This is a genomic window from Bartonella sp. Raccoon60, from assembly GCF_002022585.1.
Taxonomy (GTDB): Bacteria; Pseudomonadota; Alphaproteobacteria; order Rhizobiales; family Rhizobiaceae; genus Bartonella; species Bartonella rochalimae.
Map to the genome: position 1 here is coordinate 980,416 of NZ_CP019786.1, position 115,343 is coordinate 1,095,758.

Below are 115,343 nucleotides of genomic sequence, written 5' to 3' on the forward strand. Positions count from 1 at the left end.
TTCATTCCACGTATTTGATCAACTGAAAGATAGTTAAACTGTTTGACAAGCAAATCTTTCAGGACAGCTTTTGAAAAGCGTTTATTGACATCATCAATAATCCGTTCTTTGATCATCTCAAATTTTACTTTTTCAATTGCACGCACATCAGAATAACTCCCCCAAAAATATTGAAAAATAGTATCATTAATCAAAACCCCTACAGGAATAGATATCTCTTTTTCAGCTGTTTTATCTACTACATAAGCAAACTGCGCAATGATATACCCCTGTACATCACCATCAACCAAAATCGGAACACTCATGACTTCCGTATTATTAGAACCAATCTCTACAGCAACAGGAGCAGACTTTTCTGACGTGTTAGGATCAACCGCATTGACCCTAAGGCTAAGGACTAAAGCGCCCAAAGCCACCAAACAAACCCACAAACCCATTGCAATCATTCTAATCATCTAGAACGCCCAGCATTAACCAAAACTGGATCATAAGTTCCATCTGTTTCTTCAGCACGAACAGCAACCTGCATAATTTGAGATAAATCTCTCACTGCTTCCAAATGAATACGAAGAAGTTCACTATTACGGTTTAATTTTTCTTGTAAATCCGTTAACAAACTCTGTATCTCAATTTCAATATCCTGATCCATATAACGTTTTACATCATTCATTGATTTATTAAGATCACGCAAACCACGCGTTTTACGCAAATTAATTTCTTCATAATCTGGAGCACCGTGATTTTCCAGCATATTGCTTTCATAATCAACAACTTCTGCTAACCCTTTAATGGCAGCATTAAATTTAGTCATCGCCCAATCACGGCCAATGAGATTATTATTAAGAATTTTTGTTTTTAACGCAACATTTTCATCATCATATTGTACTACAGACATTTCCATTCCCCTCTAAAATATTTATTAATTCTCATCTTAACAAGATGTTCATTTCGTTTTTATTTGATCCTCACTCACCAAATCTAGTTCATTTTTGTAAGTAACTTCATCTGCTAATATACGATGATCTTTAGCACCTAATTCTTGATCTGTTTCTAACGTAGATAATGATGTGCCCGTTTCTTTTCTCATGTGATCAGAAACTAACATCTGTGCAATGCCAATTCCACCAGATACTGCAAATTCTTTAGCCAATTGTTCAGCCATCATTGATTTCCAAATTTGTCCTGCTTGTCCTTTTCCAAAAATCGATTGTATATCGGTTGCAAACATACTCTCAACAAAAGTTTGCAACACAAAAGCTTCAAAATTTCTAAAAACTGCAGCTTCTTTACTTTGTACAGATTGCGGCCTGATATGAACCTGTTGAATAAGCCCATCAGAAACTAAATTATCTCGTACTTCTGAAGCCGAAGTAGTCTGTGCCAAATCTGCAAAACTACTCTCCTCTCGTTCAGTCGTCTGTACGCGAGCAAATTTTTGTAAAGAATACAATCTTTCGACAGAAGCACGATATTCAAGCGGATCTGCCGCACGGGCAACATCAAGCACAATATCAGAAGGAGGCTGAATAGCCATAGATTTCCCCTTTTTACCTAACTCTCGCTTTTCTTTGCAATTAAATTTCTATCTTATAAAACTTTTTCTTCCTTTTAATAGCTCTTTATAAAAAGAAAAATCTTCATAATTTATAACTATAGTAATAGATATAAACATCCAAACTTATGTCAAGCTGATGTCTTACCGATTTTATTTATAATATACTCCTCTAGCATATTACTAAATTGTTTCTGTTTTTCTATTGATTGAATTTCTTTACACTTGTCTTCTAATCTTTTCGAACGACTAGAAGCTTCACACACAACTTGCTTTTGTTGTGCAATTTTTCCTTGAAGGTTCTTTTCAAACTTAGCATTATGATGCAAACGTTTTGCTAAAAAAGAAGCATTCCAAAAATTGAAAGCCGAATCTTTTTCCATCAATGAGAAGAGTTCACGCGTCTCTTCCTGACAAGAAAAAAGTTGACCCTTCATATATTCCAATTCAGCTTTATGATGTGCTTCAACAAGACTTTGCACTTTTAAAAGTCTTCCATAACGTTTACTTTTCTGCGCCATTAAGATCCTTTCTTAAGCCAATCACGCAATTCAGAATTAAACAAGTGTAAAAGTTCTGGCATTAAAATATAAAGTAAAAATAAGCCTCCACACATAACAAAAGGTAATGAAATAAAATAAACCGGAATGGTAGGCGTTAATTTATTGAGCAATCCTATCGTAATATTAATCAAAATTGCATAAATAATAAAAGGCGCTGCTATCGACAATGTAGTTAAAAACGCACGCGATAAAGCTTCATGATAGTCTGTCAAAGCAGCTTCTGGATTTGGAATAAAAGCTAGAGGCACAATATCATAAGATGTTAGAAGGCCCTGAATAGTGATAATATGCAAATCGCTTGCAAAAAAGAGTATGACAGCTGCAAAAACTAAGATATTCGCAACATGTGATTCTGGCGTTGACTCAATGATACTATGACCAGGTTGGCCAGAAAATCCTATCGACATCCCAATAATTGAAGCCATAAATTGCAAAGCCCATAAATAAGCGTGAGCAATTACCCCAAAAGTACTCCCAATTAACATCTCAGCAAACAAAGCACGAACAAGCAGTGCAAGATTGGGTTTATCACCGAGAACCTTAAAGGATTCTGTAACCAAAGGAAGGATAGCAAGTGAAAAAGAAATGCCAATAAATAAACGCAAACTCATAGGAATGCGTACACTAGACATTCCTGGCATTAACATTAAACAAGCCCCAACCCGTGCAAAAATTAACAAAGCAATGGTTACCAATTGCTCAATTGAAAAAGATGTTAGGGGAAGAACAGATGTTAATGACATAAACCCCTTACCTTTTAAGAGATGGTTCCCAATGTTTTAACTTCAATTCCACGAGCAATTTCTGCATGGGAAAGTACAGGCAAAGTTGGAAAAAGACGTTCGATAATCATGCGGACATAAGGCCGCGCTTCAGGAGATGTAATAAGTGCAAAACGCGTTGCTTTTTCCATATGTTGTCGAATAAGTGCCGTCGCATCTGTCCCAAACTTTTCAAGTTCAACTGGATTAATATCAAATTCAATAATATCACCCTTTGCATCACGCTTTAACGCCTTATGAAAAACGAGATCCCAATGGCTTCCCATCCGCAAAACATTCAAAATGCCATTTTCAGATAAATCACCACAAATTTGTTGTGACATACGCAACCGTACATGCTCAGCAATCAGTTCACAACGCCGCACATGAGGTGCTATTTCAGCCACTGCTTCGAGAATAAGATTAAGATTACGGATAGAAACACGTTCTGATAATAAAAGTTTTAAAATCGATTGTAAGCCCGAATAGGAAAGATGTGTAGGACAAATCTCTTCCAATAATTTACGATATTCGCTACCCAAACGCTCAAGAAGAATGCGCATATCTTTATAAGAAAATAATTGTGCTAAGTTATTGCGCAAAACCTCACTCAAGTGCGTTAATAATACGGAAAGATTATCAACTGCCATATAGCCTTCACGAATTAATTCAGAACGAAATGTCTCTGAAGTCGAAAAAGCACGCATCCCAAAAGCTGGCTCAGATACATATTCACCTGGAATATTGGGAATAGGCTTATTGCCTGGCATAATAAGAACATCACCAATACGCATTTCATAAGAAGCAATAACCGTACCGTATAATTTGATCCAATAGCTTTTTCCGGGAACTGTATAATCATCGGATATTTGAATTTCAGGAATAACAAAACCATACTCCTGTGCAAACTTACGGCGCATTTTTGCGACACGATTAGCTAATTCAACTTTTTGCGGCAATAAACGTTGAGATAATTGCTTACCCATAGCAATTTCAATTTGTACTATTTCAAGAGATGCTTTTACTGATTGGCTCTCTTCCTGGTGAGCTATCTGATTTTCTTGTTTACGCAAAGCTTCTTGTGCAAGCGCTTCTCTTTTTAAACGACGTGGAATAGAATAACCAATCGAAGCCATCAGAACAGACAAAAGGAAAAAAGGAAAAAAGGGTAAACCCGGCATCAATCCCAACATTAATAACAGTAGTGAGGATACAAAAAGAGCTTTAGGATATCCTCCAAGCTGCCCCAAAACAGCTTTTTCAGCAGAACCGCGTGTTCCCCCTTTTGAAACCAAAAGACCGGCTGCCAAAGAAACAATCAATGCAGGTATCTGCGTAACAAGACCATCTCCTACAGAAAGCTTAGTAAAAACATCCGCTGCACCAGACAATGACATTCCATGCCGCGTTACGCCAATAACAATACCACCAAAAATATTAACAGCCGTAATAATAAGACCAGCAATAGCATCACCACGCACAAACTTTGACGCACCATCCATTGCCCCGAAAAATGAACTTTCTTCCTCAAGCTCTTGACGACGATGCTGAGCCTCTTTTTCATCAATAAGACCCGATGAAAGATCAGCATCAATAGCCATTTGCTTTCCTGGAATAGCATCCAGTGTAAAACGTGCTCCCACTTCAGCAATACGCGTCGCACCTTTAGTTATCACCAAAAAATTGACGATAATTAAAATAGCAAAAACAACAAGACCAATAACAAAATCCCCACCCATAACAAATTGTGAAAAACCTTGAATCACATACCCTGCAGCTTTATAGCCTTCATCACCATGGGTTAAAATTACACGGGTGGTTGCAATATTAAGCGATAAACGCAATAAAGTTGCAATCAACAAAACTGTTGGAAAGGCTGAAAAATCAAGGGGCCTTTGGATCCATAATGAAACCATCAAAATCAAAACAGAAAATGCAATAGAAAAAGAAAGCCCTAAATCCAAAACAAAAGCAGGAACTGGTAAAAAGAGAACCATAAGAATAATAATAATTCCTGCCGCAAACGCAATATCTCGACCAGAAAACTTATCCTGGGGAATGATATTGACCGTTGAACTATGCTGCTGCACGCTTTTCTCCTTATATAATCACAACTGAGTACCTTTTATAAAAAGCTTTCTTTAGCTTATTTTCAAAGCATATCCAGTTCATTTTCCTTTGAGTTACCTTTGCTCTCTAATCCATTATCTCATTGTATAAAATAAATAATAAAGCTTGCGTGAAAATTGTGCTGTACCATGCAATCTCTCTGTATCAAAACAAATGCATAAATATAAAATATATCAAACCATAATAAATAAAGGATTATTTTAAGCTTGCTGAGCAGGTCATATCAACATATATTACATCACGTAACATTATGTGAATCATGAATAATACAAGTTGAAAAGGAGAATTTAGTGATTGATATTATTAAGACTACTATGCTCTATTCAACGCTAATTGTTGGTATTAACATTGCTATTGTAATTGCCTTAATTATGGGAGCATAATAAATAGCTATAGACTCTTTTGATATTTTCCTTGTTTTTATACTCCATTTTTAAAGAGCTTTAATAACAAGATAAGCATCTAGTGTACTGAAAAAGCTGATAGCAAATTGGAAATTATTTTGTATCAATGTATAGATTGGAGTTGAAAATATTCAGGCATAAATGAAAGTAATTTCTTAAAGCATAGTTTGCAATTAAGTCTATATAAAAAGTTTTTTACTTCATTCTGTTTTTTAATCAGCAACTCATAACCCCAAAGTAAAGATCATTATACCCCTATCACTCTATAACACAGAACAAAGAAACATTAAGGCAAGCAGTTATTTTGAAAATTATGTTTTTTCTTTCTTAAACAAATTACCACAAGAATAAGAATGCATATGATGTATTGTGATTATTAAACATATTTTAACTTTTTTATTAACTAAAAAGAAAGAAGCTCTAAACATTGTACAATATATCTTATACAAATAGGGAAGAAACACACAATGATTAACTCAGATCTTAAAATATTTGTTTCACCCACCTATAAACGGAAACTCCATATTGTCCATGATATTTTGGAATATAGCCTTGTACTCATAGTGAGTTTAAGCGCTGTTTTTTCTGCTTTCTTTTCCTTTTTAAATCATTTTTAAGGTATATTTTTGAAAGTTAATGCTTCATCTAACAATGAAAGTGGTTGTTTTGTCCTCAAAACTGCTTGTGCTTCTTTTTCATCGTGTTGCATTTGTGCCACCAAAGCTTCCAACCCATAAAATTTTTCTTGTCTTCGTAAAAACTGCAAAAAAGAAACCGTACAATTTTCACCATAAAGATCACCATCAAAATCAAATAAATAAGTTTCTAGTACTGGTACTCCATTACTAACAACAGTTGGCCGACATCCAAAACTTGCAATACCATCATATAAAGTACCATTAGCACGACGGAATCTGACCGCATAAACACCGTGTGCTAAACCCGTCTGAGGAAGCAAAAGCTGATTGGCTGTAGGAAACCCTAATCGCCGCCCAAGTTTTTCACCTTGTATAACATTTGAGCGCACCCGATAGTGATAACCTAGCAAATGAGCTGCTTGTGATACTTGTCCTTTTAATAAGAGCTTCCTAATAAAACTTGAAGAAACCGTTTGTTGTTCTGCAGTACATAAACAAGGAATTTGCACCACTTCAAAACCATATTCTTCACCTCTTTGACAAAGAAAACGAATATTTCCACTCTTTTGACAACCAAAACGAAAATTTTCTCCTGTTACCACAGCAGAAACATCAAAAGTTTTTTTTAAAATTACAGTGATGAATTCATCGGATGAAAGAGCAGAAAATTGTGCATCAAAAGGTTGCTCTATTACTCCATGAAAACCAAGAATTTTAAAAATTTCAGCTTTTTCAGCAGCTTGCGTTAAACGATCAACAGAAGTTGAACCTTGAAAAAAACTTTTTGGATGCGGTTCAAATGTTAAAACAAGGGCCGGTCTCTTTTTTTCACGTGATAAATCAAGAGCTTTTTGTAAAACTACTTGATGACCAAGATGAACACCATCAAAATTACCAATCGCGAGCACCGCACCACGCCATGCTAAAGGAAGAAGATTACATTCCTGTAGACGCAAAAAATCAAACATTACTGAAGCATCCACATCATTGCGTGTGGCTGGTAACCATAACGATCGAAAAAGGCATGCAAAGCTTCTTTATTCACAATACCATTGCGACTATAACCATGATGATGAATGCCCCCCATAATATAAAGGGAATCAAGACCAAAACGAATCGCTCCTTTAACATCGGTTAAAAGCCCATCACCAATAGCCAAAACTCGGTTTTTATCCACTATTCCACAAATTTTCTGTAATTTTTTAAAAGCACACTCATAAATTGGAGCATGAGGCTTTCCAGCAATACGCACTTCACCTCCTAATTGTTGGTACAAACGCGCTAAAGCACCAGCGCACCAAATTTCTTGATCTCCACAATGAACAATAATATCAGGATTCGCACAAATAAAAGGTAAATTCCTTTCTCGCAAACGACGAAACATCTCTTCATAAGCTTCTGGTATCGCCTCTAAATCTTCAAGAAAACCACTACAAATAATTGCAGAAGCTTCTCCTTCTTCAACCAATTCGCAAGATAATCCTTCTAATAAAACCAAATCACGTTGTGGACCAATGAAAAAAACTTTACGTGGCACAGAGCAAATAAGATCACGTGTTACATCACCTGAAGTGACGATTTCATCATAACACTCTGTATCCACTTGCATCATTTGTAATTGGACCACCACATCTTCTTTTGGTCGAGGAGAATTTGTCAATAAAACAACACTTTTCCCCATTTGTCGAATTTTTTGCAATGCTTGCACTGCCGATTCAAAAACCTGCACACCATTGTGTACAACACCCCAAATGTCACAAAAAACAGCATCATATTGCCCTATGAGAGGATCGATATGTGTGAGTTCTTTCATAAATACACCTGTTGATGTGTTCGATTTTTTTAGGCTATCTCTTATGTTTGTATATCAATATGCCAATTCTTTTATTTTAAATATATTGATCTCTCTATATTTTAAAAATTACAAACAGTATCATAAGCCTAAAGAAGAGGATTTTCAAACTCTCTCTTATAAAACTCTATACAATGTTCCTTTTTCTTGAAAAGATTTCTATTCATTTTTGGGATTCTTCTATGTCCTTTGTGCAAGACGACCAGAAATTGTTTTGAATATTAAAAAAATCAAAGAACAAGTTAACTCCCTAATATAGTAAAATAAGTCATTTATATAAGATAAATTTATCTTATAATAAGAAATATTTTTATTTAAAATATTATAAAAATTTTTATAATATGTTTTATAGAATAAAATGTAAAATGGTATGATTTTATATAGAATTTTACTTCCTCTATTCTTTCATCTCTTTTAAACGAAGAGCTTATAAGAGGTAATTTCTTCATAAAAAAGTACTAAATTAACAAATAAATAAAATTCCTTTTATAAAATTATACAATTCTCTCTATAAAAAATAGTTAGTTGCTTTCTATCCATGAGAAAAAAGCCATAGAAATGTCATCAATGATGCAGATATGCTCTTATTGACAGAAAAACAAATATCATCATAAAATACTCTATAATATATTTACCATATTTTATTATTGAGAATAACTATTATATTCTCCCTTATTACAAACCCGATATATCCTCATGAACCTGATTAAAAAATTTATAACAGTAGCTTCTGGAACTCTCACAAGCCGTTGTTTTGGCTTTGTCCGTGAAATGCTCATGGCAGCAGCTCTTGGAACAGGTCCTGTATCTGATGCGTTTAACGCTGCCTTTCGCTTTCCTAATACCTTCCGTCGTTTTTTTGCTGAAGGAGCCTTTCAAACAGCGTTTGTTCCTCTTTTTTCTAAAAAAATCACAGAAAATGGATCAGAAAACGCATGCAAATTCGCAGAAGAAGTGTTTGGTGTTTTATTTTCATTACTCTTACTTCTCACTATTGTTATGGAATTGAGTATGCCTTTTTTGGTTCGCACACTGATTGCACCAGGCTTTGCAGAAGATGCTACAAAATTTAACGCTACAATCCGTTTTACTGCTATCATGTTCCCCTATTTAGCATGTATGTCTTTAGCAGCAATGATGGGAGGAATGTTGAATGCACTCCAACATTATTTTGTTGCAGCTATTGCCCCTGTTTTTCTAAATATTATCTTGATATGCGTACTCACCTATGCTTGGATCTATCAACTTGATACTTGGCATATTGGATTAAATCTGTCCTGGGGGGTAACAGTATCAGGTCTCGTCCAATTAGCTCTTATAACAATAGCCTTACGGAAAAGCGGAATGAAGCTTTCCTTCCGCCTACCTCATTTTAGCCCCAATGTCCGTCAACTGTTAATTTTAGCCTTCCCTGCTGCTATCACAGGAGGAATTACACAAATTAATCTATTGATCAATACTAATATCGCTTCTAGCCAATCAGGTGCGGTTTCTTCTCTTGTTTATGCTGATCGTCTCTATCAATTGCCCCTTGGAGTAGTCGGTATCGCTATTGCTACGGTTCTTCTCCCCGAATTAACAAAAGCACTACGCAACAAAAAACACACAGATTCTGATGAATTACAAAATCGCGCAATTGAGTTCTCTTTATTTTTAACTTTCCCTGCATCGGTTGCTTTTCTGCTTATCTCTAATCCCATTATCAGCCTTCTCTTTGAACGAGGTCAATTTACCAGTGCCTCAACAAACAATGTTGCTCAATTGGTTCAGCTTTATGGAATTGGTCTTCCAGCTTTTGTACTCATAAAAGTTTTTATTCCTAATTTTTTTGCTCGCGAAGATACAAAAACACCCATGATTTTTGCAGGCATTTGTGTTTTTATCAATATCAGCCTAGCCTTAACATTATTCTCATGTTTGTCAGCACGAGGTATTGTCATTGCTGAAATTACTGCCGGCTGGGTTAACATCTTATTGCTGTGTGGCACTCTCCTTAAACGAGGCTATTGGAAATACGATGCACAACTAATAAAGCGAATAGCATCTCTCATAATCGCCTCTTTCTTCATGGCTCTCACTTTGTATTACTCCATCAGCTTCTTTTCCGCGCCTTTATCACCACAGGCATCATTTTTCTTGCGTGCAAGCTCCTTAGCAGGATTACTTATTATCGCAACATCAGTTTATTTTATTATTTGTCTTTTATTTGGAACAAATTATTTGTCATTCTTACGTAAAAATGTGAAACAGCACCTCTAATATTTCTATTATTTTCAGAAATATATTTTATCACAATATATTTAGCATATAATATAATATCATAAGAAAGAGAAAGGCCTTTTCTATGGATACCTTTACACCTCTTGTTTTTTCTGGTGTACAACCGAGTGGTCATCTGCATCTTGGCAATTATCTTGGAGCCATCAAACAGTGGGTAGATCTGCAAACATCCTATAAGTGTCTCTATTGTATTGTCGATATGCATGCCCTGACCATTAATCCAGATCCACTTAGTTTGGCAGAGTCTACTTATATGATGACAGCGGCCTTTTTAGCTGCCGGCATAGATCCTCAAAAACAAATTATTTTCAACCAATCACGTGTTTTTCAACATGCGGAATTGGCGTGGATCTTTAATTGTATTGCACGTATCGGCTGGCTCCAACGCATGACACAGTTCAAAGATAAAGCAGGAAAAAACCGTGAACAAACATCCCTTGGACTTTTTGCCTATCCAAGTTTAATGGCTGCTGATATTTTAATCTACCACGCAACACATGTGCCAGTGGGAGAGGATCAAACACAACATATTGAATTAACACGCGATATTGCACAAAAATTCAACAGTATTTATGCTGATCGTATTGCAAATTTAAATTTTGGTATTTCTATGCCAAATGGTGAAAAAAATGAACAAAATTTTTTTCCAATGCCAGAGGCTATTATTAACAAAACAGCCATGCGTATTATGTCTTTACGTGACGGCACAAAAAAAATGTCAAAATCAGATCCTTCTGACTTTTCACGAATTAATTTGATCGATGATGCTGATCTTATCGTACAAAAAATACGCAAAGCAAAAACCGACTCCACTCCTCTTCCTGATACGCTAAATGATTTACAAGAACGTCCAGAAGTTAATAATTTATTGGGCATCTATGCTTCTTTTGCTGAAATCAGCAAAGAAAAAGCACTATTAGAGTTTTCAGGAAAACAATTTTCACTTTTTAAATCAGCTTTAGCTGACCTCATCGTCCATAAGCTAGCACCAATAACACAAGAATTGCACCGTCTATATCAAGAAAAAACCTATATTAATTCTGTCCTGTTTGATGGTGCACAACGTGCAAGTCTTTTAGCAGAAAAAAATATGAAAAAAGTTCGTGAAATTGTCGGTTTTGTGCACAATATATAGAAGAAAATAGCTAAACTTTAACCTTTGAAATTAGAAATAAAATGACATGCTCTCTAAGCGAAAAAGTCAAGAAATAAATCATAAACGAAAAATTTTGGTGATCATTGATGAAACACCTGAATGTCGGCGTGCTGTGATTTTTGCTGCACAACATGCTAAAAACACGAACGGTACCTTAATTTTGCTCTCTATTATTGACAACTCAAGATTTCAGCCTTTCCTGGGTGTCGACAAAGTTATGCGGATGGAATCAGCAGCACACGTCTGTGTAATCCTAGAAAAAATAGCTGATGATGTGCGCACTACTCAAGCTCTTGAAGCAGAAACAATTATGCGTGAAGGAGAAAAAATTAATGAAATTTTTAAACTAATTAATGAAGATCAGGATATCGCCCTCATTGTTTTAGCTGCAAGTTGTCATACAGAACGACCAGGACCGCTTATCCAATCCATTGCTTATCGGGGAAGTACTTTTCCTGTCCCCGTTACTATTATTCCAAGTGATCTCCCTGAGGAAGAAATTAAAGTTGTTGCCTAGAAACAATACTTCTATATGAATTCTCTTCTGCAACTGTAAGTAATGAAAGAGTAATATATGTTTATTCAAACTGAAAGCACACCGAACCCTACGACACTTAAATTTTTACCAGGTCGTATTGTCCTTCCTCAAGGAACCCTGGAGTTTCACAATCGCGAAGAAGCTGCTAAAAATTCTCCTCTTGCGGCAAAATTATTCAATATTCCAAATATAAAAAGCGTTTTTCTGGGATATGATTTTATTACTATAACTAAAAATGATGGAGAGTGGCAACATCTTAAACCAGCGATTTTAGGTACAATTATGGAACATTTTCTCTCCAATGATCCTGTTATCACTACAGAAGCCAATCTGCCTAATAAAGAATTTTTTGATGAAAAAGATACTGATATTGTTGTTGTCATCAAAGAATTGCTTGAAACGCGTGTACGTCCAGCTGTAGCCAATGATGGGGGTGATATCACCTTCTGCGGCTTTGAAAACGGGATTGTTTACCTCAACATGAGAGGTGCTTGTGCTGGATGCCCTTCTTCAACAGCAACCCTTAAACATGGTATTGAAAATCTTTTACGGCATTTTATTCCAGAGGTATTAGGTGTTGAAGCTATGCCGCAAAATACTGTACTGTAAAAGAATATTCACTAAAAAATTTGGAACTAAATAGCAAATTTATAATATGATTTAATGTATCCTAAATCACAAACATTGCACTTTATAAAAAAGATTGTAAAAAATATTTCATAAATGCAAACAATGAAAATCGCTGATATTTTTTAAAAAAATTGGAAATTAAAAAAGATGAACGGCTCATAAGATACATCTATTTTTAAAGTATAATATTGCTTTGCTCATTTAACTGTCTATAATTTTTAAGCTTTATATACAAAGAACGAGTTATCATGTGATCTTACAACTTTGATTTTGGTATTTTGGGCCTTTTCAACAGTAGGAAAACATTGTTCATAGCTAAACAGATAACAATCTAAAAGTATTATCTGAGTTCCATTAATACTGATTTTAAAACGCACTTTTTCTGCAGATCATCAAGGATAAGAGTTATTAATATTTCTGAACTTTTCAGAGGATGTAAACTAAATATCTACCTATTAATAAGATCTCTTATCTTCAGATAACTTTAGATCTCTCAAAAGAAGTGCTGCACCTACGATATATAATTATTATATTAATGTATAACTTTTTGATAAATTAAAAAACACTAAAAAATGATAAATCGCTTAAGAAAGGATTCAACTAAAAGGGTCCCAAATATAGCAGATAAATAAAATAGCGAAAAGAAAAATACTTTTTTTGCCATAACAACTGTTTCATCATATCCTTTAGCTTTCCATAAACGATAAGAAAGATAGATAAAAATAGTGCTTAAAATTGTTGAAAAAATACCATAGATAATACCTGAGAAACCTATAATATAAGGTCCAATAGCGCATATTGCCATAATAATCGTATAAATCAAAATCTGGTTTTTCGTCGATTGCTCTCCTCGCATATTAGGCATCATAGGAATACCCGCTACATCATAATCAAAAGATGAGAAGAGAGAAAGAGACCAAAAATGTGGCGGAGTCCACATAAAAATGATTAAAAATAAGAGGAAACTCTCAAAACTTACTGTACCTGTTGCAGCTGCCCACCCAATCATTGGCGGAAAAGCTCCAGCTGCACCACCAATCACAATATTTTGAGATGTTATAGGCTTTAACCAAATTGTATAAATAACAACATAGAAGAAAATTGTAAAAGTAAGAAAAAACGCCGTAAACCAATTAATGAAAATTCCCATAATCAAAACTGAGAATATAGAAAGAGCTAAACCAAAAATAAATGCTTGCCTACGGCTGATTTTACCAGTCGGAATAGGACGCTTTTGGGTACGTTTCATCATCGCATCAATATCAGATTCATACCACATATTAAGCGTTCCCGCACCACCACCACCTAAAGCTATACACAAAATAGCTAAAAAAGCATGCAGCGGACTCATAGCACCAGGTGATAATATTAACCCAACCAGAGCTGTAAATATAACAAGCGACATAACTCGCGGCTTCATCAATGTAATATAATTACAAATCTTAGCTACTATCGAGCTTAATTTACCATTTTTAACCAGTAATTCTCTTGAAACAGACATTCCGTCAAAGAACCTTTTTCATCTATATTACCCACAAACAAACATTGTCTAAAATATAGGAAGAACCAATTAGTGTTACAGTTTTTTAAAGAATGTACAATACTCTTAATTTGACACATACCTAATGTAGATTAGAAATAACTGTAATAAGAGCATACTTTTTAATTGTATTCAAGAAATGTACCACAAAACACTCTACCAAATATCATATATCAAACACTAAAAGACTATGTTTTCATCAAATACTAACCATTTTAAATTTCCATTTTTGTTGCATATCTTACGAACTCATATCTTCGAAAAAACCTGACTTTATAATTATTTTATCAAAAAAATCAAAATTTTACTTTTCATGAAAAGCTATACACAATAATATGATAGCGATTCGGGTAGGGCTTTTTATGACACTTTATCAATTTCTCAAAAAAAACTTTTTTAGCATTCTTATTTACGCATTTTGCAATGTCTTCGCCAATCACGTTATTGCACAAACACCCAATACGCAAAGTGTTCCTGCTCCACAAACCTATGGTGCATGGACAAAAATTTGTTCTTTGCCACCAGGCACGCCCAACGTACAATGTGAAATTGTCCAAGAGGTTCGTACACAAGAGCGTCGCGATATTACCTTTCGTGTAGCATTTCAAAAATTGCCTCAAAACCAAGGGGTTTTGATGCGTGTTTTTGTTCCAATCCGAGTTGAATTGCAGTCTGGAGTTAGAATTAAAATTGATAATGAAAATATAAGAAGAATGGAATATCGTCGTTGTTTAGGTAATAATTGTGTTGCTGAAGCGCTTCTTAAAGAAAATGCAATACAACACTTTTTAGAAGGTAAAGTAGCAACCTATATTATCTTTACAACTCCTGAACAAGGAATCGGAGCTCTAATTGATCTTAATGGTCTTAAAGAAGCCTATGTGACTTTGTCATCATAAATACTCCCCCTATAAATAAAATAGTTTTTGCTTTTAGCTCCACAAATAAAACAAAATGGACAAATTTTGAGTACCAACAAAATAGGATAATCACTATGAAATCGCTGATTGACCATTTTGATATTTCTTCACAAAAAGTACAATCACTTGTACAAGAAGCGCTTCATAAGGCTGATGATGGTGAACTTTATCTTGAATATACAGAAAGTGAAGTTCTTCTATTTGATAATGGACAACTTAAAAATGGTTCATTTCACCAAGATATAGGATTTGGTTTACGCGTGGTTGCCGGAGAAACCACTGGATATGCTTACTCTGATGAACTATCAGCCGCCGCACTTAAACGTGCGAGTGAAACAGCTAAAACTGCAACCTATAATAATCATGCGGGACCTTATAGTGCAGCTCCTGAGCCGACAAGCAAAAGTCTTTATCAATCCCAAAGTCCTCTTGTTTCTCCATCATTTGAAGAAAAAAGTGCACTTTTGCAAAAAATTGATGCATATTTACGTGAAAAAAATGACAAATTGCATCAAGTAACTGTTGCTCTTTCTGGTTCATTACAGCATATTGAAATTTTACGAGCTGATGGACATCTTGTTCGTGACATTCGTCCTCTCGTACGGCTCTCTATATCCGTAGTTGCTGCCGATGGTAATCGACGCGAAAATGGTTCCTATGGCTGTGGTGGACGACAAATGTTTGACCAATTCATTTGTGAAGAGAACTGGAAAAAAGCTGCTGATGAAGCTTTACGAATAGCCTTAATCAACCTAGAAGCAGAAGAAGCACCAGCTGGAACATTTGATGTTGTATTAGCCAATGGATGGCCTGGTGTTATGCTTCATGAAGCTGTTGGACATGGTCTGGAAGGAGACTTCAATCGTAAAAAAACATCTGCTTTTTCTGGACTTTTAGGCCAACAGGTTGCTGCGCAAGGTGTTACCATTGTTGATGATGGTACAATCCCTGGATGCCGTGGTTCACTCACAGTTGATGATGAAGGAACGCCATCAAATCATAATGTTTTGATTGAAGATGGAAAACTCGTTAATTATATGCAAGATAGACTAAATGCTCGACTGATGGGAATGAAACCAACTGGAAATGGACGCCGTGCATCCTATGCACATGCACCAATACCGCGAATGACCAATACAATAATGTTGAGTGGAGATAAGACACCTGAAGAGATTTTATCCTCATTAAAAAACGGTATCTATGCTGTTTCTTTTGGTGGCGGACAAGTCGATATTACATCTGGAAAATTTGTATTTGAATGTACCGAAGCTTATCGAGTAGAAAATGGGAAAATCATGGCTCCAATCAGAGGTGCAACCCTTATTGGTAATGGACCAGATGCTATGAAACGCATTACAATGATTGGTAATGATAGCAAACTTGATAATGGCGTAGGAATGTGCGGCAAAGCAGGACAGAGCGTTCCTGTTGGTGTGGGACAACCTCATTTGCGAATTAATAATATGACAATTGGTGGAACAGCAGTTTCATAGAATGAATTGAATATACTTAATCTGGAAATTTCCCAATTTTATTTAAAAAAGCCTTTTTATTGTTCAGCTAAAGCTTCCAACTTTTCTTCGTTTTTTGTTTTCTTAAAGTTGCAACAATTTCAATATGAGGTGACCATAAAAATTGATCAATTGGTACAACTTTTTCAATTATATAACCACCAGCAACAAGAAGTGATAAATCACGAGCCAATGTAATAGGATTGCACGAAACAGCTACCACACGTGCTACCGTTGTCTTGGCCAACTCATTTACCTGCTCCTCTGCTCCAGACCGTGGTGGATCAAAAACAACACTATCAAAGCATTCAAGCTCCTTTGCAGAAAATGGACGACGAAATAAGTCACGTTTTTCACAAACCACTGTCTTTAAACCAGTAGCAATACGTGCTGCCTGATCAAGGTTAGCTAGAGCTTCTCCATTGTTTTCTATTGCATGAACATTCATCTTTTTCGCCATGCGTAAAGTAAAAGTCCCTACTCCTGCAAATAAATCAGCAGCATTTTTTGCTTTTTTTAAATGAGCTAAAATAATCTCACCCATAACAGTTTCCGCTTCAAAAGTTGCTTGAAGAAAACCACCAATAGGAAACTCAACACAAACATCTCCAAAGTGGATCACCGGTTTTTCTTGTTCAACTAAGACCTCACCTTCAATGGATAAACGTGTAATTCCACATGAAAGAGCTACACGTATCATTTTTTGACGAGTAAACTCATTTTGGACAACACAATTACTTAAAGCAACATCAAAACCGTTTTCGACAGCTGTTACTGTTACATGAAACCGTTTGGCGTTATTTCTTAAAAGAGCACATATAGCCCTAATATCATCCAATTTAGACAAAATCTCTGAACGAGTAACTGGACATTCTTTAATAGCTATAATGTCATGAGATCGATAACGATTAAAACCAACAATATGGTTTTTTTGAATCACAGATGCTGTTAAAGTAACTTGTCGACGAGTATAATTTCCACATTCAATTAATGAAGAAATAACAGCATCAAGACCATATCTTTTAAATGCATCAACAACCAATTGCCGCTTCCAAGAGCGATAAGCATCAAAATGCCAATGCTGAAGCATACATCCTCCACATATCTCAAAATGTTGACAAACAGCATCAACACGCTCTAGCGATTTCTCTTTTAGAGTAATAGGTGTACCGTATTTTCCATGAAGGGCAACATTAACAACCTCTCCAGGCAGAGTAAAAGGTACAGAAATTGAACCCTATGCTGTTTTGGCAATACCATGACCATTCACGCCAACATGATCAATTACAACATCACTGCTCACTTTTTTCTCCGAATAACAAATATTCTAAATTACCATCACCACCTGTAATAGGTGAAGGAAGTAAACCTTTTGCTGTCCATCCTATTTGAGTATTCAGCCAATCAAAAAGTTCTTCAGCAACTCTTTTAGCTACTAACGGATCTTTTAATATTCCTCCTTTACCAATACCCGCTCGACCAACTTCAAATTGAGGTTTTACCAATAAAACTGCTTGAGCACTCTTTTTTGTTAAAGATAAAACCGATGGTAATGCAAGTTTAAGAGAAATAAAACTGACATCTGATACAATAAGATCAATCTCATGACCATTTAAATGTTCCTGTTTCAAATCTCTAACATTCAGACCCTCTAGTAAAGTTACCGCATCGTTACCAGATAAACGAACATCAAATTGATTGTGACCAACATCAAGAGCAATGATATGAGAAGCGCCTCGTTCTAAAAGAACTTGTGTAAAACCACCCGTCGATGCACCAACATCAATTGCAGTAATTTTATTTGTCATCACAGGAAACACATCAAGTGCATAAAGAAGTTTCAATGCTGCACGAGATACATAACTTTGCGCAGAATCAGAAACCGTAATCGTCGCGTCATCAGGAATCATTTTTCCAGCTTTAAAAACAATTTCTCCATTCACTTTAACTGTTTTTCGTGCCACTGCATCACGTGCCCGTGAACGCGTTACAAAAAAAAATTTCAACTAAGAGAACATCCAGTCTTTTTGTGACTGCCATATTTACACTCGAGTTCGCGATATAGGCCGAGGTTTACGCCCTAAAGCACTAAAAACGGCATTAATAATACCTGTCGCATCAAGCCCAATCTGTGAGAGAACTTTATCTGGCAAACCATGATTTAAATATTCATCAGGAAACTTTAAGGTACGGACTTTTAAGCCATGCTCTAAGAGTCCTTCTTGTGCCAAAAACTGTAGTAAATGCGCTCCAAAGCCACCTATTGCTCCTTCTTCAATTGTTATTAAGACTTCGTGCTCCCGCGCTAACCGACGCATCAAATCCTTATCCAAAGGCTTTGCAAATCTAGCATCTGCAACAGTCGTAGACAATCCTTCTGCCACTAATTCATCAGCTGCAACCAATACTTCAGACAACCGTGTCCCAAAACAAACCAGAGCGATTTTACTTCCTTCACACAAAAGACGCCCTTTTCCAATTTCAAGCAATTCACCCCTCTGCGGCAAATCCATACCAACACCCTGACCACGGGGATAACGAAAAGAAATAGGTCCTTGATCATAAGCTGCCGCTGTACGCACCATATGCATAAGTTCAACTTCATCAGAAGGTGCCATAACCACAAAATCAGGAAGAGTTGCCAAAAAAACAATATCAAAACTCCCCGCATGCGTCGCACCATCTGCTCCAACAAATCCTGCTCTATCAATAGCAAAACGCACCGGTAATTTTTGGAGTGATACATCATGAACAATTTGATCATAAGCACGCTGTAAAAAAGTAGAATAAATCGCAACAAAGGGTTTATATCCCTCACATGCAATCCCTGCAGCAAAAGTTACAGCGTGCTGCTCAGCAATGCCGACATCAAACATCCTTTTTGGAAATTTTTTAGAAAAAGAGTCAAGCCCTGTTCCATTTGGCATTGCTGCCGTAATACCAACAATTTTATTATCATGTGTAGCCTCCTCTATTAAAGCTTGAGAAAACACTTTAGTATAAGAAAGAGAGCTACTTTGTGCTTTAACTTGTTTACCTGTAATGACATCAAAACGATTAACACCGTGATATTTATCAGATGATGCCTCTGCGGGTGGATACCCTTTCCCTTTATGCGTTACCACATGCACTAAAACAGGACCATCAGGGCATTCACGAACATTTTTCAAAACAGGTAACAAATGTCCAAAATTATGACCATCTATAGGCCCAACATAGTAAAAACCAAGCTCATCAAACAAGGTTCCCCCAGCAAAAAAACTACGTGCAAATTCTTCTGAATAACGTGCTTTCTCCGAAAAGAATTTTGGTAACTTTTTGCTTAAAATCTTTACCCGTTCACGCAAACTGCGGTAAGATGGACGTGAAACTAACCGTGCAAGATGAGCGCTCATAGCGCCTGTAGGAGATGCAATAGACATATCATTATCATTAAGGATAACAATCAAACGTGCATCCAAAGCACCAGCATTATTCATCGCTTCATAAGCCATACCTGCAGATATAGCGCCATCACCAATCACAGAAATAATGTTGCGTTTTTCTTCAGCTTCCAATGCACTAACCATTGCCATACCAAGACCTGCCGAAATAGAAGTGGAAGAATGGCCAGCACCAAATGGATCATACACACTTTCCGAACGCTTTGTAAAACCTGATAGACCACCCTCTTGACGTAATGTGCGAATTCTATCTCTGCGACCCGTTAAAATTTTATGAGGATAGGTTTGATGCCCAACATCCCAAATAATCCTATCATCAGGGGTATTAAAAACATAATGCAGTGCAATAGTGAGTTCAACAACACCAAGCCCTGCCCCAAGATGACCGCCTGTTACAGAAACTGCGTCAATTGTCTCGGTGCGCAATTCATGAGCCAACTGTAGCAAATCAGACTCCGGCAATGCTCGCAAATCTTGCGGTAAATGAATCAGATCAAGCAGTGGCGTTAATGGGCGAGACAAAAAGAACTCCTTATATTATCAGTATAGAGCAATCAATTATGCTATCTTGTTCCTTCGATATCTTTTTAGAATTCATACCTTAACAGATGTTTCAATTGCTGGTTCTTTATAAAAAATGGTCCTGTAGAACAGAATATAAAACATAAATAATGACGTAGATATCATGATGTATACGAATATTCAATGAAGTGTAGATAGCTCTCATCATAAGAGTCTTATACACTGCATAAATAATATTTTTAACAATCACTTATGATCAAGAATAAAAGACAATATGGATATACACAATGCATGATAATTATGTAGATATAATTACAATTATACCCATATGTTTTGATGTTTCATATACGCCCTTTTGACTCGCTTATGTCAAGAAATGAGATTAACAAGTTTATTGCATATAAGCCTTTTGTACTTCTTGTACTCAAAAAATAAAAAATGACTTACATCATTCAGGGTCTAGTGGTTCTACCCCTTCGGGTTTTCCCTCATCTGAAAGTTGAATTTTTTCAACTTTAGCTTCAGCTACTTTTAATAACTTATCACAATGATTTTTAAGAGCTTCACCACGTTCATAAATATCAATCGATTGTTCCAAAGGAACATCTCCACGTTCTAAATTTTCGACAATCGCTTCAAGCTGTTTTAGCGCTTCCTCAAAACTCAACGTAGCAATATCCTCTTTTTTCGTGCCTTGCTTCATATAATCCTCACAAGATGTCTGTTCTAGATATGCGAATTCCAAAACCTTCTAAACCAACATAATGACGTTCCTTAGAAGCATAAACAATAACAGAACTAATCCCTAAATGTCTCAAAATTTGTGCTCCTAAACCAATTTGGCGCCACTCTTTTTCACGTTCAATCGCCTGCATATGATTTTCTAAATCTCTTTTTGTTATTTCCTGATTATCAATAGCTGATTGACAATCAACACCAACAAATCCTCCTCGCAGATAAACAAATACACCCCGTTTTTCTTTTTCTACCATACGACGCATAATAACTTCAATATTTGAAGCTTGACCAAAAACATCATTCAAAATGTTCTCACGATGCAAACGTACTGGAATATCCTCACCATCACGGATATCACCAAAAACAATCGCAACATGTTGAACTCTCTCCCAAGGCAGTTGATAACTTTGAACCACAGCTGGCCCTACGAATGTTTCAATTTGCATTTCTCCGACATGTTTTATTAGCGTCTCTTTACACTGGCGATAAGCAATAAGATCAGCAACTGTTATTGTATGCAACTGATGATCTTGCGCAAATTTTATAACCTCATCTCCATGTTTAACACTGCCATCATCATTGACTAGTTCACCAATCACACCAACTGGTGACAAACCAGCTAATTTACATAAATCAACCGCAGCCTCAGTATGTCCTGATCGCATCAAAACACCACCCTCATGTGCAATTAAAGGAAAAATATGTCCCGGACGCACAAAATCATTAGCACTAGCATTTGGATTAGCAAGATTACGCACTGCTAATGTACGATCGTGTGCTGAAATCCCTGTTGTTATTCCATATTTAAAATCAACAGTAACAGTAAACTTGGTACAATGCATTGAATCATTATCTGATACCATAGGAGTTAAATTCAATCGTTGCGCTTTCTCCTTCGGCAAAGGAGCACAAATAATACCGGATGTATAACGCATAATAAATGCCATTTTTTTTTCTGTACAATGGACAGCAGCAACGATTAAATCACCTTCATTTTCGCGATCATTATCATCCATAACCACAACAATTTCGCCGCGTTCAAAAGCCTGAATAGCAGAAACAACCTTTTTCTGATTATACATTATTGCTTTTCCTTCCTATACAACCAATTTGATCGCAATTCCTCAACTAATGATCAGCAATAGCACAAGAAACTATTGATTCACTAAAAATAATAATCCGAATCGCAACACTCGTTCGTGATAACATCTACGTTTTTACCATCAACATCAATTGAACAATAAAAAGCTAAAATCAATAATATGGGCTTAACTATAAAATACACAAAAATCGGCTATTTCCTTGATATTCTTTTTATAATATCGGTTAAAAATGTAATTTTTATCACTTATCATTCGCATTTCAGCTATATTTCCTTCACTGATCCAACAGGTAACAGCATAGCCTTCACAAATTTTATATCCTAAACTGTATTCATTAACATTTAAAATGATACAATATGCTGATCAAGTCTTGCATAAATTAAGTTTTCCTAACCATAATGAAACATTTTCTGCAATAATATCAATGGAAGTAGTTTATTTATATAATCAGTGAAAACATTTCATAAGCAGAAAATGTAAAAAAGGATTATTATCGACCTCTGACCACTTCCATCGACCACAATTATTGATTAGGGATAATCACTATCACCGCCCCCCAAACAATCAAATCAAGAATAATTTTGCGTGCAAATATACCTAGCGCAACATGCTCTATTATTTCAGCTGTTGCAGTACGCTCACCATTATAACAATAAAGAATTTCATATTTAACATCATATATAAAACCTGCATAACTTAGATAATAATAATTAACTATTATATTATAATCTTCTAATCACTGATCTGTACCCTAAATAAATATTGAAACTAGCATTCCTATTGTTACTCATGTTATAGCATCAACCTGAGTAATAACTCCTGAAAGAACTTCTACCTGACTTAATTCTTGACGTTATGCTTTAATTTTGATTGTTCTGCTCACCATTATCAAGATATGACTGAATTTCTGTAAAAGTGAAAATAATCCCTAGAGAACAATCCTAAATAATGTACTCAACGCACAACTTAACTCCATATTCTCATACCATATTGTCACACGAAATAAATGATCAATGTATAGGCGATATGGAAACAGTCTCATTTTTTAAATATACAAAACCACAGCACACAAAATACAGATAATCAAGTACATTAATCTGCAAGCAAGATCATCTCACTTAAGACTATTATTAACCATTTCAACTGTAGTCAAATTGTTACTGATAAAGTAAGCTCACCCCTTACTCTTTAATAACAGAAATATCTGGTGCATCAACGGCTTTCATACCTATAATATGATACCCTGAATCTACATGATGTACTTCTCCCGTAACAGAACGAGATAAATCTGAAAGAAAGTATAGCGCAGAATCACCAACCTCTTCTATTGTCACTGTACGACGTAAAGGAGCATTATACTCATTCCATTTAAGAATATAACGAAAGTCACCAATACCGGAAGCAGCCAACGTTTTTATAGGCCCTGCTGACAAAGCATTAACACGAATATTCTTCGGTCCTAAATCTACAGCTAAATATTTTACGCTAGCCTCAAGAGCAGCCTTAGCAACCCCCATCACATTATAGTTAGGAACAACTTTCTCAGCACCATAATAAGTCAATGTTAAAATCGAACCACCACCTGACATCAACTTTTCTGCACGCTGTGTAAGAGCTGTCAAAGAATAAACAGAAATATTCATTGTCATCATAAAATTTGATTCGCTGACATCAATGTAACGACCGCTTAATTCATCTTTGTCAGAAAAACCAATAGCATGAACTAAAAAATCAAGCTTACCCCATTTTCTTTCTATTTCATTAAAAACTGCATCAATAGATTTACTATCAGATACATCACAATGACCACAAACAATTCCTCTTACTTCTTCGGCCAAAGGTTCAACACGCTTCTTCAATGCTTCACCTTGATAAGTAAAAGCAAGCTCTGCTCCTGCAGCACTTGCTGCCTTAGCTATTCCCCATGCAATAGATCGATTATTGGCCAACCCCAAAATTAGACCACGCTTACCGCATAATAAATTATTACTATCAGCCATTAACATTGCCTCATCGCAACAAAAAATTAATATTACCCACTTGCCTATGGCACAGGTAAACTTTTTCTTCAAGCAGTTGGTTTAAAATCAAATCAAAACTATAATTTCGTCTCATAAGCAATCTTAACTCTTCTCCATTTGCAAGAACTGTTCTAATGCAGGATCCTTTTTGGGTAACATGATACGAACATGCACATAAAGGTCATCTCTTTCTCCATTTTTTAAATGAAGTCCTTTCCCTTTTAGCCGTAAAACACGATCAGAACTTGACCATGCAGGAATTGTTACAACGACGCGTCCTTCTAATGTCTGAATTTCCTCTTTTGTTCCCAACACAGCGTCTTTAAGAGGAATTGGCAAATCAAGATGAAGTGCCCTTCCTTCAACTCGTAAACGAGGATGTTTTTGGATGTGAATCGTTACCAACGCATCCCCTGATTGTCCATACGGAACTTTCTCTCCCTGACCTTTTAAACGGATAGTTTGCCCATCTTCAACATAAACCGGAAGCTTAATTTTTAGTTTTTTGCCATTAGGAAAAATTGTTTCCACCTTTTCTGCACCAACCATCTGTTCCAAGGTTACAGAAAGACTAGCCCGAATATGAGCTCCTTGTTGAGACTGATTATGTTGTGTAGAATGCGAAAAACCTCTTCCTTTTCCAAATAAATCACGAAAAATATCGCTTGCGTCAAAACCTACACCACTTGAAGAACCAAAGTCAAACCCTCCTGTACTTCCTGAAAAAGGATTATGTCCTTCTCTAAAATGTCCTCCAGCGCTATAAGCTTGATGGAGTGGTTTTCCTTCTGCATCAATTTCACCCCGGTCAAATTGTATTTTTTTATCTTTATCTCCTATAATTTCATAGGCTTGATTCACTTCAGCAAACTTTTCTTTAGCCTTCACATCACCCATATTATGATCTGGATGATATTTTTTCGCTAGTTTTCTGAATGCAGATTTAATCTCTTGCGGTCTTGCGGTGCGCGCCACACCTAGAACTGTATAGGGATCACGCATATTGTCTTCTTTCCAGTTTTGTCATTTTTAATATCAACCGGTATATTTTTAGTAATTTTATTCTTGAATCAATTTAACTAAAGTAATTTCTACTTTATCTATATGTTTATAAATAAATGGAAATACCATATGGAATAAATATTTTTATACCTAACATAATGTATTGCAACTCATACTAAAAACCAACATCATTAAAAAACTATGATAAAAATATGTAATATTATTAATTTTTCAAAATAAAAAGAGCAATCTTTTGTTAGCTGATATAAAAAACGACTCTGATAATCCTTCATTCATGCTAATTGATAAAAGTCTATTATGAACAATACAACACAAAAAAATGATAACTTTGTACAAATACAAGATCCCTTTGTACTCTTTACACAGTGGCTTGAAGAAGCAACAACAAGCGAAATCAATGATCCAAATGCTATGGCTTTAGCAACAGTAGATACAACAGGCTTACCTAACGTTCGCATGGTTCTTCTCAAAGATTTCAGTTCTAGAGGATTTATCTTCTACACAAACTACGAAAGTTGCAAAGGACAAGAAATTTTAGCATCAATGAAAGCATCCTTAGGCTTTCATTGGAAATCACTCCGTCGTCAAGTTCGAATCAGGGGAAACGTTGAAAAAGTCAGCACTGAGGAAGCAGATGCATATTTTCAATCACGTCCACGTGGAAGCCAAATTGGCGCATGGGCATCTAAACAATCTCAAATATTAGAGAACTGCTTTGCTCTTGAAAAAGCAATCACCGAATATACCGCACAATATGCTGCAAAAAAAATCCCACGCCCACCTCACTGGTCTGGATTTTGTGTAAACCCTCTTTCTATTGAATTCTGGCGTGATCGCCCATTCCGTTTACATGATCGCTTACTCTTTACACGAGACTCTATTAAACAAAACAGCTGGAAGAAGCAAAAACTCTATCCTTAATTCTTAAACTCTCAAAACAATACGTTTCCTGTTTATATGATAACAAATTTCTACTTCATAGATTATTTTATATTGTCATAAATATCACAAAATCACAGAATATAATATCGCGGAGATTTCTCCGCATACCAAACCAACAAAGATCAAAAAACCAACAAACGAATTGGACTTGAAAAGTCGTAAACATTGTAAATTATTGTCAATATCAATAACTTTAATTTGTATAAACATATGGATCGCTGCGATAAAAATCCCTAAAAAACTCAGAATAGGAACTTGAGCCAAATAAAATGCCAAGCTGGTTAAAATCACAAAACCACCATATAAAAATATCAATGCATATTTCGTTTTTTTACCAAAGAGAAGTGCCGTAGAACGAACACCAACAATCACATCATCATCTTTATCTTGATGAGCATAAATTGTATCATATCCTATCGTCCATAGAATTGAGCCTCCATAAAGTGCTATTGGAGCCCAACTTAAACTCCCATGTACCGCAGCCCATCCCATTAATGCTCCCCAATTAAATGCAATACCTAAAAAAAATTGCGGCCAATTTGTTATACGTTTCATAAAAGGATAAAGTATAACTGCTACCAGTGATGAAAGACCTAAAAAAAAAGTAAATTTATTAAATTGCAATAAAACACCTAGGCCTATAATACATTGTATCAATATAAAAATTTTTGCCTGAAACCGACTCACTTGACCAGTGGGCAATGGGCGAGAACGTGTTCGTTCTATTTTAGAATCAATTTCTTGATCAACAAGGTCATTCCACGTACAACCTGCACCCCGCATAGCTATAGAACCTACGAAGAATAAAAAAAGATACCAAATCCAATTAATAACACTCGACAAAATAGATAATTGTGATATCTCACAAGAAATAGCCATAGTTGTTGACCAAAAACAAGGCCACATCAATAGTTTCCATCCAATAGGCCTGTCCCATCGAGCTAATTGAGCATATAGCCATAAAGAACAAGGAAGAAAATTATAAACCCACTGTTTTGGCACTGCATCCATAACTCGTCCCTGCTTATCACAGGACTGAATATGCAAAATATCTTTACTTTTTTTCATTAAATGATTTCACCTTTTAGACTTGCAATAGAAATATTTCATTCTTATGACAAATAATCAGTTTAACCATCTTCTATGATAGGAGCAAGCAATGAACGTTCTTCTTATAGGTTCAGGCGGACGAGAACATGCTTTAGCATGGAAAATAGCAGCATCTCCACTGCTAACGAAATTATATTGTACTCCTGGAAATCCTGCAACAATGGAATTTGGTACAAATATTAACTTAGACATTAATGATCATTGTAGTATCATTAATTTTTGTAAAAAAAATACTATTGGTCTCGTAGTTGTCGGTCCAGAAGCCCCATTAGTAGGGGGTATAACAGATGCCCTTAATGCAGCTCATATCTGTGTATTCGGACCGAATCAAAAAGCTGCTCAGCTAGAAGGCTCAAAAGGTTTTACAAAAGACCTGTGTTACAAAAATAATATTCCTACAGCTCCTTATCAACGCTTTGATAATGCTTTGAAAGCTAAATCTTATATTCATCAACAAGGTATTCCTATCGTTATTAAAGCTGATGGTTTAGCTGCCGGTAAAGGCGTTGTAGTTGCTATGACAATGGAAGAAGCATTTGATGCAATTGATTCTTGTTTTGAAGGGACATTCGGCGATGCAGGAAAAGAAGTAGTTGTTGAAGCTTTCCTCGAAGGAGAAGAAACAAGTTTTTTCTGCCTTTGTGATGGCAAAATAGCTATCCCCTTTGGATCTGCACAAGATCATAAACGTATTGGTGATGGTGATACAGGTGTCAATACAGGTGGCATGGGAGCCTATTCACCAGCTCCTATCATGACGGAAGAAATGGTTAACCGTACTCTTCAAGAAATTGTTACACCAGCTCTACGCGGTCTAGCTGAAATGGATATATCTTTTAAGGGAATTCTCTTCGTTGGGTTGATGATAACACAAAAAGGTCCCCAATTAATTGAGTTTAATGTGCGATTTGGTGATCCTGAGTGCCAAGTTTTAATGATGCGTCTAAAAGATGATATTCTTCCACTTTTTCTTGCAGCGGCCCAAGGAAACCTTGAAAAGAAAAATCTTCAATGGTCTGAAGAAACTGCTTTAACAGTTGTTATGGCCGCTAATGGCTACCCTGTTTCTCCTCAAAAAGGGAGTGTAATTCGCAATATTGATAAAGTAAATTCTCTCCCTAATGTAAAAGTTTTTCAAGCTGGTACAGCCTTATGCAATGGAGAATTAATTGCGAATAGCGGACGTGTTTTAAATATAACAGCAACAGGAAAAACCATAAAAATCGCTCAAAAGCGCGCTTACGAAGCGGTAGATTGTATTGATTGGCCAGAAGGTTTTGTACGCCGTGATATTGGATGGCAAGCTATCATGCGAGAAGATTAGATTTTTAAAGTCTTTTTTTAGGACTCGTAATTTCACGTGATAGAATAGTGTGTAAATCAGCTAACTGCTCTTTAGTCATGATAGCTTTTTAGTCATGATAGCTTTAGGAAGAATGTTGAATTTTTCCTCTGAAATATAGAGTGCTAAAAAATTTGGATACTCATGCCAATCATAAAACAGACGAAAAGGATAAGTGCCCTGTATATAAGAGTTTCGAATCGCAAGCGCATGATCATCCCATTGCCATACTTGTTTAAGACCTATTTGCTGATTATTTTTTACTAAACGATACGCTTTATGCGTTACTAAAACATAATAATTCAGTGCCCAAATAACACAAATAATTGCAGCATAAATGCAAGCCGTTTTGATAAGAGACTTTCCCCAATAATGCGTCCAATTTTGTCCCTCAATCATGATGAGAAAACCACAATAAACAGAAACATAAATCAGCTACAATATTAATAAATGTAAAAATGTCTTCAATCTTCTGGTATAACGACGACAATGCGCCTTTTGCGCTTCTATTGCCTTCTTTTGATCAAGTTCGAAGACAAGCATACGCCTTTTAATTTTTTCTGAATGTTTCAAATACTTACAATTCTTTTCTATTTTTATTAGATAGGAATTCAATTATCATGAATAAAAGGTCAAAACGCAAATGAAATAAATATACATGACTGCACAACATATAAAAATGAGCGTATATTTTCTACAATGCAGTCTGATTGTTAATCATCAAACGTAAACCTAATGAATTATGCCCACGAAGTAAAAAACGTTTCTGTGCAGAATTAGGTGATACCATATGAAAAAATTGATGCATAATAGAACGACCTTGAACCTTGACAATATTGCTATACTCATCAATCATAAGCATAGGAAGATTGTAAATCTGCGTCCACAATCGCCAATCCAAAAAAACATTATTTAATTTTCTAGAAACTAACAGTGGAATACAAATCTCCTCGTCTACATGAAATAGCTCTAATGTTATGGCTTTCTCACCTGAGAGAGTATCAACTATACGGGCTACAACCCCTCTAAAATCGTGAGCTGGGATCAAACGTGACAGTCTTGAAGAAGCCCCCAATTTAAAAAAAACACCACATTTATTTAACGAACAAACTATTTGATTACCCGTTTTTGATACAAAATATGTCGTTATTTGTGGCAAATGACACGGATCTAGTCGAAACTCAAGCACCGCCTTTGCCTGATTAAAGCATTGATTAGCCATACATAATATTCCCAATTTTTTCAATAAGCCACACAATCTAGCAGATTTTCTTCATTAGATTATTAACAAAGTTATATAAAAACACTTAGTTTCTTTTTGGTTATTAAATTCTAAATAAAAATACAAAAAAATATTTATTCTTCTGAAATTATAATATTTTTCCAGGATTCATAATTCCTAAAGGATCAAATATCTTCTTAATCTCTTGCATAATTTCTAATGAAACAGATGACTTAAAAGTACGTAGTTCTTCTCGTTTAAGCTGACCAATTCCATGTTCAGCAGAAAATGTGCCATGATATTGTATTGCTAAACAATGAATACGATGGTTTATTTTCGGCCATAATTTTAAAAATGCTGCAATATCCGCTCCAACTGGTTGTGTAATATTATAATGAAGATTCCCATCACCCACATGTCCGAAACAAACTACTTGTGCACCTGGAATTATTTCTTCAACAATAAGAGCAGCCTCAGTAATAAAATCAGGAATGGAAGCAATAGGTACAGCAATATCATGTTTTATAGATCCTCCTGCTAATTTCTGTGCAGGTGATATACTTTCACGCAATTGCCAAAAAAAATCTTGCTGTTTTAATGATTGAGCAACAACTGCATCGTCAATAATAGAATTCTTTAAAGCCATTTCTAAAACAATATGCAATGCTGATAATGCATCGTTGTCACTTCGTGATGATGACATATTAATCAAAACATACCATTCATGCTCACGATCAAAAGGAGATCGGGAACACATCTTATAATTTAAAGCCATTTGAAAACTAAGTTTTCCCATGAGCTCAAAACCAGTCAATAATGTCCCCCCGTGGCATTGAGCAAGAGATAAAAGCTCTACAACTTTCGCTGGACTATCTAAACCTACAAGAGCAACTTCTTTCCCCTTTGGTTTTGGAAAAAGCTTTAAAACTGCTGCGGTAATAACTCCTAAGGTCCCTTCCGCACCAATAAAAAGATCTTTCAAATTGTAGCCGCTATTATCTTTCTTCACAAATCGCAAATCATCCAAAATACGTCCATCAGGTAAAACGACTTCTAAACCAAGACACAAATCACGCATATTACCATAAGCTAATCCCCCCGTTCCTCCAGCATTAGAAGATAGGTTACCTCCTATCTGACACGATTCTTCAGAAGCCAAAGAAAGAGGAAAAAAACGATTCATTTTATCAGCTTTTTTTTGTAACGTTTTTAGAATAACTCCAGCCTCCACTATAGCGAAATTATCCTTAAGATCCAATGATCGAATCTTATTCAAACGTTCCATAGATAAAATAACACTGTGCCCACTATCATCTGGCAACTGAGCACCTACAAGACCAGTATTTCCTCCTTGAGGAACAATCGGCGTACACGTTTGACTAGCCAAATGCATAATCAATGATACTTCTTTTGTAGAAGATGGCCGTAAAAGTAATGGCGATTTACCATGAAAAAGTCGACGATTTTCAAATAAATAAGGTGCAATCAGTGCCTGATCTGTTATAGCATATTCAGAACCGACAATGCTTTTAAAAGACTCAATTAAACCTTGCTCCATTTTTATTTCCCTTTTGGAGCCGCAGCGCGTATTAAACGATCATTAATAGCTTCCCCTAATCCGTAGAATGGAATAGGCTCCACTGCAATGCACTTCACTTTAAGTGAATCCAATTGCTGCATATATTGAAATAAATGGAATGCAGCTTCTTCTAATCGACCACTTGTACTCAGGTTCAGAACAGCAACGGCATTTTCAACACCTTCAATACGTTTAGGTCCAAATGCTAAAAGTGCTTCACCGCTTTTCACCCTTTTTACATTTAAACGCATAGAAGTATTAGGTGCATAATGTGATTTTAACATCCCTGGAGCTTCAATTGCAGTTTGCTGCTCCAAACGTTTTACAGACTTCTTTGCCACTTTTTCAATTTCTTCAATAGCTAATCCTCCTGGACGCAATAAATAAATATTTTCATCACAAATTTTAATAATCGTTGATTCAATCCCTATTTTTGAAGCTCCACCATCAATAATTAAAGGCACTGATGTTCCTAAAGATGTAAACACAGATAAAGCTGAAGTAGGACTCAATTTTCCTGATTGATTAGCACTAGGCGCTGCTAAAGGACGTCCAAAATGACGAATAACTTCTGCAAAGCCTCCCTTTGGAGAGCGAATAGCCAATGTATTAAGGCCAGCAGTTGTTAAAGGGTGAATATTATGATGAGCCTTTAATGGCAAAACTACAGTTAAAGGACCTGGCCAAAATGCTTCCATTAATCGACGTGAAAGCAAATCAATTTTCACATAACATTCTGCCATAACTATGTCACTTACATGAACGATAAGAGGGTTAAAGAGTGGTCGTGCCTTTGTAGAAAAAATAGACGCCACAGCCTTTCCATTTGTCGCGTCTCCAGCTAATCCATAAACAGTTTCTGTCGGCAAAGCCACTAATTGTCCTTGTTGAAAAATCGCAACTGCTTGGTTTATTGCAGCATTATTAAATGGTAAGATCGTCATTAAATACTATCCTTATAGCGTTCTTTAAGAGGAGAAAAACTATAACGATGTAATCTTACAATAGGCCCATACTTATCGATAGCTGCTCGATGTGCTACTGTTCCATAACCTACGTGCTTCTCTAAACCATAATTTTGATAAATCCGCCCAGCATATTGCATCATCCTATCACGAATTACTTTAGCAATAATAGACGCTGCCGCAATTGAAACTGAAGACTGATCACCTTTAATCAAAGCAACTGCAGGACAGGGCAGATCAGAAGGAATATCACGCCCATCAATCAACGCATAATGCGCTGAAATAGCAAGCCCTGTAATACAATGCCGCATTGCCTCTAAAGTCGCTTTTCTAATATTAAACTTATCAATTGTCCGAGCACAAAGACTAGCAACCGAAATCGCTAATGCATTTCGCAAAATTTCATAATAAAGTCTATTACGCTGTTGGCTAGAGAGTTTTTTTGAGTCATTCAAGCCTTCAGGAATACGGTCTTTATCTAAAATAACTGCTGCCGTCACTACAGGCCCAGCTAAAGGTCCACGACCAACTTCATCAACGCCTGCTATATAAAAGAAACCTTTTTTTTGCAAATCAAGTTCATATGAAAAATTTGGCTGAAATGGTACATCAAACATATCTAACAATCGCGAATATAAAAAAACATGCACCCATTTTTACATCACTACCTATTTTCTGCAAGTGCTATAGTAAGTAGTGTAAACTATTACCACATAGCGTAACAGTTAAATAATTTACCTTAGTTATATAAATGCATTGCTCATTTTCTATGTACAATAAAATAGTTTTACTTTTAAAAGGAATGATTTTCTTCTTTGCTCACCTTTTCTATTTCTTTCAATTGAGTATCTAAAAGGAATATCCACATAAATTTCAGTTTCTCCTTTTAGGGTTTACTGAATAACATACATTCTTTTCAAAGACATAATTCAAAGTAATCTCAATTTCGTAAATCTCGCAAAGTTCGTTTTGTCATAAGGTTAAGCGTTTTTAATAATCCTCTCTTCCCTACCCCCTACATAATTACAACTGTATCTTTGTCATAAGCGTAAACATTTTTAGTCCCGTAGCCCATAGATAGGTAGTTAGACATACTAATAATGCTATAAACTTTTCTATCTCTATAAATCTAACAGAAACCATCTCAGTTATTCCCTCCCGATAACCAAGAATATCATAAGTTTCAATATATTACCCTTCTGAAAAATCTAAATACGATATATGATTTTATATAGTCATTTTACTTTCTTTACTCGAACACCAAAGATACTCTAATGGTTTTATTCACCATTTCACGTGGTGGTGGAGGAAACATGTCAATACGTTTAAGTGCTGTCATAGCCAACCAATCAAGTTCCCGATTACCAGAAGAAAGCATAATACGGCTGGCAAAAATACCTCCTTGTTCATGCACTTTAAATTCTAACTGCACGACTCCTTGTGCACTACTAATACGCTGTCCTATAATGTAACTTTTTTGTTTTTCTAACTGTATTTGTACCTTTGCTAACCAACGTTCTGATAATGCACTGTCAAATGCCATTATATGATTATCCCTACTTTCAGAAAATGAATGTGCTTTTTTTTCATTACTTTTCTTCGCTGTAACATTCAGTGTTGATGATCGCTTTTTTATAAAAACTTTACGATTTATTTCTGATGGAGAAGATTTTTCCAAAGGTTTCAATACTTTCAAATCATTTTTTTCTGCGATAGACTGCAATTCTTCCGTAATCTGCCCCTCTTTTGATAGAGAATTTTCTGATTGAACTTTACTGAATTCTGATTTTGATATTTCTTCTTGTTTTAAAATATCAAACTCTACTATTTCTGTATCTAAATTAACATCGGAGTGCATAATCTCTGGTACAACAATTAACATAGCCATCGGTGTGAACATAAAACCATTCATATAAATACTTTTAAAATAAAATCGTGCTCCTATTCCAATATGTAAAGCAAAAGAACACAAAAAAGCACCTATCCAAAGAGCTAATACTCTCCCAATACTTACACTCTTCATCATCTCATCTACCACCATTCTAAGCTAAATAATCGAAGCTCAGTTCTATTAAAACATGTCATCTTTAAAGCACAACTTTTTTCTTGACGATTTTTATCATGTTTAATATGATTGTACTAGTGATTAAGTGTTTAGCTTACCAATTATGTGATTACAGTGTGTAATTAGTAAGATGAGTATTTTTTGTGTGTGTTTTATATACGAAAGCTTAGGTAGGGGGTGTTTTTAAGAAAAATGATGGTGAACTATGCGAATAAAGCGAAATATCTATAAAAAGTATATGATTTCAGGTATGCTCTCAGCTTGTATACCTTCATTTGTTTTTGCACAAAATGGCAATAATAAGGATTCTGTAACTAAACTTAAACCAATCGTAATTGAAAAAAAAATAGAAAATTTTTTGAATAAAGCGACGGTTTTGACTGATCGTGAAACTACCCAAAATATTGATAAAAAACAAATAAATGATATTCACGATATTAGCCATCTTAATCCCTCTATAAACTATAATACAGATAATAACAGTTTCGTAATTCGTGGTTTAAATGCCAACCGTATTTTAACAACAATAGATGGTGTTCCTCTCCCATGGCTGAATGATGGAGTACGTGGTATTAAAGGTGGAAGTTCTGCATTTGCTTTTAATGCGCTTTCTACAATTGATATTATTCGTGGTTCAGATTCTAGTTTTTATGGTTCTGGTGCATTAGGTGGAATTATTGCCTTGCGTACTCTTAATCCTGAAGACCTCCTTACAAAAGAAAAGAATTGGGGAGCCCTTACAAAAGGCAGCTACAATTCTGCTGATAAAAGTTGGCATGTAAATCAAGCTTTTGCAGTGCGTGCTAACCAAACCTTGCTTCTTTTTCAGGGCTCTCGTGCAGAAGGTCATCAACGTAAGAATATGGGTACTGTAGAGGTTGATGGAGATAAACGCACACGCGAAAATCCTGCTGATTTTGACAAAAATAATCTGCTCTTTAAAGTCCATCAATATCTTAATGATAATCATCGATTTGGCTTTACAGCAGAACGTTTTTCTTACAACAAAGACACTCATTCATTGAATGCTTCAACTGAAATATTTTCTCCAAAATCTGTTTATAATGAGAGGAATACACGTCGTGAACGTTTTTCTGTTTCTTATGATTATAACGGCAATGGAGATGCTGTTTTTGATGCATTTCATGGGCAACTTTATTGGCAAAAGCAATCAAATAATCATATCTTAAATGGATATCGCATACAAATCCCCAAAGGAGATTATTTAAGAGATAACTTTATGCGCAATACGGATTATGGCTTTAACACTTATAGCTTTAAAAAAGTGGATATTGGTTCTATGAGTCATAAGTTAAAGTTTGCTGCAAATGTTTTTGCATCTAAATTTCATCAATATGCATCAGGTAAAGATAATTGTCATTTAAGAGGCAATGAGCGTGGGTGTATATTCCTAGGTACAAATAAATCAGATGCACCTGACACAAATAGCCAAGGTTTTGGTCTGACTCTCGAAAACGAAATAGGTTTTTCTAATAATAACCTTCGTTTTATCCCCGGAATACGTTATGATTGGTATAAACATACCCCTCAAAGAACACCTGCTTTTGAAAAAGCATTAGGTCCCGGGATAATGCCTGAAGAAAGTAGCGGCTCACATTTTTCCCCTAAAATGCGGATAGAATGGAATGCTAATAATCAAGTATTATTTTATACTCAGTGGGCGCAAGCTTTTCGCGCGCCGAGCGTTTCAGAGCTTTACTTAACCTTTGTCAAATCTCCTTTTTACTATATGATTGGAAATCCTGATCTTAAACCAGAAACCAGTAATGGATATGATATTGGTGTACAATACAATAATATGCATTTAAATGGTTCTTTCAGTGTTTTCACCAATGAATATAAAAACTTTATTGATGTTATAGATAAAGGACCTTCAAAAGAATTTATGTATGCGCGCAAACATTATGTAAACCGTGCGCATGTGCGTATTTCTGGTGTCGAAACGAAAGCACATTTCACCTTGATGAATGGCCTTTATAGTAATTTTGCCCTTGCTTATACACAAGGAAAAGATCTCGATAAAGATGAATATCTCAATTCAATTCCAGCTTTTAAAACAGTCTTTGGATTGGGATATGAAAAAGAACTTTGGGGAACAGATATTATACTGACTTTGGCTGCTAAGCGTGATAAAGTAGAAGGAAATTCTGATTACAACAAAGTTCCAGGCTATGGTGTCGTTGATATATTGGGTTGGTGGAAACCTTTCGGTGAGAAAGGCCCAATTATAAGAGCTGGTGTTTATAATCTTTTTGACCAAAAATACTGGAATGCAGCTGATCTACCTTCCCCTTCTCCTATTCCTAGACGCCAATCGTTACCACCAAAAGATTATTTTAGTCAGCCTGGTCGTAACTTTAAGATATCTTACGTACAAGAATTTTAATTATTGTTGTCAGTCTTTAAACTATTGAGGAAATTATAATTGATAAAAAGGTATGTTATTGCATTTTAATCCTTACTTTATTCTAACCCAAAATTTGGGAAAAGGATTGTAAATATTTTTAATTTATCAGATTCAATTTTTATTATTGATAGGGGCAATTGATTGACAAGCTGAGCCATTGTTTACAATGGCTCAGCATAATTTTTTAAAATGAAGTAAAATTGACTCTAAATAAAGTAAGGAAAGCCTATGTCTTATACAGCTGAAATGATTATAAAAATGCGTGAAGAAAAAAAAGATATGCGTAATCGTGATTTTGCTAATTCGATTGGTATATCTGAAGCGGAATTCATAGCAGCATATCGTACAATTGGAAAAGCAAAAAGATTAAAAGTTGATATTCCTACTCTCCTTGAAAATGCTCCTAAAATTGAAACCGTTATGGCATTAACACGCAATGAATATGCTGTTCATGAAAAAACAGGATGTTTTGAAAAAATTGTTCTGAATGAACATATCCCTATGACATTTGGAGAAATTGATTTGCGGATTTTTCCCCAAAAATGGGAATTTGGTTTTGAATATGAAATGATGGTTTTTGGAAAGCCGACAAAAAGTTTACAATTTTTTGATCAATATGGTACCGCTATTTTTAAAGTCTATTCTAAAGACATGACAAATATGGAACAATGGAATATACTTGTTGAAAAATTACTTCATGAAGATCAATCATCTGCTCTTCATATTCCTCCAACTCCTGCACCTATACAACACAATACAGAAAATTTAGACATTGAGAAATTTCGTGATCGTTGGAGAAACATGACTGATGTGCATCAGCTCCATGAAATTACTTCCGAATTTAAAATTGGTTGGCATGATGCTGTAAAACATGCTAGCAACGAGTTTACTAATGAATTAAGTGCAGAATCCATTGAAATGATGCTGAATAAAGCCGTTGAACAAGAAATACCAATTATGTGTTTTGTTGGTAATAAAGGCTGCATTCAAATTTTCAGCGGTCCAATTAAAAATATTAAACAAATGGGACCTTGGCTCAATATTCTTGATGACAACTTTCATTTACATATGCTTATTTCTGGTGTTAACAAAGTATGGCATGTTCGCAAACCTATAAGTGAGGGTTATGTTAGTTCTCTTGAAGTTTTTGATCAAAATGGTGAAATGATTGTCCAATTCTTTGGTCTAAGAAAAGAGGGTCAAAAAGAATGCGAAAAATGGCGCTCTTTACTAAATGATTTGCCTTTGTACCAAGAGACAAATATTACTTAAAGGATAAGACCTAGATATGTTGAGACCTTTTTTGCATAAACTATCAGGCCTTTCTCTTTTATATTTGTTGTTGTTCTTTACTTGTTTCTCTAAACAAGTAATGGCTGAACTGACAACAAGTTTTCCTGAAAATGCCCGAATTATTTCCATTGGTGGTGCTCTTACAGAAACTGTTTATGCATTAGGGGCTCAAGATCAACTTGTTGCTCGTGACAGCACAAGCATCTATCCACAAGCTGCACTCAAACTTCCTGAACTTGGGTACATGCGCCATCTTTCTCCTGAAGGTATTTTATCTCTTTCTCCAGAAGGTATATTACTTATTGAAGGAAGCGGTCCTCCTTCAACAATTGAGATTCTCAAAAAAACATCAATACCTCTCGTAATCATACCAGAAAACTTTTCACGTGAAAGTGTTATAGAAAAAATTCGCCTTGTTGGTAAAGCTCTACATCGAGAAGTTCAAGCAGCTGAACTGATTAAAAAATTGAACAATAACTTTATAAACAATGATATGCTTTTAACAAAAATAACTAAACCAAAACGCGTTCTTTTTATTTTTTCATTACAAAACGGAGGTGTTATGGTATCTGGAACAGATACTGCAGCTGATGGTATAATCAAACTTTCAGGAGGTATAAATGCCATTTCTGATTATAAAGGATATAAGCTTTTAAATAATGAAGCTTTATTAAATTCAAATCCTGATTTCATATTGTTTGTCAATCACAATGGAAATTCAACTAAAATTGATACAATTTTAGCTATACCAGCAATTCAAGCAACACCTGCAGCTAAAAATCATGCTATTAAACAAATAGATGCCATGTATTTTTTAGGTTTTGGTCCACGCACTGCAGAAGCATCAAAAGAGCTAATTAATATGCTTTATGGCACAGAACAAAATGGCAAGAGTTGATAGAAATGGTTAAGCATATTTCTACAACGCACATCTCTGAAATAATAGACAATACAAAAGTACCCCCCACAAATCGAGGAAAAATTGCGCTATTAATTTTAATAGTAATTCTTATCTTCAGTATTTTTAGTGGACTATTCAGTGGTGCATCAAATGCTTCTCTCATTAATCTCATTCATGTAATTCTTACGCAAAATTTTTCAGCAGCTAGCAAGACGTATGACTACCTTATCCTCATTGAGATCAGATTACCTCGTATTATCTTAAGCTCATTGGTCGGAGCCGCTCTCGCTGTTTCTGGTGTTCTTATGCAGGGACTCTTTCGTAATCCTCTCGCAGATCCTGGAATCGTAGGTGTATCAGCAGGTGCAAGTCTCGGCGCTGTATTAACCATTGTTATTGGTATTTCCTTCCCACCTTTCTTTATTCCTTTTCTAGAATCTTACAAAATTGTCATAGGTGCATTTCTTGGTGGGTTTTTATCAACAATGATTCTCTATGTAATAGCAACACGACACAGTTTTACCTCTATTGCAACGATGCTTCTTGCAGGCATTGCTCTTAGTGCTTTCAGCAGCGCTATTGTTGGAAGTTTAATTTTTACTGCTAATGATCAACAATTGCGTGACATTACTTTTTGGAATCTTGGTTCCCTTTCGGGTGCTACGTGGTTAAAAGTTTGTCTCATTTTACCTATTGTTTGGATTGGCTTGCTTTTTTCTCCCTTTTTATCACGTGCACTTAATGCACTCGCACTCGGAGAGGCTGTCGCTCAACATATTGGTTTTCATATTCAGCGGATTAAAAACATTGCTGTTTTACTTGTTGCTCTAATGTGCGGAGGAGCAGTTGCTGTCAGTGGTGGAATTGGTTTTATTGGTATTGTTGTTCCACATATTCTACGTCTGCTTATTGGTCCTGATCACCGCTATCTCATCCCTTGTTCAGCTCTCTTAGGAGCAGTATTACTGACTTTTTCTGATACCTTTGCACGTTGTATTATTGCTCCAGCAGAATTACCCATTGGAATTGTCACAGCACTTTTTGGTGCACCTTTTTTTCTTTGGATCCTTATATACCAACGAGGAATAAATTTTTCATGATTGAAGCGATCAATGTCTGTATTCAACGCAGAAAAACAAATATTCTGAAGCATATTCACTTTCAAGCTAAAAGTGGCACCCTCACCATCATTATTGGTCCAAATGGCTCTGGAAAAAGTACCTTTATACAAGCGCTTAGTGGAGAAATTCCTTATAATGGTAAAATGACCCTGAATGGCCATGATATTAAACAAACAAAAGCAAATAAAATGGCAATGATGCGTGCAGTTTTGCCTCAATCAACAACACTAGCATTTCCATTTTTCGTTCATGAAGTAGTAAGACTTGGTCTTTCTATCAACCAGATTAGCATCACAAAAGCTCAATTTAAAAACCTCCCTCAAAAAGCTTTAAAACGTGTTGGTCTGGCAGACTATGAAAACCGATATTATCACCAATTATCTGGTGGTGAACAAGCTAGAGTCCAGCTTGCCCGTGTTCTTTGCCAAGTATGGGAGCCTATTTATAATGGAGTTGCTCGTTGGCTGATATTAGATGAACCCATTGCCAACCTTGATATACAACATCAGCTTATTGTCATGAATATTATAAAAAATTTTGTTCGTTGTGGTGGTGGCGTTCTTGCTGTTCTACATGATCTCAATCTTGCCGCTCACTATGCCGATAAAATCATACTATTAAAACAAGGAGAAATTTGTTGTGAAGGAAATGCCTCCACTGTTTTAACAACAGAAAATCTGCGTAAAGCTTATAATTGCTCGCTCACAGTTTCCGAAATACCTAAAAAAAACATCCCTTTTATACTACCACAAACAGCATCTCATTTATAACATATATAATACAACGGCTTTTCCTGATGACTTTATTGTCTGAAAAGCGAAACTGCCTTTCAACAGGGGCATTGAACATGAAGAGGATGCCCTCAAAGAATATAGCTTTATCTATGATAGAGAAGTTACATGTGGTTTCATCCCATATCCTACAATCGAAATGGCCAGTGCAAGCCCTGATGGTCTCATAGGTGAGAATGGGCTCATAGAGATTAAATGTCCCCAATCTGTAAACCACCTTCGTTTCTGGATGACAGAAAAAATCAAACCAGAATATTTAGCATAAATGCAATTTCAAATGGCTTGTACAGGACGTCAGTGGTGTGATTTTGTGAGCTATGATCCCGGGTTTTCAGGACAATCTGCTCACTTACGTCTCAAGGTTCAGCGGATCCATCGCAATGATGAACAGATAGAATCCATCAATCAAGCAGTGGAAGCATTTTTAAAAGAAATCGAACAAGATATCAAAAAGATTACAGCTCAAGCGGCTTAAAGTTACGGGGACGCTCCAGCCATCCCCCTCCAGCGTCCCTGCCCTTTCCTAACAACTTTAAAAACATGCGTGCTTCACGCCACAGGCGAATTGCATCTCAATTGAAGGAGAAAAACATGGCACACCGCCTTCCCACCATAACTCAACCCACTATTGCTCGCGCCTTGCAAGAAGCAAAAAAACAAGGATGTGAACTCATAGAAATTAAACCATCTGGAGAGTTATTAATTCATATCAATAAAACTGTAGTATCACCAACAACAAATGATGTGTATAGCATCAATAATTTTCCTTCACTTGAAAACGAGCAAGAAGAATTTCGTACTAACCCATCTTGCCTTTCTGTTGATGGCATAAAATTCTAACCGTGCCAAAGCGTCGTCCACCACATCTTGTGCGTGAACGTACACGCCATGGTAAAATCATATGGTATGTCCGTATTGATCATGGACAACGTCGCAGAGTGCACGGAACCTGTGGAACATAAGAATTTGTTGACAATTATACGCTTGCTCTGAAAGACGCGCAAAATGGCTCCTTAAAAACAATAAGACGCACAAGACTTACGGAAGGGTCTTTTGATTGGTTGTTGCATCAATATTTACAAAGCATATATGGCACAACCAATCAGAATCCACTAAAAAAGTTAAGCACAGGATTCTGAACAATGTGTATAAACATATTGGTGATCGCACGTATACGCATATAAAAGTATAGAAAAACATCATATTCTTGATGCTGTAGAAAGAAGATGTGCAACACCTGCAGCAACAAAACATTTCTTAACGGCTTTGAATGGTCTTTTTAATTGGGCGGTTGAGAATGCTCTGTTAAACAGAAATCCTGCTCTGAATATTAAAGCACCAAAATCCTTGAACGCAGAAGGTTTCGCTCCACGGCTAGAAGAAGACATTGAAAAATACTACTATTGCTAGACAAGAGGAACACATGAAGGCGTCTGGATTGATGTTCTTTTATATACAGGCTTACGCCGTGGTGATGCCGTTCGGATTAGGTGGAAAGATGTAACAGATAATATTATTCATCTCAAAATAGAAAAGAGCCAATTTAAAACAGATGTTTTTCTTCTGATTTTACTAGAACTTGCAGAAACTCTTAAAATTGGTCCCGTAGGTGATGAAACATTCATTTGCGAAAAGGGTGGAAATAAACTTGTAAAAGAAAACTTTGGCAACTTATTTCATGAAGCGTGTAATCAAGCGGGAATCAAAAATCATCCTATGGATTAAGAAAACTAACAGCAACACGTGCTGCCAATGCTGGTGCTACAGCTTCACAACTCAAGGCAATTTTTGGCTAGACAGAAAATAGCATGGCATCCCTCTATACTAAAACAGCGGATAGGAAGCACCTCGCAATAGAAGCAATAAAAAAGCTTCAAAAAGGTTCAGGATAAAACAGAAAAAACATAATAAAATCAATGGAGTCAAAAACCCTTAGCTTTTAGATAACCCATTGATTTTATTGATACTTGGCGGAGAGGAAGAGATTCGAACTCTCGAGAGCCTTTTGAGCCCTACTCCCTTAGCAGGGGAGCGCCTTCGACCACTCGGCCACCTCTCCAACTAAGGTGCATAAACAGTATCAATAAAAAATTCAAGATATTTTCGATTTTTTTCAAAATATCTGAAATTTTAGTTCTAATTGATTGGATTAAATTAAAAAATAATGAATGTTTGTGTCTTTTTTATCACAAAAGAATAAATAGTACATAAATTACTTTTGACAAGGTTAATTTATATTTGTATCTCAAAATAAAGGTTCGTATAGTTAACATTATGTAATGTTTGGCTTAGTTCTCGCGTATTTTTTTAGCAAGCGGACATAATATATAACCTTTATACACTCTATAAATAAACCCAATACACACTCTTATAATTAAGACCGACTGGAGATCATTTATGAATATTAAAACCTTCCTTCTAAGTTCTACATTAGCTCTTTCTGCAGTTTCTGGATCTCAAGCGGCTTCAACTGTCCCAGCAAAACCTGAACCTATAGAATATGTACGTGCTTGTGATGCGTACGGTCCGGGATATTTCTATATTCCTGGAACAGAAACATGTATTCGCGTATCTGGTAATGTCCGCGCAGATTTTACAGGTGGTGACAATGTTAATGCAATAACCGATGCGGATTTAGCAAATGGTAAAAAAACTTATCGCACAAATTCACGTTTAACCCTTATTTTCCAAGCTGCTTCTGAAACAGAATTAGGAACGCTTCGTTCATATGCGGAAATTCGCTCACAATGGAGCAAAGGAAAAGATAGTTCTGGTGGTCAACTTCGTGCTGCTTATATAGAAATTGGTGGCTTTCGTGTAGGTCTTGATAGCACAATTTTCGACAGTTGGACCGGTGGTTATGGTAAAGTTATCAATAGCGATAGCATAGCACCAGCAGGTGATATACGCACGAATACTATTTCTTACACTTTTAATGCTGATTCTGGTTTTTCCGCTATTGTTGGAGTTGAATTGGGTAATGCGTCAGGTCCTGCTCTTAAAACAAACGCTGGTAACAGTATCGAATACTATTACATCGATAAAGATAGCAAAATTGTTCGTGTTGATGAAACAGATCTCCCAAGTAAACAAACAAAAGACTATAACCCTAATATCTTATTTGGTATGAAATTTATGCAAAAATGGGGTGGAGCCTCAACTGTTGTCGCTTATGATGCTTATTACAAAAAATGGGCTGCTAAAGCACGTGTAGATTTGAATATCAATGATAATTTAAATCTTTGGGCAATGGGAGGCTATAAAAATAACCTAGATTACTATAGAGTAGATACTGTAGAGGATTCTAATAATGTATTGTCTCGTCAGAATACCACCATTTATGCAAACTGGGGTGGTAAATGGGCAGCGTGGGCTGGTGCAACTTACAAAATCAATCCAAAAGCAAATTTGAATGCTCAAGTGTCTTATAGTGCTATAAAAACTTTCGCAACATCCGTTAATGTTGCATATAAACTGATTCCAGGATTTGTTATTACACCTGAACTAACCTACATTTCTTGGAACGATGACCGTACTTTCAAAGGTAAAGCGAATAATGATACAAACTATAGTAATGCTTTGAATGGAAAAAGTGCTTTGCAAAGTATGATTCGTTTCCAGCGTTCATTCTAATTTCTTAAAAAGAAAGCTTATAGACACTGGTAACCTAGGTTACCGGTGTCTTTTTTACTAATAATATTTGTAATAATCATAAATCTCTTGCGATCTTGCATTCATTGATAGTCCTCAACAAAAGAACAATTTTATTATATATATTAAAGGCGCTCTACTAATAATAGAGCTATACTTTTTGCATCAATAAATTATTTATGAAGTAAATCATAAGAATATACTTTCTACCTATACTATTTTGCTAATATTGTAGGTTAATGATTTATAATTTTTCTTGATTCTATTCAAAAAACATTTCAAAATTATTCAAAATACATCTTTGCAATTGACAATATAGGTATTTCAGCTGATCATAATTGCACAAATAAATGCTCTGACTAGGAGTGGAGTACATATATAGACACTACAAAAAATATTGTTCTTGATTTCCTCAAAATAAAATTTTATGAGCTTTGTCGGATGTGTATTGATACAAAAAATGATATTGTGCGTAATCTTATTAAAGAGATCTGATTTATTGAGCTGAACGCATCCCTAATAACCTTGCAAGGCATTTTTTCACTACGAATCTATAAGGAAAAAGTTTGTGCAAAAAAACACTCCATCAATTAGTTTTTCTCCTTTCCCTGCGTCACGCAAAATTTATCAACAGAGCCTTCTCTTTCCTAATGTACACGTACCATTCCGTGAAATTTCTCTGACAGATAATAGTCATGAAGAAACTTTGACGATTTATGATACTTCAGGTCCTTATACCGATGAAAATGCGACTATTGATATTACAAAAGGATTACCTGCCATTAGCACACCCTGGCTATCTGAGCGTTCTGACATTGAATCCTATCCGGCACGATTAATTCAACCTGCAGATAATGGTTTTACTCATGATAAAAATCTTGCACCAACTTTTGAACAAACTCGTCCCGTTTTTCGCGCAAAAAATAATAAAGCAGTCACACAAATGGCTTATGCACGTGCAGGTATTATTACTGCAGAAATGGAATATGTTGCTATACGTGAAAATGAAGGTTTGGTAGCAAAAGATCAAAAAAAAATATCGGGAGAAACATTCGGCGCATCAATACCAGAAACCTATACTGCAGAATTTGTTCGCAATGAAATTGCCTGCGGACGAGCTATTATTCCTCAAAATATCAATCATCCAGAATGCGAACCAATGATTATTGGTCGTAATTTTCGTGTTAAAATTAATGCTAATATTGGTAATTCAGCAGTTACTTCATCCATGGCAGAAGAAGTTGAAAAGATGGTTTGGGCCATTCGTTGGGGCGCAGATACAGTTATGGATCTTTCAACAGGTCGTAATATTCATAATATTCGTGAATGGATTATTCGCAATTCTCCTGTTCCTATTGGGACTGTCCCAATTTATCAAGCGCTTGAAAAAGTACATGGTATTGCTGAAAATTTAACATGGGATGTTTTTCGCGATACCTTAATTGAACAAGCAGAACAGGGTGTTGATTATTTTACTATTCACGCAGGATTAAGATTGCCCTTCATCCCCTTAACGATTAATCGCGTAACAGGTATTGTTTCACGAGGTGGTTCTATTATGGCTAAGTGGTGTCTGCATCACCATAAAGAAAATTTTTTATATGAACATTTCGATGAAATTTGTGACATTGCACGCATGTATGATGTCTCTCTTTCATTAGGAGATGGATTGCGTCCAGGCTCTCTTGCGGATGCAAACGATGAAGCCCAATTTGCTGAACTTGAAACTTTGGGAGAACTAACAAAAGTTGCATGGGAAAAAGATGTACAGGTTATGATTGAAGGACCTGGTCATATACCAATGCATAAAATTAAAGAAAATATGGAAAAACAACTAACCCTCTGCCACGAAGCACCCTTTTATACTTTAGGCCCTCTTACAACTGACATTGCTCCTGGATATGATCATATCACATCGGCTATTGGTGCCGCTATGATTGGTTGGTTTGGTACTGCCATGCTTTGCTATGTAACACCTAAAGAACATCTAGGACTACCAGATAAAAATGATGTAAAAACCGGGGTGATCACTTATAAAATCGCAGCTCATGCTGCTGATCTTGCTAAAGGCTTACCTGGAGTGCAATTACGCGATAATGCCCTCTCACGTGCACGATTTGATTTTCGGTGGCGTGATCAATTTAATCTTTCCCTTGACCCAGATACCGCATGCTCCTTTCACGATGAAACAATGCCTAAAGAGGCCCATAAATTAGTGCATTTTTGCTCTATGTGTGGACCTAAATTCTGTTCAATTCGTATTTCCCATGATATCCGTGATGCAGCAACAAAAAGAAAAGAAGAAGGTATGATTGCTATGGCTGAAAAATATAAAAAAAGCGGTGATCTCTACATAGAAAATGCTCACTCTAGAAAAGAGAAAGCAAACAATTGAAAAATATTCTTATCAAAGGCGCAGGTGTAGGGGGCTTAACAGTTGCTTTTATGCTACAACAAAAAGGTATCCCTATCACTGTATCTGCGCCTCCCCATTCTCCTATAGGAACTGCAAGCTGGTATGCAGGAGGTATGTTAGCACCTCACTGTGAAAAAGAAAGTTCTGAACAAATTATCGAAGATCTTGGTATACAAGCTATGCAATGGTGGAAAGAAATACTTCCTAATATTGTAGAACAAAAAGGTACTTTGGTCGTTGCTCCTACGCGAGATATAGCAGAGCTCGAACGATTTTCAATGCGTACAAATAATCATAAAATCATAGATAATACAGAAATAACACATATTGAACCCGATCTTGCTGGACGTTTTAACCGTGCACTTTTTTATGAAACTGAAGCACACATTGATCCACGCAAAGCACTGATCACTTTAAAAGAAATTCTTATAAAAAATGGAGCCTGTTTTGTTGATATAGGAATATCCGAAGAGAATTTTAATACTATCATTGATGCAACAGGAATAGCACGTTTAGGAAAAGATAAAAATATACGAGGAGTTCGCGGTGAGATGCTTCTAGTGCGCAGCACAGATATTAAAATTTCTCGTCCAATTCGTCTTCTCCACCCACGTATTCCACTCTATGTAGTCCCTAGACCAAATAATATCTTTATGATTGGAGCAACAATGATTGAAAGTGACTTTAGTGGTGCTATCTCGGCAAGATCAATGATGGAATTTCTTAACGCAGCTTATACTCTCCATCCTGCCTTTGCTGAAGCAGAAATTATTGAATCCGGCGTTGGCGTTCGTCCCTGCTATCCTAATAATTTACCTTATGTTCATAAACATGATAATCATATCTTTATTAATGGATTTTATAGACATGGTTTTCTTTTATCTCCAGAAATGGCAAAACAAGCGGTAAAATTAGCGTTGGAATAAAGCATGAAAATATCTGTTAACGGTGAAATAATTGAAACAAAAGCAACCTATCTTAATTTACTTCTTGATGAATTAGGTTATGAAGGTAATTGGCTAGCAACGGCTGTTAATTCTGAAGTTGTTTCTCTTGATGAACGAAGCCAATTTGTTTTGCATGAAGGAGATAGAATTGAAATTCTAAGCCCAATGCAAGGAGGCTAAAACGATGTTGAATTTTTATAGACGTGAATTTTCTTCCCGCCTTTTGTTAGGTACAGCTCAATATCCCTCACTAGAAGTTCTCCGTAAAGCTATTCATAAATCTGGTACAGAAATTGTAACAATTTCATTACGCCGAGAAACTGCAGGGGGAAAACAGAGTGGACAATTTTGGCAATTTCTTAAAGAACTTGACATAACTGTACTTCCCAATACTGCCGGCTGTTATACTGTTAAGGAAGCTGTCACAACAGCTCAATTAGCACGAGATCTCTTTAAAACACCTTGGATTAAACTGGAAGTTATTGGTAATTCAGATACATTACAGCCAAATGTTTTTTCTTTAGTTGAAGCAGCACAAATTTTAAATAATGAAGGCTTTCAAATTTTTGCCTATACAACAGATGATCTTATTGTTGCTGAAAAACTCTTTGAAGTTGGCTGCCGTGTCATTATGCCTTGGTGTGCGCCTATTGGATCTGCTAAAGGTCCTCGTGATACTGATGGATTACGTTCTATCCGTGCGTATCTTCCTGATCTTACTCTTGTTATCGATGCTGGTATTGGACGTCCATCGCATGCTGCCATTGCTATGGAACTTGGCTATGATGCAGTACTCCTCAATACAGCTGTTGCTAAAGCGGGTGATCCTGTATTAATGGCTGAAGCATTTTCTAAAGCTATTATAGCAGGACATATCGGTTACAAAGCAGGACTCCTTGAAGCACGCAATGTAGCAGTGCCTTCAACACCAGTTATCGGCAAAGCAATATTCTCATGAAACTTGACCCATTTTATCCCATTGTTGATAGTGCAGATTGGGTTGAACGTTTAGTTCCCTTTGGAATTAAGCTGATACAACTACGCATAAAAGATAAAGATACAGAAACAATCATTCAACATATAAAACGAGCAAAGAATATATGTGATAAATTTAAAGTCCAATTAGTCATTAACGATTATTGGAAAATAGCCATTGACGAAAAATGTGATTTTATTCACCTTGGACAAGAAGATTTAAAAAGTGCTGACATTTTAGCAATCCGTAAAAGTGGTATAAAATTTGGTCTTAGCACTCATGATGAACACGAACTAGATATCAGTTTATCTATCTCTCCCGAATATATTGCACTTGGTCCCATTTATCCAACAATTTTAAAAAAAATGAAATGGGCTCCACAAGGACTAGAAAAAATCAAGCAATGGAGAAAGAAAATTGGTTCTTTGCCTTTAATAGGTATTGGTGGTTTAACACCAGAACGCGCAATAAGTATTTTAAAAATTGGAGCAAATAGCGCTGCTGTTGTCACTGATATTATTTTAAATAAAAAGCCTGAAGAACGTGTCCAACAGTGGATAAAGGTGACTCAAGCATGGCGCTAATGCCTTCTATACTTATTGTTGCAGGTACCGATCCAACAGGAGGAGCCGGTATTGCTCGTGATATAGAAACAGCAACACATTTTCAAACAAAAGCAAGTTTAGCAATCACAGCTGTCAACGTACAAGATAACAACCATGTTGCTGAAATTGTACCCATGAGTAAAGAAACTATTTCTGCACAAATGCGTATTGCCCTTAAAAATAACTCAATACATGCAATCAAAATCGGTATGACAGGAACCCAAGCAATTATAGAAGGAATCTGTGATATCTTAAAAGATTATCATCATATTCCAACCATTCTTGATCCTGTACTCATCGCCTCATCAGGGGGGCAGCTTACCACAGAAACAATCACAGATATTATGCTCAATAAACTGCTTCCTCATATTGATCTTTTAACACCCAATATGGCAGAGCTTTCTCTTCTCAGTAAAAGCCCTTTGGCTTCTAATCATGAAGAAGCAATCCACCAAGCACAAAGACTTCTTTCATTTGGTCCACGCCATATATTAATAAAAGGCGGACATACCGAAGGTAATTTTGCAACAGACAGCTTAATTAATAAAACTGAAATTATAAATATTTCCTCTCCGCGTTTAAAAGGAACGATGCGTGGAACAGGTTGCATCCTTTCAAGTGCTATTGCTGCAAATCTGGCATTAAAACAATCGATGATTGAAGCCATAAAAAATGCTAAAGCGTACACTTACACATTGCTTCTAAAGCATTGCAAAAAGGATCATTAAAAATCTAATACCATTCCATTTTCTGAGAGTATACTGAACTTCTATTTATAATAAACACATTATAAATCTTGAAGAATAATTCTTCTTAGTTTATTGATTGATAGATCAGTATAAAGCAAAAAGCAAAATGTCAGAAAAAAATAAAGATGTAATCTCCAATGAAGATCTACTCAGCTTCTACAAAGAGAGTGGTGTTGATGCTGCGCTTACTGACGTTCCTATTGATCACTTTAATCAAGCTGCCTCTTTAGAACCGCAATTAAACCAAGCACACGATATCCCCTATTATAAACAAATATCTCCAACCATAAAATCGCACACTCTTGCACCTGATAATCCAGACAAAACACAACCTGTACTCTCAGCTGTAGAGATAGCAAAAAGTGCTCAAACTCTTGATGAGTTGAAATCCGCCCTTCTTTCTTTTAATGGTTGCTCATTAAAACTAACAGCCAAAAATACCTGTTTTTCTGATGGAACAGCAGGAAGCCCTCTTATGCTCATAGGTGAAGCTCCAGGACGAGAAGAAGATATACAAGGAATTCCATTTGTAGGAAAAGCAGGCATACTACTCAACAAAATACTCGCATCAATTGGTCTCTCAAGACAAAATGTTTACATAGCAAACACTATTCCCTGGCGTCCACCAGGAAACCGCACACCAACACCACGCGAAGTTGCATTATGTCGCCCTTTTATTGAACGTCAAATTTTATTAGCCAAGCCTCGTATTCTTATAGCACTAGGAAGCACTGCCGCACAATTCTTTACGGGAATTCAGAGTGGCATTATTCGAATAAGAGGAAAATGGCTTACTTATGAAAATGAAGATCTTCAAATCCCTGTTATGCCAACTTTTCATCCTGCTTATCTTTTAAGGACGCCTAGTCAAAAAAAGCTTACATGGATGGACTTTTTAGAAGTAAAAAACCATTTAAATAATCTTTAGTCATTTTTAAATTCTGCCTTTTCTTAAGCAATAAGCAGCCTTTCAACAAATTATACTCTCCAAATATAGCAAGGGAAACAATTATGCAGCAAGAAACAATTCCTGTTTATCATTTAGAAGATTACCAACCAACACCCTATGCTATACCTAAAACACAACTTAATTTTTGTCTGAATCCAACAAAAACTGTCGTTAAAGCGACATTGTCTATTGAACCGCGTCAACATACAAAAGAATTAACACCTCTCGTACTTTCTGGTGACGAACTGACATTAATTTCTGTTGCTATCAATGGCGAAAAATTAGCTAAAAATGCTTATAAAAGCACTCCTTCGAACTTAGAAATTATTGCTCCTCCTGCAACTTCTTTCACATTACAAATAGTGACAGAATTAAACCCCGAAAGTAATCGTCAACTTATGGGACTTTATCTTTCAAACGGTGTTTATTGCACACAATGCGAAGCAGAAGGTTTTCGTCGCATAACTTATTTTTATGACCGTCCTGATATTCTTTCTACCTATTCAGTAAAAATTACAGCAGATTCTCAGACGATTCCAATCTTGCTTTCTAATGGTAATCTCATTGAAACAGGCATCCTTGAAAATAATCGGCATTTTGCTGTTTGGGAGGATCCTTATCCAAAACCATCTTATCTTTTTGCTTTAGTTGGTGGAAATCTTGACCAACTTGAAGATCATTTTATCACAGCATCTGGACGGCGTGTTAAACTTGGTATCTATGTAGAAAAAGGTAAAGCTAAACAAGCAACCTATGCCATGGATGCCCTCAAACGTTCCATGCGTTGGGATGAACAATGTTTTGGCCGTGAATATGATCTAGATGTTTTTAATATTGTTGCTGTCTCTGATTTCAATATGGGCGCAATGGAAAACAAAGGTCTTAACATCTTTAATGATAAATATATCCTTGCAGATCCTGAAACAGCAACAGACAAAGACTATAAAAATATTGAACGTATCATTGCACATGAATATTTTCACAATTGGACTGGTAATCGTATTACCTGTCGTGACTGGTTTCAACTTTGTTTAAAAGAGGGATTAACTGTCTACCGTGATCAGGAATTTTCTGCAGATCAAAATATACGCAGTCTGCAAAGGATTGAGAACATAAAAATGTTGAAAGCTACACAATTTCCTGAAGACGCTGGTCCTCTTTCTCATCCTGTACGTCCTCGTCAATATAGTCAAATCAATAATTTTTATACTACAACTATCTATGAAAAAGGTGCAGAAGTAGTGCGTATGATACGGACTATCTTAGGTCCTGTGCTCTTTCGTAAAGGTATGGATCTCTATTTTCAACGCCATGATGGACAAGCGTGTACTATTGAAGATTTTATCGCTTGTTTTGCTGAAGTATCGGATCAAGATTTCTCACAATTTATGCTATGGTACGAACAGGCAGGTACTCCTCATGTGAAAATTGATAGCCATTATAATGAAGGTACTTTAACAATTCATGCACAGCAACATATTCCACCAACGCCACAACAAAATAATAAAAAACCCATGCTCATCCCTATTGCCTTTGGTCTATTAGGAAGTGAGGGACAATCACTCATCTACGAAAGTGATACAACTATTCAATCAGATATTATGTTGCTTTCTAAGGAATCTCAAACCTTTCAATTAAAAGGACTACCTAATAAACCTATTTTATCACTCCTACGAGATTTTTCTGCTCCCATTATTTTACAAACTCCATTTGACGAAAACGAACTGATTTTTCTTGCTCAAAATGATAGCAATCAAGTCAATCGTTGGCAGTCACTGAATACTCTCATAACCCAAGCTCTTATTCAAGTCATTCAAGATAAAACAGCTGAAAAAGCAACCATGCCCTCTAATTTACTAGAGTTGATTAAAACCATCATCAAAGATGAAAACCTAGAACCGGAATTTCGAGCATTTTGTTTAAATTTACCAAGCGAAAGTGAACTTGCACATACAATCGGTCAAAATGTTGATCCAGATCGAATACACTATGTACGTAATCAATTTTTAGCTTCTATTGCACACACCCATCAAGAACTTTTCACAGAATTCTACGTACAAATGCAGGTACAAGAATCTTATTCACCAAATGCTGAGCAAACTGGAAAAAGAGCATTACGCAATATCATCTTAGACTATCTCTCTATTGCTGAAGCTAATCCAGAGCGCGCTGCCACACAATATGCCACATCTGATAATATGACAGATCGCATTGCCAGCATAACGATTTTAGTACAACGCTTTAACACAAGCAAACAAGCACAAAATGCTTTAAATGATTTTGAAAATCGATATTATCATAATCCTTTAGTCATGGATAAATGGTTTGCAATTCAAGCAATGGTTGCAGGAGCATCAACACTTGACTGCGTTCAAAAACTCACAAAACATCCGCTTTTTTCACAAGATAATCCTAATAGAGTACGTGCTTTGATTGGCACTTTTGCTTCTGGGAACCAAACAGGTTTTAACAGGATTGATGGAGCATCTTATCATTTTCTATGCCAAACTATTTTAGAAATTGACCCTAAAAATTCACAACTTGCTTCACGGTTATTAACAATTATGCGCTCTTGGAGACAATTGGAACCTATTCGACAGAAAAAACTCGAATCTGCATTAAAAACAATTGCAGCAGCAGAAAAATTATCAAGCGATGTAACAGATATCATCAATCGTACACTTGCTTAAAATAAAAATATTTATAATTAAATTATTGTAATATTGCTCTATTAATTAATCCAAATTTAGTTCTTCTGCAGCTCTCGTAACAATAAGCCTATAAATAGCTATTTTAGCCTATTTATAGGTAATATTAAAGTTCTTTTAATTTTCATAATTTATACTCATCAGAGTAAAATTATTCTTTTTTTAAAAAAAGACTAGACAGAAGACTCTTGTTTTGATTCATTAGGCTTACTGAATTGTTATGAGTACCAAAACAGTTTTCTAGTTACATTATTCATGATTAGAGGATCCCAGAAATGGCTAAATTGGACGTGTATAACGCGGCCACAAGAATGCATTCTGATTCAAAACCAAGCGCTTCAAATCGCGGGGTAGGAGTAACACGTATTTCTAATTCAATTTACCAAAAACTCCTCTTTATCGAACCTTGGTTGCGACGTTCTATTCCATTCGCCATTATTATATCTTTGATTGTGTTAGCAACAATACGCTTTGCGTCACTTTATGACTGGCGCCATACAATTGATAAGAATGCGCGTTCCACACTTTCTCTTTTATCTTCCTCTATAGTAAATAAAATCGATCATGATTTACTGGCTTTTACTCAGCAAAAAAAAGTAGCCTCTCTTTCTCCTAATCATTTACAAAATATTCTAATAACCTTTCATCATCACAGCTCTACTCATATCAATCCTATGATAGCTATCCTTGATCGCAATGGAAATATACTAGCTTCGTCTAATTCAGAAATAATTTCAGGGGAGTCTTTACAGGATTTTATTTCTGGGAATATCATTTCATGGCCTCTCAAAAAAAACACTGGCATCATACCAATTACAATAGAACAAGAACCTGCTCTCGCTTCATTCAGCCAAACAGACAGTGGCCAATATGGAGTATTCACTAGTGCAACAAAAAAACATATCTATACGGAATGGGAAAAAAAGTTCTCATTAAATATAACTTTACTGATAGGAACAGTGAGTATTATTTTAGTTCTTCTCTATGCCTATTATAATCAAATCACACGAGCACGTAATACAGATTTGATTTCAGAAAAAATTCAAAATCGCATTGATATGGCTATGATGCGGGGACGTTGTGGATTATGGGATTGGAATATGGCGAGTGGACGGGTTTATTGGTCACGAGCAATGTATGAAATGCTTGGCTATGAACCTCAAAATGCACTCCTATCAATTTCTCAAATTACTGCTATCATTGATCCAAAAGATGCAAATTTTTTTGAACTCGCTCAAGAATTAATGGAGAGTAAAAAAAAACATATCGATATTAATGTACCTATGCGTCACGCTGAAGGTCATTATGTATGGATGCGCATTCGCGCCGAAGTAACCGATGAAGAAGAACCTCACTTGGTTGGTATTTCCTTTGATATTAGTGAACAACATCAATTTGCTGAACAAACTGCACAAGCTGACCTTCGTATCCGTGATGCGATTGAAAATATTTCTGAATCTTTTGTCTTATGGGATTCAGAAGGACGTCTAGTTATGTCTAACAGCAAATTTTGTGAATATGCTGCTATCCCTAAACAAATGCTACAATCAGGAATTGAACGTGCAACTGTTGAAGCCATGTCACGTCCTGCTATCAGTGAATATCCTCTTAAGATAGATGAATCTGGTAACTTAACGAGTATTCGTCAAACTGCAAATGGCTACTGGCTTAAAATTAATGAAAGACGCACACAAGATGGAGGGCTTGTTTGTGTTGGCACTGATATCTCTGAACTTAAACAACAACAAGAAAAATTTGAAGATAGTGAAAGACGACTTTTTTCATTCATTCAAGAGCTGAAACGTGCTCGAGGCAATGCTCAACAACGTGCTACAGAAGTTGAAAAGCTTAATAAAAGCCTGCAAGAAGAAAAAGAGCGAGCCGAAAGTGCTAACAAAGCTAAATCAGAATTTTTAGCCAATATATCCCATGAATTGCGTACTCCTCTTAATGCTATTCTTGGTTTTTCAGAAATCATGTTACAATCTACCTTTGGTCCTCTCGGTTCACAACGCTATAAAGAGTATATGCACGATATTCATAATTCAGGAACCCATCTTCTTACTCTTATCAATGATATTCTTGATATGTCAAAAATCGAGGCTGGAAGACTTACCCTTGACCGTAAAAATATCAACCTTGAGCCAATCATCAGTGAAACAATTCGTACACTAACGCCACAAGCACAAGCGAAAAAGATTTCTCTTACAACAAATATTGAACAAAAACTTCATGCTGATGTTGATTGTCGCGCTATGAAACAAATTTTTCTTAATCTTATCTCAAATGCTGTTAAATTCACACCTTCTGGTGGCAGCATTGATATCCGTGCTTTCCAGAAAAATAACAACCTTATCTTTAGTATTAAAGATACAGGTGTTGGTATTCCCCAAGAAGCAATCAAAAAACTTGGACAACCTTTTGAACAAGTTGAAAATCAATTTACCAAAACCCACCCTGGTTCAGGTCTTGGACTAGCTATATCTCGTTCTTTATTAGAACTACATAAAGGAAAACTAGAAATCACTTCTAAAGAAGGAAAAGGCACAATTGTAACGATTATAATGCCAATTCAACAAAATTAAATCTTTAATATCGTTCACGTTGTAGCAAAATTTGTTTGCGCTGAATACCCCAACGATAACCAGAAAGAGCACCATTCTTTCGGATTACACGATGGCAGGGGATCACTAATGCCAATTCATTACATGCACATGCATTAGCAACAGCACGGTACGCTTTTGGCATACCAATACTTTGCGCTAACTCTTTATAAGAAATTGTTTCTCCACATCGTATTTCACATAATGCAGTCCAAATTTTTTTTTGAAAAACTGTGCCATTGATATCGAATAGTAAATTGTGATGTTTTACCAACTTAGGAGTTTCAACCATCGCTACAATATATGCTATTTCTTGATTCAACACATTATCATTAATATTGTATTTTATATTGGTAAAACGCGTTCCTAATTCCTGTAATAATTGTTCAATTGAATCGCCTAAAGCAATATAACAAATACCCTTATGAGATTTAGCTACCAAAAGACTCCCTATAGATGTCTTTCTTGCCGTCGCAATAATCGTATCTTGCCTACTCTTGTTTTTACGCTTTTCCATTATACTTTGTGACATCTTTAAATTCATAGGAATCTCCTACAAATTAAATCTTCACCCATAAAAAATGACCTTATTCCAATGAACTCTAAACTTCTCGTATGAAAATCTAATGTAAACCCAAATATTTAATCCTAGGAATAAAGTTTGTCATTAACTTATAATGAAAGATAAACTTCTCTACTTTAGTAAGGGCACTAAACCTCATCTCAATCTTATTGCAGATAAATACGGATGCAATAAGTAAAAAGAAAATCATAATCTTACTTATTATACTTAAAAGTATTGTACGTTAAAATGATAAACATATTTAATATATTGAGCATACTTCTCAGAAAAATAAATACTATAAACAGCATATAATTTGATAAAATTTACTTTTTCTCCCTTTTCTCCTTATTACAGATCTATTTTCTTCTGAAGCAATTTAAACACGCATAACACGTCTACATCTATAGTCTTATTTTAACTTTTTCTTGCATCACAATAGGATATAGAAGAGATCCCTGAAAATTTGCCTCTTTCAACATTTGCATGAATCTCTATAATGTGTAAGGTACATAGTCATCATAAAATATACAACGATCATATATCTTCAGCATAGCTTACTTATTTCTTGTATTGTATCAATTCTCACCATACGTGTAATACTATAACTCTTTGAGCTAAAATTTTACATATAAAATGATGCATATATTAAATTGAACAGAGAAATAAATTATAAAAATATTATTAGTGATCGCTTTCTGTGAGTAGAAAATAATTGCTTAAAAGGAAGCTTATCCGTGTAATAAACTCACCTGCTTTATTGATTGACAATCAAAAAAGCTTTTCTGAGTTTATTAATCAAAAAAAAATAAAGCATAGTATAATATTCATAGTTTATTTTAACATACATTCATTTGTATACTAAAAAATCGACGTATGATTTTACTTAAGAAACATTCTATCTAGCGTCCCATAACTTGTGTAAAAATTGTACGCACTGATTGTCCTATTTCTTCAATTAATTTTTCAACACGTGGCAAATCAGGCTCGCCAATACTACGTAGCAAAAGATCGCTCAACCCAGGTGGCATATCATCAGGATTAAGAGCCTCATTTAAGCAAAGACGTATAATCTGACTTAAATTGTTATAAAGACAATAAGCGTAATGTAAATCAGCAATCAATGATTGACTTAGAAAATCGAGTGGTAAACGAGAAAGAATATCAGCTGTAGTCGCTCCAATTTGAAAATCAATGACATGAGTTATAAGAGCAAATTGAGCAATAAATTCAAGATCCATAATACCACCAGGTAGAGTTTTTAAATCCCATCGATTTGCTGGTGGTTTTTCTTTTTCAATTAAAGCACGCATTTCAAGCACTTCTTTTGCAACCTTCTTTTTATCACAAGGAAGTGCAATAATTTCCCTTACTTCATTTTCCAATTTTTGCAAAAAATCAGCATCTCCAGCTATACCCCTTGCACGGGTTAAGGCAAGATGTTCCCATATCCAAGCTTCCTGGCGTTGATATTTTCTAAAAACCTGAAAGGGAACAGCTATAGGCCCTTTATTGCCCAATGGCCGTAGTCTTAAATCAACAGTATAAAGAACTCCTTGATTTGTAGAAGTAGATAAAGCAGAAACAAAACGTTGTATTAAACGGGTATAATATTGAGAAACATAGAGTGGCTTTTCTCCATCAGACATTTCTACATTTTCGTCATGCTCATACAGTAAAATAAGATCGACATCTGATCCTGCTGTTAATTCACAGCTTCCCAGCTTACCCATACCCAATATGCCAATACGTCCCCCTTTGATATGGCCATGATGACGAAAAAATTCTTCTTGAACAGCAGTAAGCGTTTTTGCAATCATGAGATCAGCGAGCGCAGTAAAAGCAAAACCTGCTCTATCTCCATTAATTGTACCATTCAAAAGCCGAATACCAATCAAAAAACGCTGTTCACCAGCAAAAATCCTTAGATGATCAAGAATTTCTTCATAAGAAGTGACACCTTCAAGAAAATATTGCAAACGATTTTCTAAATAATCTTTTGTTGGCAATTCTGAAAAAATTTTAGGATCCAGCATCCCATCAAAAACGTGTGGTGTACGTGTAATAATCTCGGCAAGCCGTGGTGCAGCACCCATAATACAAACCAACATATCTAAAAGGGGCGGATTTGACTGCAATAAGCTAAAAAGCTGTATCCCTGAAGGCAAGCCTTGCAAAAAACTATCAAAACGCAACATTGCCTCATCTGCTCTTTTGGTCGCACCAAAAGCCTTTAAAAGTGCTGGTGTAAGCTCTGTTAATCTTTCACGCGCTTCAGCAGATTGAGTGGCCCTATAACGCCCACAATGCAACGTACGCATAATACGACAAATATCGCTTGCCCTTTTAAAACCTAAACGACTTAATGTAATAAGTGTTTCAGGGTCATCCTCCTCACCTGTGAAAACCAAGTTGCCCATTTCCAAGCCAAGTTCTTGCTCGTGCTCAAACAACGCAGCATAATGTTCTTCCACTATCAGAAGTGTTTCTAACAAATCACGAATAAAACAGTGACTCTCTTGATATCCCATCAAATATGCAACGCTCGTAAATTGCGTAACTTCTTCTGGCAAAACATGCGTTTGTTCATCTGCAATCATTTGAATACAGTGTTCAACATTACGTAAAAAAGCATAGCTTTTTATAAGGCTATCTTTAATTTCCTCTCCGATCCAACCAAGATTGCAAAGCTCTGCTAACATTTCAACTGTTTTACGTCCACGTAATTGAGGTAAGCGTCCTCCAGCAATTAACTGTTGTGTTTGCACGAAAAATTCAATTTCACGAATACCCCCTCGTCCCAATTTGATATTATGACCATAAGCAGCAATTTGCCCATAATTTTTATAAGCATGGATTTGGCGTTTAATAGAATGAATATCAGCAATAGCTGCATAATCTAAATATTTGCGCCATACATAAGGAGAAAGTTCTTTAAGAAAATTAAAACCTACATCAATGTCGCCCGCTACTGGACGTGCTTTAATCATAGCTGCACGTTCCCAATTTTGACCACGCCCTTCATAATAACGCAGAGCAGCTCTAATAGGTAACGCCAAAGGTGTTGAACCTGGATCTGGTCGGAGTCGCAAATCGAGCCGAAAAACATATCCTTCAGCAGTACGCTCTTGAATGATACGGATTAATCGGCGCACCATTTTTGAAAATATATCAACACTTTCATAGGAATCTCCCACATGAGATGACATTTCATCAATTAAAATAATCAGATCAATGTCAGAGGAATAATTAAGTTCTTCAGCGCCAAATTTCCCCATCCCTAAAACAATTAAACCACAATCTTTCTCTGGTATATCACGATTAGCTAAACGTATTTTTCCACAATCATGAGCTTCTCTCAAAAGAAAACGTAAAGCTGCACCTAATGCTGCTTCACCAAGACGTGTCAGCCATGCGCAAGAAACCTCATAAGTAAAAACACGACTTAAATCAGCTAAAGCAATTAGAGTGTGCGCTTCTCTTTTCTTGCACCTTAAAGCCGCCATTAATGAAGTTTCATGAATCATTTCAGCTCTATCAACGGCAGCAATATCTTCTATAATTTCACTGAGCCTTGTTTCTATATCTGTAGTCAATAAAGGACTAAGATAAGAGGGATTTGCAATCAAAACTCCACGTAAAAAAGGAGATAAAGTCATGACTGCGTGGATAAAATCAACTTGCTCTCCTCCACCTACAATATAGGAAACCAATGGTTCTAAATTTTCTTTTCTTGCTTGTTCTTCAATATCTTTCAACCATTGTGAACCACTCTCATCAAGAGGACGTAAAGGAAAAAGCCGTGTTTTTAAAAAAGCTGTCTTCATCTGCATTCCATCAAGAAAGCATTTTAGTTTTCATTCTATTTTATTGCATAACAAAATTAGAAAAAGGCAATATCTATAAAATAAACAAGCAATAACAATATTAAGGAAATAATAAAACAGCTTTCAATCCTGGATTTGCGTTTTCAAGTAACAATTCGCCCCCATGAAGTTTCATAACAGCTTTTGTTATACTTAAACCAATACCAAAACCAGGTTGTGTGCGGCTTTCTTCAAGACGAACAAACCGTTCTATCACTTTTTCACGTTTATCTTCTGCTATTCCTGGACCATTATCACTAACTACAACGCGCAAACGTCCTCCATCACCCTCCATTGACAAAGAAACCTCCGTCTTTTTTTCACCTATAGATGATGCATATTTGATTGCGTTATCAATAAGATTTAAAATTGATTGTGTAATAAGTTCACGATTCAGCTTGAGCTCTTTATCAAAAGTATGTCCCAATCGAAGCGAAACACCAGCTTCTTCAGCAAAAGGTTCATAAAATTCAACCGCATTTTCAAGAATCAATTTTATATTCGTTATTTCAAGATTCTCAATTGAGCTACCTGCTTCAATACGTGAAATCATTAAAATAGCACTAAAAGTACGAATAAGATAATCTGATTCAGCAATAACATCATCCAGAGCCTGCCGATATTCAAACTCTGTTTTCTTTCCTACAAGTGCTTCTTCGGCACGATTTCTGAGACGAGTTAGTGGTGTCTTAAGATCATGAGCAATATTATCTGACACCTGACGCAAACCAGTATTTAATTCTTCAATACGATCTAACATAACGTTAAGATTAACTGACAATCGATCAAACTCATCACCGGCTCCAGAAACGGGTAAGCGCCCACTAAAATCACCATTCATCAAACGCTGTGATGCAGCTGTTACACGATCAATCCTTTGTAATGCGCGCCGACCAATAAAAAACCATATTAACAAAGCACCTCCAACCATTGCTGCAAGAGCAATCATAACGGCTTTACGAATAACTGTTACAAAACGTTCCGGTTCATCTAAATCTCGCCCAACAAGAAGTTTCATAGCATTGGGTAAATCAATAATAGCCGCTAAAGCACGATGTTTATTTTGTTCATTTATCTGGCCATTTTCTCCAAAGCGTGAATACAAAAAAGAATGAGAAAGAAAGCCATTAGATTGAAGAATCCCAGGTTCTATGTGCGCAACATTCCCTGCCAAAATACGACCCGTTGGATCAGTGACAAGATAAAGAAAAGCCCCTGGTTGACGTGAACGATAATCAATAGTACGCATTAATATAGGCAACCCACCATAATTATAAGCACTCTCGATATACCTTAATTCTTCACGTAAAGCTTGTTCCGTTTGGTCTGTCAGTAATGAAATAGCGAATGCTGTCATATAAAGAGAAAGTCCCGCCGCAACTAATCCAAAAAGCAAAATATAAAGCGCAGAAAGCCTCACTGCAGTCGTACGCATCATGTTGATTAAACGGTTCATATTTTCTTTTCTGGTGCCTTTAGCATATATCCTGCTCCACGAACTGTATGCAAAAGGGGAACATCAAAATCTTTTTCAATCTTTGCTCTTAAACGAGATATATGAACATCAATAACATTTGTTTGCGGATCAAAATGGTAATCCCAAACATTTTCTAAAAGCATCGTACGAGTAACGACCTGTCCAGAGTATCGCATTAAATACTCCAGTAAACGAAATTCACGCGGTTGCAATATAATGTTCTTGTCACCACGCTTCACTATATGTGCTAATCGATCAAGTTCGAGATCGCCAACACAATAAACAGTTTCTGCTTCCTTCGGATTTTTTCGCCTTCGTAAAACTTCAACACGCGCAAGCAGTTCAGAAAAAGCAAAGGGTTTTGTCAGATAATCATCTCCACCCGCACGCAAACCAGTTACACGATCATCAACCTGACCTAAAGCAGAAAGAATAAGAACTGGTGTTTCGATGCCTTTTGCACGCAACTCAGTAACAATAGAAAGACCGTCACGATATGGAAGCATGCGATCAACAACCATCACATCATAATTTACCGTCTCAGCAAAAGTATACCCCGTATCTCCATCATAAGCAATGTCAGCTGTATGTCCTGCCTCCAAAAAGGCTTTCTCGAGATAACGCCCTGTCTCACGATCATCTTCGATAATGAGTATCTTCATAAACGCATCTCCATTATTTTATTCAATGATTGATGAAACAGAAACCTTAGTCAGTTTCTGTTTCACTTCTTATAAATGTTATTTTTTTAGAATTGGAAGGGCAATAAAACGATTCTGATCATTTGTTCGCACTTGTAACAATATCGCATTTCTCCCTAGTTTTTTTGCATCTTTGATTGCATCAGTAATATCAGATGCTTTTTTGACAGGCCTATTATTAACCGTTACGATGACATCACCAGGACGTACTCCCCTATCAGCTGCATCTGCATCTGAGTCCACATCCGTTACAACCAATCCTACACCATCATCAGAAGGAGCTACAATCAAACCATAATCTTCTAACGTTTCATCCGAATTACCATGTTCACTTGAATATTTTCCTTTTTCTCGCTGTCCCTCATCTGCTGGCATGGAATCAAGCTTAACCTTAATACTTTCCTCTTTACCCGATCTCCAAATTCCTAAAGTAACAGTTTCTCCAGGCTTAGTATTTGCAATACGCTTTGCTAGATCACGTGCATCATTAATTTTTTCGCCATTAACTGCAATAATTACATCCCCTGCTTTAACGCCAGCCTTTGCTGCTGGCCCTTTGAGCGGATCAGTAATTAAAGCACCTTTAGATTCTTTGAGACCAATTGAATCAGAAATTTCTTTTGTAACAGCCTGAATTTGAACACCGATCCAACCTCGCTGAACAGAACCTTTTTCCATAAGTTGTTTCACAACCTGTTTTGCTGTTGCTGAAGGAATAGCAAAAGCAATCCCAACATTCCCACCAGAGGGAGAATAAATTGCTGTATTAATTCCAACAACTTGTCCATTAAGATTAAACGTCGGCCCCCCAGAATTACCACGATTAACAGCAGCATCAATCTGAATAAAATCGTCATAAACGCCAGCACCAATATCACGTCCACGCGCAGAAACTATACCCGCTGTTACAGTTCCACCAAGGCCAAATGGATTCCCGACAGCCACTACCCAATCTCCCACATGGATTGTCGAATCATCTGCAAAATCAACGTATGGAAACTTCCGTTTATCATTTACTTTTAATACCGCAAGATCAGTTCGGGGATCTGCTCCAATAAGTTTTGCCTCAAGTTCTGTACCGTCATCGAGAATGACAGCATAGCTCGTTCCCTCCGCAATGACGTGATGATTGGTAACAATATAACCATCAGAAGAGGTAAAAAAGCCAGATCCAAAGGCAATAGGACGAAATTTACGCGAACGATTCAAAGGCTTATTATTAGGAAGAGCATGATTATAAAAATCTTTAAAAAATCTTTTCAAAGGATGTTGATCTGGCAACTGATCAATCCCTGGACTGCTAAAAAAATTACTAAAGAAACGCTCTTCTTTCTTAGCATTACCCTTCACTTGCACAGAAACAACAGCTGCTTTTACTTTAGATACAACATCTGCAAATCCTTGTTGTTGTACTGAAGGAACAAATACAGGATTCGCATAGGTATTTGTCACCCAAAAGCTTGATCCGGTAAAAAACATCGTACTTGCTAAAAATACAGAACAACTTACTGCTGTTAACATCATACGAAAATTTGATTTGATCATTTTTTATGCTCCTACTCAGTAATATTTTAACCATACTATAATTAACAATAAAACAGTAAATATTACTGTTTTCTGTCTAAATTATTAAAGTTTTGTAAAGTTGATGATAAATAACATTCAGATGAAACAAATCTAAACTATCCGTTTAAATCCCTCACTTTTCTTTATTCATATAATATCCATTTTAATTTCAACAATATTATGAATCGCTTCTATTAATGAGCATCAAAAGAAATGGGTGTTTTTCCGCTTGCCCACCTTATTCGAAATAAAATGAAACTTACACCAATAATAATGATGATCAGAGGTGATAACCATAAAAACCATGTTGTTTTATTAAATGGGGGTGTTAGTAAAATAAATTCACCATATTGTTCAACAAGAAAATCAATAACCTGCTGATTATTATCACCTGCTTTCAAGCGCTCACGAACTAAAAGACGTAAATCACGTGCTAAGGAGGAATTTGAATCATCAATTGTTTGATTTTGACAAACTGGACAACGCAAATAGGATGAAATATCACGCGCGCGCCCTTCGAGTATTGGATCCATTAAAATCTCATCTGGCTCTACCGCTCCCACTAATTGCATAGAAAAAATGAGAATAAAGAATGTAAAAATCCAAAAGAAAAGCTTCCTCATCTTGATCCCTTTATAATCGATTGCACCCAACCTACGCGCATCCAATGATTTAAAAGAGAAAAGCCTCCTCCTATCGCCATCATGAACGCACCAAACCAAATACATATCACATACGGTTTCCACCATATATGCACGACAAGCCCTTGATCATTTATACGACCAGGAGCAATATAAAACTGAGAAAAGCCATGATTTTGAATACCAACTTCCGTCGTCGATCTATTTTGGCTTGAATAAAAACGTTTCGATGCTGTCACATTACTTATCACATTTTTATTCTCGTATATTTTAAAATCGAATTGTATCGCTGAATAATTCGAACCTGCAATATTATGAACTTTATCAAAACGAATAGTCTTATCAGCTATCGTAACTGTCTCTCCTACTTGCATAATTAAAATACGTTCTTGCCCAAAAGTTGCAACCCAAATAATGCCGAATAATGTAACTCCTAATCCCATATGGGCCAACGCTGCACCAAAAACAGATAATGGTAATCCTAAAAATCTCTTAACCCGAACCCTAAAAGACACCTTATGATAACCACTTTTGTTCCAAAGATCAGCCAAACCACCCAAAAAAACAAAAACTGCTAATCCAATCCCTAAAGCAGCAAAAATATCACGTAAAGAATCTACATAAAATGTTATAAAACACGCTACACAAGCCAGTGCAAAAACACACCACAATCGCTCAAAAACTGCAAAAAAATCGCTACGTTTCCAAGCCATCATCGTGCCAAATGGAACAAATAACAAAAGTACTATCATTAAAGATCCAAATGTAAGATTAAAAAAAAGAGCACCCACAGAGATTTTTTGCCCTGTTAATGCCTCGAAAAAATAAGGGTAGAGTGTACCAATTAAAACTGTGGCTGTTGCTGTTGTAAGAAGTAAATTATTTAAAATAATAAAACCTTCACGCGAAATTGGATGAAAAAGTCCCCCTGTTTTCAAAATAGGCATCCGTATAACAAAAAGAAGAAAAGCTCCTCCCGTGAAAAAAAACAAAATAGCAAGAATTGCCTTCCCACGTGCTGGATCAACAGCAAAACTATGCACAGACATCAAAAGACCTGAACGAACAAGAAAAGTTCCCATAAGAGAAAGAGAAAACGTAAGAATAGCTAAAAATAAGGTCCAGCTTCTCAATAAGTTTCGTTTTTCAAAAACAATCACCGAATGTAAAAGAGCAGTTCCCGAAAGCCAAGGCATTAATGAAACATTTTCAACTGAATCCCAAAACCAGTAACCACCCCAACCTAATTCATAGTAAGCCCAGTAAGACCCAACGGTAATGCCAATTGTCAAAAAAATCCATGCAAGCAAAACCCATGGTCGTATCCAACAAGCCCAAATCTTATTAATATATCCTATAATCAATGCAGCTATTGCAAAAGAAAAACAAACCGAAAAACCAACATAGCCCAAATAAAGAAGTGGGGGATGAATTGCTAAAGAAATATCCTGTAACACAGGATTAAGATCATTTCCCTGCAATACCGGTGAATGAACACGCACAAATGGATTAGACATAAAGAGAATAAACAAAAGAAAAGCACTTATGATCCAACTTTGGCAACTTAAAACTAATGCTTTAAACTGTTCTTGTAATTGTGGAGAAAATAATGCAATCAATGTACTAAAAAAGGCTAAAAGCAAAACCCATAATAACATTGATCCTTCATGGTTACCCCACACACCAACGATTTTATAAAGCATTGGCTTTTCTGAATGAGAATTCTCAACAACATTAAGAACAGAAAAATCAGATACAATATAAGCGTAAACAATAATCAAAAAAGATAAGAGCAATAATATAAAAATGATATATGTTAGCGGTACTGCTAATTGCATCAATAAACGCTTTTTTTGTAAAACCCCAAAAGTTGGTAAAAATGCCTGCAACAAACTAACTGCCAATGCTGCCGCTAAAAAAAGATGACCCAATTCAATGAGCACAATCGAATTGTCCCTTCATATTCTGACATTTATTTACGCGATCAGCCATTTCTTTAGACATATAAGTCTCATCATGTTTTGCCAAAATACGCGTACCTATAAAAATTCTTTGTTTATTGAAATATCCTTCCACAATAACGCCTTGTCCTTCGCGAAAAAGATCCGGTAATATACCAGTAAAAATAACCTTTTCATGTTTTAGATTATCAGTTACAAAAAAGGTAACTTGCATATTTCCACTGTATTCAACAGTTCCTTTTTCAACAAAACCACCTAAACGTAAGGAACGACCCGTTAAAATATCTTCTCTTGTAATTTCAGATGGCATTCGAAAAAAATTGACTGTATTACGGATCATATACAACATGAAACCGGTAACAATTGCTATAATAAAAAGACATGATAAAACCATAAGTAGTCTATTTTTTTTTTGCGTCTTCAAAACAAGTTCAAGTGAAAAAGAATCCTTTAAAGGTGCACTGTTCATGGCCTACTCATGAAAAATATTTTCATTAATGTGTATTGTATACATGCCCTATTGTGTACTGAAAGAGTTTTGCACATTCTTTTATATAAGTAAAACTGATTATAAGTATTTTGTCTATTTCTGAACAAATTCACCCAATTATGCAATTATAAATTAATCTAAATCTTGCTCATCAGAAACACTACGCAACTGAATAATCATTTCTTCAATACGTGATCTTCCTTTAATATTCTTAGGTGTCTGATTAAGGAAGTTTTGTAAAAGCTGAACCGCTTGGGAAGATTGACCTGATTGATGAAAAGCACTTGCTAAAAGTAAATGAGGATAAAAATCTTTTGGTGCTAAATTAACAGCCTTCTGAAAAATATCCTGTGCTTCTTGCGTAATTATTCCTCCTTCATAATTAACTAACGCTAAACCATATCCTAACAGCCTTGGAGCTGTTTCTCCATTTAAATGAAGTGCATATAAGTAGGTATTCACAGCATCTTGAAAACGACCAGCCTCAAGATACGCTACTGCCAATGCATCTGCTACCTTTCCATCATGAGGCATACGAAAAAAAAGCACTTCTAAACGAATAAGTTTTTCATGCTCATTTAACGTATTGGGATCTTTCTCCATCAATTCACTAAAAAAATAACTTTTGACTCCTGGATTACCCGTCAGACTATAAACACCCCATGTTACAAAAAAAATAAATAGAACACTTAGCACCATAAGTGCGCAAAAACTTTTTGAATATTTATAAAGTCTTCGCACACCTCCTGCATCAAAAGTACAACGTTGAAAATTAGTTTCACTCTCACAGTTTTGAGTTTGATCAAGGTTGAAAGAAGACATTTTCTTTTGTTTTGTTCCACAATAAAAAAACAAAAAAAGAATAATTGTTAAAAAAATTAAAAAAAATGCATCCAAGACTGATAATAGCATATCACTTTAACACCTATGTGGAAATCAAAAAACTACAACCAATTTCCTTCATGCTTTTATTGTGGCACTTATATAAGAGGCGCCCAACTTCCATCAGCATTGCGGCATGCACTACCATAAACTATTTCAGATACACTATTAAGAGTAAAAGAGTGACTATACTGACGACAATTTTGTGAACCAACCTGATAAAATTGCCCTGCGCTTACTTCACCAAAAATACCTCTTTTTTTAGATACCCAGCTTACTTTTTTTCCAGCACCAGCATATTCTAGCGCATTATATTCTGCTTGCAAAACTTTATAACGGTCATCCATAGATAATAGAGTAAAAGAAGATCCGAGGAGACCAGTCCCCATGCTATTAATCTTATCAAAATGAATTTCTTCTACATTGAGATCCTTTGTATCTAATTTCAACGTATGACTACACCCCGATAAACTGACAATCAACATACCAATTAATGATAAAAAGACTTTCCGCATCATGACACCATAAAACTCATCATCAATTTTTCTGACATCTATAAAACCATAAAAACAAAATTTTCATTTATATCCTCCATGACATATAAATATAACAATTAAGGTACGAAAATATTTTTACTTACTACCTTAAGCTGTATACAAAATATCGCTTTTTATTACAGATATTATCTTTGGTATAGACACCAAGAAAAAGAAAACATATTTATCACCTTGGTAATACAATTTTTGTATATAATCCACCCAGTTTAGAACGCGACAAAGAAAAGCTTCCACCATATTCACTAACCATATCTGAGACAATTGCTAATCCCAATCCTGTTCCTGGCTTACTTTCATCAAAACGTTGACCTCTTTTTAAAGCTTTATCAATTTGCTCTTCTGTCAAACCAGGACCATCATCTTCAATAACAATACTAAAGAATGCTATTTCTTCAAAACTTTCTTCTAAAGAACAACAGATTAAGATTTTAGTGCGAGACCACTGAGCAGCGTTCTCAAGCAAATTACCCACAATTTCCTCTAGATCTTCTTTTTCACCAGAAAAAATAATATCATCAACATCCATAGTAAATTGAATATGTTTATCAGGATTGAGTTTTTTTATGACCCTAATCAAACGATTAAGTGTTTCCCGAACAGACGTATGAGAAATAATACTATCGCGCTGTGCTGCAATCCGCGCACGTCGTAAATAATGATTAATTTGTGCATGCATTATTTTAGCTTGCTCTCGCAATAAAAGGGCTGCTTCCCCTGTCATGCCATCAACTTCATTAATGATAACTGATAAAGGTGTCTTTAATGAATGAGCAAGATTACCAACCTGAGTTCGAAATCTTTCAATAATACGTTGATTATTATCAATAAGAGCATTCATTTCTTGTGCCAATGGCATAACTTCACTTAATAAATCCATACTTATATAATCAGTCTTTCCCGCACGAATATCATTCAATGTTTGTTGAATTCGTCTTAATGGCTGCAAACTAAAAAAAATAAGAGTCAAATTGATAAGAACACTCCCTATACCAAAACTCCACAGAAAAATTTGTAAAGTCTGTTCAAATTCTTTTACCTGTCCATGCACTTCATCAATATTTCCAATAAGGCGAAAACGAGCAACACGATTCTGATTATCAAGAATAACATCACTTTCAATAACTTTTAGATTTTCCCCATCTATACCCTTTATTTGATAAGAACGAAAAAATTCACTATTAAAAGGAATATCAACAATGCTCGGTGAAAAAATTTCTTTAGTTCCTAATGATTGTGATACCAATCTTCCATATAGATTAGATGATACAGGCAATACCTCCCAATACCATCCAGACGTTGGATCTGAATAACGAATATCACCAAATCTAGGATTCCCTCTCAAATATCCTTCAGGTGTGACAGTTACAGCTGTAATCAGACTATAAAGCTGAGAAGAAAGAATACGATCCAAACTTTGTTCACTTGAACGCTGATAGAATAAAATGCTGACTGCTGAAATAAATGAAAGTGAAATAATAGCCCATAATGTTGATAAAATCATAACACGCAGACTGAGAGATTTTCCAACAAAAAAAATAACCGTTTCAACCGATTATTATTCTTCAAAGCCCTCATTTATCACCTAACATTTTTATTCTATAGCCTAGTCCACGAACAGTCTCAATCGAATCTACCCCAAGTTTTTTACGCAACCGCCTTACAAACACTTCAATTGTATTCGAATCTTTATCAAAATCCTGATCATAAAGATGCTCAATAAGCTCTGTCTTTGAAACTACTTTATCACTATGATGCATAAGATAAGAAAGAAGCCGAAATTCATATGATGTTAATTTAATTAACTGTCCATCAATAAAAACACGAGAAGTTTTAGTATCTAATAACACCTCCCCACAAGATAACGTATTTGTTGCATGTCCCGTCGAGCGGCGAATTAAAGCACGCAACCGTGCCATTACTTCCTCTAAATGGAATGGCTTAACAACATAATCATCGGCACCGGCATCAATACCACGTACCTTATCAGACCAACGATCACGTACTGTTAACATTAAAACAGGCATAGAATATCCCTCTTTACGCCATTTTTTAACGACTTGAATTCCATCCATATCTGGCAAACCGATATCAAGAATCACAGCATCATAAGACTCTGTGCTTCCTAAAAAATAAGCATATTCACCATTAAAAGCGCTATCAAAAACATATCCAGCATCTTTTATTGCTTTTGCTAATTGATGACTAAGATCGCGATCATCTTCAACAATCAAAATACGCATCACTACACCTGAAAAAAGTTAATCGGCAGCAATAACAACCTCAACACGTCGTGATTTATCCCCATTATGCGCAGGAACAACAATCACAACCACACACATATTTTTGCCACCTTGAATACTCGGTGTTGAACGAGTTAGTGTCCCTTTTTGTTGCATAGCAACTTTTTTTCCTACTTCAATACAATCAGCTGCTAAAACAAAATCTAAACCGATAAGGCCTATGAATATCGCAAAAAAGAAAATTTTTCCTATCATAGATTTTTTATAAGTTATTTTATGTGAATAAAAAATGAATAAAGAAATTAATTCATTTCCCCAATTTAAATGACATAAAGAAAAATATAACTTTATATATATATCGTCATATTAAAATTTTAGTAATTATAAGTTCATTTTTTTTAATGGCATGCGAAATTTAAATAACAAAAATTTTTAAAATATAAAACTAAATATATATTTCAGATAAATTAAGTATCATAATCTCAAATACATTCTTTTTTTGCCATGCCTATAGCAAAAAAGTTCTTATACTCCATATAATTATTATCAGATTATTTAATTGTATTACTTTAGCATAGGCTTTTTATGTTTGATTTTTTGAAAAAAAAGAAAATCCAACAAAATAAACCATTCCATAGCCCTAAACTTATTGAATTAGATGCATGGCTAGACACAACACTTTACAATATCCGTATTTATCACAATTTCTTCTGGAATAGAACAGCCCTTATTTCGCAACGTTTTCGTGTACGAGGATGGAAACGATGTATCGTTGAAATTCTCGATGAAACATTAACATTAGGGGTGATTGCTTTTACTTTATTCACCATCATCGGTATTTCTGTTTTTGAATTAACAAAAAAAGATTGGTATTCATCGAAGAATTTTTCCATTCTTTTTCTGGACCGCTATGGAAATTCTATTGGACACCGTGGAGCTTTACCAGCTCTATCCGTCCCTGTAGAGGAAATGCCTGATTATCTTATCAAAGCAGTTCTTGCAACAGAAGATCGACGTTTTTTTCATCATTGGGGAATTGATTTTTACGGTCTTATACGAGCAATTACACAAAATATACAAGCTAAAATTATCGTTCAAGGTGGTTCAACCCTTACACAACAACTCGCTAAAAATTTATTTTTAACACATGAAAGAACCATAACACGTAAAATTAAAGAAGCTTATCTTGCTCTATGGCTAGAAGCAAATCTTAGCAAAAAACAAATTTTGCAACTCTATCTCGATCGCGTATACATGGGAGGAAACAATTTCGGTATTGCAGCGGCATCAAAATTTTATTTCGATAAAAATATACGCGACATATCCTTAGCAGAATCCGCTATATTAGCTGGTCTTTTCAAAGCACCAACCAAATATGCTCCTCATAGCAATTTACCTGCTGCACAAGCACGTGCAAATATAGTTCTATCTAATCTTGTTGACAGTAATTTTATGATGGATAGCCAAATTATCAAAGCATACCGCCAACCTGCCAAAATTATTACAAAAGCCCAAAACAGTCAGCCTAATTATTTTCTTGATTGGGCATTTGATGAAATACGTCAAATCAGCAGTCAATTACCAAACCGCACCTTAATTGTTCAAACAACCCTTGATCCAAATATTCAACGAGCAGCAGAAGAAGCAATCGAATATTATCTATACCAATATGGCCAACAATATCACGCAACACAAGCAGCCACCGTTATTCTTGACAATAACGGAGCTGTACGTGCAATTGTTGGGGGACTTGATTATGAAAAAAGCCAATTTAATAGAGCAACACAAGGTGGTCGACAACCTGGTTCTTCGTTCAAACCATATGTTTATGCAACTGCCATGGAGGAACATGGATTATCCCCCGATACTATAGTATCTGATAAACCTATCCATTGGGATGGTTGGTCGCCAAGAAATAACTCTGGCCGTTATATCGGCAATGTCGATTTAGCAACTGCTTTAGCCTTTTCTATTAATACAATACCCGTCTATATTACTTACAAATATCTTAATCGTAATACTGAACCAATCAGAAATTTGATTAAAAATATGGGTATTAATTCTCATATTTTATCACACAAAACCATGGTATTAGGAACATCCAATATGACACCAATGGATCAAGCAATTGGTTTTAATGTCTTCGCTAATAGAGGCATAGCTGGAAATCGCCACGGCTTTACACGAATTAGCACAATAGATGGTCATGTCATATGGGATTGGACACGGAACGGTAACAAACCATATCAAGTTATCAGTGAACAATCCGCTGCTTATATGAATCAAATGCTTGTTGGTGTTACCACACGAGGATCTGGTAAACGCGCAGCGCTGCCCATGTCACTTGTTGCCGGAAAAACTGGAACATCACAAGCCTACCGTGATGCTTGGTTTGTTGGCTTTACTGGTAATTATACTGGTGCTGTATGGATGGGAAATGATAATTTTTCACCCATGAATCGCGCTTTTGGTGGTGTTATTCCCGCCATGATATGGCATCGCATTATGCTCTGTGCACACCAAAATACAGTTCTTCAACCACTCTATGGTGTAAAAAATTCTATTTTACCTTATCAATCACCAATGAATCCTTCCCATGATAATTCTTATATAATTTCTAAATTGCCTAAAATACTCTCACCAGAAACATTAAACGCTATACGTTCTATCAACAAAGACTTACAAAAATTACCAAATATGACCTTATCAAATACGAAAACTATTTTTTCTTCAACGAATGCAATTTGAGTATCCTACAGTGTTTTTTAATATCATTTTTACTTTTTTAATCTTCGTTTTTTCCATTATATCTGGAATATTCAGCGTTAATTATATGCTTAATACTGCCATAGATTTTGATAGTTTAAAGATTAGAGAATGGAAGAGCTATTTACACATAGGAACACCTAAAGCTGATCCTTACACCCGCGCACGCACTGCAAAGCGTGGTGATATTTCTCTTGGATATCCAGAAAATCTTATTTTCCAACTTTGGACAGACAACCAGGGACATCCGCTACGTCGCAACTGCCATTATTTACTTACAGGACACATTCCTGAAACGCGTCTCTTTACTCTGTATCTAGCTGACAAATTCCTTAAACCTTACACTTCAACAAATAATATTCCTTCTGCACTCCACACTTACAACGTAATTTATGAAAATGATGGTTCATTACGGATACATATCTCACCAACACCGCAAACAGGAAATTGGCTTGCATCAACGAGTAAAAAAGAATTTGGAATTATTCTGAACTTATATGACACTTCAATTATTTCTACAACAGAACTACGAAAACCTATGATGCCCTCCGTAGAACGAATTCCAGCAGGAGAAAAATGTGTTTAAATTCATCCATACAATTCTTCTTATAGGCACCAGTACGATCATTGTTCATATTTGTATTTTACTGTTCATTCCTCATTACACACGAAATAATATATGGACACGACTTGAAAAAATAGGACCTCCTTATCAATTTGCCGACCTGAATTCGGATAATCCTATTCGCCAATCAATGGATCCTTTATTTCTTCTTAAAGTCTGCAAATTTAATCTAGACAATGGTCCTGTTCACTTAACCACTCCACAAACAACACAATTTTGGTCATTATCAGCTTATACAAACGACGGAATTATTTTCTACAATCTCAATGATAAAACAGCCCCAAATGCTAAGCTCAATCTCATTATCGGAAGCCCTCTACAAATAACAAAACTCAAACAATCAAAAATTGAACATACCCTTCATTCAGTTTTAGTCTCTCAAAAATTAAATGAGGGTTTTGCTATTTTACGTGTATTCACTCCATCGCTACTTGAAAAAAAAGAAAGTGAATCTTTTCTTGCAAAAGCAACTTGTCGTATATTCAATGAATGATAAGTGTCCTAATCTTTAACTGAACAAATCAACTTCAGTATCTTAATCAAAATCTTATGATCAATTTTTCTATTCTGAACAAATGTAAATATTTTTGACTATTTAAAATCATTTTCAGCCTTTTAATCTTCTACACAAATAATGATTTCTCTAAAAGCTGAAAGAATATAAAGTTTCTTTTCTCTAAATAATATCAAAATAGAACATTTAAAATAGTTTCTTTAGTAAAGTATTCAATATCGTTATTGAAGCACTTGCTATCTTTAATACACTATACCTAATAAATAAAAACTATAACTCTCTAATTCTTTATAACAAAATATTTCTTGATAAATGACCATGGATCATTTTAATTTTGCTAATTTCTGTTGTGTATCCAATAGGCTTCCTAATATAATTCTTTACAGTCAGCGCAAAGATAAATCTTAAGTAAACTACTTGCAATAGAAACAGGAATGAGCATCGACTTAAATTTTTGTTGGTTATTTAGATAAAATAGTATCTTCTGATACAACTGAAACCAATGCTAAATTAATATCAGTCAATACATCCTGGTGTGTTTTTATTTGTGAAAACAATGCATTAATTAAAAAAAAACCAAAACTTATAATAAAAATAAACAAGCCTATAACTAAACAAGCATTTGCACATACACGGCGATAAAATTGTTTTATTAACCATAGAATAAAGCGGAACATTACTGCCAAAAATGCTATGGTAATACTCCATTGTTTTATAGATTTCTTTTTTCGTTTCTTTCGTTTATTTACCATAATAGAACTTAACATATATTATTTCGATTTTCAGTTAGTGAAAAACATGTTTATATTATAATTCTATATCCGTTGATCTTACATTCAACAGAACTTCATACGAATAAAAATCCCTACTCTACAGAATTTTATTCCATACTAAGCTATTACCTCATACAATTATTTCTCTATCGCTATCTCATTAGCATTGTAGAATTAATTTAATTATATTCATTTTGTACATATATTTGATGACATTTAAAATCAAATTAAGCTGTATCATAAAACACAGAATACGCTTTATAACAGACATTTTTAAAAGATAGTATGATAATAAATTTACATCTTTGTATAATACTAAATGAATACAATTTATTTCAGATATAATATAGTACGCAAATGCCAACCCATACCGTTAATATTTAATAACTCCCTAAACTTCATCTATAGCTGTATTTGAAATTTACAAGATAATAAAAAAAACACTCAACCTTTTTAACGCAAATTGCATTATTTTTTTGCCATAAAAATAAAATTTCACTCGAAAAAATATGAAAATCTCATGGATCATTTGAGCAGTGAGAAAAATAACCCAAAAAGACCACGGCCAAGTCAGCCTCTTATCTGGTTTTAAGCTATCATTTAATACTAGCTTACGCTATAATATTAAAAAATGTACTGTATTTACTAAAAATTTCTATATCTCTTCCGATTAATTTCAAAAGCCTAAAATTTCACCTAATCATTTTAGAAGAGAGTGATTATAAAGTACTTTTCTGTTTAAAACCATCTATAAAAAACAGCACAATGCAAAAAATTACACAGCATTCTACACATTAATCTAAAAATCATTAGAGCTCACTATTCATATCTCTTATATCGTATTTATATTCTAATTTAAATACATATGATATATATTCTCAATGCTTCCTATCTAAAGACAAATTTAATGTTAAATTTTTAATAAAACAATGATAGGATACCACTTATATACAATACAAAAATATATATTTTATAATATCATTCACGATGTAAATCATTCAAAATGAGTGCCCAATTTCATAAAATGTTAAGCATTATGAATATTGCATCAAAAATATTATAAGTTACCCTCATATTCATTTATAATAGCAGCATATTGGTCTAATATGATACGTTTTTTAATAAAATCAGCATTTTTTTTATTTTTTATTTTTATAATCATCTCATTTTTTACAACAAAGCAAAACAATAATAATCCCTCCTCCTCTCAAGAAACTGATGCAACAACACGAGATATGATTGTCGCTCTTAAGGAAACTATAAATGATTTAGGAATGTTTTGTGAACGAAACATAGAGGCTTGTAAAATCGGAAAATCCTTTTTAGAATCAATGGGTGAACGTGCATGTAATGGTTCAAAAATTATCTATGAATATCTTGAGCATACATTGAGCAATAAAAACATGAAATCTTCCCAAGAAGATCACTCCAGCACAGGTATGAAAAACCCGAAAGAAAATAAATAAAATAAAATGACCTTGTAAAAAATACTCTTATTTCTTTCAGTACTTTTCATTAACTTTATTAAAAATAAGGTCATTATCTATCAACAAGAAGCATCATAAAAATATTCCAGAAAACAAGAAAGCAGTTTATTATGACAAAAACGATCGATGATATTATAGAGAACTTTTCTCAACTTGATGACTGGGAAGATCGTTATCGCTATGTCATTGAGCTTGGCTATGAATTGCCCCCTTTTCCAGAAAGCGAACGAAACGACACTAACAAAGTGCACGGTTGTGTTAGTCAAGTATGGCTTTTCTCCTCACGAGATAACTCAGAAAATCCAGTATTAACATTCCAAGGAGATTCCGATGCCCATATTGTACGTGGTCTAATCTATATCCTTCTTGCTTTCTATTCAGGCAAGAAAGCTTCTGAAATCCGTGTAGCTAATGCTGAGGAACTGCTTGTAAAGCTGGGCTTAAATGAAAATTTAACACCACAAAGATCTAATGGCCTTAAAGCAATGATTAAACGAATTCGTGCCGAAAGCTTTCTATAACAACAAGACTCTTTTCCCAAAAGTACGTTAATTCCTTATCACTAAAACGTTTTCTAAAAAACACTTCTAGATTTCAAATTAGATAATACCCTTGAAATAACGTAACTACTTGATTTTCTTTTTTTCGCTTTTACGTCCAAGTCCCATTTCTTTAGCCAAAGCTGAACGTGCTTTTGCATAATTAGGCGCAACCATGGGATAAGAGCTATCTAATTGCCATTTTTCACGATATTCCTCGGGCAACATCCCGTAATGCGTCATAAGATGACGCTTTAAAGATTTAAATTTCTTTCCATCTTCAAGGCAGATAAGATAATCAGGAAAGATTGAACGTTTTGGATTGACAGCTGGCCTTTGTTTTTCGACTTCAACTTCCGCTAATGTCATACTCCCCGCTTTTAGAAAAGCAGCATGAACATCAGCAATCAAACTTGGCACTTCCACCGGCCGTATTGAATTATTACTCACATAAGCAGCAACAATATCGGCAACCAACGTAATAACTAAGTTGCTTTCAGTCCCCAGGACTGGACGATGTTCCATTCTTATTTCCTTTAATTTTAACCGAGACATCATTGTATTTTCACTCGTAATAACGAGATTATACACATATAAGTTTCATATTGTACAAAAATCTTTTTTGTCAATTCAATTATTTTATAAAATTGCATTAACACAAAAAAATCAAATAAACTTCTCTTTGTTGTCATATTATATAATAAAGAAGTATAAACTTAGAACTAGAAATATCGAACGCAAATTTATAATATAAAAATAGCTTTTTATTTTAAACAATAACATTATACCTTATATTTAGTTCTATCAATTTTAATTTTGGTATCAAAAATTAGTTTTTCTTAATAAAAAAATAATTTAAGAAATTATTTTTAATTTCAATAATAAAAAACAAATGTCATGAATAAAAATATAGTACATAAATTGTAAACTCTATCTAAGTTATATTTTTACAAATAAATAATGGCCTATTAGGCATGGAATTTAATTACTTCAATAACTTTGATTTAACACATAGAAAATCTTCACTCCTTTTATAGGATTATGCATGACTCGTTCGTCTATACTCCCTCCAAAAGCACCCCAAATTATTCATAAAGAAATTCATCACGGTATTTACCGCGAAGATCCTTATCATTGGCTGCGTGCCTCAAACTGGCAAGATGTTTTAAAAAAAACCAGCTGTCTTGACAAAAATATCCGACACCATCTTGAAACAGAAAACGCCTATCAGGCAGATCAAATGGCTGATACAAAATCATTACAAGATTTACTTTTTTCAGAAATGAAAAGCCGTATTCAAGAAAATGACAGTTCTGTTCCTATAAAACATGGTCCTTTTTCCTATGGTTTTTCTTATGTGATCGGAGGCCAACAACCACATTATTTTCGTACACCAAGAAATGGTGGAGAAAAAGATGTTTACCTTAATGGTGATGTTTTGGCCAACGGTAAAGATTATTTTAAACTTGGTTCAGTCCAAATATCTCCTAATCATGCATATGCTGCATGGACTTACGATGATAAAGGTTCTGAATATTACACAGCTAAAATTCATAATTTTAAAGTACTACCTCACTATACTGACACAATCACTGACATATCTGAACAAATCGTGTGGGATGCAAATTCTGAAGGCTTTTTTTATACTAAAATGGATAAGAATCATCGCCCATCAGAGCTTTACTATCACCAATTAAATACCGATCAAGCTCAAGATAAGCTCATTTTTTGTGAAAATGATCCTGGCTTTTTTTTACATGTAAGCGGTTCTAAGCTGAATGACTTTATTTATATCAATATTCATGATCATGAAACATCAGAAATCTGGCTTATTCCTGCCAATGCTCCCTTCACATCTCCCCAATGTGTGCGAAAAAGAGAAAAAGGCATTGAATACTCACTCACAGAAGGAGATGATGTCTTTTACATTCTCACCAATCGAGATAATGCAAAAGACTTTAAAATTATGGTAGCACCATGTATATCACCGCAATCAGAACACTGGTCTGAGATTGTGCCACATCAACTTGGGCGTCTCATCCTATTCCATGACGCCTATCAAGAATTTCTCATTTGGCTTGAACAATTTGAAGGACTTCCTCGTATACAAATCATGGATCGTGCCACTAAACAAACGCACTCTATTGCCTTTACAGAGGAAGCTTATTCCTTAGATTTGCAAGGTGCAGCAGAATACAACAGCCAAACTATTCGATTTTCTTATTCATCTATGACAACTCCTAATCAGATTTTTGATTATGAAATAACAAGTCGCAAGAAAATCCTTTTAAAAACGCAAAAAATTCCTTCTGGGCATAATCAAGATAATTATATAATACAACGTATTATGGCAACTGCACATGATGGAGAAAAAATCCCTATCTCCCTTTTTTATCATAAAACCACCGATCTTAATGGTAAAGCGCCTTGCCTCCTTTACGGCTATGGTGCATATGGGATCTCTATTCCTGCAAATTTCAATAGCAATATACTTTCGCTAGTCAATAGAGGCTTTATTTATGCTATCGCCCATATTCGCGGAGGAAAAGAAAAAGGAACGGAATGGTACGAAAAAGGAAAACATTTCTTTAAAAAAAATACATTTAACGACTTTATTGCTTGTGGACGTCATCTCGTCAATCATAAATTCACTTCTCATGATCGGCTAATTGCCTATGGCGGCTCAGCAGGAGGAATGTTAATGGGTGCTATAGCCAATATAGCCCCACAAGATTTTGCTGGTATTATTGCAAACGTTCCTTTTGTTGATGTCCTCACAACAATGCTTGATGCTTCGTTGCCCCTAACCCCCCCAGAATGGCCAGAATGGGGTAATCCTCTTGAATCTGAAGAAGATTATAATCTTATTGCCTCCTATTCGCCCTATGATAATATCAAGGCTCAACAATATCCTCCTATTCTTGCTATTGCAGGATTAACAGACCCTCGTGTAACGTACTGGGAACCAGCAAAATGGGTAGCGAAATTACGTGATTTAAAAACAGATGATAATGCAGTTTTATTGCGTATCAATATGGATACAGGTCATGCCGGCGCAGCTGGGCGTTTTGCAAAATTAGAAGAAATTGCATATATATATGCATACATTCTAAAAATAGTAGGAAAAAACAACTGCTAACTTCAATATCTTACCCTGTAAAAGGCTTCAGAAATTATAAATTTGAAGCCTTTATTAATAATAATGGATTATACACTCCTCCTATAACCTATAGCTTTCATAAAGTTCTAAAACATAATCCCAATTAATTAAATGATCCACAAATGCCTCTAAATATTTTGGACGAGCGTTACGGTAATCAATATAATAGGAGTGCTCCCACACATCAACGCCTAAAATAGGTTGCGCATTATGAATTAAAGGATTCTCACCATTGGATGTTTTCATAATTTCTAATTTACCATCTTTAAGAGCAACCCACGCCCAACCAGACCCAAATTGAGCAACGCCAGCTGCCATAAAATCTGCACGGAATTTATCATAACCACCTAGATCAGACTCGATAGCTTTGGCTAATTTTGCAGGAAGCTTTTGTCCCCCTCCACCTTTTTTCATCCAATGCCAAAAATGGTTGTGATTATAATACTGAGCTGCGTTATTAAATAAACCAGGATTTTTTCCAAAGCTTTCTTTAATAAGATCTGTAAGATTCTTATTCCCTAAGCCTAAATCTTTTACAAAATTATTAGTGTTTGTCAGATAAGCAAGGTGGTGTTTATCATGATGATACTCAAGTGTCTCGCGTGACATATAAGGCGAAAGGTCATCATAATCATAAGGTAACTCAACTAATTCAAAAGTCATTTAAAAATCTCCTCGATTCTAATTATTAATCTCACTCCCAAATCTAATTTGATACTTATAATATTTTTTAAGAGCAAATATCGAATAATGTTTGATATCAATTGAATAATATACATTATAATAATTTTTTAAAGATATCTGATCACTCGTCAAAATACTACCTTGAATACAATCATATTCTGACAAATATTCCTAATTCACTCAGCGCCCAAAATATTAAATTACTTTTAAATGATAAAAAGAAGAATAGTTAACAGCTCTCAATCTTACGTTTTCGACCGTAAAATATTGTCTAACATCCCATGCAAATATTCTGTACCCGCCTTTACCAAAACTCTTCCTAGTGTGTTTTTATCATTGAACTCGGAATTACTTTATTACAGCATCCAAAATAGATTGCTAATGACTACTTTTAGGAATTAAAGTTTTCTTCTCTCTAAATCTTAATCATATCTCATAAGCTGAATCATAATGGATACCCTATTCATACTGATTCCAAATAGAACTAGAAGCAATAAATGTCTCACTTTTTTCTGTATTACTAGCCCACTTTATGAATATGAAAAATGAATTAATATACGTTGCACAACCGATGGAACTGCTCCTTTTTCTAAATTAAATAAGCGCTTCTCCTATAAAACTATCCTATTACCTTCATTATATCGAACTACAGATTAGCACAAAAAGATGAGGAAGCATTCTTAACTGGCTTAACTTCACATGAAATATAAGTACATACTGAAGACAATTCCCAAGCTAAGTTAAAATAATTTCTAGAATATCAGTGAATTCTATAAAATAAATTAAATCACAACGCCTTTTGAAAAAATTAAACAAAAAACCTATTCAATTTTCTTCACTATTAATAACTTAAATGTCTTCACTCAAAGAAAAATTAAATACAATTTTTCTAGATCACCAATTTCTGCAAATTATTCAAAAAGTTTTGACAATAACCATAAAGAAATATTGAATAAAATTTGGAATAAGACATTATTTATCTTCTGCTGCAATATTAAGACTTCCTGTTCACGAATTGGCATACGCATAATATTAGAAAATTCTAGAATAGATTCACCCAAAAAGTAATTTCTACCCTGCATTTCTAAAATAAAACGCTGTCATTTATGGCTCCAACGAATAATGTAGATAATTTCCATAACGAGCTAACAACTGAAAAAAAACAATCTGCGCTATAAACAAGCATAGATTGCAGATCTTTCAAGCCAATAAGACAAAAACTTCATCAGCAGAAATACACAAGACAATACTTAGTACACCTTCCTGTATGTACTAGGATTCATTAAATCAACGCAATAAAAACAGCAGTCTCATATCTGCCATTGTTGTACAAATCGGGTGCTCTTGTTCTCACTATAAATCCAAGAAAATAAAGAGATTATTGCTCATTTCTATCGTTTTTAAACCAATTTAAACAGATTTATCTTTTTATTTTGTCATTCATTACCACAGCTTTTGCTATCCTAGGTAAACCACCTTTAATATCGGTATAAAATGGGGTACCTTCCACTAAAAACTCTGCTACAACCCTCTCCTACCTGCTATTACCATAACTAAACCATAACAGTTTGCATCCTGAAACCAAATTGCATAAACTAAAATCTATTATTCTCTTTTGATAGTAAGCACAAAAAAATAACCCGATTTCCGCATCAATATATTCTTATCCCCCTATCACTTGAGAATATTTCAGATAATTACTGCAAGAATAGATCAAATCAAGAACAAAAATATAAGAAATAAAAAATCAAAGCTTCCAAACTCTTTATCTTTTTTTCTTATTCAAAGAGCTCATATCTCCACATCTAAAAATATAGATACACTTCTCATAAATCAGCTGAAATTTAATAAAAACTTACATTTTTAAAATCATTCTTGTATTTTTTTTATCTATAATAACAGTAAAAATACAAAAATTTCATTTTTTAAATTTATTTAAATTATGAAACACTCATTGTTAATATTTACAGATCCAGTTTTAAATTGAATATGTTAATCTACAAATAATATAAACAAATAGGATACAATAAGCTTTATTTATAAGCTTATTGTATCCTAAAAATTAACCATCCTACACTAGACAGACCTCTAAAACTGTCTATATCAGAATAGCAAATCTGTACATTATAACACTTTATTGCATTATATTTTTTATTATTAGAAACCTGATAAAGAGAGTTTCCATATCGCAAAAATATAACTTCTAAGTAGTTTTATGCTTCAACAAATTAAAATTTATAAGCTAAACCAATACGAAAATCATTAACCTTATTGCATTTTAGGTCTACTTTTTTGAATTTCTTTGCACCAAAATCTGAGTAACGATACTCTGCGCGTAGCAAAATACGATCAGTCATCGCAAAATCAAAACCACCACCAAGAGTATAACCAACCATTACTTCGGCACCATCGAGCGAACTCATAGGAACAGTGTTTTTACTTGCACCTATATTAACTGTTTTTGAAGAAATAAACTGAACCTTCGCATAAGCAATACCACCAGCAATATAAGGCATAACACGACCAGCCGACAAACCTAAACGCATCCGCGTAGCACCAAGCCATTTCCGTTTTAAAGTATGAGTATACACTTCAAAAGGCAATGGCAATATACCTGCAGAAGAAGCACTAGAGGAATCATCCCCTGTTTGTCCTCCATCATACACCACTGTTTTTCCCAAACTTGGATAAGTTACCGATGATGTTACTAATGGTTGCTCACCACCACTTCCGGGGACTCTGACTCGCAGTGCAGCAGCTCCATCATACACTACTGTTCTTCCCTCATTTGGATAAGTTAGCACCGTTCTTATAAGTGGACCTGCTCCTGTAGAGCTCACCACATGAGGGAGTGAGGGTATAGTAGTAGCCATGCGATGACCCCCACCGCTACTACTTACTATCTGCGAACCATCGCTGTTACGAATTACCATCATCCGATGTTCACTTGATCCTCGCCGTGTGGATTGCTGTATCGCTTGCCGTATTGAATCTTGTGACCGAACAAGATTTTCAAATTTTTCGTCAATAAAAACTTTTTCAGCCTTTTTATTAGAGAAAACAATGTCTGTATCAACGCCTAAAACAAAGCGATCACTATACTCAAAGTTCACACCTGCATAAAAACCACCCGTAATCCCAGAAACCTCAGATGAAAATACATCTTTAAAATTCCGCTCGTCAGTTTTATCAGTATTATTATGCAACAAAGACATAGAACTAGAAAAGCTGCCCACCTGTCCTCCAAGATAAAAACCACCCCAAGAATAAAAAGGAGAAGCAATTGATTTCAAACCTGAAGGAACTGCAGTATCGCTAGCCTGCGCTCCAAAAGGCAAATTCAAACTTAAAACAGAGACTGTTATTAAATATCTTATGTTCATATACACAAAACCTCAAATTTTATAAAACACGCTATGACATACTACTATTAGCTTTAAAAGTCCATAATGAAAATAACATGATTGCAAATATACTTCTTTTGTCTATAAAATATTTTGATCAAACATAAATTCCCTATTAAAATCAAAGTACTTTCATTGATTTTTTTACGAAGCCTAAGTACTCATTTATCTGGCAATTCATAAATAAGAGATGACTCTATTTAAAAACAAATCGATCATTATTCAGAAAAATAAATTAGCTTTAACTACTGAAAATGTATATCGCTTAAAGTGCTCTTGATTTCAAAAGTGAGTGCTTTATTTACCTATATCATTAAACATAAAATCTGAAGAAGATTTTGTTTAGAGTACTTTTTGGGGAAAAATGTTTCATGAAAAAGGAATATGTTTCGCTCACCTCAAGGGCAGCGGTCTGGTCTCCTCGTTTCAGTGGATTGGCATTTCTTATTTTATTATTCTCAACACTTTTACAACGCTATTCTATGCTTCGTATAAGTGATTTTATCGTTTTGATAATCCTTTCTGCTTGTTGTATTTTCCTCTCTCTTTTTCTTGCTATCAAAGCGCTCTATAGTTTATGGACATATGGTACCCAAGGTGGAATGAAAGCGCTGAAAGGTATCATTTTTTCGTTAATCACTGCCACACCGCTGATACTATCTACTGGATGGTGGTTTGCCTTGCCAGCTATTTATGACGTTTCTACTGATACACAGAAACCACCAGTTTTTTTCCGTACTCTACGTCCCAGTAATTCTTTTCCTTTCAAAAATGATTTGAGTAAACAAGCTAAAGTACAAATGTCACAATGGCCAGAAATGTCAGGACGTCGTTATGACGGCTCACCTGATCATATTCGTAAATCAGTTTTTAATGTCCTAGCAGCTCGTGGCTGGCCGGTACTGGCGCAACAAAATATCAAGAACGAAGATAACGAATTTTATATTGCAACAATAGCAAAAACTATTTGCCTAAATTTCGTTTCCGATATTGTAATTCGCTTAACAGATGAAGGGAATACAACTTTTGTTGATATGCGTGCCACTTCGCGTCATCTGCCAAGAGATTTTGGTACAAATGCTGCTTTCATCATCGCTTTTATGGACGCACTTGATACAGAAATAGCTTCTATTCCTTTTTCTTCAAACGATGAATTAAAATTATAAGATATGGCTAAATTTTCAAAGCAAATAATTATTTTTTATTATTTTGATATAAGAATAAGGAAAGATAGATAATTGGGATATTTTCTACAATTTTAAATTCATGTCGTGATAAATTATTTTATAAGCTTTACAATTGAATAATTTCTATAATTATAATTACCGCAATGGTGTTTTTATCGATTTTTACGATGTTTTAATTCTTGAAAAATACGATATTTTTTTGATTTGTATATGCTCGCAAACATAGATATCTATGAATTTTATACTATTAATAGATACTGGGTATTAAAATCATGACTGTAAGGAGAATGTGATATTTATAAATATACATCAAATTAGTTTTTTAGTGTCATTTTCTTAAAAGCTAGTAATATATTTTATGATATAATGACAGAATTAAGCTTTTATAAGCAGAAAAAGTGAGTACTTCTGCTTTCGCATATTGCGTACAGTTGTAAAAATCGTTATAAGGCGCGAACGCTAGCGTAATTATTTTATCTTTTGGGGTATAGCCAAGCGGTAAGGCACCGGTTTTTGGTACCGGCATTCCCTGGTTCGAATCCAGGTACCCCAGCCAATTTTTCCTAAAAATTTATATTTGAAAATTCAGATTTTGATTCTTTACAATTCGATTGCTGATTTCCGTTGCATTTTTTTACAACTTCTAGCTGATTGCATAATCATATACGATACAAATATAAATATAAAAACTAATCAATAAGATTATTGAAGACACCTAGTGCACTTTATTTAAATCATATGAACTTGCTGATAGCAAAGCTAATACCTTATAGTTTTATATGAAAAAAAGTTTATGATATTCAATCAAGAATTTAGAGTAAAGTTCGCCCCAGCAAATTTATAAAAGCTTATATCTATTCCAGACAAAATTATTGAAGGAAATAACACTATCACTCGAATACAAGGTCAAAAAGGGTGAAACTTATTTTTATAATAATTAGTTTGAGTAAATTTTAAATGGTATAAATTTATAGTCCTTCATGAGTTGTTTATAAAAAATCTGCTCGTTTTTAGAATGAAACCACTGCTTTAAATCGATCAAGTTACTATCAACAATATCGATAAAACATGGAAAATCAAAAGTGAATATAAACAATCGTAGTAAAAGAAACTTTATACAATAGAGACATGAGCTTTACTCAATAATCGATTGTATCACCTCAACTCAAAGTTTTTTTGACAATTGCTGACTGTGCTGCTGCTAAACGTGCAGCCGGTACCCGAAAAGGGGAGCATGAAATATAATCTAGATCATTTTCTTCACACAAGGCGATAGAATGAGGATCACCTCCATGTTCACCACAAATACCCAGTTTAATTTTCCCGCGCTGAGAACGCCCACGTTGTGAAGCAATAGCGATCAGCTCTCCTACCCCATCGTTATCAATCGATACAAAAGGATCTTTTTCCAAAAGTCCTTTTTGCAAATAAGTAGACAAAAACGGTGCGGCATCATCACGTGAAATACCAAAAGTAGTTTGCGTCAAATCATTTGTTCCAAATGAAAAAAATTCTGCAGTTTCTGCAATTTCACCCGCTCGAAGAGCAGCTCTTGGCAATTCAATCATTGTCCCAACTATGTATTGAATATTAACATTCTTTTCCTTCATCACTTCACCAGCGACATAATCAATACGCGCTTTAACAAAATCCAATTCAGACTTAAGAGCTACAAGTGGTACCATAATCTCAGGAATGACAGGAGATCCTGTCTTCTTAGCTGATTCTACTACTGCTTCAAAAACTGCTCGCGCTTGCATTTCAGCAATTTCAGGATAAGTAATGATTAAGCGACATCCTCGTAATCCAAGCATGGGATTAAATTCATGCAATTGGTGCACACGTTCTATAAGTAGTTCAGAAGAAACGCCCATTGCCGTTGCAACACTAAGAATTTCTGCATCTGTTTTTGGCAAAAACTCATGTAAAGGAGGATCTAAAAAACGGATAGTTACAGGTAAACCAGACATAATTTCAAACAATTCAGTAAAATCCGATCGTTGCATTGGCAAAAGCTTATCCAACGCTTTGCGACGTCCATCTTCATCATTACTTAAAATCATTTCACGCATAGCAACAATACGATCACCAGTAAAGAACATGTGCTCAGTACGACAAAGACCAATACCTTCAGCTCCAAAAGAACGCCCCATATTTGCATCAGTCACTGTTTCAGCGTTAGCGCGAACCTTCATTCGCCGCATTCCATCAGCCCATTCCATTAATTTAGCAAAATCTCCACAAAGTTCGGGCTGCAACATTGCAACCTTTCCTTTTAAAACTTCCCCTACGCCACCATCTATCGTAATAATATCGCCTTTTTGAAAGCTCTGACCTGAAGCAACCATTGTATTCGTTTTATAATCAATCCGCACACTGCTTGCACCAGAAACACAAGGTTTTCCCATACCACGAGCGACAACAGCAGCATGACTTGTCATTCCACCTCGTGCCGTTAAAATTCCTTCTGCAGCATGCATACCATGAAGATCTTCTGGACTTGTCTCTACACGAACTAAAATAACTTTTCGTCCTTCTATTGAGGCTCTTTCTGCTTCTTCAGAAGTAAAAACAATTTCACCAGTAGCCGCTCCCGGGGAAGCAGGTAAACCACGGGCTATAACACATCGCTTTGCTTTGGGATCAAGCATAGGATGTAAAAGCTGATCAAGTGATTTTGGTTCAATCCGCATTACCGCTTCTTCGCAACTTATCAATCCTTCCTCAACCATCTCAACGGCTATCTTTAAAGCTGCACGTGCCGTTCGTTTTCCTGAACGAGTCTGCAACATCCACAATTTACCCTTTTCAATTGTAAACTCTAGATCTTGCATATCTCGATAATGCTGTTCAAGCTTATACGCCATCTGACACAATTTTGAAAAAGCCTCTGGCATAATTTTTTCTAATGATGGCTTATTTGAACCAGCTGCAATACGAGCAACTTCGGTAATATTCTGAGGTGTACGAATACCTGCTACAACATCTTCCCCTTGTGCATTGACTAAAAACTCACCATAGAGTTCTTTTTTCCCTGTCGATGGATTACGTGTAAAAGCAACACCTGTTGCTGAATCTTCACCCATATTGCCAAACACCATAGCCTGCACATTAACTGCTGTTCCCCAACTTTCAGGAATATTATGTAAACGACGATAAGTAACTGCACGCGCTGTCATCCAACTTGAAAAAACCGCTCCAATTGCACCCCATAATTGTTTCTCAGGATCTTGTGGAAAGGGTTCTCCTAACTTTTCTTCAACACATGCTTTATAAAGAACAATAATATTTTTCCAATCAGCTGCTGTCATTTCTGTATCAACGCTATAACCATTACGTGCTTTTACGTCATCAAGAATCTCCTCAAAATGGGAATGATCTACCCCCAAAACAACATTAGAATACATTTGGATAAAACGACGATAACTATCATAAGCAAAGCACTCATTATCAGCTTGTACAGCAATTGCTTTTACAGTATCGTCATTCATACCAAGATTAAGCACTGTATCCATCATCCCTGGCATAGAAGCCCGAGCTCCTGAACGAACAGACAGCAAAAGCGGCATTTGTTTATGAGCAAATTCGCGTCCTGTCTGTTCTCCAACACGTCGGAGTGCTTGTCTAACATCCTCCTGCAACTCTTTTGGATATGTTCGATCATGAGTATAATAAAAGCTGCAAACTTCTGTTGTAAGAGTAAATCCAGGAGGGACAGGTAAACCAAGATTACTCATTTCTGCTAAGCTAGCCCCCTTACCACCAAGCAGATTACATTCGCTCGCACTTCCTTCTGCTTTACCATTACCAAAACTATAAACCCATTTTGCCATCGTACAAATCCGCTCAATTATCAGTATTACAATATTACTTGACCGAAGCTAATCATTAAAAATAGCCTTTCGATTTTAAAATTAACGAAGCCAAATAAAATACTGCCTTATAGTAAGGTATGAAAGCATTCTCCTCCAACAAGAAGACCAACAATCATAATTACCAATCTTCATCTTCGAAAACAATGTATGTTGTTAAAGAAAACTATCAATTACTGAAAAGAAATCCTCCGTTGACATAGCACCTTCATACTTTTTACCGTTAATAAAGAAGGTTGGCGTTGCTGTAACACCAAGCTCTTTTCCACGTTCAAAAGATGCATTCACTTCATTTAAAATAGATTGATTTTTTAAACATGCATTAAAGCTTTCATCGTTAAAACCGGCCATAAAGGCAATTTTTTTCAATGGCTCTAAAGCATCTGGTGCAACAGCCCACTCGGATTGTTTTTGAAACAAAACTTCTATCAAAGGAAAATAACGATCTTCTGGAGCACACCTAGCCAACATAAAACCCGCTGTCGCCCGAGGATCATAAGCAAAATCGCGAAAAATAAGTTTTACTTTACCTGTTTTGATGTATTTTTTACGAAGTTCAGGAAGTATAACATTGTAAAAATCAGCACAAAAAGCGCATGTAAGTGAAGCATATTCAATAATAGTCACAGGAGCATTATCTTCACCCTCAACTTTATCTTTAACTTTACCTGATTTAAGGAGCTCAACCATATCAACAGTTGCTACTGGCTTAGCTTTACTCACTAAAGTTGTTGTTGCACAGACCTGTGCAGTTATACCCCAAATAAAAATGACTACGAAAGATATGATGAAACGATAATTAATCATAGATAACACTTTTCTGTTTGACTTCAACAAATAAAAATTTAATACCTCTTCATTAAGGGAAAGAAATATAACACGCTTTTCCTTCTTTATTATTTTTTTTCCATAAAAATGCAACATCCAAGTTTATAAAGTGATTGATGTAAGCTTTTATCTTCAATCTCTTCAAGCATTTTTTTTAAGCGTCTTTGATTTTTTTCATCTGGAAATAATTCTACTTCCGCACAATCAGTGAAAACTGATATTTGCTTTTGTTCAACTTTAATTCGGTCAATAGCAATATATCCAAAGAAACTATTAATTCTTTGAATCAATTCATCTGTTTCATGCATTAACTTTAGCGTAGTAAATCCTTCACAGGCAACCACAAGTGTCCCCGGATGAAATGTATCATTTTGATCTGCACGATATTTCCAAATAATTTTTATTGGCATTGTATGTTCGCCAACATCCTGGCCTACAATCTGTGACCAATGTTCTATGAGCGCTATATTAAGTCCTGTCTTTTTGCGTAAAATCGGATCAAGCATTTCAGATACCATTTCAGAAAGAGAATAAAAATGGTATTTTTGTGTTTTTTTGCGCATTCCATCCTAGACTATTATTAAATCACAATCATTTTCTTTTCGACATTTAAAACCACTACTTTAAAAATTAATCACAAACACACCTTAAGAAACTCCATGTAATGAACTAGAATTTTTATCATTAATCATTAAAAACAAACTATAAATTGCAAAATATACGCTTTTTTTGTATTTTAGACTTGTTTATGATTAAAAACAACGATGTATGAAATTTCTTCACTTCTCCTTTCTTGGTATGATCAAAATTATCGCCATTTACCATGGCGTACGCCCCCTACAAAACAAATAAAAGGCATTTACCCTGATCCTTATCAAATTTGGTTATCTGAAATCATGCTCCAACAAACAACAGTTGAAGCTGTTAAACCTTACTTTAAAAAATTTCTAAAACTTTGGCCTGATCTCTTCTCTTTATCACAAGCATCACAAGATGATATCATGAAAGCATGGGCGGGTCTTGGTTATTATTCACGTGCACGCAATCTTAAAAATTGTGCTACTCAACTTGTTAAAAATCATAGAGGTAAATTTCCACAGTCAGTAGAAATATTACGCACTTTACCGGGTATTGGAGACTATACTGCAGCAGCTATTGCTGCAATTGCCTTTGGTCATCCTGTAGCTGTCGTTGATAGTAATGTCGAACGTGTTATAACACGCTTATTTGCCATTACTTCAATATTGCCTAAAGCAAAATCTGAAATTAAAGAAAAAACACTAGAAATTACAGATGTAAAACGTCCTGGTGATTTTGCTCAAGCTATGATGGATTTAGGTTCAACAATTTGCACGCCCCGTAAGCCGTCTTGCTTACTCTGCCCTCTTCAAAATTTGTGCACAGCAATGAAAATGCGGGCAGCAGAAGCTTTTCCAGTAAAAGCACCTAAAAAAGAACGCCCTTTAAAAACTGGTGCTGCTTTTGTAATACTCAATGAAAATAAACAAATTTACTTAGAAAAACGACAGCATACAAAATTACTCAACGGCATGACCCAAATTCCTAATAACATTGGAATAAATGAAGAAAATGGACTGCAAAATGCCCCTTGTTCGGCTAATTGGAAACTTAAGGGAGAAATTACGCATATTTTTACTCATTTTTCTTTAAAACTTAGCGTCTACTGTGCAGATAATATTCGCGGAATAAAACTTAAAAATGGTTGGTGGTGCGATATCCATCATCTTACCGAAGAAGCACTTCCTACCGTTATAAAAAAAGCCATTGCTATAGCTATTTCTTCTCCTTTTAAATTCAAATAACTTCTCCCTCTGCCAAATAAGAATTGACTACACTAATACTTTATCCACGATTAACATCAATGCAACTTATATAGTATTAGCTTTCAACATCTGTGAGCGTATCATCATTCTTAAACTATCTATCGATTTCAAGAGACCATTTTCTTCATAATACCAAAATGTCCAACCATTACAACTTTGCGAAGCCTGAGCCTTTCTTCCTATCATATGAATAGATCCTGCTTCACCATCATACATAATAGTTCCATCAGCTCTGACAAGAGCAGATACTTCTTTCTTCTTATCATAAAGGATACTTCCAGGATAAAGCAATCCTGCATCCAGCAAGCTAGAAAATGCTATGCGTGGTTCTGCCTTTTTTGTTTTTAAAATTTCTAATTCTGATTTAGCTAAAGGTTTAACTGCAGCAATTCTCTCGGAAGCTGCATCAATATAATGTTGCTCGCGTTCAATTCCTACAAAATCACGACCTAAAAGTTTGGCAACAGCACCTGTTGTTCCCGAACCAAAAAATGGATCAAGAATAACATCACCAGGTTTGCTAGAAGCCATAATGATACGGGCCAGTAAAGATTGAGGCTTTTGTGTTGGATGTAATTTACGTCCTATTTTATCTTTTAAGCGCTCAGCACCTGTACAGAGAGGAAACAACCAATCTGAACGCATTTGTCTATCTTCATTGGCAGCTTTTAAAGCATCATAATTAAATGTATATTTTTTATCTTTTTGATCTCGAACAGCCCAAATAAGCGTTTCGTGAGCATTTTGAAAGCGACGCCCTCGAAAATTCGGCATAGGATTATTTTTTCGCCAAATAATATCATTAAGCATCCAAAAACCCAAATCCTGTAATGCTGTACCAACTCGAAAAATATTATGGTAAGATCCAATAACCCAAATTGTCCCATTAGGTTTTAATACACGACGACATGCAAGCAACCATGCACGTGTAAAAGCATCATAAGCAGCAAAACTTTCAAACTGGTCCCATGCGTCATCAACTGCATCAACGCGTGAGTAATCTGGACGATACAAGACACTCTCTAATTGCAAATTATAAGGAGGATCTGCAAAAATTACATCAACAGAATGTTTAGGAAGTTTTTCTAGTACTGCAACACAATCTCCTTTAAAGATTTTATTACGCCACTGCGTCTGTGAAGAAGTACAAGCCTGATTTTGTAGCTGAACAATTGTCATAAAAAACTCAACAATACGAACGGAAATGATCTATAATTAAAATGATTAATTAATCTAATCGTCGTCTATCTTCACAAAATAGAGTAAACGTATCGTTAAGCTAATTTAAATTTATTTTATTCAATGCAAGAAAAATAATTTAATATTGATAAATCTTTATTTTACTCCTTTGTATTATATTGTTCATATTATCAAACTAATGAAAACAATCTTTCAAAATATATCTTTATAAAACGAAAGCCTTTCAATATCATTTTATGAAAATTCTTAAGCCCATTATAATAAGGAATATCTTATGCTACAAATTGATCTTATTATTTTTGATTGTGATGGAGTTTTAGTAGATTCCGAATATCTTGTAGCAAAAATTGGATCACAATTGCTTAAAGAAATCGGATATAAAATATCACCTGAAGAACTAAGCGAACGCTATTCAGGACTTATTTTTCAAGACATTCTAAAAAAAGTTGAACAAGAAATTAAAAAACCAATTTCTGCTAATTTCATAGATAGAATGGCACATCTGTTTCGCATACAAATGAAAACTGAATTACGTATTATTAATGGTGTCAAAGAGGTAATAGAAATTATTAAACCTCATTATCCGTATTGTATTTGCTCAAATGCAAGGAGTGCAGATATAAAAGATATGCTTAACACTGTTAAACTCTATCACTTTTTTGATAACAAAATATTTTCTGCACCCGAAGTTGGAACAAAAAAACCAAAACCTGCACCTGATGTCTTTCTCTTTGCAGCACAAGAATTACGTGTACAACCAGAAAATACTATTGTTGTAGAAGATTCTATTCATGGTGTACACGCTGCTACTTCTGCAGGAATGCGTGTTATCGGCTTTACTGGAGGCTCCCACAGTTATCTCGGCCACTCTAATGCTCTTATAGAAGCTGGCGCTGAAACGGTTATTACAAAACATGCGCATTTACCGGAAACCTTAGAAGCAATGAAAATATGGAAAGATTCACAATAATAAAAAGATATCTCCAACATATATTAGCTCATATACTCTCTCAGTAATTTTTGACTAAAAAATTTAAGAATTACTATTAAAAACTAGGATCTAGTCGCAAAATTTAAGAGCATCCTATCATCATAAAAGGGTAAAGTCATACAAACTAAAAAATGAAAACTATCAAAATAAAAGATAAATTGATACGAATAATTCATAGAGGAATTAATCATTGCAATCTTGAATTAAGCCGTTTCCCAAATAATAAAAAATGACTCAAAAATATTTTTCTCTATCCTTTAACAAAACAAATCATATTCACAAAACTACCTGATAATTGATAGCGTGTCTCAAGACAGCGGTTATCTCACTAATCTACATACAGAAATTGCACTCAAAATCGCTCATCACAATAAATAATCACATATCTTTCATGATGATTACTCTTACTACCGCTCACATTCCTCAATCATCTAATATTACGTTAGTCTTATTCATCTACCATGACTAATTTTTCTAGAAAATCTCATAAATTATGGAAGGCACTTTACAAATCATTGCTAATAATGGAAAAAATAGTAAGAGACTATTTTCTTTAAAATCGCGTGCATCTTATTATAGCTAGCTGCATTTATTTAAGGCAAAAACATTCCAATGCCGTTATATTGTGTATTTGGTTGATTAAATGGAGTAATAATACATGGGTGTAGATATCAGCCGCCTCAGTAATGGTTTGACTATCGCCACACGTAAAATGCCACAAATTGAAAGTGTAGCGCTTGGAATATGGGTTAAAGTTGGTTCACGTAACGAAACCTTTACACAACATGGCATTGCGCATCTACTTGAACATATGGCTTTCAAAGGAACAGAAAACCGTACAGCTTTTCAAATCGCAACTGATATTGAAGATGTTGGTGGAGAGATCAATGCTACCACAAGTATTGAAACAACTGCCTATTTTGCACGTGTTCTTAAAAAAGATATTTCCCTTGCTATTGATATTCTAGCCGATATTATGACATGTTCAAAATTTGACGAAGATGAATTAGAACATGAAAAACAAGTCGTTTTCCAAGAAATTGGCGCTACTTGTGATGTTCCTGATGATATCGTTTTTGACTATTTTACTGAAACCGCCTTTCGTCATCAATCTCTTGGTCGTTCTATTTTAGGAACACAGAAAACGGTTCAATCATTTACATCAGCTGATCTTCACAATTTTATGAAACAACAATATAGTGCAGACCGCATGATCGTAGTTGCTGCAGGATCTGTAGAACATGAAAGTTTTTTGCGCCAAGTGGAAAGTTGTCTTGGCACTTTCCAACCCCATTCAACAGCTCCTTTAGTTAATCTTGCTAATTATACCGGTGGTGACTTTCGCGAATATCGTGATCTAATGGATACGCAAGTTGTACTTGGTTTTGAAGGACGCCCATATCATGCGCATGATTTTTATGCGGCTCAGATTCTTTCAATCATTCTTGGAGGTGGTATGTCATCACGCTTATTCCAAGAAATAAGAGAAAAACGCGGATTATGCTATTCTATTTATGCTTTCCATTGGGGATTTTCAGATACTGGGCTCTTCGGTCTTCATGCTGCTACCGGACAAGAAGGATTAGAAACACTTCTACCCGTTACTCTTGATGAGCTCTGTAAAATAAGCAAAAATATTCATATAAATGAACTTCAACGAGCGCAGGCACAATATCGCGCTAATCTTACAATGTCACAAGAAAATCCATCTAGTCAAGCACATCTTATCGCTCGCCAAATGCTCCTTTATGGTAGACCAATTCCAATCCCTGAAATGACTGAATGTGTAGAACTTATTACCTTAGAACAACTCACTGATCTAGCTAAACATCTTTTTATCAATTCTAAGCCAACTTTAGCAGCTGTTGGACCTATTGAACCGCTCATGAATTTTGGCGATTTAGTATCAACTCTTTCACCTAATATGAACTCTCTTCTCTAAAAGAAATAAAGAATACACCTTCATAAATTAGATAAAATGATAATTTGATATGCACAAATTACTTTAAAACCCTATCCCCACATATCTTTAATGAAAATTATCACAAAAATTTTTCTTATTAGATTAAATAAGTTTTATCAAAAAAGCGAGCAAAACTGGCTAATGAATACTCCACATAGATAACTTAACCAACAAGAGTATATTGCGTAAAATCTAATAATAAATGGTTAAATAGCTGAATTTTTCCTTTTAAAAAGGACAAAATTCCGTTAATTTTGAGACTCATTAGTACGAGCAGATATCTGATCTATTTTTTGTATAAAATCTGTGTGATTTTTTCAAAAGAATAATGACAACCGCTCTTTATAAAAATAATAACTAATCAAGTGGAAGAATTTTCTCGAAAGTCTCGTTTGAAATTCAAGAGCTTCAAATACTGAGAGTGAGGCAGCGTGAAGAGTTTTGGTAAAATAATCAATACCGTTCTTGTCATAATCATTAGTCTTTTTGTATGCCTTTCATCAGTACAAGCAATCGAACCAATCAAAATTTCTCCTCAGGATATAGCTCTTGATTTATCCAAAGCTATTGAAATTCATCACACCAATAACCCTATCTTCCAAACCAGTACAGCACCAGGGCCAGATGGTATTATATGGCGTATTGAAGTACAAGCAAAAAGTGAAAATTTTTCTGGAAACTGGGCAGTATTTTCCCTTGCAAATCCAACAGATGAACAAATTGACCGTCTAATTGTTGTTCCCCATTATCGTATGGCTCATTCAGGTTTTCTTTGGCCGGATCTTGGATCAGTACGGATCCAATCTATAACTCCAAGTGCAGGTTTTTCTCTTGATCGTCAAACGAATGCAAATGCAGATATTTTTCGTATCACTCTTAATCCTAACACTGTAATTACATTTGTTGCAGAATTAAGCTCTAAAAATCTACCACAGATCTACTTATGGCAACCTGAAGCTTACAAAGATACCATTAATTCTTATACACTTTATCATGGCATTCTTCTTGGTATATCAGGACTTTTAGCGCTCCTATTAACTATTTTATTTGTCGTTCGTGGAACAAGTCTTTTCCCTGCAACAGCTGCTGTTGCTTGGGCTGTTCTTTTTTACATTGGTATTGATTTCAATTTTTGGAATAAACTCTTTGCAATTACACCAATAACAGAACCAATTTGGCGTGCTGGTACAGAAGTTGCACTTGCTGCAACACTCTTTACTTTTCTGTTTACTTATCTTTGCCTTAATCGTTGGCATTATCACTTTAGCTATGGTGCAATTATATGGATTATATCTTTCTGCGGACTAGGAGCATTTGCTATTTATGATCCTACTAGAGCAGCTGGAATTGCTCGCTTATCATTTGGACTTACAACCATACTTGGTATTATATTGATCAGCTATTTTTCAATCCGTAAATATGACCGTGCAATCATGCTTATTCCAACATGGTTGTTAATTAGCTTTTGGTCTCTTGAAGCTTATGCATGCATAATAGGATATTTAGATAATGATATTGTTCCACAAGCTCTAGCAGGAGGACTGGTGCTGATTGTTCTTCTTATCAGCTTTCTTGTCATGCAACAAACGTTTTCTAATGATGCTTTCCATGAGGGCATTTTTTCCGATCTCGAACGACAAGTTCTGGCAGCTAGAGGAGCTGGAAGTATTATTTGGGACTGGAATGTCGAGCGTGACCGGATTGTTGTTCACCCAGATATGACAAGCCTTTTTGGTAAGCACGCCCGCAAACTCAACGGTACTATGAACGACTGGATTTTAGCCTTGCATTATGATGATCGCGAACGCTTTCAGGCTGTTTTAAATATCATTCTTGAAAATAAAACAGGACGGATTGATCAGATTTTTCGGATCTCCTCCGGTGGTGGTCATTATCATTGGTTTTCTCTCCGTGCACGCCCAGCTATCCAAAAAGATGGAAAAATTACCCGTGTTATCGGAAGCATTCTCAATATTACCAATCACAAAAAAGCCGAAGAACGTTTACTACACGATGCAATTCATGACAGCTTAACCGGTCTTCCTAACCAACAAATTTTCCTCGATAGATTACAAAATTATAGCTCTTTAGCTAAAGCAAATATAAAAATTAAACCAACAATTTTTATGATTGATTTTGATAATTTTCGTCAAATTAATCATAAACTAGGTATAGCGGTTGGGGACACAGTCCTCTTGATAATTGCACGTCGTTTAAGCCGCCTTATTAACCTGCAAGACACCTTATCACGCCTTTCCGCAGATCGTTTTGCAATTATTTTACTCAGCGAAACAGAACCCCAAAAAATTGCAGTGTTCGCAAATCATCTGCTCAAAACAATTTCAGCACCCATTACTCTTGAAGAAAAAACTATAACGCTTTCCACATCCATTGGCCTGGCTACATGGAGTGATAACAAATCAACTGCTCAAAATATTTTCAATGACAGTGAACTAGCAATGATCCATGCAAAACAAATGGGTGGTAATCACATTGAACCTTTCCGCCCGAGTTTTCGTACTTTAGATCTCGAACATAACAATATCAACAAAGACATTCATCATGCTATCAAACGTAATGAAATAAAAATCCTCTATCACCCTATTCTTAATTTATCAGATGGAAACATTATTGGTTTTGAAACAATCGTAGAATGGCAACACCCCAATCATGGAAATTTAAATATCCACGATTTTATTAAAATCGTAGAAAGTGAACAACTCATTATGGATTTAGTACAATTCATCGTTGATCGCGCTCTCGTAGATCTTATAAATATACAAGAAAAATGTGCTAAACATCCTTTCTTTATCTCTATCAATTTGCCAAGTGCAGAAATGATTCATCCTGATTGTATACGTCAAATACGCTCTGCTCTTCTTCGCAATCCGGTTAGTAAAGGACGATTGATGATAGAAATATCTGAGCTTGTTTTAAGAAAAAATCCTGAACAATCAGCTCATTTTTTTGAAGAGATTAAAGCACTAGGAATGAATCTAGCATTAGATAATTTTGGAACAGGTTATTCATCACTTACATATCTTGTCCGTTATCCATTCGACATGGTTAAATTAGATCGTTCACTTATCTCTATCGATTCACATAAGAAAAAACTTGTACTTAAATCAATTATCAGAATGGCTACTGATCTTAATTTACAAATCATAGCAGAAGGCGTAGAAAATGAAAAAGAAGCTATTTTCTTACGACAAGAAGGTTGTAAGTATGTTCAAAGTACGACCGTCACTAAACCAATTGCTGTTGAAGAATTGATTGCTCTTGTTCAAAACCACTTCTCTCATACCTATAATTAAGAAATGTTACAAAATGAATGACTATGCATGACCTGGTTTAGAAATAAGAGAAGTTGGACTAATTCCCATGCGAATAAGGCTTTCATCATACTTACTACTGATATCACTTTCAAAAAGAAAGCTAGGAGATGTAGGACTAATCAACCAACCATTTGCATAAATCTCTGTTTCAAGCTGTCCTGCTTTCCACCCGGCATACCCCAAAGCTATAAGAGCATGTTCAGGCCCCCTCTCACAACTCATGGCTTTTAATACATCAAGGGTTGTAGTAAGACAAATTTTGTCTGTAACAGAGATAGTTGCTTCACAAGCATAATCATCTGAATGCAGTACAAAACCACGAGACGTATCAATAGGTCCACCACAGCGTATTGGAAATTTTTTTATTGGCTCGGAAAGATAATTTTTTTGATTTTGGTTAATTACACCCAGTTGAAGCAAAAGTTCAGGAAAATTAATATCATGTAACTGATTAAGAATAATTCCCATAGCACCAGCATTAGAATGGGCACAAATGTAGATAACAGAACGAACAAAGCGCTTGTCATTCATTCCAGGCATTGCTATGAGCAACTGTCCATTTAGAAACCCTTCATGCTGTTTCATAATTTGATAGTCTCCATAATTCAATTTTTTGACTTCAATTAAGTCAGTATCAGTAGAGAATAAAGATCAAATGAAAAAATTGCAAATATTTCAAAATTTACAAAAAATTCCAAATCGTTTTCAGAAAAATCTCTTATTAATTTTGAAAATAATATTTGTATTTTTAGGATTTTTCTACTTTCTTGTTAATTCTCAAGCAGAACAAAAACCACATCTTATTGCAACACCTTGGCATGAATCAGAGGGTGGCTATGCTAGATTAGCTATAACTTCATCTTCTCTTTCTGAGACAAAAAGCGGTATTATTGAAATTACGTTAAAACCAAAATGGAAAACCTATTGGCGAAATCCTGGAAATTCGGGGATGGCACCCTTTTTTAATTTCAACCAACAAGTCTCTTATGAAATTTTTTATCCTACACCACAACTCTATACAACAGAAAATGATTGGTCATTAGGTTATAAAAATAAAGTCGTACTACCCTTTAATATCTCTGGTTCAGATGAAAATCTAAGTGGTTCTTTAACCCTTGGAATGTGTAATGAAATTTGTATCCCCTTTACTATCGATTTTAATTTTTCCTCATCGACTCAAAATAATACATCTCTTTCTCTATCCTTATTAAAAAAAGCCCAAGATGCTTTACCCCGTACAGCCGATAATGCATTTAAAATACATGCTGAAAAAAATGGAAATACCCTCTTAATAAAAATAAAAAATAATAAAATAATTACACCTTCTGCTCTCTTTTTAGATGGAAAAACAATGCAGATTGGACCAGCAAAAAAAATAAGCGATCACCAGGGATATACAGTCTTCAGTGCTCCAATATATTTTGATTCAGATGAATTAAATGAAACTGTTTTTTATACTATTTCTTACCAAGATCATGCCTTCAGTGGAACATTTGCAATAAACACATAATCAAACCGTACTGTCATTCCATGAGATAAAAAATTATATCGAAAAACAGCCATTTTCACGATATTCAGTAATTGCTTTACGTGCGAGTGCGTCTGCACGCTCATTATCTGGATGACCTGCGTGTCCTTTTATCCAGTGCCATCTGATATCATGTTGAGAACAAGCATAGTCAAGGGCTTGCCATAACTCCATATTTTTAACAGAATTTTTCGATGCAGTACGCCAATTATTTTTTTTCCATCTCTCAACCCAGGTAGAAATCCCGTTACGCACATAAGCTGAATCCGTATAAAGATCAACCAAACATGATTCCTTCAGAGCATTTAACGCGCGAATCGCCGCCATAAGTTCCATCTGATTATTGGTCGTATATACTTCTCCACCATAAAGCTCACGTTCATGACCATTCCAGCGTAAAATTGCTCCCCATCCTCCCAAACCAGGATTTCCTGAACAAGCACCATCTGTATAAATTTCAACAACTTTTTTTCGATTTAACATAACAAAAACAAAACTCTATCTCAGCCAACAAGTTCACATTACTGCAAAAATAAAGTTTAAACCAATATTTTAATGATTTTTTTGAAGAACAAAACTATCAAGAAATTCATCTCGTTAATTTTAGAAAGGTATAAGTAAAAAGCATAAAGCCACATTACGTCATAACCTATCAAGCAGCAATAACATACATTAAAATTGCAAAACTATATCTCCTTTCCAATACAACAAATTATAATATTATTACCTTTTAAAACAATTCTTATAACAAGAAAGGCTATATCGGATATAAATGCTGTACAGAGATATATAAAAGATAAATTATTTTCTAAAAAATGCTTGTCATAAACATTAAAGTGAATAGTCACTCTATTTTATAAAACTCTAGACTTCCAACATCCTCTCTTTTCCTTGTTTTTAAAAGCAAACCTATTGAGTAACGTGGTTTAAATGCCTTAGATTATATCCCCTATAATTGCGCCTATTTTTCTTTTATTTGATGAACACTGTTATCGTTATTTTCATCTTTCAGTACTTCTGCTCGTCCTTTAATAAAAGCTATATCTTCAGAAGATAGGCTGATATCACGTAATTCACGATTCACTAAAAATGTTTCCGTTTCAACTAAAGTTTCAGCCAATTCTATTGTAACATCATAACGTGCACGAAACGCTGTGATGATTTCATCAACAATAATTTCAGGAGCTGACGCTCCTGCTGAAAGACTAATGGCTGAAAGAATACCTAGATTATCAAAATCAATTTCATTAGCACGCTGAATTAAAATAGATTGACGCGCACCAAATTTCTCAGCAACTTCCACCAAACGTCTAGAATTAGATGAATTCGGTGAACCAACAATTAAAAATAAATCACTTCCTAACGCTGCTGCCTTAACAGCATCTTGCCGATTAGTGGTAGCGTAACAAATTGATTCAGCCGCTGGAGCTGCTAACGCAGGAAAACGCTGTTTTAATATATTAAGAATCTCTGCTGTATCTTCAACAGAGAGTGTTGTTTGTGTTACAAATCCTAATTTATTTGGATTATTTGGTTGATAATATAAAGCATCTTCTACCGTTTCAATCAATGTAACATTCTCTTCTTCAAGCTGCCCCATAGTTCCAATTACTTCAGGATGACCAGCATGACCAATCAATATAACATGACGGCCATGACGTTGATGACGAATTGCTTGCTTATGGACTTTAGAAACTAATGGACATGTCGCATCAAGATAAAATAGATTGTAACGAACAGCCTCTTCTAGTACAGACTTTGGTATACCATGAGCAGAAAACACAACAGGCCGACTACGATGCCCTTCAGGTATCTCACAAAGTTCTTCAACAAAAATGGCTCCTCGTTGCTGCAATCCCTCAACAACATAGCGGTTGTGTACAATTTCATGACGGACATATACTGGAGAACCATATTTTTTCAATGCAAGAATAACAATCTGGATAGCACGATCAACACCAGCACAAAACCCGCGTGGCCCACAAAGGCGAATTGTTAAAGGGGGCAGTACAGACACAATTGATCCTTAATATCCATAAAGTTTCACCCCAACTACCACATATCACTGCAATATATCATTGTTACTTTATAAACAAAGAGTATAAAGAGAAAAACTAGACGATTCCTATTTCCTATTAAGACTGCTAATCATCATTTATCTAAAAAATGGTGCAATAAACACTAGCCACAACTTCTTTTTTCACGAAATAAAGCATTAATAAATCACCATTCTTGCTAAGATCAGAAAAACAACTGTACATACCACATAAATCCTTGATCAGTAAAACCTAATTAAGGACCTTTATATCATGACCTTCTCATACCAGAGATAGACTAATGGAATGAATACCCACAAGGTCCCTCATCTTGAAATAAATATATTGATTTTATTAGGAAAACGTGGGCCCGGAGGGACTCGAACCCCCAACCAAGCGGTTATGAGCCGCTGGCTCTAACCAATTGAGCTACAGGCCCCACAGAGATTTTCTCTAAACTAAAATATCCTATTATACAAGAGCTTGCTTTAATTATACTTCGCCTTTTTTTCTTTCTTCTCGTTTTTTTTTCTTTCAGCGCCCTAATTCCTTTACAATAAATACAAAAAATGGGAAAGTAATAGAATATATATATTATAAGGATTGAACATGACTAAAATGATTTTCCAACTGTTGAAGGTCTACCGAATTAAGTTGTCGATATTGACTGTATTATCTCTACTCACTACTTCATGCTTCGTACATGCGGAAGAAACAATAAAAAATGCACCAACAATTACAGTTACAGCAACCGGTGAAAACCAAGCAACACCAGACATGGCGATTATCAATCTAGCCGTTGTGACTCATGATACGACTGCTCAAAAAGCATTAGCAGCGAATAATAAATTTATGAATGATATTTTAGATACTTTTAAAAATAATGGCATTCAAGCAAATGACTTGCAAACATCAGGCTTATCTATTTACCAAACGAACTCAGATAAAAAACAAGAAAAAAAGAACAATGAAATAACTTATCGTGTTTCAAATTCTTTAACAGTAAATATCCGTGATCTGGCCAACGCTGGTAAAATATTTGATCAAGCAATGGCACTTGGTGTGAATTCTGTTAATGGAATTACCTTTACCAATGCCGATACAAAGCCATTGTATAAAGAAGCACGTAAAAAAGCTGTTATTGAAGCTATTGCAAAAGCAGAAACCTTAGCTCAAGCAGCCAACGTGAAATTAGGAAAGATTATTACAATTAATGAAAGTAATAACGAATATTATCCAACACCACGCCTTATGAGTAGAGCACAATCTGCAAGCTATGCAGATACAAACTTTTCAGGAGGTGAATTGAATTATCATGTTAGTGTCACTATAACATTTGCTATAGACGACTAATCATCAATCATTGAGTAAAATAATTATATCATCGGTTTTTATAAAGAATTCCGGTGATATATTGATAATAAGATTCCGTAGATGATAATTCATCGTCATGAATCTTAATCTGCTCACGTGCAGAAAATTGAGTTTGATGTACCGTTTGAAAATCTTTTGAGATTAATGGATGCCACCACGGAAGATCTTTACCCTCACTCACCAACCTGTAAGCACAACTTTCTGGCAACCAACGAGCTGTTTTAATCGTAGCAATATCTAATAATACACAATCTGAAATAATTGATTTACGGTGAATATAATTTTTACATTGACAAGTATCTTTATCTAAAAGACGACAAGCAATACTCGTTGCATAAATGTCACCAGTATCGTCATCTTCTAATTTATGCAAGCAACAACACCCACAACCATCACAAAGACTTTCCCACTCAGTAACAGACATTTCCTCTAATTTTTTCCTTTTCCAAAAAGGAAGTTCTTTACTCATAAACAGGATCTACTTTTTTCATAAGACAATTCTTTTAAAGGATAAAATCAATAAAATTTGATCTAGTACGCACAACATATTTTTATTTATCTTTTAAAAACGCTGTTCTTTTTAATTAAGAATCAAGAAAGCTCCGTAATTTGCGTGAACGGCTAGGATGTTTCAACTTACGAAGTGCCTTTGCTTCAATCTGACGAATACGCTCGCGGGTCACTGAAAATTGTTGGCCAACTTCCTCTAATGTATGATCAGTATTCATTCCAATACCAAAACGCATTCTTAAAACACGCTCCTCACGTGGTGTTAATGAAGCAAGAACGCGCGTTGTTGTATCTCGTAAATTAGCCTGAATAGCCGCATCAATTGGTAACAATGCATTTCTATCTTCAATAAAATCACCTAAATGAGAAGCATCTTCATCACCAACAGGTGTTTCAAGTGAGATAGGTTCCTTCGCAATTTTAAGTACTTTTCGTACTTTTTCTAACGGCATAGAAAGCTTGCTAGAAAGTTCTTCTGGTGTTGGTTCACGTCCAATTTCATGTAAAATTTGGCGTGATGTACGAACAATTTTATTAATTGTCTCAATCATATGAACAGGAATACGGATAGTCCGTGCCTGATCAGCGATAGACCGTGTAATTGCTTGACGTATCCACCACGTCGCATAAGTTGAAAACTTATATCCACGCCGATATTCGAATTTATCAACGGCCTTCATCAAACCGATATTGCCTTCCTGAATAAGATCAAGAAATTGTAAACCACGATTAGTGTATTTTTTAGCAATGGAAATAACAAGACGCAAATTAGCTTCCACCATTTCCTTTTTAGCGATATTCGCTTCACGCTCCCCTTTCTGTACTTGCGTAACAATTCGACGAAATTCACTAATTGAAATAGCAGTTTCTTGCGCGAGATTTTGTATTTCATTACGCAAACTCTGAATGACTTTAGCTTCACAAGTTGAAAATTCTTTCCAACCACGTCCTGATAAAGTTGCAATATAATTAACCCAATCAGCGTCCAATTCACGACCTTGATATTCTCTTAAGAAATCTTCATGCCCAATCCCATAGTTACTAGCAAGCCTCTTCAACTTACCTTCGCTCTGTATCAACCGCTTATTGATATCATATAATTGCTCAACTAATGCCTCAATACGGTTTTGATTTAAAGAAAGAGATTTTACTGCTTGGATTAAAGCATCTTTCAATTCAGTATATTGTTTTCTTTGTTCCGATGAAAGAGGTTCTGCCTTACGATGTGATAAACTGCTTTCAACTTGTTGATCTTGTAGCTCACGTAATTTTACATAAGTTTCAGCGATAAAATCTAAAGTCTCCACAACCTGAGGACACAACTCATGCTCCATTGCTGCAAGCGATAAATTAACTTCGTCATCTTCTTCGTCATCATCTTCGCCCCCTATCTCTTCTCCAAGATCATTCATATCACGCATGCTAGAAGATGATGTTTCTTCTTTTATTTTTTTGACTTCACTTTCATCAATAATAGGAGCCTGCTTCGCTTCTGGACCAGAATAAGTCATCTCAAGATCAATAATTTCACGCAGAAGAATACGCTGCTCTTGCAACTCTTCACGCCAAATAATTAAAGCTTGAAATGTTAAAGGGCTCTCACAAAGACCGGAAATCATCGTTTCACGTCCAGCCTCAATACGTTTAGCGATAGCAACCTCACCCTCACGCGAGAGTAATTCAACGGCTCCCATTTCACGCAAATACATACGAACTGGATCATCAGTTCGGTCGGCTACTTCACGTTTAGATGTTGTTGCAACCGCATAATTTGTGGCTTCTACTAAATCGCCACCTTCTACTGTAATTTCTTCCTCATATTGTCCAGATTCAATTTCATCTTCATCATCTATAACGCTAATACCCATCTCAGAGAACATTGCCAATATATCTTCAATTTGCTCAGACGTGAATTCTTCAGAAGAAAGAGCTGCATTCAACTCATCCATCAACACGTAGCCATTTTTTTTGGCAAGTTTCATCATTTTTTTGATAGCATCATCGGAAAAATCAAGAAGAGAACCATCCGAGCTTACTTTGCCCATTTCTTCCACATTATCTTTTTGTTTAACCTTTGTTGCCATACTGTTAACTCCACTTGATCACTAGGTAGGTTCGTGTGATCAGCTTATTATTCTTACTTAGCGCATTAAAATTTTTATATGCACTGTTTACAGGATTAATCTTTTATTCAAAAAGACACACTTTTATACACACCTTTTCACGCAAAATCACGGGAATACTATAGAGATCAACCCAATATATCTCAGTCTTTCTGAGATAATATCTGCACCACATAGTAAGAACCAATTTCCCGCTTTTCCTAAAATTTAGTCATTATTCTTCACAAAAACGTCATTTCAATAATTAAGGCTTTTATATCAGACTTCGTGACTGATTCGCTTTTAAAAAGCGAATCATTTTATTCTATTTTGGTTTGCCCTCATCTATTTTTTCGCAAAACCAAGATCCGAATCCCTCAATTAAAGCCTCTGTTGCCTGTGTTCGTTCCAATTCAGCTTTCACCTCACGAAGTAGATCAAAAACTTCATCTCTAGGATTTTTTATGAGTTCCTCTTCGATATCTTGTAGTCTTTTATGTAGGTGGTGTTCTTGAAGATGCAAGTAGATAGCTTGTTTTAATACAGCACGAGCATCTTCTACAGGAGCACCTCCAAAAGTAATCCGCATACCAACTCTTTGCACAAGGTTATCTATATGCTCTAAAATACTTTTTTTCCCTTTTTCTTCTAAAAGTACAGTCATTGTTCCTTTATTACATAACTGTTGATTTCCAAGAATTTCCAACATGGACTGATGCAAACTCATTAATTGATCATTTTTTAATTCTAATTCTGCAAAAACGTCAAAATTCTCGTACCACAGTTCAGGATAATAAGCTAAAATCAGCAAAATAACTGCTTCACGCAAAGGAATGAAATGTTTTGAACTACGAACTATATTAGAATTTTCTAATGCAGAAAAAGATTGGTCTTTAAACACTCCATCTTTTTGATTTTGAATATATTCTCCTTGCTTCTTTTGCTTTAATAAAGATGAACGAAAAAACGCAAAGAGCCGTCTTTTGATATCTTGAAAATAATAACGATGTATATCTTTATCCTTAATTGTTGCTATCTGTTGTTTTAGTTCTCGCTCCAATGCAGCGCGTGCTTCTGGAGTTGTAAAATGTTTTCCGGAAGTAGCACGCCACCATAAAAGCTCAATCAATGGAATTGCTTTTTGAACAAAAGAAGAAAAAAGATGAGCATCTCCTGTACGAATAATTTCATCTGGATCTTTACCATTTGGCAATAAAACAAAACGCACAGACTTTCCTGCTTTTAAAAGAGGAAGTACACGATCAGCAACACGGAAAGCAGCTTTTAAACCGGCATTATCTCCATCAAAACACAAAATCGGATCAGACTCCATTTGCCATAAAAGTTCAATTTGCGTTTCTGTTAATGCTGTTCCTAAAGGGGCAACTACTTTTTCAAAACCAACCTTAGTTAAAGCAATGACATCCATATAGCCTTCAACAACCAGAACAGAACATGCTTCTTTTTTTTCTGAGGCACGGCTATTTTTACGGACAGATGCCGCATTATAAAGCATATTACCCTTATGAAAAAGAACCGTTTCAGGACTGTTTAAGTATTTTGCTCGTGCATTTTTATCTAACGAACGCCCCCCAAAAGCAACCACACGGCCACGTAAATCTTCAATAGGGAATATAATGCGATTTCTAAATCGATCATAGGGAGTAGAAATATCTTCACCGGATATAAGGAGGCCACAATCCTCCATTTGCTTTAGTGAAATACCACGCGCACTCAACGCATCTTTCAAAGTTGTACGTCCTATCGGAGCAAAACCAATCTGAAAACGCTTTGCAAGTTCTAATGTAACACCACGTTCATCAAGATAATGGCGTGCTTGGGCACCAATTTGATGATGTAAGTTATTTTGAAAAAAATCCGTCGCTATTTTCATAACATCATAAAGATCATTTTTTTTCATTTCATCTTTATGATTTTGTAAATCAAAGGCAGGTAATTTCATACCTGCAAAATTAGCCAAACGCTCTACAGATTCCGAAAAGCGCAATCCATCAAGTTCGCAAAGAAAGGTAAAAATATCACCGCTTGTATTACAACCGAAACAATAATAACGACCCCGACGATCATCACAATGGAAACTTGGAGTCTTTTCACCATGAAATGGACAACAGCACCAAAAATCACCACGTGAAGGTTTACTTTTTTTTTGATCAAATATCACCCTTTGACCAATAACCACTGAAATTGGCAACCTAGCGCGAATCTCATCAAGAAAATCAGGCGGAATACGCATTATCTCTCACAGAGTTTAAAAATTCTTTATTTGCATTTTAGTTACTTTGAAGCATAATTCCAATACTTCATCTTAAATAAGAAATGAATAACCAAAATGGAGATAAAGTACAGTGCCTAAATTTCTTGTTCAATATCCATCACTAGAAATGGTTTCTTGGTTAGTCGTTCTGATTCTTATTGCACTTTTAGTTAATTTTTTAACACGTATCTTACTTATTCGCGGAAAAAAACACCTCGCTGCGTTCCTCCATCACAATACAATTACTGATATTGAAAATATTACTAAGTACATAGCTCATATTGCGTCGGCTTTTATTCTTTCAACTGGCATCAATTTTATATCTACATTGCCCAATATTCTCAGTACAATTATCCGAAATGTCTTCAATGCCTTTATCATTTTTATCGTTGCTTTAACAATTTCTGCTCTTTTTAATATCATTAATACCTTTTATGAACAAAGACCTGCAGCAAGGTTAAAGCCAATAAAAGGGTACATTCAAATAGCTAAAATTGCACTTTTTACGCTTACTGCTATTTTTATATTGGCCACATTAATAGACCGATCGCCTCTTATTCTTTTTTCTGGTCTTGGTGCAATGGCAGCTGTTTTGATTTTGATCTTTCAAGACACATTACTTTCTCTTGTTGCAGGAATTCAAATCTCATCTACCGATATGGTACGTGTTGGAGATTGGATTGAAATTCCTAATCTTGGTGCAGATGGTGATGTCATTGAAATTGCCCTTCATACTGTAAAAGTTCAAAACTTTGATAAAACAATTACTACAGTTCCTATCCGTAAACTGGTAACTGATCCTTTCAAAAATTGGCGTGGTATGCAAGAATCAGGTGGTCGACGTATCAAACGATCTTTATTTATTGATCAAGCAAGTATCCGCTTTCATACAAAAAAAGAAGAGGAATATTTAGCACGATTTAATCTCCTAGAAAACTACTTTGCACAAAAAATACCTGAAATTAATGAATGGAATACTCGCTTAGAAAAAAATCATGATATACCAGCAAATACTCGCCGTTTAACTAATATCGGTACTTTTCGGGCTTACGTATTATCTTATTTAAGAGAGCATCTAAATGTCAAAAAAAACGCAACTGTAATGACACGGCAATTACCTCCTACGCCGAATGGTTTACCTTTAGAAATTTATTGCTTTACGAATACCACCATTTGGGAAGAATACGAACAAATTCAAGCTGACATCTTTGATCACCTTTATTCTGTTCTTCCTGACTTTGGCCTTAAAATTTTCCAAAATCCATGTGGTTATGATTTAACATGCGCAAGCTATAATGTTAAAAATACATTAAAAACAAAATAATGAACTTTAATCACGTTTATTCTTTTAAAAAACTTGTCGCTATAAAATAACAATCTATTCAATTAAAAAGAACGAAGAATACTCCAAAATTCTTATCTAAGGATCCTTTTGTATAAATAAATAGCTAATCCTTCATTTTTTTGAAAGAATAATTATCTTTTCTGTATAGATTGAATTCAATCATTGCTTAAGAAAATCAACACAAAAAACCATCATAAAGCTTTAAACAACAGGCTCTCTTTAAATAACACAATGCATAATTCTTGACCTTGAAACAACCTACTCTAATTTCTACTGCAGTTAAACATAACAGTTTAAGTTTAGACATAGGAGAGTGGAATGGAAAATACATATATCAATTGGATCTTGGCTATTATTATTGGTGGACTTTCAGGTTGGATTGCACAATATTTTATGAACAGCCGAACAGGGATGTTTTTAAATATTATCTTAGGTGTTGTTGGTTCTGCATTAGCCAGTTTCCTTCTAAGCTTTTTAGAAATCAATTTTGCTGGTTGGCTGGGTTATCTCATTTCAGGTTTTATTGGAGCCTGCATCCTTATATGGATTGGCAGAAAAGTTCGATCATAAAATAGTGTTCTCTATTGCCTTTTAAAGCAAATAAAACTCTATTTTTGTTGGAAACTGTAACAATAACAACTCGGGGCATAATAGTCCCGTTTACAGCTTTTTACAGCATTACCGATTATAAACAATGACGCCTTGCAGAGCGTTTCTTTACCATATCTCTATTTTTCCAACTTGTATATTGAATTTTCTTTCAAATCTAACAAAACCCTATGTAATGGTTTTCTCATTATTCCAATAAGACAAAGCCCATAACTCCTCACTGTTTTATTTGCTTCATTCTAAGGAATTAATGTCTCTAAATAGTTTTAGAAAACTCAAATCTGGATCTTTACCTCTTTATAAAATATCCTTATACTTTAACTCTAAGTAAAAATTACAATGTATAGCATTAATTATAGTTGCGTGGTTTTTGCGTGAGTTTGAGTATTATGCCTTCAAATAGCAAATTGTGAGCCCAAACAATGACACAAACCATCTCGCTTCCCAGTCCTTGGAGCACAAATAAGCCTACAGCTCTTTTAGTATTAGCCGATGGTACAGTAATCGAAGGTAAAGGTGCGGGTGCTACGGGAATTGTTGAAGCTGAAGTATGTTTTAATACCGCCATAACAGGCTATGAAGAAATCCTCACAGATCCATCATATACAGGACAAATCGTTAATTTCACTTTTCCTCATATTGGTAATGTAGGCACTAATCGAGAAGATATTGAAGATCTTACACCTCTCAATTACCATGGTGCAGTTGGTGCTATTTTCAAAGCAGATATTACTGGTCCTTCTAACTACCGTGCACATGAAAATCTAAATCAGTGGCTTAAAGAACGAAAAATTATTGCACTTTACGATATTGATACACGAGCATTAACCACTCTTATCCGTGAAAAAGGTGTACCCAATGCGGTCATTGCCCACGATCCAAATGGAAATTTTGATATTAATGCTTTAAAAAAGCGTGCCCAAAAATGGTCTGGTCTTATCAATCTTGATCTTGCAAAAGAAGTAACGTCAAAACAATTAATAGAATGGAATGAAAACCCGTGGATATGGAATAAAGGATATAGTGTAAATAGCAAACGTAATTTTCACATTGTTGCAATTGATTATGGCATTAAACGCAATATTCTTCGCCTTATATCAGCCTTGGGTGCACACATAACTATTGTGCCAGCATCTACAAATGCAAATGAAATTTTATCTATGAATCCCGACGGTATTTTCCTTTCTAATGGTCCAGGAGACCCAATTGCTACAGCCAAATATGCTGTTCCAACCATCAAAACATTCATTGATTGCAACATACCACTTTTTGGCATATGCCTTGGTCATCAGCTGCTGTCTCTTGCCGTGGGAGCGAAAACTATAAAAATGCGTCAAGGGCATCATGGCGCCAATCACCCTGTTAAAGACTTTACTACTGGCAAAGTCGAAATTGTATCAATGAATCATGGTTTCACCGTAGATAAAACATCGCTACCACAACATGTTGAAGAGACACATATTTCTCTCTTTGATGGTTCAAACTGCGGCATTCGAATTATCGAAAAACCGATTTTTTCTGTTCAATATCATCCTGAAGCTTCGCCTGGACCTCAAGATAGTCATTATCTTTTTCACCATTTTCGCAACTTGATTATGGATTATAAGAAATAACCTAATCATATAGTTTTAGTATTTAGACTTTCTTTATCATTCGTATAAAGGCTTGTATTTTCTGCAAACTGGTATGAATAAGTCCCGACCATTTATCAAAGATACTTTATTAGACATGTAATTATAAAAAGATAATTTACCATAAACTCCTATAACTCTAAATACAGTGCTATCGTTATTCTTGAACCTATCTAGTACAAAATCCACCTAAACAGTATTACAGCCAAAGCTAGCTTTATAGTTATATTTTAAAAAACGTTATATTTGAAATATCATAATACTAATCACCAAGGCATACACAAAAAAACGTATTTACTAATGTATAATATAATAATGCTTCAAAACATATTTTTATAATACATGTTAGATTAACAAAAATAACGCTTTATATATCTTCTATTTCAGCTAACATTGCTGAAATCAACTCATGCTTTCATCTTTTGCGTTTGAAAATTATTTAACCATTATTTATAAGAGCACACTGTTTTCAAGCATTATCCCCAAAGAAAAAATATAAAAAAGTATTTTATGGATTACTTTCTTTATCTATTAACCTATAAAACGAGTTTAGCCAACATTCTAATTTCTGCCTACCGCAACTACGCATAGGTGCTTGCTATAGGAAAAAGTCATGCCAAAACGCACAGATATAAAATCTATTCTTATCATTGGAGCAGGACCTATTATTATTGGTCAAGCATGTGAATTTGACTATTCAGGAACACAAGCCTGTAAAGCTTTAAAAGAAGAAGGCTACCGAATTATTCTGGTGAACTCTAATCCTGCCACCATTATGACTGATCCGGATTTGGCAGATGCGACCTACATCGAACCAATCACTCCAGAAATAGTTGCTAAAATTATTGCTCATGAACGTCCAGACGCACTTTTACCAACCATGGGAGGACAAACAGCACTTAATACTGCTTTATCCTTAAAGCGCATGGGAATTTTAAATCGCTACAATGTTGAAATGATCGGTGCCAATGCTGACGCTATTGATAAGGCAGAAGATCGTGCTCTATTTCGCAAAGCAATGGCAAAAATTGGTTTAGAAACACCGCGTTCTATGTTAGCGAATGCAACTGAACTCAAAGAAGAAGATCGTCGATTATATGAAAAAGCATATAATAAACTTAAAAATGAAC

The 115,343-nt window shown here is 35.2% G+C and carries 88 protein-coding genes, 3 tRNA genes and 5 pseudogenes (2 of these 96 only partly in view); 44 read left to right on the plus strand and 52 right to left on the minus strand.

Annotated features, from left to right (window positions below):
- From Bra60_RS04325 to Bra60_RS04360, 8 genes are all read right to left on the minus strand, one after another.
- Positions 1–455: the 5' portion of a hypothetical protein gene (locus tag Bra60_RS04325; protein ID WP_035007120.1), read on the minus strand. 13 nt of this gene lie to the left of the window's left edge; 455 of the gene's 468 nt are visible here — the first part of the coding sequence; its start codon is at positions 453–455; the stop codon falls past the left edge of the window.
- Positions 452–895, minus strand: coding sequence for a flagellar protein FlgN (locus tag Bra60_RS04330; protein ID WP_035007117.1), 444 nt, complete (start codon positions 893–895; stop codon positions 452–454). The genes Bra60_RS04325 and Bra60_RS04330 overlap by 4 nt, the downstream gene beginning before the upstream one ends.
- 48 nt (positions 896–943) lie before the next feature.
- Positions 944–1,534 (minus strand): rod-binding protein, encoded by a 591-nt coding sequence (locus Bra60_RS04335; protein ID WP_035007114.1) that lies wholly within the window; start codon positions 1,532–1,534, stop codon positions 944–946.
- Positions 1,535–1,683: 149 nt separating this feature from the next.
- Positions 1,684–2,073 carry a hypothetical protein gene (locus Bra60_RS04340; protein WP_078688724.1) on the minus strand — a complete coding sequence of 130 codons (390 nt, stop codon included), beginning with the start codon at positions 2,071–2,073 and terminating at the stop codon, positions 1,684–1,686.
- A complete protein-coding gene (locus Bra60_RS04345; RefSeq protein ID WP_035007109.1) occupies positions 2,073–2,858 on the minus strand; it encodes a flagellar biosynthetic protein FliR in 786 nt (261 codons plus the stop codon). Before Bra60_RS04345 ends, Bra60_RS04340 begins: the two co-directional genes overlap by 1 nt.
- A gap of 14 nt (positions 2,859–2,872) precedes the next feature.
- Complete coding sequence (gene flhA / locus Bra60_RS04350; RefSeq protein ID WP_078688726.1) at positions 2,873–4,966, minus strand: flagellar biosynthesis protein FlhA; 2,094 nt, start codon at positions 4,964–4,966, stop codon at positions 2,873–2,875.
- 1,057 nt (positions 4,967–6,023) lie between these two features.
- Positions 6,024–7,016, minus strand: coding sequence for a bifunctional riboflavin kinase/FAD synthetase (locus Bra60_RS04355; protein WP_078688727.1), 993 nt, complete (start codon positions 7,014–7,016; stop codon positions 6,024–6,026).
- A complete protein-coding gene (locus Bra60_RS04360; protein WP_078688728.1) occupies positions 7,016–7,861 on the minus strand; it encodes a TIGR01459 family HAD-type hydrolase in 846 nt (281 codons plus the stop codon). The genes Bra60_RS04355 and Bra60_RS04360 overlap by 1 nt, the downstream gene beginning before the upstream one ends.
- Before the next feature lie 735 nt (positions 7,862–8,596).
- Between Bra60_RS04360 and murJ the strand changes: the two genes are divergently transcribed.
- From murJ to Bra60_RS04380, 4 genes are all read left to right on the plus strand, one after another.
- Positions 8,597–10,159, plus strand: a complete 1,563-nt coding sequence (gene murJ / locus Bra60_RS04365) for a murein biosynthesis integral membrane protein MurJ (protein WP_078688729.1) — start codon at positions 8,597–8,599, stop codon at positions 10,157–10,159.
- 85 nt (positions 10,160–10,244) lie between these two features.
- Positions 10,245–11,315, plus strand: a complete 1,071-nt coding sequence (gene trpS / locus Bra60_RS04370; protein ID WP_078688730.1) for a tryptophan--tRNA ligase — start codon at positions 10,245–10,247, stop codon at positions 11,313–11,315.
- A 46-nt stretch (positions 11,316–11,361) separates the two neighbouring features.
- On the plus strand, positions 11,362–11,853 hold the full coding sequence (locus tag Bra60_RS04375; RefSeq protein WP_078688731.1) for a universal stress protein: 492 nt from the start codon (positions 11,362–11,364) through the stop codon (positions 11,851–11,853).
- 57 nt (positions 11,854–11,910) lie between these two features.
- Positions 11,911–12,483, plus strand: a complete 573-nt coding sequence (locus tag Bra60_RS04380) for a NifU family protein (RefSeq protein ID WP_078673881.1) — start codon at positions 11,911–11,913, stop codon at positions 12,481–12,483.
- 586 nt (positions 12,484–13,069) lie between these two features.
- Here Bra60_RS04380 and cyoE read toward each other — a convergent pair.
- Positions 13,070–14,005, minus strand: a complete 936-nt coding sequence (gene cyoE / locus Bra60_RS04385) for a heme o synthase (protein WP_078698102.1) — start codon at positions 14,003–14,005, stop codon at positions 13,070–13,072.
- Between the two features lie 401 nt (positions 14,006–14,406).
- Between cyoE and Bra60_RS04390 the strand changes: the two genes are divergently transcribed.
- Both Bra60_RS04390 and tldD read left to right on the plus strand, forming a co-directional pair.
- Positions 14,407–14,943, plus strand: a complete 537-nt coding sequence (locus Bra60_RS04390) for an invasion associated locus B family protein (protein ID WP_078689053.1) — start codon at positions 14,407–14,409, stop codon at positions 14,941–14,943.
- Positions 14,944–15,038: 95 nt separating this feature from the next.
- Complete coding sequence (gene tldD / locus Bra60_RS04395; protein WP_078688733.1) at positions 15,039–16,457, plus strand: metalloprotease TldD; 1,419 nt, start codon at positions 15,039–15,041, stop codon at positions 16,455–16,457.
- 67 nt (positions 16,458–16,524) lie between these two features.
- Here the strand turns inward: tldD and Bra60_RS04400 are convergent.
- The 7 genes and pseudogenes from Bra60_RS04400 to Bra60_RS04430 form a co-directional block, all read right to left on the minus strand.
- Positions 16,525–17,778 (minus strand): annotated as a pseudogene (locus tag Bra60_RS04400) (class I SAM-dependent RNA methyltransferase).
- A pseudogene (locus Bra60_RS04405) lies at positions 17,768–18,515 on the minus strand (TlyA family RNA methyltransferase). Before Bra60_RS04405 ends, Bra60_RS04400 begins: the two co-directional pseudogenes overlap by 11 nt.
- A 2-nt stretch (positions 18,516–18,517) precedes the next feature.
- Positions 18,518–20,440, minus strand: a complete 1,923-nt coding sequence (gene dxs / locus Bra60_RS04410) for a 1-deoxy-D-xylulose-5-phosphate synthase (RefSeq protein WP_078688734.1) — start codon at positions 20,438–20,440, stop codon at positions 18,518–18,520.
- 448 nt (positions 20,441–20,888) lie between these two features.
- The gene (locus Bra60_RS04415; protein WP_035007081.1) at positions 20,889–21,143 is read right to left on the minus strand and encodes an exodeoxyribonuclease VII small subunit; all 255 of its coding nucleotides are present in this window, start codon (positions 21,141–21,143) and stop codon (positions 20,889–20,891) included.
- A gap of 7 nt (positions 21,144–21,150) precedes the next feature.
- Positions 21,151–22,263: a 3,4-dihydroxy-2-butanone-4-phosphate synthase gene (gene ribB, locus Bra60_RS04420; RefSeq protein ID WP_035007080.1), complete on the minus strand. Its 1,113-nt coding sequence runs from the start codon at positions 22,261–22,263 to the stop codon at positions 21,151–21,153.
- 1,199 nt (positions 22,264–23,462) lie between these two features.
- Complete coding sequence (fabI, locus tag Bra60_RS04425; RefSeq protein WP_035007079.1) at positions 23,463–24,281, minus strand: enoyl-ACP reductase FabI; 819 nt, start codon at positions 24,279–24,281, stop codon at positions 23,463–23,465.
- Positions 24,282–24,404: 123 nt separating this feature from the next.
- On the minus strand, positions 24,405–25,304 hold the full coding sequence (locus Bra60_RS04430) for a DnaJ C-terminal domain-containing protein (protein WP_078688735.1): 900 nt from the start codon (positions 25,302–25,304) through the stop codon (positions 24,405–24,407).
- A 318-nt stretch (positions 25,305–25,622) separates the two neighbouring features.
- Here Bra60_RS04430 and pdxH point away from each other — a divergent pair, with 318 nt between their 5' ends.
- A complete protein-coding gene (gene pdxH / locus Bra60_RS04435; protein ID WP_078688736.1) occupies positions 25,623–26,246 on the plus strand; it encodes a pyridoxamine 5'-phosphate oxidase in 624 nt (207 codons plus the stop codon).
- A gap of 84 nt (positions 26,247–26,330) precedes the next feature.
- On the opposite strand, the gene ubiA is transcribed toward pdxH, so the two are convergent.
- Positions 26,331–27,335: a 4-hydroxybenzoate octaprenyltransferase gene (gene ubiA, locus Bra60_RS04440; protein ID WP_078688737.1), complete on the minus strand. Its 1,005-nt coding sequence runs from the start codon at positions 27,333–27,335 to the stop codon at positions 26,331–26,333.
- Positions 27,336–27,426: 91 nt separating this feature from the next.
- On the opposite strand from ubiA, the gene purD reads away from it, so the two are divergent.
- Positions 27,427–28,701, plus strand: a complete 1,275-nt coding sequence (gene purD / locus Bra60_RS04445) for a phosphoribosylamine--glycine ligase (protein WP_078688738.1) — start codon at positions 27,427–27,429, stop codon at positions 28,699–28,701.
- A gap of 75 nt (positions 28,702–28,776) precedes the next feature.
- Here the strand turns inward: purD and Bra60_RS04450 are convergent, their stop codons facing one another.
- The 6 genes from Bra60_RS04450 to Bra60_RS04475 all read right to left on the minus strand — a co-directional run bounded on the left by Bra60_RS04450 (position 28,777) and on the right by Bra60_RS04475 (position 34,511).
- On the minus strand, positions 28,777–29,118 hold the full coding sequence (locus Bra60_RS04450; protein ID WP_078698103.1) for a YcxB family protein: 342 nt from the start codon (positions 29,116–29,118) through the stop codon (positions 28,777–28,779).
- A 295-nt stretch (positions 29,119–29,413) separates the two neighbouring features.
- Positions 29,414–29,941: a DUF6101 family protein gene (locus Bra60_RS04455; protein WP_078688740.1), complete on the minus strand. Its 528-nt coding sequence runs from the start codon at positions 29,939–29,941 to the stop codon at positions 29,414–29,416.
- 148 nt (positions 29,942–30,089) lie between these two features.
- Positions 30,090–31,499, minus strand: coding sequence for an FAD-binding oxidoreductase (locus Bra60_RS04460; protein ID WP_078688741.1), 1,410 nt, complete (start codon positions 31,497–31,499; stop codon positions 30,090–30,092).
- A 2-nt stretch (positions 31,500–31,501) separates the two neighbouring features.
- The gene (locus tag Bra60_RS04465) at positions 31,502–32,464 is read right to left on the minus strand and encodes an L-threonylcarbamoyladenylate synthase (protein ID WP_078688742.1); all 963 of its coding nucleotides are present in this window, start codon (positions 32,462–32,464) and stop codon (positions 31,502–31,504) included.
- Entirely contained in the window at positions 32,464–33,102 is a 639-nt protein-coding gene (locus Bra60_RS04470; RefSeq protein WP_078688743.1) for a ribonuclease HII, read from the minus strand. The genes Bra60_RS04465 and Bra60_RS04470 overlap by 1 nt, the downstream gene beginning before the upstream one ends.
- Positions 33,103–33,734: 632 nt before the next feature.
- The gene (locus tag Bra60_RS04475; RefSeq protein ID WP_236823908.1) at positions 33,735–34,511 is read right to left on the minus strand and encodes an energy transducer TonB family protein; all 777 of its coding nucleotides are present in this window, start codon (positions 34,509–34,511) and stop codon (positions 33,735–33,737) included.
- A gap of 244 nt (positions 34,512–34,755) precedes the next feature.
- Here Bra60_RS04475 and Bra60_RS04480 point away from each other — a divergent pair, with 244 nt between their 5' ends.
- The 8 genes and pseudogenes from Bra60_RS04480 to Bra60_RS04520 all read left to right on the plus strand — a co-directional run bounded on the left by Bra60_RS04480 (position 34,756) and on the right by Bra60_RS04520 (position 42,976).
- Positions 34,756–36,957 carry a TonB-dependent hemoglobin/transferrin/lactoferrin family receptor gene (locus Bra60_RS04480; protein ID WP_078688744.1) on the plus strand — a complete coding sequence of 734 codons (2,202 nt, stop codon included), beginning with the start codon at positions 34,756–34,758 and terminating at the stop codon, positions 36,955–36,957.
- A 249-nt stretch (positions 36,958–37,206) separates the two neighbouring features.
- Entirely contained in the window at positions 37,207–38,250 is a 1,044-nt protein-coding gene (locus Bra60_RS04485; protein WP_078688745.1) for a hemin-degrading factor, read from the plus strand.
- A gap of 16 nt (positions 38,251–38,266) precedes the next feature.
- Positions 38,267–39,169 (plus strand): heme/hemin ABC transporter substrate-binding protein, encoded by a 903-nt coding sequence (locus tag Bra60_RS04490; RefSeq protein WP_078688746.1) that lies wholly within the window; start codon positions 38,267–38,269, stop codon positions 39,167–39,169.
- 5 nt (positions 39,170–39,174) lie between these two features.
- On the plus strand, positions 39,175–40,272 hold the full coding sequence (locus Bra60_RS04495; RefSeq protein ID WP_078698104.1) for a FecCD family ABC transporter permease: 1,098 nt from the start codon (positions 39,175–39,177) through the stop codon (positions 40,270–40,272).
- Complete coding sequence (locus tag Bra60_RS04500; protein ID WP_078688748.1) at positions 40,269–41,063, plus strand: heme ABC transporter ATP-binding protein; 795 nt, start codon at positions 40,269–40,271, stop codon at positions 41,061–41,063. Before Bra60_RS04495 ends, Bra60_RS04500 begins: the two co-directional genes overlap by 4 nt.
- A 67-nt stretch (positions 41,064–41,130) precedes the next feature.
- Positions 41,131–41,559 (plus strand): annotated as a pseudogene (locus tag Bra60_RS04505) (lambda exonuclease family protein); the annotation flags it as partial.
- A 116-nt stretch (positions 41,560–41,675) separates the two neighbouring features.
- Entirely contained in the window at positions 41,676–41,924 is a 249-nt protein-coding gene (locus Bra60_RS04510; RefSeq protein ID WP_078688749.1) for a hypothetical protein, read from the plus strand.
- Positions 41,925–41,926: 2 nt separating this feature from the next.
- A pseudogene (locus Bra60_RS04520) lies at positions 41,927–42,976 on the plus strand (tyrosine-type recombinase/integrase).
- Between the two features lie 76 nt (positions 42,977–43,052).
- On the opposite strand, the gene Bra60_RS04525 reads toward Bra60_RS04520, so the two are convergent.
- Positions 43,053–43,143: transfer RNA gene (locus Bra60_RS04525), tRNA-Ser, on the minus strand.
- 338 nt (positions 43,144–43,481) lie between these two features.
- Between Bra60_RS04525 and Bra60_RS04530 the strand changes: the two genes are divergently transcribed.
- The 10 genes from Bra60_RS04530 (at position 43,482) to Bra60_RS04575 (ending at position 56,670) form a co-directional block, all read left to right on the plus strand.
- Complete coding sequence (locus Bra60_RS04530) at positions 43,482–44,717, plus strand: porin (RefSeq protein ID WP_078688750.1); 1,236 nt, start codon at positions 43,482–43,484, stop codon at positions 44,715–44,717.
- A 586-nt stretch (positions 44,718–45,303) separates the two neighbouring features.
- Positions 45,304–47,130 carry a phosphomethylpyrimidine synthase ThiC gene (gene thiC / locus Bra60_RS04535; RefSeq protein ID WP_078698105.1) on the plus strand — a complete coding sequence of 609 codons (1,827 nt, stop codon included), beginning with the start codon at positions 45,304–45,306 and terminating at the stop codon, positions 47,128–47,130.
- Positions 47,127–48,077: an FAD-dependent oxidoreductase gene (locus tag Bra60_RS04540; RefSeq protein ID WP_078688752.1), complete on the plus strand. Its 951-nt coding sequence runs from the start codon at positions 47,127–47,129 to the stop codon at positions 48,075–48,077. Before thiC ends, Bra60_RS04540 begins: the two co-directional genes overlap by 4 nt.
- Positions 48,078–48,080: 3 nt before the next feature.
- On the plus strand, positions 48,081–48,278 hold the full coding sequence (gene thiS / locus Bra60_RS04545) for a sulfur carrier protein ThiS (protein WP_035007049.1): 198 nt from the start codon (positions 48,081–48,083) through the stop codon (positions 48,276–48,278).
- Positions 48,279–48,282: 4 nt separating this feature from the next.
- Positions 48,283–49,056, plus strand: coding sequence for a thiazole synthase (locus Bra60_RS04550; RefSeq protein WP_078688753.1), 774 nt, complete (start codon positions 48,283–48,285; stop codon positions 49,054–49,056).
- Entirely contained in the window at positions 49,053–49,658 is a 606-nt protein-coding gene (locus Bra60_RS04555; RefSeq protein ID WP_035007045.1) for a thiamine phosphate synthase, read from the plus strand. Before Bra60_RS04550 ends, Bra60_RS04555 begins: the two co-directional genes overlap by 4 nt.
- Positions 49,649–50,407 (plus strand): hydroxymethylpyrimidine/phosphomethylpyrimidine kinase, encoded by a 759-nt coding sequence (locus Bra60_RS04560; protein ID WP_035007044.1) that lies wholly within the window; start codon positions 49,649–49,651, stop codon positions 50,405–50,407. The genes Bra60_RS04555 and Bra60_RS04560 overlap by 10 nt, the downstream gene beginning before the upstream one ends.
- 127 nt (positions 50,408–50,534) lie before the next feature.
- Positions 50,535–51,356: a uracil-DNA glycosylase gene (locus Bra60_RS04565; RefSeq protein WP_078688754.1), complete on the plus strand. Its 822-nt coding sequence runs from the start codon at positions 50,535–50,537 to the stop codon at positions 51,354–51,356.
- Between the two features lie 83 nt (positions 51,357–51,439).
- Positions 51,440–54,067, plus strand: a complete 2,628-nt coding sequence (gene pepN, locus Bra60_RS04570) for an aminopeptidase N (protein ID WP_078688755.1) — start codon at positions 51,440–51,442, stop codon at positions 54,065–54,067.
- A gap of 293 nt (positions 54,068–54,360) precedes the next feature.
- Positions 54,361–56,670: an ATP-binding protein gene (locus Bra60_RS04575; protein ID WP_078698106.1), complete on the plus strand. Its 2,310-nt coding sequence runs from the start codon at positions 54,361–54,363 to the stop codon at positions 56,668–56,670.
- A 4-nt stretch (positions 56,671–56,674) separates the two neighbouring features.
- Here the strand turns inward: Bra60_RS04575 and Bra60_RS04580 are convergent, their stop codons facing one another.
- The 13 genes and pseudogenes from Bra60_RS04580 to Bra60_RS04640 form a co-directional block, all read right to left on the minus strand.
- Positions 56,675–57,232, minus strand: a complete 558-nt coding sequence (locus tag Bra60_RS04580) for a methylated-DNA--[protein]-cysteine S-methyltransferase (RefSeq protein WP_078698107.1) — start codon at positions 57,230–57,232, stop codon at positions 56,675–56,677.
- A gap of 920 nt (positions 57,233–58,152) precedes the next feature.
- On the minus strand, positions 58,153–61,077 hold the full coding sequence (locus tag Bra60_RS04585) for a bifunctional [glutamine synthetase] adenylyltransferase/[glutamine synthetase]-adenylyl-L-tyrosine phosphorylase (RefSeq protein ID WP_078698108.1): 2,925 nt from the start codon (positions 61,075–61,077) through the stop codon (positions 58,153–58,155).
- 100 nt (positions 61,078–61,177) lie between these two features.
- Positions 61,178–62,572, minus strand: a complete 1,395-nt coding sequence (locus tag Bra60_RS04590) for a sensor histidine kinase (protein WP_078698109.1) — start codon at positions 62,570–62,572, stop codon at positions 61,178–61,180.
- The gene (locus Bra60_RS04595; RefSeq protein ID WP_078688760.1) at positions 62,569–63,255 is read right to left on the minus strand and encodes a response regulator transcription factor; all 687 of its coding nucleotides are present in this window, start codon (positions 63,253–63,255) and stop codon (positions 62,569–62,571) included. The genes Bra60_RS04590 and Bra60_RS04595 overlap by 4 nt, the downstream gene beginning before the upstream one ends.
- 78 nt (positions 63,256–63,333) lie before the next feature.
- Positions 63,334–64,839, minus strand: a complete 1,506-nt coding sequence (locus Bra60_RS04600) for a Do family serine endopeptidase (protein ID WP_078688761.1) — start codon at positions 64,837–64,839, stop codon at positions 63,334–63,336.
- Between the two features lie 215 nt (positions 64,840–65,054).
- Positions 65,055–65,483: a cytochrome c-type biogenesis protein gene (locus tag Bra60_RS04605; RefSeq protein WP_078698110.1), complete on the minus strand. Its 429-nt coding sequence runs from the start codon at positions 65,481–65,483 to the stop codon at positions 65,055–65,057.
- Complete coding sequence (locus tag Bra60_RS04610) at positions 65,480–67,444, minus strand: heme lyase CcmF/NrfE family subunit (protein ID WP_078698111.1); 1,965 nt, start codon at positions 67,442–67,444, stop codon at positions 65,480–65,482. Before Bra60_RS04610 ends, Bra60_RS04605 begins: the two co-directional genes overlap by 4 nt.
- Positions 67,434–67,931 carry a cytochrome c maturation protein CcmE gene (gene ccmE / locus Bra60_RS04615; protein ID WP_078698112.1) on the minus strand — a complete coding sequence of 166 codons (498 nt, stop codon included), beginning with the start codon at positions 67,929–67,931 and terminating at the stop codon, positions 67,434–67,436. The genes Bra60_RS04610 and ccmE overlap by 11 nt, the downstream gene beginning before the upstream one ends.
- 153 nt (positions 67,932–68,084) lie before the next feature.
- The gene (locus tag Bra60_RS04620) at positions 68,085–68,774 is read right to left on the minus strand and encodes a tetratricopeptide repeat protein (protein WP_371326051.1); all 690 of its coding nucleotides are present in this window, start codon (positions 68,772–68,774) and stop codon (positions 68,085–68,087) included.
- Positions 68,775–68,932: 158 nt separating this feature from the next.
- Positions 68,933–69,349, minus strand: a complete 417-nt coding sequence (locus tag Bra60_RS04625) for a hypothetical protein (RefSeq protein WP_194285017.1) — start codon at positions 69,347–69,349, stop codon at positions 68,933–68,935.
- A gap of 208 nt (positions 69,350–69,557) precedes the next feature.
- A pseudogene (locus Bra60_RS04630) lies at positions 69,558–70,966 on the minus strand (ATP-binding protein).
- On the minus strand, positions 70,963–71,631 hold the full coding sequence (locus Bra60_RS04635; protein WP_078698113.1) for a response regulator transcription factor: 669 nt from the start codon (positions 71,629–71,631) through the stop codon (positions 70,963–70,965). The pseudogene Bra60_RS04630 and the gene Bra60_RS04635 overlap by 4 nt, the downstream one beginning before the upstream one ends.
- An 18-nt stretch (positions 71,632–71,649) precedes the next feature.
- Positions 71,650–71,886 (minus strand): hypothetical protein, encoded by a 237-nt coding sequence (locus Bra60_RS04640; protein WP_078688766.1) that lies wholly within the window; start codon positions 71,884–71,886, stop codon positions 71,650–71,652.
- Between the two features lie 330 nt (positions 71,887–72,216).
- On the opposite strand from Bra60_RS04640, the gene Bra60_RS04645 reads away from it, so the two are divergent.
- The 3 genes from Bra60_RS04645 to Bra60_RS04655 are packed head-to-tail and all read left to right on the plus strand — an operon-like array spanning position 72,217 to position 75,515.
- Positions 72,217–74,379: a transglycosylase domain-containing protein gene (locus Bra60_RS04645; RefSeq protein WP_078688767.1), complete on the plus strand. Its 2,163-nt coding sequence runs from the start codon at positions 72,217–72,219 to the stop codon at positions 74,377–74,379.
- Between the two features lie 10 nt (positions 74,380–74,389).
- Positions 74,390–74,983, plus strand: coding sequence for a DUF1214 domain-containing protein (locus Bra60_RS04650; RefSeq protein ID WP_078688768.1), 594 nt, complete (start codon positions 74,390–74,392; stop codon positions 74,981–74,983).
- Positions 74,976–75,515 (plus strand): DUF1254 domain-containing protein, encoded by a 540-nt coding sequence (locus Bra60_RS04655; protein ID WP_035007015.1) that lies wholly within the window; start codon positions 74,976–74,978, stop codon positions 75,513–75,515. Before Bra60_RS04650 ends, Bra60_RS04655 begins: the two co-directional genes overlap by 8 nt.
- A gap of 482 nt (positions 75,516–75,997) precedes the next feature.
- On the opposite strand, the gene Bra60_RS04660 is transcribed toward Bra60_RS04655, so the two are convergent.
- On the minus strand, positions 75,998–76,288 hold the full coding sequence (locus Bra60_RS04660; protein WP_035007398.1) for a hypothetical protein: 291 nt from the start codon (positions 76,286–76,288) through the stop codon (positions 75,998–76,000).
- A 1,127-nt stretch (positions 76,289–77,415) separates the two neighbouring features.
- Between Bra60_RS04660 and Bra60_RS04665 the strand changes: the two genes are divergently transcribed.
- Both Bra60_RS04665 and Bra60_RS04670 read left to right on the plus strand, forming a co-directional pair.
- The gene (locus tag Bra60_RS04665; protein WP_078688769.1) at positions 77,416–77,775 is read left to right on the plus strand and encodes a DUF5330 domain-containing protein; all 360 of its coding nucleotides are present in this window, start codon (positions 77,416–77,418) and stop codon (positions 77,773–77,775) included.
- 131 nt (positions 77,776–77,906) lie between these two features.
- The gene (locus tag Bra60_RS04670; protein ID WP_035007009.1) at positions 77,907–78,317 is read left to right on the plus strand and encodes a SufE family protein; all 411 of its coding nucleotides are present in this window, start codon (positions 77,907–77,909) and stop codon (positions 78,315–78,317) included.
- A 105-nt stretch (positions 78,318–78,422) separates the two neighbouring features.
- Here Bra60_RS04670 and Bra60_RS04675 read toward each other — a convergent pair whose 3' ends face one another.
- A complete protein-coding gene (locus Bra60_RS04675) occupies positions 78,423–78,860 on the minus strand; it encodes a MucR family transcriptional regulator (RefSeq protein WP_078688770.1) in 438 nt (145 codons plus the stop codon).
- 520 nt (positions 78,861–79,380) lie between these two features.
- Here Bra60_RS04675 and Bra60_RS04680 point away from each other — a divergent pair.
- Complete coding sequence (locus Bra60_RS04680) at positions 79,381–81,474, plus strand: S9 family peptidase (protein ID WP_078688771.1); 2,094 nt, start codon at positions 79,381–79,383, stop codon at positions 81,472–81,474.
- A gap of 81 nt (positions 81,475–81,555) precedes the next feature.
- Here Bra60_RS04680 and Bra60_RS04685 read toward each other — a convergent pair whose 3' ends face one another.
- Together Bra60_RS04685 and Bra60_RS04690 are read right to left on the minus strand one after the other, a co-directional pair.
- Complete coding sequence (locus Bra60_RS04685; protein WP_078688772.1) at positions 81,556–82,158, minus strand: superoxide dismutase; 603 nt, start codon at positions 82,156–82,158, stop codon at positions 81,556–81,558.
- A 2,249-nt stretch (positions 82,159–84,407) separates the two neighbouring features.
- On the minus strand, positions 84,408–85,562 hold the full coding sequence (locus tag Bra60_RS04690) for an outer membrane protein (protein ID WP_153300963.1): 1,155 nt from the start codon (positions 85,560–85,562) through the stop codon (positions 84,408–84,410).
- Between the two features lie 392 nt (positions 85,563–85,954).
- On the opposite strand from Bra60_RS04690, the gene Bra60_RS04695 reads away from it, so the two are divergent.
- Together Bra60_RS04695 and Bra60_RS04700 are read left to right on the plus strand one after the other, a co-directional pair.
- The gene (locus Bra60_RS04695; protein ID WP_078688773.1) at positions 85,955–86,749 is read left to right on the plus strand and encodes a DUF1499 domain-containing protein; all 795 of its coding nucleotides are present in this window, start codon (positions 85,955–85,957) and stop codon (positions 86,747–86,749) included.
- Positions 86,750–87,251: 502 nt separating this feature from the next.
- Positions 87,252–87,326 (plus strand) — tRNA-Gln (locus Bra60_RS04700).
- Positions 87,327–87,930: 604 nt separating this feature from the next.
- Here Bra60_RS04700 and ppdK read toward each other — a convergent pair.
- The 3 genes from ppdK to Bra60_RS04715 form a co-directional block, all read right to left on the minus strand.
- On the minus strand, positions 87,931–90,603 hold the full coding sequence (gene ppdK / locus Bra60_RS04705) for a pyruvate, phosphate dikinase (protein WP_078698114.1): 2,673 nt from the start codon (positions 90,601–90,603) through the stop codon (positions 87,931–87,933).
- A 195-nt stretch (positions 90,604–90,798) separates the two neighbouring features.
- Positions 90,799–91,449, minus strand: a complete 651-nt coding sequence (locus Bra60_RS04710) for a DsbA family protein (RefSeq protein ID WP_078689056.1) — start codon at positions 91,447–91,449, stop codon at positions 90,799–90,801.
- A gap of 89 nt (positions 91,450–91,538) precedes the next feature.
- Complete coding sequence (locus tag Bra60_RS04715) at positions 91,539–92,033, minus strand: DUF721 domain-containing protein (RefSeq protein ID WP_078688775.1); 495 nt, start codon at positions 92,031–92,033, stop codon at positions 91,539–91,541.
- A gap of 201 nt (positions 92,034–92,234) precedes the next feature.
- On the opposite strand from Bra60_RS04715, the gene mutY reads away from it, so the two are divergent.
- A complete protein-coding gene (gene mutY, locus Bra60_RS04720; RefSeq protein ID WP_078698115.1) occupies positions 92,235–93,293 on the plus strand; it encodes an A/G-specific adenine glycosylase in 1,059 nt (352 codons plus the stop codon).
- Positions 93,294–93,359: 66 nt separating this feature from the next.
- Here mutY and Bra60_RS04725 read toward each other — a convergent pair whose 3' ends face one another.
- Positions 93,360–94,493 (minus strand): site-specific DNA-methyltransferase, encoded by a 1,134-nt coding sequence (locus Bra60_RS04725; protein ID WP_078688777.1) that lies wholly within the window; start codon positions 94,491–94,493, stop codon positions 93,360–93,362.
- Between the two features lie 295 nt (positions 94,494–94,788).
- On the opposite strand from Bra60_RS04725, the gene Bra60_RS04730 reads away from it, so the two are divergent.
- From Bra60_RS04730 to Bra60_RS04740, 3 genes are all read left to right on the plus strand, one after another.
- Positions 94,789–95,484, plus strand: a complete 696-nt coding sequence (locus tag Bra60_RS04730; protein ID WP_035006995.1) for an HAD family hydrolase — start codon at positions 94,789–94,791, stop codon at positions 95,482–95,484.
- 679 nt (positions 95,485–96,163) lie between these two features.
- Positions 96,164–97,447, plus strand: coding sequence for a M16 family metallopeptidase (locus Bra60_RS04735; RefSeq protein WP_078698116.1), 1,284 nt, complete (start codon positions 96,164–96,166; stop codon positions 97,445–97,447).
- 452 nt (positions 97,448–97,899) lie between these two features.
- On the plus strand, positions 97,900–100,782 hold the full coding sequence (locus Bra60_RS04740) for an EAL domain-containing protein (RefSeq protein WP_078698117.1): 2,883 nt from the start codon (positions 97,900–97,902) through the stop codon (positions 100,780–100,782).
- 21 nt (positions 100,783–100,803) lie between these two features.
- Here the strand turns inward: Bra60_RS04740 and Bra60_RS04745 are convergent, their stop codons facing one another.
- A complete protein-coding gene (locus Bra60_RS04745; RefSeq protein WP_078688781.1) occupies positions 100,804–101,388 on the minus strand; it encodes a YqgE/AlgH family protein in 585 nt (194 codons plus the stop codon).
- A gap of 70 nt (positions 101,389–101,458) precedes the next feature.
- On the opposite strand from Bra60_RS04745, the gene Bra60_RS04750 reads away from it, so the two are divergent.
- Positions 101,459–102,313, plus strand: a complete 855-nt coding sequence (locus tag Bra60_RS04750) for a protein-disulfide reductase DsbD domain-containing protein (protein WP_078673908.1) — start codon at positions 101,459–101,461, stop codon at positions 102,311–102,313.
- Between the two features lie 33 nt (positions 102,314–102,346).
- On the opposite strand, the gene rnhA is transcribed toward Bra60_RS04750, so the two are convergent.
- The 3 genes from rnhA to Bra60_RS04765 form a co-directional block, all read right to left on the minus strand.
- Complete coding sequence (gene rnhA, locus Bra60_RS04755; RefSeq protein ID WP_078688783.1) at positions 102,347–102,814, minus strand: ribonuclease HI; 468 nt, start codon at positions 102,812–102,814, stop codon at positions 102,347–102,349.
- Positions 102,815–103,292: 478 nt separating this feature from the next.
- Complete coding sequence (gene ispH, locus Bra60_RS04760; protein ID WP_078698118.1) at positions 103,293–104,348, minus strand: 4-hydroxy-3-methylbut-2-enyl diphosphate reductase; 1,056 nt, start codon at positions 104,346–104,348, stop codon at positions 103,293–103,295.
- A gap of 384 nt (positions 104,349–104,732) precedes the next feature.
- Positions 104,733–104,806 (minus strand) — tRNA-Ile (locus Bra60_RS04765).
- A 170-nt stretch (positions 104,807–104,976) separates the two neighbouring features.
- Between Bra60_RS04765 and Bra60_RS04770 the strand changes: the two genes are divergently transcribed.
- Positions 104,977–105,720 carry an SIMPL domain-containing protein gene (locus Bra60_RS04770; RefSeq protein ID WP_078698119.1) on the plus strand — a complete coding sequence of 248 codons (744 nt, stop codon included), beginning with the start codon at positions 104,977–104,979 and terminating at the stop codon, positions 105,718–105,720.
- A 28-nt stretch (positions 105,721–105,748) separates the two neighbouring features.
- On the opposite strand, the gene Bra60_RS04775 is transcribed toward Bra60_RS04770, so the two are convergent.
- From Bra60_RS04775 to dnaG, 3 genes are all read right to left on the minus strand, one after another.
- Positions 105,749–106,210, minus strand: a complete 462-nt coding sequence (locus tag Bra60_RS04775; RefSeq protein WP_078688786.1) for a YcgN family cysteine cluster protein — start codon at positions 106,208–106,210, stop codon at positions 105,749–105,751.
- Positions 106,211–106,325: 115 nt separating this feature from the next.
- Positions 106,326–108,335 carry an RNA polymerase sigma factor RpoD gene (gene rpoD / locus Bra60_RS04780; protein WP_078688787.1) on the minus strand — a complete coding sequence of 670 codons (2,010 nt, stop codon included), beginning with the start codon at positions 108,333–108,335 and terminating at the stop codon, positions 106,326–106,328.
- Positions 108,336–108,678: 343 nt separating this feature from the next.
- Positions 108,679–110,607: a DNA primase gene (gene dnaG / locus Bra60_RS04785; RefSeq protein ID WP_078688788.1), complete on the minus strand. Its 1,929-nt coding sequence runs from the start codon at positions 110,605–110,607 to the stop codon at positions 108,679–108,681.
- Between the two features lie 112 nt (positions 110,608–110,719).
- Here dnaG and Bra60_RS04790 point away from each other — a divergent pair, with 112 nt between their 5' ends.
- The 4 genes from Bra60_RS04790 to carB form a co-directional block, all read left to right on the plus strand.
- A complete protein-coding gene (locus tag Bra60_RS04790; protein ID WP_078688789.1) occupies positions 110,720–111,952 on the plus strand; it encodes a mechanosensitive ion channel family protein in 1,233 nt (410 codons plus the stop codon).
- 339 nt (positions 111,953–112,291) lie between these two features.
- Positions 112,292–112,543 (plus strand): GlsB/YeaQ/YmgE family stress response membrane protein, encoded by a 252-nt coding sequence (locus Bra60_RS04795; RefSeq protein WP_078688790.1) that lies wholly within the window; start codon positions 112,292–112,294, stop codon positions 112,541–112,543.
- 461 nt (positions 112,544–113,004) lie between these two features.
- On the plus strand, positions 113,005–114,195 hold the full coding sequence (carA, locus tag Bra60_RS04800; RefSeq protein WP_078688791.1) for a glutamine-hydrolyzing carbamoyl-phosphate synthase small subunit: 1,191 nt from the start codon (positions 113,005–113,007) through the stop codon (positions 114,193–114,195).
- Positions 114,196–114,826: 631 nt separating this feature from the next.
- A protein-coding gene (gene carB, locus Bra60_RS04805) for a carbamoyl-phosphate synthase large subunit (RefSeq protein WP_078688792.1) crosses the window boundary here: on the plus strand, positions 114,827–115,343 show its 5' end (the start). The gene runs 2,969 nt beyond the window's last position; only the first 517 of its 3,486 coding nucleotides appear in the window; its start codon is at positions 114,827–114,829; the stop codon falls past the right edge of the window.

What these genes read in the sequence shown, in the direction of transcription:
- Bra60_RS04645 (WP_078688767.1), top strand. Translation starts at nt 72,217, where the DNA reads ATGTTTGATTTTTTGAAAAAAAAGAAAATCCAACAAAATAAACCATTC.
- Bra60_RS04670 (WP_035007009.1), top strand. Translation starts at nt 77,907, where the DNA reads ATGACAAAAACGATCGATGATATTATAGAGAACTTTTCTCAACTTGAT.
- Bra60_RS04580 (WP_078698107.1), bottom strand. Translation starts at nt 57,232, where the DNA reads ATGAATTTAAAGATGTCACAAAGTATAATGGAAAAGCGTAAAAACAAG.
- tldD (WP_078688733.1), top strand. Translation starts at nt 15,039, where the DNA reads ATGAAATCGCTGATTGACCATTTTGATATTTCTTCACAAAAAGTACAA.
- Bra60_RS04475 (WP_236823908.1), bottom strand. Translation starts at nt 34,511, where the DNA reads ATGATGAAGAGTGTAAGTATTGGGAGAGTATTAGCTCTTTGGATAGGT.
- Bra60_RS04680 (WP_078688771.1), top strand. Translation starts at nt 79,381, where the DNA reads ATGACTCGTTCGTCTATACTCCCTCCAAAAGCACCCCAAATTATTCAT.
- Bra60_RS04345 (WP_035007109.1), bottom strand. Translation starts at nt 2,858, where the DNA reads ATGTCATTAACATCTGTTCTTCCCCTAACATCTTTTTCAATTGAGCAA.
- Bra60_RS04715 (WP_078688775.1), bottom strand. Translation starts at nt 92,033, where the DNA reads ATGCGCAAAAAAACACAAAAATACCATTTTTATTCTCTTTCTGAAATG.
- Bra60_RS04480 (WP_078688744.1), top strand. Translation starts at nt 34,756, where the DNA reads ATGCGAATAAAGCGAAATATCTATAAAAAGTATATGATTTCAGGTATG.
- Bra60_RS04675 (WP_078688770.1), bottom strand. Translation starts at nt 78,860, where the DNA reads ATGGAACATCGTCCAGTCCTGGGGACTGAAAGCAACTTAGTTATTACG.
- Bra60_RS04665 (WP_078688769.1), top strand. Translation starts at nt 77,416, where the DNA reads ATGATACGTTTTTTAATAAAATCAGCATTTTTTTTATTTTTTATTTTT.
- Bra60_RS04360 (WP_078688728.1), bottom strand. Translation starts at nt 7,861, where the DNA reads ATGAAAGAACTCACACATATCGATCCTCTCATAGGGCAATATGATGCT.
- Bra60_RS04575 (WP_078698106.1), top strand. Translation starts at nt 54,361, where the DNA reads ATGGCTAAATTGGACGTGTATAACGCGGCCACAAGAATGCATTCTGAT.
- Bra60_RS04795 (WP_078688790.1), top strand. Translation starts at nt 112,292, where the DNA reads ATGGAAAATACATATATCAATTGGATCTTGGCTATTATTATTGGTGGA.
- Bra60_RS04390 (WP_078689053.1), top strand. Translation starts at nt 14,407, where the DNA reads ATGACACTTTATCAATTTCTCAAAAAAAACTTTTTTAGCATTCTTATT.
- Bra60_RS04730 (WP_035006995.1), top strand. Translation starts at nt 94,789, where the DNA reads ATGCTACAAATTGATCTTATTATTTTTGATTGTGATGGAGTTTTAGTA.
- Bra60_RS04690 (WP_153300963.1), bottom strand. Translation starts at nt 85,562, where the DNA reads ATGAACATAAGATATTTAATAACAGTCTCTGTTTTAAGTTTGAATTTG.
- mutY (WP_078698115.1), top strand. Translation starts at nt 92,235, where the DNA reads ATGTATGAAATTTCTTCACTTCTCCTTTCTTGGTATGATCAAAATTAT.
- Bra60_RS04750 (WP_078673908.1), top strand. Translation starts at nt 101,459, where the DNA reads ATGAAAAAATTGCAAATATTTCAAAATTTACAAAAAATTCCAAATCGT.
- Bra60_RS04775 (WP_078688786.1), bottom strand. Translation starts at nt 106,210, where the DNA reads ATGAGTAAAGAACTTCCTTTTTGGAAAAGGAAAAAATTAGAGGAAATG.
- Bra60_RS04510 (WP_078688749.1), top strand. Translation starts at nt 41,676, where the DNA reads ATGGCACACCGCCTTCCCACCATAACTCAACCCACTATTGCTCGCGCC.
- Bra60_RS04340 (WP_078688724.1), bottom strand. Translation starts at nt 2,073, where the DNA reads ATGGCGCAGAAAAGTAAACGTTATGGAAGACTTTTAAAAGTGCAAAGT.
- purD (WP_078688738.1), top strand. Translation starts at nt 27,427, where the DNA reads ATGAACGTTCTTCTTATAGGTTCAGGCGGACGAGAACATGCTTTAGCA.
- Bra60_RS04565 (WP_078688754.1), top strand. Translation starts at nt 50,535, where the DNA reads ATGTCAGAAAAAAATAAAGATGTAATCTCCAATGAAGATCTACTCAGC.
- Bra60_RS04585 (WP_078698108.1), bottom strand. Translation starts at nt 61,077, where the DNA reads ATGAAGACAGCTTTTTTAAAAACACGGCTTTTTCCTTTACGTCCTCTT.
- thiS (WP_035007049.1), top strand. Translation starts at nt 48,081, where the DNA reads ATGAAAATATCTGTTAACGGTGAAATAATTGAAACAAAAGCAACCTAT.
- dnaG (WP_078688788.1), bottom strand. Translation starts at nt 110,607, where the DNA reads ATGCGTATTCCGCCTGATTTTCTTGATGAGATTCGCGCTAGGTTGCCA.
- pdxH (WP_078688736.1), top strand. Translation starts at nt 25,623, where the DNA reads ATGAACAATACAACACAAAAAAATGATAACTTTGTACAAATACAAGAT.
- Bra60_RS04595 (WP_078688760.1), bottom strand. Translation starts at nt 63,255, where the DNA reads ATGAAGATACTCATTATCGAAGATGATCGTGAGACAGGGCGTTATCTC.
- Bra60_RS04640 (WP_078688766.1), bottom strand. Translation starts at nt 71,886, where the DNA reads ATGATAGGAAAAATTTTCTTTTTTGCGATATTCATAGGCCTTATCGGT.
- Bra60_RS04600 (WP_078688761.1), bottom strand. Translation starts at nt 64,839, where the DNA reads ATGATCAAATCAAATTTTCGTATGATGTTAACAGCAGTAAGTTGTTCT.
- Bra60_RS04625 (WP_194285017.1), bottom strand. Translation starts at nt 69,349, where the DNA reads ATGCGGAAAGTCTTTTTATCATTAATTGGTATGTTGATTGTCAGTTTA.
- Bra60_RS04355 (WP_078688727.1), bottom strand. Translation starts at nt 7,016, where the DNA reads ATGTTTGATTTTTTGCGTCTACAGGAATGTAATCTTCTTCCTTTAGCA.
- Bra60_RS04380 (WP_078673881.1), top strand. Translation starts at nt 11,911, where the DNA reads ATGTTTATTCAAACTGAAAGCACACCGAACCCTACGACACTTAAATTT.
- rnhA (WP_078688783.1), bottom strand. Translation starts at nt 102,814, where the DNA reads ATGTTAAATCGAAAAAAAGTTGTTGAAATTTATACAGATGGTGCTTGT.
- Bra60_RS04430 (WP_078688735.1), bottom strand. Translation starts at nt 25,304, where the DNA reads ATGCGTGATCCCTATACAGTTCTAGGTGTGGCGCGCACCGCAAGACCG.
- rpoD (WP_078688787.1), bottom strand. Translation starts at nt 108,335, where the DNA reads ATGGCAACAAAGGTTAAACAAAAAGATAATGTGGAAGAAATGGGCAAA.
- trpS (WP_078688730.1), top strand. Translation starts at nt 10,245, where the DNA reads ATGGATACCTTTACACCTCTTGTTTTTTCTGGTGTACAACCGAGTGGT.
- Bra60_RS04415 (WP_035007081.1), bottom strand. Translation starts at nt 21,143, where the DNA reads ATGAAGCAAGGCACGAAAAAAGAGGATATTGCTACGTTGAGTTTTGAG.
- Bra60_RS04465 (WP_078688742.1), bottom strand. Translation starts at nt 32,464, where the DNA reads ATGACGATCTTACCATTTAATAATGCTGCAATAAACCAAGCAGTTGCG.
- Bra60_RS04460 (WP_078688741.1), bottom strand. Translation starts at nt 31,499, where the DNA reads ATGGAGCAAGGTTTAATTGAGTCTTTTAAAAGCATTGTCGGTTCTGAA.
- Bra60_RS04560 (WP_035007044.1), top strand. Translation starts at nt 49,649, where the DNA reads ATGGCGCTAATGCCTTCTATACTTATTGTTGCAGGTACCGATCCAACA.
- carA (WP_078688791.1), top strand. Translation starts at nt 113,005, where the DNA reads ATGACACAAACCATCTCGCTTCCCAGTCCTTGGAGCACAAATAAGCCT.
- fabI (WP_035007079.1), bottom strand. Translation starts at nt 24,281, where the DNA reads ATGGCTGATAGTAATAATTTATTATGCGGTAAGCGTGGTCTAATTTTG.
- Bra60_RS04660 (WP_035007398.1), bottom strand. Translation starts at nt 76,288, where the DNA reads ATGGTAAATAAACGAAAGAAACGAAAAAAGAAATCTATAAAACAATGG.
- murJ (WP_078688729.1), top strand. Translation starts at nt 8,597, where the DNA reads ATGAACCTGATTAAAAAATTTATAACAGTAGCTTCTGGAACTCTCACA.
- Bra60_RS04550 (WP_078688753.1), top strand. Translation starts at nt 48,283, where the DNA reads ATGTTGAATTTTTATAGACGTGAATTTTCTTCCCGCCTTTTGTTAGGT.
- Bra60_RS04335 (WP_035007114.1), bottom strand. Translation starts at nt 1,534, where the DNA reads ATGGCTATTCAGCCTCCTTCTGATATTGTGCTTGATGTTGCCCGTGCG.
- Bra60_RS04620 (WP_371326051.1), bottom strand. Translation starts at nt 68,774, where the DNA reads ATGTCTTCTTTCAACCTTGATCAAACTCAAAACTGTGAGAGTGAAACT.
- Bra60_RS04605 (WP_078698110.1), bottom strand. Translation starts at nt 65,483, where the DNA reads ATGAGGAAGCTTTTCTTTTGGATTTTTACATTCTTTATTCTCATTTTT.
- Bra60_RS04635 (WP_078698113.1), bottom strand. Translation starts at nt 71,631, where the DNA reads ATGCGTATTTTGATTGTTGAAGATGATCGCGATCTTAGTCATCAATTA.
- Bra60_RS04455 (WP_078688740.1), bottom strand. Translation starts at nt 29,941, where the DNA reads ATGGCTAATCAATGCTTTAATCAGGCAAAGGCGGTGCTTGAGTTTCGA.
- Bra60_RS04590 (WP_078698109.1), bottom strand. Translation starts at nt 62,572, where the DNA reads ATGAACCGTTTAATCAACATGATGCGTACGACTGCAGTGAGGCTTTCT.
- ccmE (WP_078698112.1), bottom strand. Translation starts at nt 67,931, where the DNA reads ATGAACAGTGCACCTTTAAAGGATTCTTTTTCACTTGAACTTGTTTTG.
- Bra60_RS04695 (WP_078688773.1), top strand. Translation starts at nt 85,955, where the DNA reads ATGAAAAAGGAATATGTTTCGCTCACCTCAAGGGCAGCGGTCTGGTCT.
- Bra60_RS04495 (WP_078698104.1), top strand. Translation starts at nt 39,175, where the DNA reads ATGGTTAAGCATATTTCTACAACGCACATCTCTGAAATAATAGACAAT.
- ubiA (WP_078688737.1), bottom strand. Translation starts at nt 27,335, where the DNA reads ATGAAAAAAAGTAAAGATATTTTGCATATTCAGTCCTGTGATAAGCAG.
- Bra60_RS04330 (WP_035007117.1), bottom strand. Translation starts at nt 895, where the DNA reads ATGTCTGTAGTACAATATGATGATGAAAATGTTGCGTTAAAAACAAAA.
- Bra60_RS04555 (WP_035007045.1), top strand. Translation starts at nt 49,053, where the DNA reads ATGAAACTTGACCCATTTTATCCCATTGTTGATAGTGCAGATTGGGTT.
- Bra60_RS04500 (WP_078688748.1), top strand. Translation starts at nt 40,269, where the DNA reads ATGATTGAAGCGATCAATGTCTGTATTCAACGCAGAAAAACAAATATT.
- Bra60_RS04485 (WP_078688745.1), top strand. Translation starts at nt 37,207, where the DNA reads ATGTCTTATACAGCTGAAATGATTATAAAAATGCGTGAAGAAAAAAAA.
- Bra60_RS04470 (WP_078688743.1), bottom strand. Translation starts at nt 33,102, where the DNA reads ATGTTTGATGTACCATTTCAGCCAAATTTTTCATATGAACTTGATTTG.
- pepN (WP_078688755.1), top strand. Translation starts at nt 51,440, where the DNA reads ATGCAGCAAGAAACAATTCCTGTTTATCATTTAGAAGATTACCAACCA.
- Bra60_RS04685 (WP_078688772.1), bottom strand. Translation starts at nt 82,158, where the DNA reads ATGACTTTTGAATTAGTTGAGTTACCTTATGATTATGATGACCTTTCG.
- Bra60_RS04745 (WP_078688781.1), bottom strand. Translation starts at nt 101,388, where the DNA reads ATGAAACAGCATGAAGGGTTTCTAAATGGACAGTTGCTCATAGCAATG.
- Bra60_RS04375 (WP_078688731.1), top strand. Translation starts at nt 11,362, where the DNA reads ATGCTCTCTAAGCGAAAAAGTCAAGAAATAAATCATAAACGAAAAATT.
- Bra60_RS04530 (WP_078688750.1), top strand. Translation starts at nt 43,482, where the DNA reads ATGAATATTAAAACCTTCCTTCTAAGTTCTACATTAGCTCTTTCTGCA.
- Bra60_RS04710 (WP_078689056.1), bottom strand. Translation starts at nt 91,449, where the DNA reads ATGATTAATTATCGTTTCATCATATCTTTCGTAGTCATTTTTATTTGG.
- cyoE (WP_078698102.1), bottom strand. Translation starts at nt 14,005, where the DNA reads ATGTCTGTTTCAAGAGAATTACTGGTTAAAAATGGTAAATTAAGCTCG.
- Bra60_RS04735 (WP_078698116.1), top strand. Translation starts at nt 96,164, where the DNA reads ATGGGTGTAGATATCAGCCGCCTCAGTAATGGTTTGACTATCGCCACA.
- Bra60_RS04770 (WP_078698119.1), top strand. Translation starts at nt 104,977, where the DNA reads ATGACTAAAATGATTTTCCAACTGTTGAAGGTCTACCGAATTAAGTTG.
- Bra60_RS04490 (WP_078688746.1), top strand. Translation starts at nt 38,267, where the DNA reads ATGTTGAGACCTTTTTTGCATAAACTATCAGGCCTTTCTCTTTTATAT.
- Bra60_RS04450 (WP_078698103.1), bottom strand. Translation starts at nt 29,118, where the DNA reads ATGATTGAGGGACAAAATTGGACGCATTATTGGGGAAAGTCTCTTATC.
- ppdK (WP_078698114.1), bottom strand. Translation starts at nt 90,603, where the DNA reads ATGGCAAAATGGGTTTATAGTTTTGGTAATGGTAAAGCAGAAGGAAGT.
- Bra60_RS04725 (WP_078688777.1), bottom strand. Translation starts at nt 94,493, where the DNA reads ATGACAATTGTTCAGCTACAAAATCAGGCTTGTACTTCTTCACAGACG.